105 protein-coding genes and 1 riboswitch (1 of these 106 only partly in view) are annotated in these 110,624 nt (G+C 67.1%); of the genes, 38 read left to right on the top strand and 67 right to left on the bottom strand.

Annotated elements, in window-relative coordinates:
• Both QTH97_RS21745 and QTH97_RS21740 read right to left on the bottom strand, forming a co-directional pair.
• The coding region (locus tag QTH97_RS21745) for a porin (RefSeq protein ID WP_286570535.1) at positions 1 to 238 on the bottom strand (238 nt) is incomplete at its 3' end.
• 113 nt (positions 239 to 351) lie between these two features.
• The gene (locus QTH97_RS21740; protein WP_286570534.1) at positions 352 to 1,647 is read right to left on the bottom strand and encodes an Nramp family divalent metal transporter; all 1,296 of its coding nucleotides are present in this window, start codon (positions 1,645 to 1,647) and stop codon (positions 352 to 354) included.
• Positions 1,648 to 1,837: 190 nt separating this feature from the next.
• On the opposite strand from QTH97_RS21740, the gene QTH97_RS21735 reads away from it, so the two are divergent.
• The gene (locus QTH97_RS21735; protein WP_286570533.1) at positions 1,838 to 2,839 is read left to right on the top strand and encodes an SDR family oxidoreductase; all 1,002 of its coding nucleotides are present in this window, start codon (positions 1,838 to 1,840) and stop codon (positions 2,837 to 2,839) included.
• Here QTH97_RS21735 and QTH97_RS21730 read toward each other — a convergent pair.
• Complete coding sequence (locus QTH97_RS21730; RefSeq protein ID WP_286570532.1) at positions 2,814 to 3,767, bottom strand: YihY/virulence factor BrkB family protein; 954 nt, start codon at positions 3,765 to 3,767, stop codon at positions 2,814 to 2,816. The genes QTH97_RS21735 and QTH97_RS21730 overlap by 26 nt on opposite strands.
• 261 nt (positions 3,768 to 4,028) lie before the next feature.
• Positions 4,029 to 4,916 carry a LysR family transcriptional regulator gene (locus QTH97_RS21725; protein WP_286570531.1) on the bottom strand — a complete coding sequence of 296 codons (888 nt, stop codon included), beginning with the start codon at positions 4,914 to 4,916 and terminating at the stop codon, positions 4,029 to 4,031.
• 136 nt (positions 4,917 to 5,052) lie between these two features.
• On the opposite strand from QTH97_RS21725, the gene QTH97_RS21720 reads away from it, so the two are divergent.
• Positions 5,053 to 5,811 carry an SDR family oxidoreductase gene (locus QTH97_RS21720; RefSeq protein ID WP_286570530.1) on the top strand — a complete coding sequence of 253 codons (759 nt, stop codon included), beginning with the start codon at positions 5,053 to 5,055 and terminating at the stop codon, positions 5,809 to 5,811.
• Positions 5,812 to 5,898: 87 nt separating this feature from the next.
• Positions 5,899 to 6,378: an FKBP-type peptidyl-prolyl cis-trans isomerase gene (locus tag QTH97_RS21715; protein ID WP_286570546.1), complete on the top strand. Its 480-nt coding sequence runs from the start codon at positions 5,899 to 5,901 to the stop codon at positions 6,376 to 6,378.
• 9 nt (positions 6,379 to 6,387) lie between these two features.
• On the opposite strand, the gene QTH97_RS21710 is transcribed toward QTH97_RS21715, so the two are convergent.
• Entirely contained in the window at positions 6,388 to 6,609 is a 222-nt protein-coding gene (locus QTH97_RS21710; protein ID WP_286570529.1) for a hypothetical protein, read from the bottom strand.
• Positions 6,610 to 6,882: 273 nt separating this feature from the next.
• On the opposite strand from QTH97_RS21710, the gene QTH97_RS21705 reads away from it, so the two are divergent.
• Positions 6,883 to 7,953, top strand: a complete 1,071-nt coding sequence (locus tag QTH97_RS21705) for a pirin family protein (RefSeq protein ID WP_286570528.1) — start codon at positions 6,883 to 6,885, stop codon at positions 7,951 to 7,953.
• Between the two features lie 5 nt (positions 7,954 to 7,958).
• Here the strand turns inward: QTH97_RS21705 and QTH97_RS21700 are convergent, their stop codons facing one another.
• Together QTH97_RS21700 and QTH97_RS21695 are read right to left on the bottom strand one after the other, a co-directional pair.
• The gene (locus tag QTH97_RS21700; protein ID WP_286570527.1) at positions 7,959 to 9,218 is read right to left on the bottom strand and encodes an extracellular catalytic domain type 1 short-chain-length polyhydroxyalkanoate depolymerase; all 1,260 of its coding nucleotides are present in this window, start codon (positions 9,216 to 9,218) and stop codon (positions 7,959 to 7,961) included.
• A 97-nt stretch (positions 9,219 to 9,315) separates the two neighbouring features.
• The gene (locus tag QTH97_RS21695) at positions 9,316 to 10,293 is read right to left on the bottom strand and encodes a Bug family tripartite tricarboxylate transporter substrate binding protein (RefSeq protein ID WP_286570526.1); all 978 of its coding nucleotides are present in this window, start codon (positions 10,291 to 10,293) and stop codon (positions 9,316 to 9,318) included.
• A gap of 161 nt (positions 10,294 to 10,454) precedes the next feature.
• On the opposite strand from QTH97_RS21695, the gene QTH97_RS21690 reads away from it, so the two are divergent.
• The 4 genes from QTH97_RS21690 to QTH97_RS21675 are packed head-to-tail and all read left to right on the top strand — an operon-like array spanning position 10,455 to position 14,185.
• Entirely contained in the window at positions 10,455 to 11,027 is a 573-nt protein-coding gene (locus tag QTH97_RS21690; protein ID WP_286570525.1) for a VOC family protein, read from the top strand.
• A complete protein-coding gene (mhpA, locus tag QTH97_RS21685) occupies positions 11,020 to 12,525 on the top strand; it encodes a bifunctional 3-(3-hydroxy-phenyl)propionate/3-hydroxycinnamic acid hydroxylase MhpA (protein WP_286570524.1) in 1,506 nt (501 codons plus the stop codon). The genes QTH97_RS21690 and mhpA overlap by 8 nt, the downstream gene beginning before the upstream one ends.
• A 36-nt stretch (positions 12,526 to 12,561) precedes the next feature.
• Entirely contained in the window at positions 12,562 to 13,299 is a 738-nt protein-coding gene (locus tag QTH97_RS21680; RefSeq protein ID WP_286570523.1) for an IclR family transcriptional regulator, read from the top strand.
• A gap of 37 nt (positions 13,300 to 13,336) precedes the next feature.
• Complete coding sequence (locus QTH97_RS21675) at positions 13,337 to 14,185, top strand: fumarylacetoacetate hydrolase family protein (RefSeq protein ID WP_286570522.1); 849 nt, start codon at positions 13,337 to 13,339, stop codon at positions 14,183 to 14,185.
• An 11-nt stretch (positions 14,186 to 14,196) separates the two neighbouring features.
• Here QTH97_RS21675 and QTH97_RS21670 read toward each other — a convergent pair whose 3' ends face one another.
• Positions 14,197 to 15,096, bottom strand: a complete 900-nt coding sequence (locus tag QTH97_RS21670) for a LysR family transcriptional regulator (protein ID WP_286570521.1) — start codon at positions 15,094 to 15,096, stop codon at positions 14,197 to 14,199.
• Between the two features lie 69 nt (positions 15,097 to 15,165).
• On the opposite strand from QTH97_RS21670, the gene QTH97_RS21665 reads away from it, so the two are divergent.
• The gene (locus QTH97_RS21665) at positions 15,166 to 16,155 is read left to right on the top strand and encodes a bile acid:sodium symporter family protein (protein ID WP_286570520.1); all 990 of its coding nucleotides are present in this window, start codon (positions 15,166 to 15,168) and stop codon (positions 16,153 to 16,155) included.
• Between the two features lie 255 nt (positions 16,156 to 16,410).
• Here the strand turns inward: QTH97_RS21665 and QTH97_RS21660 are convergent, their stop codons facing one another.
• Entirely contained in the window at positions 16,411 to 17,412 is a 1,002-nt protein-coding gene (locus QTH97_RS21660) for an aldo/keto reductase (RefSeq protein ID WP_286570519.1), read from the bottom strand.
• Between the two features lie 147 nt (positions 17,413 to 17,559).
• Between QTH97_RS21660 and QTH97_RS21655 the strand changes: the two genes are divergently transcribed.
• Positions 17,560 to 17,940, top strand: coding sequence for a winged helix-turn-helix transcriptional regulator (locus QTH97_RS21655; protein WP_286570518.1), 381 nt, complete (start codon positions 17,560 to 17,562; stop codon positions 17,938 to 17,940).
• Here QTH97_RS21655 and QTH97_RS21650 read toward each other — a convergent pair.
• The 4 genes from QTH97_RS21650 to QTH97_RS21635 are packed head-to-tail and all read right to left on the bottom strand — an operon-like array spanning position 17,937 to position 24,341.
• Positions 17,937 to 18,362 carry an Lrp/AsnC family transcriptional regulator gene (locus tag QTH97_RS21650; protein WP_286570517.1) on the bottom strand — a complete coding sequence of 142 codons (426 nt, stop codon included), beginning with the start codon at positions 18,360 to 18,362 and terminating at the stop codon, positions 17,937 to 17,939. The two genes, QTH97_RS21655 and QTH97_RS21650, sit on opposite strands and share 4 nt — an antisense overlap.
• Positions 18,363 to 18,399: 37 nt before the next feature.
• Positions 18,400 to 22,803, bottom strand: coding sequence for a DEAD/DEAH box helicase (locus QTH97_RS21645; RefSeq protein ID WP_286570545.1), 4,404 nt, complete (start codon positions 22,801 to 22,803; stop codon positions 18,400 to 18,402).
• Positions 22,804 to 22,860: 57 nt separating this feature from the next.
• Positions 22,861 to 23,850 (bottom strand): acrylyl-CoA reductase (NADPH), encoded by a 990-nt coding sequence (gene acuI / locus QTH97_RS21640; RefSeq protein WP_286570516.1) that lies wholly within the window; start codon positions 23,848 to 23,850, stop codon positions 22,861 to 22,863.
• Positions 23,851 to 23,876: 26 nt separating this feature from the next.
• Positions 23,877 to 24,341: a ferritin-like domain-containing protein gene (locus tag QTH97_RS21635; RefSeq protein ID WP_286570515.1), complete on the bottom strand. Its 465-nt coding sequence runs from the start codon at positions 24,339 to 24,341 to the stop codon at positions 23,877 to 23,879.
• A 174-nt stretch (positions 24,342 to 24,515) separates the two neighbouring features.
• Between QTH97_RS21635 and QTH97_RS21630 the strand changes: the two genes are divergently transcribed.
• A complete protein-coding gene (locus QTH97_RS21630) occupies positions 24,516 to 26,318 on the top strand; it encodes an NAD(P)/FAD-dependent oxidoreductase (protein ID WP_286570514.1) in 1,803 nt (600 codons plus the stop codon).
• A 1-nt stretch (position 26,319) separates the two neighbouring features.
• Here the strand turns inward: QTH97_RS21630 and QTH97_RS21625 are convergent, their stop codons facing one another.
• From QTH97_RS21625 to QTH97_RS21580, 10 genes are all read right to left on the bottom strand, one after another.
• Positions 26,320 to 26,994 carry a nucleotidyltransferase family protein gene (locus QTH97_RS21625; RefSeq protein WP_286570513.1) on the bottom strand — a complete coding sequence of 225 codons (675 nt, stop codon included), beginning with the start codon at positions 26,992 to 26,994 and terminating at the stop codon, positions 26,320 to 26,322.
• Between the two features lies 1 nt (position 26,995).
• Positions 26,996 to 27,871: an XdhC family protein gene (locus tag QTH97_RS21620; protein WP_286570512.1), complete on the bottom strand. Its 876-nt coding sequence runs from the start codon at positions 27,869 to 27,871 to the stop codon at positions 26,996 to 26,998.
• Between the two features lie 52 nt (positions 27,872 to 27,923).
• Entirely contained in the window at positions 27,924 to 29,087 is a 1,164-nt protein-coding gene (locus tag QTH97_RS21615; protein ID WP_286570511.1) for a vWA domain-containing protein, read from the bottom strand.
• Positions 29,084 to 29,989 carry an AAA family ATPase gene (locus tag QTH97_RS21610; protein WP_286570510.1) on the bottom strand — a complete coding sequence of 302 codons (906 nt, stop codon included), beginning with the start codon at positions 29,987 to 29,989 and terminating at the stop codon, positions 29,084 to 29,086. Before QTH97_RS21610 ends, QTH97_RS21615 begins: the two co-directional genes overlap by 4 nt.
• Positions 29,990 to 29,997: 8 nt before the next feature.
• A complete protein-coding gene (locus tag QTH97_RS21605) occupies positions 29,998 to 30,621 on the bottom strand; it encodes an SRPBCC family protein (protein ID WP_286570509.1) in 624 nt (207 codons plus the stop codon).
• A 22-nt stretch (positions 30,622 to 30,643) separates the two neighbouring features.
• Positions 30,644 to 33,058 (bottom strand): aerobic carbon-monoxide dehydrogenase large subunit, encoded by a 2,415-nt coding sequence (locus QTH97_RS21600; RefSeq protein WP_286570508.1) that lies wholly within the window; start codon positions 33,056 to 33,058, stop codon positions 30,644 to 30,646.
• On the bottom strand, positions 33,055 to 33,546 hold the full coding sequence (locus tag QTH97_RS21595; protein ID WP_286570507.1) for a (2Fe-2S)-binding protein: 492 nt from the start codon (positions 33,544 to 33,546) through the stop codon (positions 33,055 to 33,057). Before QTH97_RS21595 ends, QTH97_RS21600 begins: the two co-directional genes overlap by 4 nt.
• Positions 33,547 to 33,575: 29 nt before the next feature.
• The gene (locus QTH97_RS21590; protein ID WP_286570506.1) at positions 33,576 to 34,442 is read right to left on the bottom strand and encodes an FAD binding domain-containing protein; all 867 of its coding nucleotides are present in this window, start codon (positions 34,440 to 34,442) and stop codon (positions 33,576 to 33,578) included.
• A gap of 182 nt (positions 34,443 to 34,624) precedes the next feature.
• A complete protein-coding gene (locus QTH97_RS21585; RefSeq protein ID WP_286570505.1) occupies positions 34,625 to 35,371 on the bottom strand; it encodes a PAS domain-containing transcriptional regulator in 747 nt (248 codons plus the stop codon).
• Between the two features lie 96 nt (positions 35,372 to 35,467).
• Positions 35,468 to 36,115, bottom strand: a complete 648-nt coding sequence (locus tag QTH97_RS21580) for a TetR/AcrR family transcriptional regulator (RefSeq protein WP_286570504.1) — start codon at positions 36,113 to 36,115, stop codon at positions 35,468 to 35,470.
• A 103-nt stretch (positions 36,116 to 36,218) separates the two neighbouring features.
• Between QTH97_RS21580 and QTH97_RS21575 the strand changes: the two genes are divergently transcribed.
• Positions 36,219 to 36,623, top strand: coding sequence for a VOC family protein (locus QTH97_RS21575; protein WP_286570503.1), 405 nt, complete (start codon positions 36,219 to 36,221; stop codon positions 36,621 to 36,623).
• Between the two features lie 48 nt (positions 36,624 to 36,671).
• On the top strand, positions 36,672 to 37,097 hold the full coding sequence (locus tag QTH97_RS21570; RefSeq protein WP_286570502.1) for a VOC family protein: 426 nt from the start codon (positions 36,672 to 36,674) through the stop codon (positions 37,095 to 37,097).
• Here the strand turns inward: QTH97_RS21570 and QTH97_RS21565 are convergent.
• The 4 genes from QTH97_RS21565 to QTH97_RS21550 all read right to left on the bottom strand — a co-directional run bounded on the left by QTH97_RS21565 (position 37,087) and on the right by QTH97_RS21550 (position 43,602).
• Positions 37,087 to 40,407 carry a type I restriction endonuclease subunit R gene (locus QTH97_RS21565; RefSeq protein WP_286570501.1) on the bottom strand — a complete coding sequence of 1,107 codons (3,321 nt, stop codon included), beginning with the start codon at positions 40,405 to 40,407 and terminating at the stop codon, positions 37,087 to 37,089. The genes QTH97_RS21570 and QTH97_RS21565 overlap by 11 nt on opposite strands.
• Positions 40,404 to 41,369, bottom strand: a complete 966-nt coding sequence (locus QTH97_RS21560; RefSeq protein WP_286570500.1) for an Abi family protein — start codon at positions 41,367 to 41,369, stop codon at positions 40,404 to 40,406. Before QTH97_RS21560 ends, QTH97_RS21565 begins: the two co-directional genes overlap by 4 nt.
• Before the next feature lie 81 nt (positions 41,370 to 41,450).
• Positions 41,451 to 42,965: a type I restriction-modification system subunit M gene (locus QTH97_RS21555; protein WP_286570499.1), complete on the bottom strand. Its 1,515-nt coding sequence runs from the start codon at positions 42,963 to 42,965 to the stop codon at positions 41,451 to 41,453.
• A 34-nt stretch (positions 42,966 to 42,999) separates the two neighbouring features.
• On the bottom strand, positions 43,000 to 43,602 hold the full coding sequence (locus tag QTH97_RS21550; protein ID WP_286570498.1) for a restriction endonuclease subunit S: 603 nt from the start codon (positions 43,600 to 43,602) through the stop codon (positions 43,000 to 43,002).
• Positions 43,603 to 43,712: 110 nt separating this feature from the next.
• Between QTH97_RS21550 and QTH97_RS21545 the strand changes: the two genes are divergently transcribed.
• Complete coding sequence (locus tag QTH97_RS21545; protein WP_286570497.1) at positions 43,713 to 45,053, top strand: antibiotic biosynthesis monooxygenase; 1,341 nt, start codon at positions 43,713 to 43,715, stop codon at positions 45,051 to 45,053.
• A gap of 143 nt (positions 45,054 to 45,196) precedes the next feature.
• Here the strand turns inward: QTH97_RS21545 and gap are convergent, their stop codons facing one another.
• Both gap and tkt read right to left on the bottom strand, forming a co-directional pair.
• On the bottom strand, positions 45,197 to 46,198 hold the full coding sequence (gene gap / locus QTH97_RS21540; RefSeq protein ID WP_286570496.1) for a type I glyceraldehyde-3-phosphate dehydrogenase: 1,002 nt from the start codon (positions 46,196 to 46,198) through the stop codon (positions 45,197 to 45,199).
• Positions 46,199 to 46,241: 43 nt separating this feature from the next.
• The gene (gene tkt, locus QTH97_RS21535; protein ID WP_286570495.1) at positions 46,242 to 48,293 is read right to left on the bottom strand and encodes a transketolase; all 2,052 of its coding nucleotides are present in this window, start codon (positions 48,291 to 48,293) and stop codon (positions 46,242 to 46,244) included.
• A gap of 100 nt (positions 48,294 to 48,393) precedes the next feature.
• Between tkt and QTH97_RS21530 the strand changes: the two genes are divergently transcribed.
• Together QTH97_RS21530 and QTH97_RS21525 are read left to right on the top strand one after the other, a co-directional pair.
• Positions 48,394 to 48,783, top strand: a complete 390-nt coding sequence (locus tag QTH97_RS21530; RefSeq protein ID WP_286570494.1) for an S-adenosylmethionine decarboxylase family protein — start codon at positions 48,394 to 48,396, stop codon at positions 48,781 to 48,783.
• A gap of 11 nt (positions 48,784 to 48,794) precedes the next feature.
• Positions 48,795 to 49,490 (top strand): nucleotidyltransferase family protein, encoded by a 696-nt coding sequence (locus QTH97_RS21525; RefSeq protein WP_286570544.1) that lies wholly within the window; start codon positions 48,795 to 48,797, stop codon positions 49,488 to 49,490.
• 108 nt (positions 49,491 to 49,598) lie between these two features.
• Here the strand turns inward: QTH97_RS21525 and QTH97_RS21520 are convergent, their stop codons facing one another.
• Positions 49,599 to 51,605, bottom strand: a complete 2,007-nt coding sequence (locus tag QTH97_RS21520; RefSeq protein WP_286570493.1) for a hypothetical protein — start codon at positions 51,603 to 51,605, stop codon at positions 49,599 to 49,601.
• A gap of 185 nt (positions 51,606 to 51,790) precedes the next feature.
• Between QTH97_RS21520 and QTH97_RS21515 the strand changes: the two genes are divergently transcribed.
• The gene (locus QTH97_RS21515) at positions 51,791 to 53,176 is read left to right on the top strand and encodes an aminopeptidase P N-terminal domain-containing protein (RefSeq protein ID WP_286570492.1); all 1,386 of its coding nucleotides are present in this window, start codon (positions 51,791 to 51,793) and stop codon (positions 53,174 to 53,176) included.
• Between the two features lie 12 nt (positions 53,177 to 53,188).
• Here the strand turns inward: QTH97_RS21515 and QTH97_RS21510 are convergent, their stop codons facing one another.
• From QTH97_RS21510 to QTH97_RS21490, 5 genes are all read right to left on the bottom strand, one after another.
• Entirely contained in the window at positions 53,189 to 54,784 is a 1,596-nt protein-coding gene (locus tag QTH97_RS21510; RefSeq protein ID WP_286570491.1) for an NAD(P)-binding protein, read from the bottom strand.
• A gap of 2 nt (positions 54,785 to 54,786) precedes the next feature.
• Positions 54,787 to 56,343: a polyamine aminopropyltransferase gene (locus QTH97_RS21505; RefSeq protein ID WP_286570490.1), complete on the bottom strand. Its 1,557-nt coding sequence runs from the start codon at positions 56,341 to 56,343 to the stop codon at positions 54,787 to 54,789.
• An 82-nt stretch (positions 56,344 to 56,425) separates the two neighbouring features.
• Positions 56,426 to 56,644 carry a DUF350 domain-containing protein gene (locus tag QTH97_RS21500; protein ID WP_286570489.1) on the bottom strand — a complete coding sequence of 73 codons (219 nt, stop codon included), beginning with the start codon at positions 56,642 to 56,644 and terminating at the stop codon, positions 56,426 to 56,428.
• 24 nt (positions 56,645 to 56,668) lie between these two features.
• Positions 56,669 to 58,156, bottom strand: a complete 1,488-nt coding sequence (locus QTH97_RS21495) for a DUF4178 domain-containing protein (RefSeq protein WP_286570488.1) — start codon at positions 58,154 to 58,156, stop codon at positions 56,669 to 56,671.
• 9 nt (positions 58,157 to 58,165) lie between these two features.
• Positions 58,166 to 59,218, bottom strand: coding sequence for an SPFH domain-containing protein (locus QTH97_RS21490; RefSeq protein WP_286570487.1), 1,053 nt, complete (start codon positions 59,216 to 59,218; stop codon positions 58,166 to 58,168).
• 395 nt (positions 59,219 to 59,613) lie between these two features.
• Between QTH97_RS21490 and QTH97_RS21485 the strand changes: the two genes are divergently transcribed.
• The 4 genes from QTH97_RS21485 (at position 59,614) to QTH97_RS21470 (ending at position 63,226) form a co-directional block, all read left to right on the top strand.
• Positions 59,614 to 61,953, top strand: coding sequence for an NADP-dependent malic enzyme (locus tag QTH97_RS21485; RefSeq protein WP_286570486.1), 2,340 nt, complete (start codon positions 59,614 to 59,616; stop codon positions 61,951 to 61,953).
• A 180-nt stretch (positions 61,954 to 62,133) separates the two neighbouring features.
• The gene (locus QTH97_RS21480) at positions 62,134 to 62,547 is read left to right on the top strand and encodes a guanyl-specific ribonuclease (protein WP_286570485.1); all 414 of its coding nucleotides are present in this window, start codon (positions 62,134 to 62,136) and stop codon (positions 62,545 to 62,547) included.
• A gap of 47 nt (positions 62,548 to 62,594) precedes the next feature.
• The gene (locus tag QTH97_RS21475; protein WP_286570543.1) at positions 62,595 to 63,026 is read left to right on the top strand and encodes a barstar family protein; all 432 of its coding nucleotides are present in this window, start codon (positions 62,595 to 62,597) and stop codon (positions 63,024 to 63,026) included.
• Positions 63,005 to 63,226, top strand: a complete 222-nt coding sequence (locus QTH97_RS21470; protein WP_286570484.1) for a hypothetical protein — start codon at positions 63,005 to 63,007, stop codon at positions 63,224 to 63,226. Before QTH97_RS21475 ends, QTH97_RS21470 begins: the two co-directional genes overlap by 22 nt.
• A gap of 132 nt (positions 63,227 to 63,358) precedes the next feature.
• Here QTH97_RS21470 and rsmA read toward each other — a convergent pair whose 3' ends face one another.
• From rsmA to QTH97_RS21455, 3 genes are read right to left on the bottom strand one after another with little or no spacing between them, the layout of a single operon-like run.
• The gene (rsmA, locus tag QTH97_RS21465; RefSeq protein ID WP_286570483.1) at positions 63,359 to 64,132 is read right to left on the bottom strand and encodes a 16S rRNA (adenine(1518)-N(6)/adenine(1519)-N(6))-dimethyltransferase RsmA; all 774 of its coding nucleotides are present in this window, start codon (positions 64,130 to 64,132) and stop codon (positions 63,359 to 63,361) included.
• Between the two features lie 34 nt (positions 64,133 to 64,166).
• The gene (locus tag QTH97_RS21460; protein WP_286570482.1) at positions 64,167 to 65,552 is read right to left on the bottom strand and encodes a peptidylprolyl isomerase; all 1,386 of its coding nucleotides are present in this window, start codon (positions 65,550 to 65,552) and stop codon (positions 64,167 to 64,169) included.
• Between the two features lie 14 nt (positions 65,553 to 65,566).
• Positions 65,567 to 67,999, bottom strand: coding sequence for an LPS-assembly protein LptD (locus tag QTH97_RS21455; RefSeq protein WP_444813459.1), 2,433 nt, complete (start codon positions 67,997 to 67,999; stop codon positions 65,567 to 65,569).
• Between the two features lie 98 nt (positions 68,000 to 68,097).
• Here QTH97_RS21455 and QTH97_RS21450 point away from each other — a divergent pair, with 98 nt between their 5' ends.
• The 5 genes from QTH97_RS21450 to QTH97_RS21430 all read left to right on the top strand — a co-directional run bounded on the left by QTH97_RS21450 (position 68,098) and on the right by QTH97_RS21430 (position 73,125).
• Entirely contained in the window at positions 68,098 to 69,192 is a 1,095-nt protein-coding gene (locus tag QTH97_RS21450; RefSeq protein WP_286570480.1) for an aminoglycoside phosphotransferase family protein, read from the top strand.
• The gene (locus tag QTH97_RS21445; protein WP_286570479.1) at positions 69,189 to 69,917 is read left to right on the top strand and encodes a 16S rRNA (uracil(1498)-N(3))-methyltransferase; all 729 of its coding nucleotides are present in this window, start codon (positions 69,189 to 69,191) and stop codon (positions 69,915 to 69,917) included. Before QTH97_RS21450 ends, QTH97_RS21445 begins: the two co-directional genes overlap by 4 nt.
• 51 nt (positions 69,918 to 69,968) lie before the next feature.
• Positions 69,969 to 71,324 carry a M20/M25/M40 family metallo-hydrolase gene (locus QTH97_RS21440; protein WP_286570478.1) on the top strand — a complete coding sequence of 452 codons (1,356 nt, stop codon included), beginning with the start codon at positions 69,969 to 69,971 and terminating at the stop codon, positions 71,322 to 71,324.
• Positions 71,325 to 71,360: 36 nt separating this feature from the next.
• The gene (locus tag QTH97_RS21435) at positions 71,361 to 71,843 is read left to right on the top strand and encodes a YidB family protein (RefSeq protein ID WP_286570477.1); all 483 of its coding nucleotides are present in this window, start codon (positions 71,361 to 71,363) and stop codon (positions 71,841 to 71,843) included.
• A gap of 109 nt (positions 71,844 to 71,952) precedes the next feature.
• Positions 71,953 to 73,125, top strand: a complete 1,173-nt coding sequence (locus tag QTH97_RS21430) for an MFS transporter (RefSeq protein WP_286570476.1) — start codon at positions 71,953 to 71,955, stop codon at positions 73,123 to 73,125.
• Here the strand turns inward: QTH97_RS21430 and QTH97_RS21425 are convergent.
• The gene (locus QTH97_RS21425) at positions 73,122 to 73,958 is read right to left on the bottom strand and encodes an alpha/beta hydrolase (protein ID WP_286570475.1); all 837 of its coding nucleotides are present in this window, start codon (positions 73,956 to 73,958) and stop codon (positions 73,122 to 73,124) included. The genes QTH97_RS21430 and QTH97_RS21425 overlap by 4 nt on opposite strands.
• Positions 73,955 to 75,448: a M20 family metallopeptidase gene (locus QTH97_RS21420; RefSeq protein ID WP_286570474.1), complete on the bottom strand. Its 1,494-nt coding sequence runs from the start codon at positions 75,446 to 75,448 to the stop codon at positions 73,955 to 73,957. Before QTH97_RS21420 ends, QTH97_RS21425 begins: the two co-directional genes overlap by 4 nt.
• 178 nt (positions 75,449 to 75,626) lie before the next feature.
• Between QTH97_RS21420 and QTH97_RS21415 the strand changes: the two genes are divergently transcribed.
• Positions 75,627 to 76,433, top strand: coding sequence for a DUF72 domain-containing protein (locus tag QTH97_RS21415; RefSeq protein WP_286570473.1), 807 nt, complete (start codon positions 75,627 to 75,629; stop codon positions 76,431 to 76,433).
• 6 nt (positions 76,434 to 76,439) lie between these two features.
• On the opposite strand, the gene QTH97_RS21410 is transcribed toward QTH97_RS21415, so the two are convergent.
• The 5 genes from QTH97_RS21410 to QTH97_RS21390 all read right to left on the bottom strand — a co-directional run bounded on the left by QTH97_RS21410 (position 76,440) and on the right by QTH97_RS21390 (position 80,197).
• A complete protein-coding gene (locus QTH97_RS21410; protein ID WP_286570472.1) occupies positions 76,440 to 77,000 on the bottom strand; it encodes a bactofilin family protein in 561 nt (186 codons plus the stop codon).
• Positions 77,001 to 77,168: 168 nt separating this feature from the next.
• The gene (locus QTH97_RS21405) at positions 77,169 to 77,750 is read right to left on the bottom strand and encodes an IMPACT family protein (protein WP_286570471.1); all 582 of its coding nucleotides are present in this window, start codon (positions 77,748 to 77,750) and stop codon (positions 77,169 to 77,171) included.
• A gap of 28 nt (positions 77,751 to 77,778) precedes the next feature.
• Complete coding sequence (gene metW / locus QTH97_RS21400; protein ID WP_286570470.1) at positions 77,779 to 78,366, bottom strand: methionine biosynthesis protein MetW; 588 nt, start codon at positions 78,364 to 78,366, stop codon at positions 77,779 to 77,781.
• Positions 78,363 to 79,514, bottom strand: a complete 1,152-nt coding sequence (metX, locus tag QTH97_RS21395; protein WP_286570469.1) for a homoserine O-succinyltransferase MetX — start codon at positions 79,512 to 79,514, stop codon at positions 78,363 to 78,365. The genes metW and metX overlap by 4 nt, the downstream gene beginning before the upstream one ends.
• A gap of 116 nt (positions 79,515 to 79,630) precedes the next feature.
• A complete protein-coding gene (locus QTH97_RS21390) occupies positions 79,631 to 80,197 on the bottom strand; it encodes a TMEM165/GDT1 family protein (protein ID WP_286570468.1) in 567 nt (188 codons plus the stop codon).
• A 9-nt stretch (positions 80,198 to 80,206) separates the two neighbouring features.
• A riboswitch (yybP-ykoY riboswitch) is annotated at positions 80,207 to 80,389 on the bottom strand.
• A gap of 249 nt (positions 80,390 to 80,638) precedes the next feature.
• Here QTH97_RS21390 and rbp point away from each other — a divergent pair.
• Complete coding sequence (gene rbp / locus QTH97_RS21385) at positions 80,639 to 81,163, top strand: RNA-binding regulator (RefSeq protein WP_286570467.1); 525 nt, start codon at positions 80,639 to 80,641, stop codon at positions 81,161 to 81,163.
• 84 nt (positions 81,164 to 81,247) lie between these two features.
• Here the strand turns inward: rbp and QTH97_RS21380 are convergent, their stop codons facing one another.
• From QTH97_RS21380 to QTH97_RS21365, 4 genes are read right to left on the bottom strand one after another with little or no spacing between them, the layout of a single operon-like run.
• Entirely contained in the window at positions 81,248 to 82,060 is an 813-nt protein-coding gene (locus QTH97_RS21380) for an SDR family oxidoreductase (RefSeq protein ID WP_286570542.1), read from the bottom strand.
• Positions 82,057 to 82,698, bottom strand: a complete 642-nt coding sequence (lptC, locus tag QTH97_RS21375; RefSeq protein WP_286570466.1) for an LPS export ABC transporter periplasmic protein LptC — start codon at positions 82,696 to 82,698, stop codon at positions 82,057 to 82,059. Before lptC ends, QTH97_RS21380 begins: the two co-directional genes overlap by 4 nt.
• The gene (locus QTH97_RS21370; protein WP_286570465.1) at positions 82,695 to 83,243 is read right to left on the bottom strand and encodes a KdsC family phosphatase; all 549 of its coding nucleotides are present in this window, start codon (positions 83,241 to 83,243) and stop codon (positions 82,695 to 82,697) included. The genes lptC and QTH97_RS21370 overlap by 4 nt, the downstream gene beginning before the upstream one ends.
• Entirely contained in the window at positions 83,243 to 84,244 is a 1,002-nt protein-coding gene (locus tag QTH97_RS21365; RefSeq protein ID WP_286570464.1) for a KpsF/GutQ family sugar-phosphate isomerase, read from the bottom strand. The genes QTH97_RS21370 and QTH97_RS21365 overlap by 1 nt, the downstream gene beginning before the upstream one ends.
• Positions 84,245 to 84,319: 75 nt before the next feature.
• Here QTH97_RS21365 and QTH97_RS21360 point away from each other — a divergent pair, with 75 nt between their 5' ends.
• Entirely contained in the window at positions 84,320 to 86,305 is a 1,986-nt protein-coding gene (locus tag QTH97_RS21360; RefSeq protein ID WP_286570463.1) for a monovalent cation:proton antiporter family protein, read from the top strand.
• 8 nt (positions 86,306 to 86,313) lie between these two features.
• Here the strand turns inward: QTH97_RS21360 and QTH97_RS21355 are convergent, their stop codons facing one another.
• The 7 genes from QTH97_RS21355 to rpmH form a co-directional block, all read right to left on the bottom strand.
• Entirely contained in the window at positions 86,314 to 87,168 is an 855-nt protein-coding gene (locus QTH97_RS21355; protein WP_286570462.1) for a zinc ribbon domain-containing protein, read from the bottom strand.
• Between the two features lie 90 nt (positions 87,169 to 87,258).
• Entirely contained in the window at positions 87,259 to 87,726 is a 468-nt protein-coding gene (locus tag QTH97_RS21350) for a Crp/Fnr family transcriptional regulator (protein ID WP_286570461.1), read from the bottom strand.
• Positions 87,727 to 87,811: 85 nt separating this feature from the next.
• Positions 87,812 to 89,218: a tRNA uridine-5-carboxymethylaminomethyl(34) synthesis GTPase MnmE gene (gene mnmE, locus QTH97_RS21345; protein ID WP_286570460.1), complete on the bottom strand. Its 1,407-nt coding sequence runs from the start codon at positions 89,216 to 89,218 to the stop codon at positions 87,812 to 87,814.
• 65 nt (positions 89,219 to 89,283) lie between these two features.
• Positions 89,284 to 91,029, bottom strand: a complete 1,746-nt coding sequence (gene yidC / locus QTH97_RS21340; protein WP_286570459.1) for a membrane protein insertase YidC — start codon at positions 91,027 to 91,029, stop codon at positions 89,284 to 89,286.
• The gene (gene yidD / locus QTH97_RS21335; protein WP_286570458.1) at positions 91,026 to 91,316 is read right to left on the bottom strand and encodes a membrane protein insertion efficiency factor YidD; all 291 of its coding nucleotides are present in this window, start codon (positions 91,314 to 91,316) and stop codon (positions 91,026 to 91,028) included. The genes yidC and yidD overlap by 4 nt, the downstream gene beginning before the upstream one ends.
• The gene (locus QTH97_RS21330; RefSeq protein WP_286570457.1) at positions 91,313 to 91,702 is read right to left on the bottom strand and encodes a ribonuclease P protein component; all 390 of its coding nucleotides are present in this window, start codon (positions 91,700 to 91,702) and stop codon (positions 91,313 to 91,315) included. The genes yidD and QTH97_RS21330 overlap by 4 nt, the downstream gene beginning before the upstream one ends.
• A gap of 73 nt (positions 91,703 to 91,775) precedes the next feature.
• The gene (gene rpmH, locus QTH97_RS21325; protein ID WP_007834827.1) at positions 91,776 to 91,910 is read right to left on the bottom strand and encodes a 50S ribosomal protein L34; all 135 of its coding nucleotides are present in this window, start codon (positions 91,908 to 91,910) and stop codon (positions 91,776 to 91,778) included.
• 274 nt (positions 91,911 to 92,184) lie between these two features.
• Here rpmH and dnaA point away from each other — a divergent pair, with 274 nt between their 5' ends.
• From dnaA to QTH97_RS21305, 4 genes are all read left to right on the top strand, one after another.
• Complete coding sequence (gene dnaA, locus QTH97_RS21320; protein WP_286570456.1) at positions 92,185 to 93,564, top strand: chromosomal replication initiator protein DnaA; 1,380 nt, start codon at positions 92,185 to 92,187, stop codon at positions 93,562 to 93,564.
• A 269-nt stretch (positions 93,565 to 93,833) separates the two neighbouring features.
• Entirely contained in the window at positions 93,834 to 94,940 is a 1,107-nt protein-coding gene (dnaN, locus tag QTH97_RS21315; protein ID WP_286570455.1) for a DNA polymerase III subunit beta, read from the top strand.
• A 132-nt stretch (positions 94,941 to 95,072) separates the two neighbouring features.
• Positions 95,073 to 97,697 (top strand): DNA topoisomerase (ATP-hydrolyzing) subunit B, encoded by a 2,625-nt coding sequence (gene gyrB, locus QTH97_RS21310; protein WP_444813457.1) that lies wholly within the window; start codon positions 95,073 to 95,075, stop codon positions 97,695 to 97,697.
• Positions 97,698 to 97,736: 39 nt separating this feature from the next.
• On the top strand, positions 97,737 to 98,063 hold the full coding sequence (locus QTH97_RS21305; RefSeq protein ID WP_353655645.1) for a c-type cytochrome: 327 nt from the start codon (positions 97,737 to 97,739) through the stop codon (positions 98,061 to 98,063).
• Here QTH97_RS21305 and QTH97_RS21300 read toward each other — a convergent pair.
• Complete coding sequence (locus tag QTH97_RS21300) at positions 98,052 to 99,287, bottom strand: MFS transporter (protein ID WP_286570454.1); 1,236 nt, start codon at positions 99,285 to 99,287, stop codon at positions 98,052 to 98,054. The two genes, QTH97_RS21305 and QTH97_RS21300, sit on opposite strands and share 12 nt — an antisense overlap.
• 282 nt (positions 99,288 to 99,569) lie before the next feature.
• Between QTH97_RS21300 and QTH97_RS21295 the strand changes: the two genes are divergently transcribed.
• The 3 genes from QTH97_RS21295 to QTH97_RS21285 all read left to right on the top strand — a co-directional run bounded on the left by QTH97_RS21295 (position 99,570) and on the right by QTH97_RS21285 (position 101,901).
• Positions 99,570 to 100,067, top strand: coding sequence for a hypothetical protein (locus QTH97_RS21295; protein WP_286570453.1), 498 nt, complete (start codon positions 99,570 to 99,572; stop codon positions 100,065 to 100,067).
• 90 nt (positions 100,068 to 100,157) lie between these two features.
• Positions 100,158 to 100,619: a hypothetical protein gene (locus QTH97_RS21290; RefSeq protein WP_286570452.1), complete on the top strand. Its 462-nt coding sequence runs from the start codon at positions 100,158 to 100,160 to the stop codon at positions 100,617 to 100,619.
• 100 nt (positions 100,620 to 100,719) lie between these two features.
• Entirely contained in the window at positions 100,720 to 101,901 is a 1,182-nt protein-coding gene (locus tag QTH97_RS21285; protein WP_286570451.1) for a metallophosphoesterase, read from the top strand.
• Positions 101,902 to 101,904: 3 nt separating this feature from the next.
• Here QTH97_RS21285 and QTH97_RS21280 read toward each other — a convergent pair whose 3' ends face one another.
• From QTH97_RS21280 to QTH97_RS21270, 3 genes are all read right to left on the bottom strand, one after another.
• Positions 101,905 to 102,330: a PaaI family thioesterase gene (locus tag QTH97_RS21280; protein WP_286570450.1), complete on the bottom strand. Its 426-nt coding sequence runs from the start codon at positions 102,328 to 102,330 to the stop codon at positions 101,905 to 101,907.
• The gene (locus QTH97_RS21275; RefSeq protein ID WP_286570449.1) at positions 102,327 to 102,743 is read right to left on the bottom strand and encodes a MerR family transcriptional regulator; all 417 of its coding nucleotides are present in this window, start codon (positions 102,741 to 102,743) and stop codon (positions 102,327 to 102,329) included. Before QTH97_RS21275 ends, QTH97_RS21280 begins: the two co-directional genes overlap by 4 nt.
• An 80-nt stretch (positions 102,744 to 102,823) precedes the next feature.
• Complete coding sequence (locus QTH97_RS21270; protein WP_286570448.1) at positions 102,824 to 103,324, bottom strand: polyhydroxyalkanoate granule-associated phasin; 501 nt, start codon at positions 103,322 to 103,324, stop codon at positions 102,824 to 102,826.
• Between the two features lie 171 nt (positions 103,325 to 103,495).
• Between QTH97_RS21270 and QTH97_RS21265 the strand changes: the two genes are divergently transcribed.
• Positions 103,496 to 104,071, top strand: coding sequence for an acyloxyacyl hydrolase (locus tag QTH97_RS21265; protein ID WP_286570447.1), 576 nt, complete (start codon positions 103,496 to 103,498; stop codon positions 104,069 to 104,071).
• Positions 104,072 to 104,086: 15 nt separating this feature from the next.
• Here QTH97_RS21265 and QTH97_RS21260 read toward each other — a convergent pair whose 3' ends face one another.
• The 4 genes from QTH97_RS21260 to QTH97_RS21245 all read right to left on the bottom strand — a co-directional run bounded on the left by QTH97_RS21260 (position 104,087) and on the right by QTH97_RS21245 (position 107,857).
• Positions 104,087 to 104,812, bottom strand: a complete 726-nt coding sequence (locus tag QTH97_RS21260) for a TIGR03915 family putative DNA repair protein (protein WP_286570446.1) — start codon at positions 104,810 to 104,812, stop codon at positions 104,087 to 104,089.
• A gap of 80 nt (positions 104,813 to 104,892) precedes the next feature.
• Entirely contained in the window at positions 104,893 to 105,852 is a 960-nt protein-coding gene (locus tag QTH97_RS21255; protein ID WP_286570445.1) for a lysylphosphatidylglycerol synthase domain-containing protein, read from the bottom strand.
• 29 nt (positions 105,853 to 105,881) lie between these two features.
• On the bottom strand, positions 105,882 to 107,132 hold the full coding sequence (clsB, locus tag QTH97_RS21250) for a cardiolipin synthase ClsB (RefSeq protein WP_286570444.1): 1,251 nt from the start codon (positions 107,130 to 107,132) through the stop codon (positions 105,882 to 105,884).
• The gene (locus QTH97_RS21245; protein WP_286570539.1) at positions 107,129 to 107,857 is read right to left on the bottom strand and encodes an endonuclease/exonuclease/phosphatase family protein; all 729 of its coding nucleotides are present in this window, start codon (positions 107,855 to 107,857) and stop codon (positions 107,129 to 107,131) included. Before QTH97_RS21245 ends, clsB begins: the two co-directional genes overlap by 4 nt.
• A 258-nt stretch (positions 107,858 to 108,115) precedes the next feature.
• On the opposite strand from QTH97_RS21245, the gene QTH97_RS21240 reads away from it, so the two are divergent.
• A complete protein-coding gene (locus QTH97_RS21240; RefSeq protein WP_286570443.1) occupies positions 108,116 to 108,544 on the top strand; it encodes a serine/threonine protein kinase in 429 nt (142 codons plus the stop codon).
• A gap of 76 nt (positions 108,545 to 108,620) precedes the next feature.
• Here QTH97_RS21240 and QTH97_RS21235 read toward each other — a convergent pair whose 3' ends face one another.
• The 3 genes from QTH97_RS21235 to QTH97_RS21225 form a co-directional block, all read right to left on the bottom strand.
• Positions 108,621 to 109,181, bottom strand: coding sequence for a Spy/CpxP family protein refolding chaperone (locus tag QTH97_RS21235; protein ID WP_286570442.1), 561 nt, complete (start codon positions 109,179 to 109,181; stop codon positions 108,621 to 108,623).
• Positions 109,182 to 109,341: 160 nt separating this feature from the next.
• Positions 109,342 to 110,247: a pirin family protein gene (locus tag QTH97_RS21230; protein WP_444813456.1), complete on the bottom strand. Its 906-nt coding sequence runs from the start codon at positions 110,245 to 110,247 to the stop codon at positions 109,342 to 109,344.
• 74 nt (positions 110,248 to 110,321) lie between these two features.
• Positions 110,322 to 110,624, bottom strand: partial view of an aspartate/glutamate racemase family protein gene (locus QTH97_RS21225; RefSeq protein ID WP_286570440.1) — the 3' end only. 429 nt of this gene lie beyond the right edge of the window; only the last 303 of its 732 coding nucleotides appear in the window; its start codon lies off the right edge, out of view; the stop codon is at positions 110,322 to 110,324.

The raw sequence follows: 110,624 nt of genomic DNA, 5'->3' as shown, positions 1-110,624 counted from the left end.
AGCCACCGCCGAGGTCTTCCGTACCCTTGAAGCCGAGCCGGCTGGAGTTGTAGGCGGAATTGGTCATCAGGGTCTGGCTGGTCGTGAAGCTCGTGCCGAACGGGCCCTGGGCCTGGTTCCGGTAGCTGCTGACGCCGGTATCCACGATGCCGAACAGCGTGACGGTCGATTGAGCCGACGCCGTGCCGACGCCGATGCATGCGGCCAGAGGGATGGTCGCGGCCAGGAACTTGTTCATCGCCTATCTCCTTGAGGCTGCCAATGACCGAAGTCACCGTAGGTCGCGGAGATTACAGCAATGCGACGGCATCCGTGCTGCCATCCGCAAGACTTCCGGGTCCGGACCCTCCCTCAGCCTGCAGAAACCACCCCCAACGCCACCGAGGCCGCCCCCATGGCCCCCGTCGCCACCCACCCCAGCACCTTCCACTTCCGCGGCAGCACCATCTCGCCCATCACCCTTCGGCTCGACGCCGCGATCATCACGGCCGCCATCACCGGCACGGAGATGACGGCGTTGATCACGGCGGCCCAGTAGAGCGCCGAGATCGGGTTGATGCCCGACAGGCTGATCGCGACGCCGATCGCCATGGCGGCGGCGAGGATGCCGTAGAAGCTCCGGCCCTGCGCCAGCGTCAGGTCCAGGCCCTTGCGCACGCGGAAGTAGCTCGCCACCGCCTCCGCCGCCGAGCCGGCGAGCACGGGCAGCGCCAGCATGCCGGTGCCGATGATGCCGAGTGCGAAGAGCAGGAAGGCGGCATCGCCAGCAATCGGCCGCAACGCGGCGGCGGCCTGCGCGGTGGAGTCGATCTGGGTCTGGCCGTTCGCATGCAAGGTCGCGGCCGCAGCCGTGATGACGAAGAACGCGATCAGGTTCGAGAAGCCCATGCCCACTGCCGTGTCGATGCGCAGGCGGCGCAACTGGTGCCGTGCCTGCTCGGGGGCGACGCGCAGCGGATGGTCTTCGGGCACGCGCTTGATGTCCTGCACTTCCTGGGAGGCCTGCCAGAAGAAGAGGTACGGGCTGATGGTGGTCCCGAGGATGGCGACGACGGTGGTCACGTACTCCCGGCTCCACTGGAAGGAGGGCGCGAACACGCCGCGCATCGCGGCGCCCCAGTCCACATGGACCGCGAACACCACGCCCACATAGGCGAAGAGCGACAGCGTCAGCCACTTGAGCACGCGCACATAGCGCTCGTACGACATGAAGACCTGCAGCAGCAACGAGACGGTGCCGAAGCCCAGCGCGTACCAGGCCGCATGGCCGGGCAGCACCAGCGCGGCCGAGTCGCCCATGGCGCTCAGGTCGGCGCCGAGGTTGATGACGTTGGCGACCAGCAGCAGCAGCACGAGCGAGGCGACCATCCACCGCGGGCAGAAGCGTGCGAAGGTCTCGGTGAGGTTCTTGCCGGTGACACGCCCGATGCGGGCGCTGGCGAGCTGGATGCCCATCATCAGCGGATAGGTGATGAGCAGCGTCCATCCGACGCCATAGCCGAACTGCGCGCCGGCCTGCGAATAGGTGGCGATGCCGCTCGGATCGTCGTCCGCCGCGCCCGTGATGAGCCCCGGGCCGAGCTTGGACCACCAGCGCTCGCTGGTCTGCGGGTTCCCGTGGGGCGCGCTCGTCGAAGGGGTGCTCATGGACGGCTCCGCAAAGTGACTGGGTGGGAGTGCAGCCGGAGACGTTGCCGCGAGGACGCAAGGCGACAGATAGGTGCGGGCCCCGGCGCGCTGTGGGACGTCATCGAGTCTGCGCAATGGATGCGGCCTTGGACGACACGACGCGCCGCGGCGCCTGCCTACGGTGAAGCATCAACCCAGGAGCACCCCGATGACCTCACCCCAAGACCCGTCGAATGCCGATGCGGGCGACGTCGCCGTCCAGCATCGAAAGGTGCAGCGCGAGCAGGACGCCAAGGACCGCGCCGCCAAGCCCGAGGCCAGGAGCGACAAGCCGGTGCAGGCCGGCCACCGCCCCGAGCCGGAAAACCCGATGCCCGCGCAGCACCTGAAGAAGCCCGGCATCGAAGCCGAGATGGATCTGCAGCCCCGTTTCATGGCGCCGGGCTATCTCGGCAGCGGCAAGCTCAACGGCATGACGGCGCTGGTGACGGGCGGCGACTCGGGTATCGGCCGCGCCGTTGCCCTGCTCTACGCACGCGAAGGCGCGGAGGTGGCGATCGTCTACCTGAAGGAAGAGCAGGTCGATGCCGAGGAAACCAGGCGCTGCATCGAGGCCGAGGGCCAGCACTGCGTGCTGATTCCCGGCGACGTCCGCGATCCGGCGTTCTGCAAACAGGCGGTGCAGGAGACGCTGCAGGCTTTCGGCAAGCTGGATATTCTGGTCAACAACGCCGCCTTCCAGTTGCACGCGGCCTCGATCGAGGACATCACCGACGAGCGGCTCGACCTCACCCTGCGCACCAACGTGATCGGCTATTTCCAGATGGCGCGCGCGGCGGTGCCGCATCTTCCGAAGGGCGGTTCGATCATCAACACCGGCTCGGTGACGGGGCTGGAAGGCAGCGCGCAACTGCTCGACTACTCGACCACCAAGGGTGCGATCCACGCATTCACGAAGTCGCTGGCGAGCAATCTGCTGGACAAGGGCATTCGCGTGAACGCGGTGGCGCCCGGGCCTGTGTGGACGCCGCTGAACCCGGCCGATCGCTCCGGCGACGAGGTGAAGGACTTCGGCAAGCACACCGACATGAAGCGCCCGGCCCAGCCCGAGGAGCTGTCGCCGGCCTATGTGTTCCTGGCGGCGCCGTGCTGCGCAAGCTACATCACGGGCATCGTGCTGCCGATCACGGGGAGCGTGGGCGCGGTGTAGCGTGGGGCGGGGTCGGGATGCGATCCGTGCCGGCCTCTGCCTCTTTCGCCATCACCTTGGTTGCCGCGAGGGCCTTGGCGCCCGCGACCGAGCCGTGCTCGTTGGCGTACACCTTGGTGAACTCGGCCCCCAGCAGAAAGATCTGCGCGGCGTAGTAGACCCAGGCGAGCAGTACCACGAGCGAGCCTGCGGCAGCGAAGGATTCGGTGACTCCGCTCTTGCCGAGGTAGAGGCCGATCAGCAGCTTGCCTATCTCGAAGAGCACCGCCGTCACGCCAGCTCCGATCCACACATCGCGCCACTTGATCGAAGCGGTCGGCATGAGCTTGAAGATCATGGCGAAGAGCAGGGTGGTGATCGACAGCGACACCAGGATATTCAGCAACTGCAGCAGCAGTTCCCAGCCCGGGAGCATCCCGCCGGCCCAGGTGCCGAAGGCCGCGACACCGGCGCTGACGATGAGAGACACCATCAGCAGGAAAGCCAGCCCCAGGATCAGTCCGAAAGACAGCAGCCGCGCGCGCAGCACAGCCCACACGCCGGAGGGCTTGTCCTTCTCGGGAACGTGCCAGATGCGATCGAGCGCGCTCTGCAACTCGGCGAAGACCGTGGTGGCACCCACGATGAGCACGACGATGCTGACCACGCCCGCGATCAGCCCGCGCTCCGGCTCGCTCGCGCTGCGCACGAGCCCCTGCACCGCGATCGCGCCTTCGCGGCCGATGAGCCCCGTGAGCTGCGCGACGATCTCGCCCTGCACCGCCTCGCGCCCGAAGAGAGCGCCTGCGATCGCGATGACGATCACGAGCAGGGGCGCCAGGGAGAACATCGTGTAGTAGGAGATGGCCGCACCCATGCTCGGCGCCAGGTCGTCGACCCAGGCCATCACGGCCTTGCGGCAGAGGTCGAAGAGGTGCTTGGGCTTCATGGCGGCCGGGCGAAGTCGAGAACGCCAATGTCGCTCTCGCAGGCGCCGCTGCCATGCGCCAAGTTTGCAAGTTGAGGTAGGCGTTGGCCCACTCCGGCGAGCGGGTCACGCGCGCTGCGGTGCAGGCCGCGCCGCTTAGAACTTCCAGACCAGATTGGCCTTGACGCCGTAGTCGGTGAGCTCGCTGCCCATCTGGCCGACGCAGAAGAGTCCCAAAGGCAGGCCTCGCCGCAGCGCCGGTGCCAGTGTCGATGCGCCAGGTCAGCTCAGGACGCGGACCAGTTCGTCGAAAACCAGCCGCACTCGCGCGGGCACCGGCGAACGCTGCGACCGGTACACGTACATGGGCCAGGGCTCCGGCGCGTCGGCGTCGAGCACGGACACGAGTTCGCCCGACTTCAAGCCCGGTTCCGCCAGCGACGCGACCAGTTGCCCGAAGCCCAGGCCGGCCATCACGGCGGCGCATTCCGCATCGGTGTCGTCGGTGATGAAGGCCGCGGGCGGCATGGTCATGTGCCGCCCATTGCTGAAAAGCCAGGGCCACGGGCGGCCGGAGTTGCCGTCGATGAGCGCGGTGAGCGGCAGGGCGGCGAGCGCTTCCACGTCCGCCGGCACGCCCACGCGGGCGATCAGCGAAGACGCGGCCACCACCTTGAGCGGCACCTTGCCGACCGGCCGCGCGACGAAGCGGCTGTCGCGCAGAGGGCCGACCCGCACGCCGACGTCGATCTGCTGGTCGACCACGTCGGCAAGCTGCTCCGAGAGGCGCAGATCCAGCGTCAGCCCCGCGTGAGCGGCCAGCATCGGCGCCAGCGCCTGCGGAATGCGGCGTCGCCCGAGCACGCCGGGCGCGGTGACGCGCACGATGCCCGCGTGCTGCGAAAGCGCACGGCGATCAATGCGATGAAAAAGCTCGTCCACGCCGCCCACCGCCACCCGCGCGCGATCGGCGAGTTGCCGCCCGAAGTCGGTGAGCTGCACGCCGCGGGTGCTGCGGTGGAAGAGAGGTTCGCCCAGTTCCTCCTCCAGTTCGCGCACGGCTCGCGTCACGACCTGCGGCGAGACGGATAGCCGAATGGCGGCATCGCGGAAGTTGACGGCGTCGGCGGCGGTACAGAACACGCGGAGGGCTTCGAGACGGTTGGACATGCAAGGCTCGGTCGATGAAATGGGCGGTGAGTATTCCAGAATCCGGAATTCTGAACTCGCCACAGTTCCATTTACGGAAACGCCCTGATTTTCGACACTGAGGCCATCCCTTCAACCCATCCCCAAAGGAAACGTCATGACTGCAACCATCCAAGACAACATCGCCGGCAAGGTCGCCATCGTCACCGGCGCGAGCAGCGGGCTCGGCGAATCCACCGCGCGGCACCTGGCCGCACGGGGCGCCAAGGTCGTGCTCGCGACGCGCCGCACCGACCGGCTCGACCGGCTCGTCGCCGAGATCCGCGAGTCCGGCGGCGACGCCATCGCCGTGGCGACCGACGTATCGAAGCGCGCCGACCTCGAAAAGCTGGCCGCCTCTGCGATCGAGGCCTTCGGCCGCATCGACGTACTGGTCAACAACGCGGGCGTGATGCCGCTGTCGCCCATCGAAAAGCTCAAGGTCGACGAGTGGGACCGCACCATCGACGTCAACATCAAGGGCGTGCTCTACGGCATCGCGGCCGTGCTGCCGAGCATGACGGCGCAGGGCAGCGGGCACATCATCAATATCGCGTCGGTCGCCGGGCTGAAGGTGTTCACGCCCATCGGAACGGTCTACAGCGCGACCAAGTTCGCGGTGCGCGCGATCTCGGAAGGCTTGCGCGCGGAGATCGGCCACGGCATCCGCGTGACCATCGTGTCGCCGGGCGCAGTGGAGTCCGAGCTGCAACTGGGCAGCACCGATCCCGAAAGCGCCGCGGGCGTGAAGGCTTTCTACGACGCCAACCAGATCCCGGCCGACTCGGTGGCACGCGCGGTGGTCTACGCCGTGGAGCAGCCGGCGAACGTGGACATCAACGAGATCGTGCTGCGCCCGGTGACGCAGGACTTCTGAGCCGGCACCACCGCCGGCCTGCCGCGCAGGGGCTCCAGCGGCCGCCTTGCGCGGCATCGCGGAGCTTCCTTTATGCTGCGCGACGATATGAAGATCCAAAAAGACTCCGTCGTCACCCTGCGCTACAAGGTCGCCGACGCCACCACCCAGAAGCTGATCGAAGAGAGCCGCGACCCCATGGTCTATCTGCATGGCGGCTACGACAACACCTTCCCCAAGATCGAGGCAGCGCTCGACGGCAAGGAAACCGGCTTCCAGACGACGCTGAACCTGCAGCCGGAGGACGCCTTCGGCGCGCGCGACGAATCGCTCGTCCGCACCATCCCGAAGAGCGAGTTCCCGCCCGGCGTGAAGGTCGGCGGCCAACTCGAAGGCCGCAACGACCAGGGCGAGCCGCAGGTCTTCAACGTGATGAAGATCAAGGGCCCCCAGGTGATCCTCGACGGCAACCATCCGCTCGCGGGCAAGGCGCTGAAGTTCAGCGTCACCGTGACGGGCGTGCGTGCCGCGACCGAGGAAGAGATCGCCCACCGCCACGTCCACGGCGAGCACGGACACCATCACTGATCCGCTGGATCACTGAATGGCACGAAGCTCTTCCGCGAGCGCCGTCGCGTGCCCGAACTCCTTGTGCAGGGCGCGCTCGACCAGTGCAAGCCGCGCGAAGCTCTGGAGGTCGGCATCGGACGGACCTGGCCCCTGCCGTTGCAGTTGATTCCGGAACGCGAGAACGATCCGCTCGTGCGCCATCTCGCGCGCACGGCTCGCCGTCGCCGCGGCGGATTCCAGCGCGTTCACTTCCGCATCGAATGCAGCCACATCCATTGTTCGTCTCGATCCGGGTTGGACACGGCGGCGATTCTCAGGAGCGGCGCGGTGCGGGCCTTGTAGGCGATCGCCCTCCATCGAAGGCAGCCATGCCCTTCACGACCGGATCTGGCGTGCGCCAGCGTTGCGCCGGCAGGACGACAGCGTTCCACCTGCGGGCCTTTCGTGGCGGGCCGCCGGCCCCATATTGAGAAGACGCGCCCTGTCGCATCGAGCAGGGCAGCCCCAAAGGAAAGTCCCACCATGACCACCGCCAGCCCCATCGTCCAGATCAAAGCCCTCGGCTTCCCGTGGGAGACGATCGACCCGTTCCTGTTCTGCGCCTATCACGACGACGCCTACCCGCGCGCCAATGCGCAGATGGGGCCGGACGCTCCGCTGGCGGGCCGCGACCTGGGCCAGGATTTCAGCCGCCGGGACGGCTGGAGCATGTACCACGGCACCACCGTGCCGGGCTTTCCGGGGCATCCGCACCGCGGCTTCGAGACGGTGACCATCGTGCGCAAGGGCCTGATCGACCATTCCGACTCACTCGGGGCGGCGGCGCGCTTCGGCGGCGGCGACGTCCAGTGGCTCACCGCCGGCAAGGGCATCGTGCATTCGGAGATGTTCCCGCTGCTGGATGCGGGCGCGCCCAATCCGCTGGAGCTGTTCCAGATCTGGCTCAATCTGCCCGCGCGCAGCAAGATGGCGGAGCCGCATTTCACGATGTTCTGGTCGGAGGACATTCCGCGCTTCACCGCGACGGATGGCGCAGGCCGCAAGACGGAGGTCGCGAGCGTCGCGGGACGGATCGGTCCGGTGGACGGCGCGCCCGGCGAAGGCGGACCGCTGGCGCCGCCGCCGGATTCGTGGGCCTCGCAGCCTGACGCCGACCTCGCGATCTGGACGCTCCGGATGGAACCGGGCGCGCGCTGGACCTTGCCGGCAGCGACGGGCGAGGGCACGCGCCGCACCCTCTATTTCTTCAAGGGCCGCACGGTGTGCGTCGCGGGCCAGGTGGTGGACGGCCATGCGGCGATCGAACTGCGCGCCGGCGCCGCAGTGGAACTGATCAACGGCGACGAGGTGAGCGAGTTCCTCGTGCTCCAGGGCCGCCCGATCGGCGAGCCGGTGGCGCAGTACGGCCCCTTCGTGATGAACACGCAGGCCGAGATCGCGCAGACCATGGCCGACTACCGCCGCACCCAGTTCGGCGGCTGGCCCTGGCCCGACACGGCGCCGGTGCATGGGCGCGACGCGGCGCGCTTCGCGCGGCATCCGGGCGGGCGCGAGGAGAGGCCCGAGGGCGCGGCGGAACCGACAGGCGCCTGATCGGTTCAGGTGCAGCCCGCGGGCGGCTGGGCGAACCAGCGCCCGGCGGTGCCCTCGAACAGCCGAACCTGCGAGAAATAGAAATCCCACGCAAAGCCGATGTCTCGCATGTCGCCGGTCGACAGGGCTCGCAGGTTGAAATAGCCGCCAGCCACCGCGCGCCCCGCGCCGACGTGCGCGCCCGGTGCGGCGTTCACCGGGTTGCAGGCGGGGTGCGGCCAGGGCGGCGAGGTATCCATCGCGTGGCGCGAGAAGAACTCCCACACGATGTCCGGGTAGCTCGGGCCTTTCTGCAGCGCCCAGGGTCCGTCGCGACCGTCCTGCCCGCCGATCCAGTAGTGGCCGTGGTTGGTGTCGGTGGTGTTCGGCGTGTCGATGGGGCCGTCGAAGAACACCGTCTCCACCAGCGAGCGGCTGTCGGGCTGCGCGTCGCCTGTATAGAAAATCTGCTGGCATTCGTAGCTCGCGCTGAACACGGGCGTGCACGGGCGCTGCCGTGCCTGCGCCCGAGCCGGAGTGTTGTGCGCGGCGTCACCGTCAAGTTGCAGCTGCGCATCGCGAATATTGCGTCCCGCAGGCTGGATCACCGTGCAGTCCTTGTTGTTCTGCAACACCATGAGCGGGATGGGATACGTGTGGTTGCGCTCGGCACGCATCGCCGCCACCACCTGGCTCACCGCGTGAAAAGTGGCAGAGCCCGGGCAGCCCGAGAAAGACACGGACGCCGCATCCTCGCCGTAGGGCAGGCCCGAGGCGCTCGCCGCCGCGGCGAAATATTCGTTGTGGGTGACCGAGAGCACCACCGCCATCGCGCCGCCCGATGACAGCCCCGTCACGTAGCGCCGCTTCGGGTCGATGCCGAAACGCGACTCCACCTGCCTGCCGATCTGGTGCAGGTCCTCGGGCTCCCCACGGCCCTCGTGGCGGTGCTGGTCGAGCCAGAAGCCCCAGCAGTTGGTATTGCGCAGGCCGTCGTAGCTGGTGATGAAGGGCGCGACGAGGATGAAGCGGTAACGGTCGGCGGCGGCGACGAGGCCCCAGTCGCGCAGCACGTCGTCGTTTGTCTGCTGGCAGCCGTGCAGCACCATCACCATCGGCGCCGGGCCGCTGAGACCATCCGGCACGTAGACCTTGTACTGCCGGTCCCGGGAGCCCGGATAGCTCTGGGCCGACAGCGTGAACGCGCTCGTGCTGCCTGCCGACGCGGGCAGCACCGCCAGCAGGAGCAGGGCGACGGCAAGCCAGCGTGTCAGCAATCGGACCATGGCGCACCGTCCTTCGCGTTGGGAGCAAAGACCTTAGCGCGCTGCGGCGGCGGTCGCAAGACGGGTGGGCCTGCGGCCGAAGTGAGTCCTCCCCAATTCAGTCGAGCTTGACGTTGGCCTGCTTGATCACCGCTCCCCACATCGCGCGGTCGGCGTTGATGAAGGCGGTGAACTCGGCGGGCGTGTTGCAGCGCAGCTCGCCGCCGTACTGGCGCCATTTCTCGCCCAGTTCCTTCGATTCGCAGGCCTTCTTCATCGCAGCGCCGAGCTTGTCGATGATGGGTTGCGGCGTGCCCGCCGGCGCCAGCAGGCCCTGCCAGGCGATGGGCGCGTAGTCCGGCAGACCCGATTCGGCAAAGGTGGGCACGTCCGGAAAGCTCGGGTGGCGCGTCTTGCCGGTGATGGCGAGCAGTTTCAATTTGCCGGCGCGGATGTTCCCCGCCGCGGCAGGCAGGCCGTCGAACATGAGCTGCACCTGGCCTGCGATGAGGTCGGTGTAGGGGCTGTTGCTGTTGTAGGGCACGAGGTTGGTCTTCACGCCGGCGGCATTGTTGAACCACACGCCCGACAGGTGCGAATAGCTGCCGATGCCAGCGGTCGCGACCGTCACCGACTCCGGTTTGGCCTTGAGTTCGGCGACGAGCGCGCCGGCGTCCTTGGCAGGCAGCCCCGGATTCGCGATGAGCCCGGTATTGAGCACGCCCATCAGACTGATGGGCGCGAAGTCCTTCTCGGCATTGAAGGGCAGCCTGGCATAGAGGTGCGGCACGACCGACAGCGAACTGGTGGTGCCGATGTAGAGCGAGTAGCCGTCGGCCGGCGCCTTCGCGGCCGCCTCGGTGCCGATGATGTTCGACGCGCCCGGCCGGTTCTCGACGAAGAAGGACTGGCCGAACACCTTGGTGAGTTCCGCCGCGATCTCGCGCGCATCGGCGTCCGGCCCGCTGCCGGCCGGGAAGGGGGCAATGATTCGCACGGGCTTGGCCGGGTAGTCCTGCGCGTTCGCGGCGAAGGTCGCCAGGACCAGTGCGACGGACGCCAGCAGGCGCACGGAGGGAACTTGTCTCTCGCTCATCAATGTCTCCATGTATGTCTCCATGTGATAGCGCGTGCGGTTCGCACACGCCGCGATCATACGAAAACACAGCAAATTGTCAAAATACGATAATCACGATATTATTTCTCCCGCATCGACGCGGCAATCCCTTTCGCGTTATCGAGGAGAGACACTTGGCGATGACCCCTTCCACCCCGCCCGCGGCCGATGGCCTCGCGCTGCAGTTCAGTCACTTCGGCTTTTACGTTCGCGATCTGCCGCGAATGGCCGGCTTCTACAAGGAGGCGCTGCGCTTTACGCAGACCGACGCGGGCGATCTGGGCACGGTGCAGCTCGTCTTCCTGAGCCGCGACCCGGCGGAGCACCACCAGATCGTCCTGGCGACCGGCCGGCCGGCGGACATGTCCTTCAACGTGATCAACCAGATCTCGTTCCGCGTGCCCGACCTGACGACACTGCGGCGCTTCCATGAGCGGCTGGTGGCGCACGGCGCGCAGGACGTGCACCCGGTCACGCACGGCAACGCGATCTCCATCTACTGCCGCGACCCGGAGGGCAACCGGCTCGAACTCTTCGTCGACACGCCGTGGTACTGCGAGCAGCCGCTGCGCGAGCCGATCGACCTCGCCCAGCCGGACGAGGAGATCCTGGCGCGCGCCGAGGCCATCGCCAAGCGCCTGCCCCAGTTCATGACCCGCGCCGAGTGGCAGGCTGGCGTCGCGCGCCGCATGCAGGAAGACCAGCGTGGCTGAGCGCGAGGACACGCCGTCGTTCGACGTCGCGATCGTGGGCTACGGCCCGACCGGCGCGACCCTGGCGAATCTGCTCGGCAGCGCGGGACTCTCGGTGCTGGTGGTCGAGAAGGAGGCGGACGTCTACCCGATGCCGCGCGCCATCCATTTCGACGGCGAGGTGATGCGCATCTTCCAGAGCATCGGCCTGCGCGAAGAGGTGCTGGCGATTTCGCGGCCGGGCGCGCAGGGCATGCACTTCGTCAACGCCGCGGGCGAGACCATGCTGATCCGCGGCGGCACGGCGGCGCTGGGGCCGCACGGCTGCGCCAACAACTATTACTTCCACCAGCCCGAACTCGAGGCTCTGCTGCGCCGGGGCGCCGCGCGCTTCGCCAACGTGTCGGTGCGCCTGCGCCACGAGTTGACCGGCGTCGCGCAGGACGGCGATTGCGCCACCCTTTCGGTGCGCGATCTCGCGAGCGGCCGGTGCAGCGATTTCCGGGCCCGCTACGTCGTCGGCTGCGACGGCGCGCGTTCGCCAGTGCGCGCGAGCATGGGCGCGCCGATGGTGGACCTGGGCCTGCGCCAGCCCTGGCTGGTGTTCGACGTGGTGCTGGCGCACGAAGTCGACCTGCCCGACCACACCGTCCAGCACTGCGACCCGGCACGGCCCATGACCTATTGCAACGTGATCGGCGCGCGCCGCCGCTGGGAAATCATGGTGCTGCCCGACGACGACCGCGCAGCCCTGGTCGAGCCCGACAACCTGTGGCGCATGGTCTCGCGCTGGGTGAAGCCCGAGGAGGCCCGGCTGGAACGCGCGGTGATCTACACCTTCCACTCGGTCCTTGCCGAAGGCTGGCGCCAAGGCCGCCTGCTGCTGGCCGGCGATGCCTGCCACCAGACGCCGCCCTTCCTGGGCCAGGGCATGTGCGCCGGCATCCGCGACGCGGCCAACCTGGCCTGGAAGCTGGAAGCCGTGCTGCGCGGCCGCGCGCCCGACGGCTTGCTCGACACCTACGAAAGCGAACGGGCGCCGCATGTGCGCTCGCTGATCGAGCTGGCGGTGCGGCTGGGCAACCTGATCCAGACCACCGACCCGGCGCTCGCACGGGAGCGGGACGCGAAGTTTCGCGCGGGCCAGCCCGAGATCTTCGAGCTGCCCGCGCAACTGCTGGGCCACGGCGCCTTCGACGGCCAGCAGGGCGCGCCGGCGGGCCGGCCCTTTCCGCAGCCACGGCTGGCGGACGGCCGCCTGCTCGACGAGCTGCTGGGCCGGCGCATGGCGGTGATCGGGCGCAACGGCACGATCTCGGGCGTATCGGCCTCCACGGCCGATCGCTGGCGGCGCGCCGGGGCCATCGTGATCGACCGGCCCGATGCAGGCCTCGCCGAATGGCTGGACGCCCACCATGCCGATGCGGTGGTGCTGCGCCCCGACCGATATATCGTCGGGGTCGCGCGCACGGCCGGGGATCTGGAACGCATCTCGCAGCACATGCCGGTCGCGCCATGAACCAAAGAGGAAGGAATCGGCGTGTCGGAAAAATCAATGTCCAGCCTGGGACGCATGCTGGGCGTGCTCGACCTGTTCGACGACACGCGGCTCACGCGCACGGCGGAGGACATCGCGGCGGCCATGGAGGTCTCGCTGCCCACGGGCTACCGCTACGTGCGCACGCTGCTGGAGGCGGGCCTGCTGCAGCGGGTGGAGAACTCGCACTACACGTTGGGGCCGCGCATCATCCTGCTCGACCACTACATCCGCAAGGCCGATCCGGTGCTGCGCGAGGGCATTCCCGTGATGCGCGAGCTGGTGGAGAAGACGGGCTTCGACTGCGTCACCTCCGGGCTCTTCGGCACACAAGTGCTCGACACGCACCGCGAGATGGGCGGCGCGCCGGCGACCCTGGCCTACGGTCGCGGCCGCCCGAGGCCGCTGTTCCAGGGCGGGGCACCGAAGGTGCTGCTGGCGAGCTTCACGCCCGTGCAGTTGCGCAAGGTGTTCGATGCGCGGCACGACGAAATCGTGCGCTGCGGCCTGCCGGCCGAGTGGAGCGAGTTCCGAAAGTACTTCGCAGGCATCCGCAAGGCGGGCCACTACGTATCGGTGGGCGAACTGGAGCCGCAACTGGCGGCCGTCGCGGCGCCGATCCTCAAGAGCGACGGCAGCGCGTGGGCGGCGCTGTCGCTCGTGCTCGACACCTCGCGGCTCGCGATCGTCGACATCCGCAAGCTGGTCCAACTCGTCACCGAGGGCGCTGCCCGGATCGGAGGACGGCTGGCCTGACCGATTTCATTCCACCACTCCACTTCACAGGCACACCATGAAGCTCATCAGCTACCAATACAACGGCCAGGACGGCTACGGCGCCGTGCAGGGCGACCGCGTGGTCGAACTGCACAGCGTGTTCGGCGCCCGCGCGCCCGATCTCAAGGCCCTGATCGCCGCCGGCCTGCTGGCCGAAGCCGCGAGCGCCGCCCAGGCCGCGAAGGCGACCGTGCCATTGAGCGAGGTGCGCCTGCTGCCCGTGATCCCGAACCCCGGGAAGATCGTCTGCGTGGGCCTCAACTACGGCGAGCACGTGCGCGAGACGGGCCGCGAGATCACCGAGAAGCCGACGCTCTTCCTGCGCGTCGCCGAATCGCAGGTGGCGCACGGCGAGGACATCGTGCTGCCGCCGGAGTCGTCGCGGCTGGACTACGAGGGCGAGATCGCCGTCGTCATCGGCCAGGGCGGCCGCCGCATCGCGGAGGCCGATGCGTGGAAGCACATCGCGGGCTACGCCTGCTACAACGACGGCAGCATCCGCGACTGGCAGAGCGCCACGCCCCAATGGACCGCCGGCAAGAACTTCTGGCGCACCGGCGGCTTCGGCCCGTGGATGGTCACGCGCGACGAGATCCTGGACAACCAGGTGATGACACTGGTCACGCGCCTGAACGGCCAGGAGATGCAGCGCACGACGACGGACAAGCTGATCCACAGCATCCCGCGCCAGATCGCGCACATCTCCGCCTTCATGCCCCTTGCGCCCGGCGACGTGATCGTGACCGGCACGCCGGGCGGCGTCGGCGCCAAGCGCACGCCGCCGGTGTGGATGAAGGCCGGCGACGTGGTGGAAGTGGAAGTGGACGCCATCGGCGTGCTGCGCAACGGCGTGCGGGCCGAATAGCACCCCGCCGCTCAGCGCTCGCGGCGCTGCGCTGCCACTTCGCGAATCAGGTTCCACACGCGCTGCGCCAGCGGCGACGGCGCGCGGTTGCGCCGGTGCACCAGCATGATCGTCCGCTGCACCTTGGGCAGCAGCGGTCGCACGACCAGCGCCTGCAGCCCCGCCGGCGGCATCGCGAGCGCGGGCATGACGCTGATGCCGATGCCCTGCTCGACCATGCGGAACACCGTCGCCGGATGGCCGACCTGCTGCCGCACCTCGCCATGCGCGCCGTGCTGCGCGAGTGCTTCGTCGATCAGGCGCCGGCTGCCGGACGCATGGTCGAGCAGCACCAGGGGCTCGCCGTCGAGCGCCGACCAGGCCACCGTGCGCCTGCCGGCCAGCCGGTGATCGGGCGGCATCACGAGGCAGAAGGGATCGTCGAGGATGGCCTCGCCGTGCAAGTCGTCGGTGGCAGGCGGCTCGACCAGCACGCCGAAATCGACCTCGCCGGCACGAACGCTGTCGAGCGCGGTCTGCTGCATGCGGTCGAGCAGCAGGAAGTCGATGTCCGGATCGCGCCGCGCGCACTCGGCGATGCAGGCCGGGATGAGGTTGGCCGACAGCGTCGGGCTGCTGGCCACGCGGACCTTGCCGCGCCGCGCGCCGGCCATGCCGTGGATTTCAGCCAGCGTCTGGTCGAGATCGTCGAGCACCCGGTCGAGGCGCATCGCGAGCGACTGGCCCGCATCGGTGAGCACGACTTCGCGCGTCGTGCGGTCCAGCAGCTTCAGGCCCAACTGCGATTCGAGTTCGACGATAGACCGGCTCACGGCGGGCTGGGTGAGGCCGATCTGGTCGCCCGCCCGGCTGAAATTGCGGGTCTCGGCGACGGCCTGGAAGACGCGAAGCTGGCGCAGGGTGACGTTCATGCGCCGGAATCATAAAACTATCAAATAAATCCATTTCTCTTTTGAATGACGGCGCGCTCCAATCGGGCCATGTCTCGCTCACGCTATCTCCCCGACAACTTCACCCTGTCACTTGTCGCCGTGGTGGCCTTGGCCAGCCTGTGGCCGGCCAGCGGCGGCACCGCGCATTTCTTCGAGCAGCTCACCATGGTCGCCATCGGCCTGCTGTTCTTCCTGCACGGCGCCAAGCTCTCGCGCGAGGCGATCCTCGGCGGCATCACGCACTGGCGGCTGCACCTGCTGGTGTTCGCCAGCACCTTCGTCCTGTTCCCCTTGCTCGGCCTGCTGCTCAAGCCTGTGCTGACGCCGCTGGTCACGCCCGAGCTGTACACCGGCGTGCTCTTCCTGTGCGTGCTGCCCGCGACGGTCCAATCGGCCATCGCCTTCACCTCGATCGCCCGCGGCAACATCCCCGCGGCGGTATGCAGCGCGTCGGCCTCCACGCTGCTCGGCGTCTTCGTGACGCCGCTGCTGGTCAGCCTGCTCGTGGTGAAGCACGGCGATGCGGGTGCGTCGCTCGGCGCGATCGGCCGGATCCTGCTGCAACTGATGGCGCCCTTCGTCGCCGGCCACCTGCTGCGGCCGTGGATCGGCGGATGGGTCAAGCGCCGCGCCTCGGTGCTGACGCTGGTCGATCGCGGGTCCATCCTGCTGGTGGTCTACACCGCCTTCAGCGCAGCGGTGATCGAGGGCCTGTGGAAGGAGATCCCGCCCTCCGCGCTGGCGGGCCTGCTGGCCGTGTGCGCGATCCTGCTCGCCCTGATGCTGGTCGTCACCACCTGGGCCGGCCGCAGCCTCGGCTTCGACAAGGCCGACGGCATCACGATCGTGTTCTGCGGCTCCAAGAAAAGCCTGGCGAGCGGCATTCCCATGGCAAAGGTTCTCTTCGCCTCGCACGCAGTCGGCGCGATCGTGATGCCCTTGATGCTGTTCCACCAGATGCAACTGATGGTCTGCGCCGTGCTGGCGCAACGCTACGCCCTCCGCCAAGCAAAGACCGAATCCTCAATCCCCGCCTGATCGGCCACCACCGCGAACCTCTTTGCCGACCGCCGATGTTGCCCCCGCCATGGAGTGGCGGCGAGTCCAGAAACACCGCGGCCGGCTTAGCCGGGCCGCCGGTGTTGCCCCCGGCAGGGGGCGGGCGGCCACACGAAGTGGGCAAGCCTGGGGGCGAGTCCAGAAACACCGCGGAACCGGCTTAGCCGGGCCGCCGGTGTTGCCCCCGGCAGGGGGTTGGCGGCTACACGAAGTGAGCAAGCCTGGGGGCGAGCTTCATCTAGCCGCATCCCCCTTGCGGTATTCGGCGGTGAGTTCGTCGAGTTTGAGCTTCAGGCCCGCGTCCAGCTTGTATTCAGCGCCAGCCAGCGTCGCATCCAATTGCTCCGGCCGGCTGGCGCCGAGCAGCGGCGCGGTGATCAGCGGATTCGCCATCACCCAGGCGACCGCCAGCGTCGCGAGCGGCACGCCGGCCTCATCCGCCAGCTTGTGCAACTGCGTCACCGTGGCGAAGCTGCGCTCGTTCCAGTAGCGGTCCTGGTACATCGTGCCCGCCGTGCCCAGCGTGAAGCGCGTATTGCTTTCCGGCTTGGCGTCTGACTTGTACTTGCCGGTCAGCAGGCCGCCCGCCAGCGGGTTGTACGGAATCACGCCCAGGCCCTCTTCACCCGCCAGCGGCAGCAGCTCGCGCTCGATCTCCCGGAACAGCAGGCTGTAGCGCGGCTGCACCGACACCAGCCGCGTGAGCTTGTGCAGCTCGGCCTTTCCGATGGCACGCGCCAGCCGGTAGGCGAGAAAGTTCGACACGCCGATGTAGCGCGCCCGACCGGAGCGGACGATCACGTCCAGCGCCTCGAGACTCTCGTCCAGAGGCGTCTCGCGATCGTCGTGGTGCAACTGGTAGAGGTCGACATGGTCGGTCTGCAGCCGCTTGAGCGACGCGTCGATGGCGTCCAGCAGGTGCTTGCGCGACGCGCCCTGGTCCCAGGTGTTCGGGCCGACCTTGCCCACTGCCTTGGTCGCGACGATGTATCGGCTGCGGCCCTTGGCGCGCAGCCAGCGGCCGATGATCTCCTCGGTGCGGCCGGTGGTCTCGACGGTGCCGCCGAGCGGGTACACGTCCGCCGTGTCGAGAAAGTTGATGCCGCCGTCAGTCGCCTTGTCGAGGATGCGGTGCGACACCGACTCGTCGGTCTGCAGGCCGAAGGTCATGGTGCCGAGCGCGAGTCGCGACACGGTGAGGCCGGTGCGGCCGAGGCGGGTGGTGGGAATGCTCATGGAAAGACTCCGATCGCTGCTGCTGCTACTGGGCGGAGGGGCATCATAGTCAGCGCCGCGAATTCCGGCATGGCGAGTGGGGTTCGATTGATCTCGCAGCAAGGAAGCGCGACCATTGTGCGCACCTGCTGGCAACGATTGACCCCGATGAAGACGGCCGACGCCCCACCGGTCGACGTGTTCGACGCCACGTCTGCGTCGCGCGCGGCGCTGGAGCTCGTCGCCAACAAGTGGGCGCTGCTCATCGTGCCGGCCCTGCGCGACGGGCCCCTGCGCAACAACGAACTCCTGCGGCGCATTGGCGGCATCTCGCAGAAGATGCTCACGCAGACCTTGCGCGACCTCGAACGCAACGGGCTGGTGCTGCGCACGGACCGCCGCAGCGTCCCGCCGCATGTGGAATACGCGCTGAGCGACGTCGGGCGGCCCTTGAGCGAGGCGTTCGTCGCGGTGGGGTGCTGGGCCGAGGCGCATCACCGGGATCTGGCGGATGCGCGAAAGGCATTCGATGCGCGGAATCGCGGCTAACGGTACGTCGCCAGATGAATGCTCGTCTCCGTATTGCGAATGCCCTTCAGCAGCCGTATGCGCTCCAGCACGTGCGACAGCTCCGTCATCGAACGGGCGCGCAGTTCGGCCAGCAGGTCCCAGCGGCCGTTGGTGTCGAACAGCGCGGCCACGCCCGGTTCGCCCAGGAGGCTGGCAATGACCAGCCGGGTCTGATTGCCTTCGACCTGGATCGCCATCCAGGCGCGGATTTCATCCGAGCGCTCTGCCGGCCGAAGCTGCACCGAGTAACCGACGATCACGCCGCCGTCCTCCAGTTTTCGCAGCCGGTTCGTCACCGTGCCGCGCGACACGCCGAGCTTCTGGGCCAGCGTCGCCGCGGGAAGGCGGGCATCCTGCCGAAGCAATGCGATCAGTTGATGGTCGAGTTCGTCGAGGTCCATGCCGACACTGTCGGTCAGTCCCGGCGTTTTGCCAAACTCAGCCGCTGGCGGTGGCCAGTTCCAGGAAACGCAGCGACGGTTCCGAGGACAGCGCGCGGGTGACGGCCTTCGACTCCTCGGCGCTGAGGGGCACCAGCATCTCCACCTGCCCGGCGACGCTGGTCGCCAATGGGATGCCGTCCCGATAGGCCACGCGCGAACCCGCGACACGGGCGACCTTGGGACCCGGCACGACGGTGCCGAGCAGGTTGGCCGGATCGGTGGCCGCGAGGCAGACCAGGCTCTCGTCCGGCGCCTGTCGCCGCACCTGCCGCATGAGCCCGATGGCTTCGGGCAGCGCGAACTGCTCGCCCGCCACGCCGGCGATGAATCTGCCGCCGCGGATTTCCCCGCGTGCTTCGAGCCGCCGATAGGCGCGCACGAGATCGCGCCACGGCGGCAGCCACGCCGGTTCGCGCTCGAGGATGCGCCAGCACACCACGCCGTAGCGCCGCAGCAGGATGCGCGCGACCTGCTCGATGGCGTCCGGGGAAACGGCGGGCGCTGCGCCCGGCGAAGCCGCCGCGCGCTGTCGGACCAGCGACCAGCGGCCGGCGTCCTCGATGCCGAAGAGTGCGGTGCGGCGCCGCCGCCGCGCGTGCGCCGACGAACGCTTCGAAGGCGGAATCAGCAAGGCGCGCAGCCCCGCGTAGCTGTCGCAATGCGCGCGGCCGCGCACCACGAGTTCGCTCAGCGCGTCTTCGAGTTCGGTGCCCAGCAGATGGGTGCCTTGCACGATCTCGTCGAAGAATGAAGCGCCATGCGCTGCGAGGAAGGTGGCGACACGCTGCGCCCGCGAGCCCAGGCCGGCGTCGTCCACGGGCGGGGGCACGAGGCCTGTCCACAGCGCCGCAGTGCGTCGCGGCAGGAGCAGCACCGGCGTCGCCCGAAGCGACGTGCCGCCACCGCCCGCACGGGCATCGCTGGCGGCAGGGCGCAGGCGCGTCCACAAGGTGCGGCCGGCGGTGCACAGGTCGTCGAGCCATGCCGGCGTGTAGTCCTTGACCCGGGCCGGAAGCAACTCCGCCTCCCAGGTGCCGGCCGGCGCCTCGTAGCCTTCGAGTTGCATCAGGATGCCCGCCAGCGCGTCCGGGCCGCTGACCCGGCTCGCGCTGCCGACGTGCTGCCACTCGAACAGGAAGCGCACGAAGTCGCGCGGCTCGACGGGTTCGATCTCGCGGCGCAGCCGCATGAGGGTGTAGCGATGGATGCGGGCGAGCAGGTGGCGCTCGCACCACTCGGCAGTTGCGGCGCCGGGCGTGAAGCGGCCCTGCAACACGTAGCCTTCGGCTTGCAATGCCGAAAGGGCGGCATCGATGTCGATGCGGGGCAGGCGCAACTGCGCCGCGAGGGTGTCTGCCGACATCGGGCCGAGCCCCGTGAGGCGCGAACGCAGCAGTTCGCGCAGCATGTCCTCGGCGCTGCCCTGCGCTCGCGCGTATTCCGCAGGCGGCTCGATGGCCGGCCGCATCGCCGCTTGGGGATGGAGTGCGGCGATCTGCGCCAGGCCTTCGGCTGCCACCCACAGGCCGGCGCCCGGCGCATCGCCCGTTTCAGGCACCAGCCGCGTCGCGCGCCCGGCCTGCGCGAGCGCGTTGAGCCATGACAGCCACTCCGCGTTGGCCGTTGCCTCCGCATCGGTCACGACGCCAAGCCCGGTCAAGGCTTCATGCATCTCGTCGGGACTGCGCACATGCGGCCACGCCTCCTGCCTCACGCTCTCGATCGCATCGGCGTCGAGTTGGCCGAGATCGTCCGCGCTCTCCGGATCGACGTAGCGCCGGTTCTGCACGGCCTGGGTGCGGCGCTCTTCCAGCGGCGCATCGTCGAGGAAGGCGTAGGGCCGGGCATTGAGCGCTTCCGCCGCGAGCGGCGACGGGGCCGGAAGGTCGCGCGCCACCACTTCGACTTCACCGGATTCCATGCCGCGCAGCAGCCGCAGCCAGCCTTCCGCGTCCATCGCGTCGTAGAGGCAGTCGCGCAGCGTCTGCGTCACCAGCGGATGCTCCGGAATCTCGCGCTCGCCGGTCAGGTTCTCCGCGCAGGCGACCTGATCCGGAAAGACGCTGGCCAGCAAGTCCTCGGATCTCATCCGCTGCAATTGCGGCGCCACCTTGCGGCCGCCGACGAAGCGCGGCAATGCAAGCGCGGTGGTCGCGTTCCAGCGCCAGCGCGCGCCGAAGAGCGGCGCGTCGAGCAGCGCCTGCACCAGCACATCGAGCGCGGTCGCCGAATGCAGGTAGCGTGCGACCTCGTCCAGCGGAAAGCTGTGGCTCGTCGAGAGTGACAGCACGATCGCGTCCTCGGTTGCCGCCGCCTGCAGCTCGAAGTTGAATTGCCGGCAGAAACGCTTGCGCAGCGCCAGCCCCCACGCACGATTGAGTCGACTGCCGTAGGGCGAATGGATCACCAGCTGCATGCCGCCCGACTCGTCGAAGAAGCGCTCCATCACGATGCGCCGCTGGGTCGGCAGCGCGCCGAGGACGCGCATGGCGCGGGCGAGATGCTCGGCCATCTGGCGGGCGGCGTCGGTGTCCATGCCGATGTCGCGGGCAAGCCCGTCCACCGTCGCCTGGAGACCTCGAGCGGCCAGGCTGCCCGCAATTTCGTCGCGAAGGCGCGAGACGCCGAAGGAGAGTTCATCCGTCCGCCCCGGCGCCTCGCCCAGCCAGAACGGGATGTTGGGCGCCGCACCATGCGCGTCTTCCACCCGCACGCGGCCGGGCTCGATACGCAGGATGCGGTAGCTGGTGTTGCCGAGCTGGAAGACATCGCCCGCCAGGCTCTCGACCGCGAAATCCTCGTTGACCGTGCCGATCTTATGCGCCTGCGGTTCGAGCATCACCGTGTAGTCGCCCGTCTCGGGGATGGTGCCGCCCGAGGTCAGGGCGGTCAGGCGCGCGCCCTTGCGCTCGCGCAGGAGGTGATGCACGGCATCGCGGTGAACATAGCTCGCGCGCTGGCCGAGCCGCGTGGTGAAGCCTTCGGCCAACATGCGGATGACCGACGCGAAAGTCTCGCGCGCGAGTGGGGCATAGGGCCACGCACGCCGCACGAGCGCGAAGAGCGCGTCCTCGTCCCATTCGCGCGAAGCGGTCTCGGCGACGATCTGCTGGGCCAGCACATCGAGAGGCGCAGGCAGTACGCGCAGCGCATCGAGTTCGCCGCGGCGCACGCAGTCGAGCAGGGCGGCGCACTCGACCAGTTCGTCGCACGACTGCGGAAACAGGCGCGCCTTCGGCACACCGCCCACGGCATGGCCCGAGCGCCCCGCGCGCTGCAGGAAGGTGGCAATCGATCGCGGCGAACCCAGTTGGCACACGAGGTCCACATCGCCGATGTCCAGCCCAAGCTCCAGCGAGGCCGTCGCGACCAGCACCTTGAGGTCGCCGCGCTTCAGGCGCTGCTCGGCATCGAGGCGCGTTTCCTTCGCGAGGCTGCCATGATGGGCCGCGACAACCTCCTTGCCCAGGATCTCGCCAAGGTGCCGCGCGGCGCGCTCTGCCATGCGGCGCGTGTTGACGAAGACCAGCGTCGTGCGATGCGCATGAACCAGTCCCGCGACGCGCGCATAGACCTGCTCCCACTGCTCGTTCGACATCACGGCGGCGAGCGGCGTCGGCGGGAGCTCCAGCGCGAGGTCGCGTTGCTTGGCGTATCCGATATCGACGATCTCGCAGTCGGCGACGCCATCGACGACCGCGCCGGCGCCGACGAGGAAACGCGCGATCTCGTCGATCGGCTTCTGCGTGGCCGACACGCCGATGCGGATGAGCGGCTTCGCGCAGAGCGACTGCAGCCGTTCGAGCGACAGCGCCAGATGGCTGCCGCGCTTGGTGGCGACCACCGCGTGGATCTCGTCGACGATGACCGTGCGAACGGTCGAAAGCATCCGGCGGCCCGACTCGGAGCCCAGCAGCACATAGAGCGACTCGGGCGTGCTGACCAGGATGTGAGGCGGCTGGCGCAGGCTCTGCTGGCGTTCCCTGGCCGGCGTGTCGCCGGTGCGCACGGCCGTGCGGATATCGACGTCCGGAAGCTCCAGCCTGGCAAGTTCGCGGCGGATGCCGGCGAGCGGCGCCTTGAGGTTGATGCCGATGTCGTTGGAGAGCGCCTTCAGCGGCGAGATGTAGAGCACCGATGTCTCGTCGGGCAGGCCACCCGGTTCGAGGCCGTGCCGCACCAGGCCATCCAGCGCCGCCAGAAAGGCCGTCAGCGTCTTGCCCGACCCGGTGGGCGCCGCGACCAGCGTGTGCCGCCCCGCGGCGATGACCGGCCACGCGGCGGCCTGGGCCTCCGTGGGCCCCGGGAAGGTGGCGTTGAACCAGTTGGAGACGGCGGGATGGAAGTCTTGAAGCACGGGGTGGCGGGGTCTTGCCGCGCAGCGTCGGCGCAGGGAAATGAGATCAGGCCGGCCCTGAGGATGTCAAGGCGCGCCAGCTTCCGGCGATGTATCCGTTCATGACGCGGCCAGGTCCACGAGAACCCGCCCGCGCACCTCCCCGGCCAGCAGGCGCGGTGCGATGTCGATGACCGCGCCGAGCCCGATGGTCTCGGTGTTGGCGTCGAGCAGATCGCGCGGCAGCTCGTTGGCAAGGAGTTGCCAGGCCGCGAGCCGGCGCGTCTGCGGCGCATGGACGCTGTCGATGCCCGCGAGCGTGACGCTGCGCAGGATGAACGGTGCGACGCTCGCAGGAAAATCCAGGCCCTGCGCCAGCCCGCAGGCGGCGACGGTGCCGCCGTATTTGAGGCTCGCGCAGACGTTGGCGAGCGTGTGGCTGCCTACGCTGTCCACCGCCGCGGCCCACCGCTCCTTCTGCAAGGGCTTGCCGGGTTCGCCCAGCGTGGCGCGGTCGATGATCTCCCTGGCCCCCAGGCGCTGGAGGTGCGCGGCCTCCTGCGGCCGGCCGGTCGATGCGTGCACCTCGAAGCCCAGCTTCGCGAGCAGCGCGATGGCGATGCTGCCCACGCCGCCGTTCGCACCGGTCACCAGCACCGGGCCCGCGGCGGGCGTCACGCCGTGATGCTGCAGCGCCATCACGCACAGCATCGCGGTGTAGCCGGCGGTGCCGATCGCCATGGCCTGCCGCGCATCGAGGCTCGCGGGAATGGGCAGCAGCCAGTCGGCCTTGACCCGGGCCTTGCGCGCGAGGCCGCCCCAGTGCGTTTCTCCAACACCCCAGCCGTTGAGCAGCACCGCGTCGCCGGGCCTGAAGTTCGCATCGCTGCTCTCGGCCACGGTGCCGGCGAGGTCGATGCCGGGCACCATCGGGAACTTGCGCACCACGGACGACTTGCCGGTGATCGCGAGCGCGTCCTTGTAGTTGACGGTGGAATAGGCGACGTCGACGAGCACCTCGCCTTCGGGCAGCCGGGCCTCGTCGAGGGAGGTGACGGCGGCTTGGGTAGTGCCGTCGTCGGCCTTGGTGAGCAGCAGGGCTTCGAACATTGCGGTGCTCCCTGGTGATTTAGCCTTCACTCACTGCGCGCGGCGAAGGCGCGCACTTCGCCGGGCTTGCGCAGCATCTTGTCGACGTCGGCCGCGTGCAGTTCCTCGAGCTGGATCATCTGCCGGGCGAATTCCTCCAGCGCCACGGAGTGGCCTTCGACCAGGCGGAGGAGTTCGCGGTACAGGTCCAGCGCCTTGCCCTCCGTCGCCAACGACTCCTGCAGGATCGCCGACATGTCGTGCTTGTGCGAATCGAGCAGCGGGCCGATGCCCAGCGACGGGTAGGCGCCGAGCGTCGTGATCCATTCGCCCACCTGCTGCGCGTGCAGCAGCGATTCGTTGGCCTGCTCGCGCAGCCACGAGACGATCGGGATGCGCGAAAAACCGAAGACGAGGAAGGAGTAGTGCGTGTAGCGCACGACGCCGGCCAGCTCCGCTTCCAGCAGGCGGTTGAGGACATCGACGACCTGGGCCTTGTCGAGTTGGGACATGGGAAGGCACCTCCGCAAGCGAAGCCGGCGCCACCAGCAGCGCCTCGCAAAGACTCGCACGATCCCCGCGCCGGCGCAAGCAGCCAAGGCCGTTTGACGGGGCCGGACGATGGGCGTACGGTTGCCGCCCGGCTCGCCCGCGTGCACGAGACCGGGAACCAAGGAGACACATAGATGACGGATCTGTCCACTCATCCGACGCAGATGGCCAGCGCCTGGCTGGCCGATTTCACGTCCGCCCTGGAACGGCAGGACATCGATGCGGCGGTCGCGCTGTTCGAGCCTGACTGCTATTGGCGCGACCTGGTCGCTTTCACCTGGAACATCCGGACACAGGAAGGCCCCGAGGCCATCCGCAAGATGCTGGAGGCACGGCTGGCCGAAACGAAGCCGAGCGCCTTCGCGGTCGAAGGCGAGGCGACGGAGGCCGATGGCGTGGTGGACGCGTGGTTCACCTTCGAGACCGCCGTCGCGCGCGGACGTGGCCACCTGCGGCTGCGCAAGGGCAAGGCCTGGACGCTGCTGACGACGATGACCGAACTGAAGGGCTTCGAGGAGCGCAAGGGCGATCGGCGCATCAAGGGCGCCGAGCACGGCGCGAACCCCCAGCGCAAGACCTGGCTCGAAAAGCGCGACGAGGAAGCGAAGACGCTGGGCTTCACCGAGCAGCCCTATGTCGTGATCGTCGGCGGCGGGCAGGGCGGCATCGCGCTCGGCGCGCGGCTGCGCAAGCTGGGCGTGCCGACCCTCATCGTCGAGAAGAACGCGCGGCCGGGCGACTCCTGGCGCAAGCGCTACAAGAGCCTGTGCCTGCACGACCCGGTCTGGTACGACCACCTGCCCTACCTGCCTTTTCCCGAGGACTGGCCTGTGTTCTCGCCCAAGGACAAGATCGGCGACTGGCTGGAGATGTACACCAAGGTGATGGAGCTCAACTACTGGGGCTCGACCACCGCGAAGAAGGCGCGCTTCGACGAGGCGAAGAAGGAATGGGAAGTCACCGTCGAGCGCGACGGCAAGGAGATCACGCTGCGGCCGAAGCAGCTCGTCTTCGCGCTCGGCGTCTCGGGCTACCCGAACGTACCGAAGATCCCTGGCGCCGAGACCTTCGAGGGCGAGCAGCACCACTCCAGCGCGCATCCCGGGCCTGAGGCCTGGCGCGGCAAGAAGTGCGTGGTGCTCGGCTCCAACAACTCGGCCCACGACATCTGCGCGGCGCTGTGGGAGAACGGCGCCGACGTGACCATGATCCAGCGCAGCTCGACGCACATCGCGCCCTCGGATTCGCTGATGGAGCTGGCGCTGGGCGGGCTGTACTCCGAGTCTGCGGTCAAGGCCGGCGTGACGACCGACAAGGCAGACCTGATCTTCGCCTCGGTGCCCTACAAGATCATGGCGCCGATGCAGGTGCCGGTGTACGACGAGATGAAGAAGCGCGACGCGGACCTCTACGCGCGGCTTGAGAAGGCCGGCTTCCTGCTGGACTTCGGCGTCGACGGCTCGGGCCTCTTCATGAAGTACCTGCGGCGCGGCTCGGGCTACTACATCGATGTGGGCGCCTCGGAGCTGGTGGCCAACGGCAGCATCAAGCTGCGCAGCGGCGTGACCATCGAGCACATCAACCCACGCTCGGTGACGCTCAGCGACGGCAGCGAACTGCCGGCCGACCTGATCGTCTACGCGACCGGCTACGGCTCGATGAACGGCTGGCTGGCCGACCTGATCTCGCCGGAGCTGGCGGACAAGGTCGGCAAGGTCTGGGGACTGGGCTCCGACACGCCCAAGGACCCGGGGCCGTGGGAAGGCGAGCTGCGCAACATGTGGAAGCCGACACAGGTGCCGCAGCTGTGGTTCCATGGCGGCAACCTGCACCAGTCGCGGCACTATTCGCAGTTCCTCTCGCTGCAGTTGAAGGCGCGCATGGAGGGCCTGTCGACGCCGGTGTACGAACTGGCGCCAAGCCACCACCGGCGCTGAATCAGACGGCAGCGAGCACGGCGGGCCAGCGCAGCTCGTGGCCCGTGCGCTCGGTGAAAGCCCGGAGATCCTCCGGCGTGTCGATGTCGACCCGGTAGCGGCTGTTATCGGTGTCGAACCAGCGCACGCGCTCCGGATGGGCATCGCGCCAGCGGCGACAGGCCGCGTTCGCATCGCCGGCCAGCCACTCGTCGCGCAAGGCGGATTCGAAGATCACCGGATTGCCCGGCTCGCCCGCCACGCGCGGCACGGCCATCGAGGCGTCGCCGCGCTTCTTGAAGGCGCCGATCAGCGCCGTGATGTCCTGCGCGTTGATCATCGGCTGGTCGGCCAGCGCGACGATCACCGCGTCCAGCTTCGGCGACAGCGCCTGCAGGCCGATGCGCACGGACGAGGCCTGGCCGTCGTCCGGCGATGGATTGCGCGCCAGGGTGACGGGGAAGTCGCGCACGGCCGCCTCGATCGCGTCCGCGTGATGGCCGAGCACGACGACCACCTCGTCCACGCCCGCGCCCGAAAGCGCGATCAACTGCCGGCGGATGAGCGGCACGCCGCCGAGTTCGAGCAGCGATTTCGGCCGGCCGCCGAGCCGGCTCCCGGAGCCGGCCGCGAGCAGCACCGCGCCGATCGCCATGCGCGCGTAGAGGCCGCCGCCGCCTTTGAGGATGCAGCCCATGTCAGTGCCCGCAGCAGGAGGGTTTCGCTGCAGCCGGGACCGATGGCGAATCCGCCGCCGCGTGGGCAGCAGGCAATGCGCGCTCGGCGCCGCGCCGGTGCGAGACGACCGCGGCCAGCACCGACAAGGCGATTTCCTCCGGCGTGGTCGCAGGCATCGGATAGCCCGCGGGCGCGACGATCGCGCCCACCGCCTCTGCGTCGGCGCCCGCTGCCATCAGCGATTCCTTCAGCACCTGTGCCTTGCGCGCGCTGGCGACGAAAGACACCTGCCGTGCATCGAGCGCGAGCGCCAGCCGCAGCGCCTGCACATCGCGGCGGCCCTGCGTCGCGACGACCACCCATGCGCCCGGCGCGACCTGCGACGTGACTGCCGCCGCGTCGTCGCTCGCGATGACGCGCTGCGCATCCGGATAGTCCGCCGCCTGCGCCTCGTGCGCCACCAGCGTGACCGCGAAGCCCACGCGCGGCGCGAGCTGGCTCAGGCTGGCGGCGACCGGCGAAGCGCCGATCACCACCAGTTGCGCCTGCGGCAGCACCGGGTCCACGAACAGCTCCAGCGTGCCGCCGGAGTGGCAGGCCATCCCGAATTCCAGCACGTCGCCGAGGTCCTTCTCCTGCCCATCGGCGGTCGGTGCGATTCGGATCAGACGTGCATGCCCATCGGCCAGTACCTGCCGCACCGTGCGGACGACGGCGGGCTGCGCGCAACCGCCGCCGATCCAGCCATGGAAGTCGCCATCGGCCGTGACGACGGCCTTGTCGCCGGGGTGGGCCGATGCCGGCGCCAGCGCCTTGATCACGCTGACCAGCGCATAGGGCTTGCCGGCCCTTTGCAGCCGCTGGGCGGCATCGAAGACCGTGTCGACGTTGTTCATTGCGACTCCTTGGCGAGCGGGAAAAGGTTGGATCACGTTGCGGTGCCGGCGTTCAGCGCAGGTGCTGCGCGAGCCCGGCCAGGTCGCGCAGGCTGTCGAGGCGCGCAAATCCCTCGACCAGGCCGCCGTGTTCGACGACGCCCTGCATCGCCTGCGAGGCCGGCAGCCGTTCCGACGGGTGGAACCACTGGACGCGCGCACCGCGCCGGCGCACGCGCGCCAGTTCTTCGGCGAGGCGCGGCGGCGCGTCGGCATCGAAACCGTCCGACAGCACCCACACGCGCGCATTGCGCGTGAGCTGAGCGCGCGCATGCACCGCATGGAAGTCGGCGAGGCTCGTGGCGATGCGGGTACCGCCGCCGAAGCCGGCGGTGACGGCGTTGATCTTCTCCTGCACTGCGGCGGAGTCGCTGCGCAGCAGCGGCGTGACTTCGGCGAGCCGGGTGTGGAAGACGAATACGCGTGCATTCATCGCCGCCACGAAGGCGCGGGCGATGCGCAGGAAGAGTTGCGCGTGGGTCTCCATCGACCGGCTCACGTCGACGAGGATGAAGAGGCGCGGCCAGTCGCGCCGCGGCGCGCGCCACACGGGATGCACGGGCAGGCCACCGGTGCGCAGGCTGGCGCGCAAGGTTCGGCGCACGTCGAGGCGGCGGCCTTGCGCGCTGTCGTGCCAGCGGCGGGTCAGGCGCTTGCGCAGGCGCTGCGCGATCTGCTCGGCCAGGCGTTCGAGCTGCGCCAGGTCCTGCGGCAGCCATTCCGAGAACGCACGGTCGTGCAACGCGTCGGCACGGCTCGCGCCGCCCTGGGCGCGTGGCAGGCCGGCATCGTCTGCCTGCACCGTCGGTGCCTGCAGGGAAGTGTCCTGCGTCGGACGTGTCGACGGCGGTGCGCCGTCCATGCTGTCGTGCAGGCTCTTCACCATTTGCCGCAGGTTGCGGCTCGGGCGCGTCTCGCCGCTCGTCCGCGTCTTGCCTTTCGTGCGCGTGGGGTGCCAGTAGCGCTCGAAGAGTTCGGGCCAACGCTTCCAGTCGCGTGCGTCGTGGCAGGCGATGGAGCGCCAGGCCGCATCGAGCCGGGACGCGCGCTCGATCGGCACGCGCAGGGCGGCGCTCACCATCGCCTGCTGCTCCGCCACGCCGACCTTCAGGCCGTGGTCACGCAGCAGGGCCGCGAATCCGGCGATGCCGTCGAGCGGGCGTGCGGTGGTGTTCATGTGGGCTGCGGCGCCTTCTCGGCCACGCCGACGGTGCGCCGCCCCTCGATGAGCTGGCGGACGCGGTCCTCGCCGAACTGGAAGCGGTCCTCGCGTGTCTTGAGCAGGCAGGCCAGCGTGCCGGCGAGCGCGTGCGGGTCGTCGGGCATGGCCTTGAAATCGAGCCGGTGCAGCGCGCGCACCCAGTCGAGCGTCTCGGCCACGCCGGGTGTCTTGGCGAGGTCCTCGCGACGCAGGCGCTGCACGAAGGCCACCGCCTGTTCGACCAGCGCGCTCTCGGCGTGCGGCATGGTGGCGCGCACGATCGCGATCTCGCGCGCGAGCGTCGGGTATTCGAGGTAGTGGTAGAGGCAGCGGCGGCGCAGCGCGTCGGACAGCTCGCGCGTGCCGTTGCTGGTCAGCACGACCTGCGGCACGTGCGTGGCGTGCACGGTGCCGAGTTCGGGCACGGTGATCTGGTAGTCGGCCAGCACTTCGAGCAGGAAGGCCTCGAAGGCTTCGTCGGCGCGATCGATCTCGTCGATCAGCAGCACGCAGGGCGCGTCGCTGGAGATGGCCTGCAGCAAGGGGCGTTCGAGCAGGTAGTCGCGCGAGAAGAGATCCGCCTCCTTCATGCCCTGCGGTTGCGTCTCGTGCAGGCGGATCGCGAGCAGCTGGCGACCGTAGTTCCACTCGTAGGCCGCCTGGGAGAGGTCCAGCCCCTCGTGGCATTGCAGCCGCACGAGCGCCTGGCCGCGTGCCTGCGCCAGCGCGGCGGCCAGCGAGGTCTTGCCGACACCGGCATCGCCTTCCACCAGCAGCGGCCGCTGCAATTCACCAGCCAGCCACAGCGTGGTGGCAAGGCCTTCGTCGGCGATGTAGCCGGCGCGGTGCAGCGATTCGCGCAGCTCGGCTTCGGTCATGGCGCGTTTCAGGTGCCCTTGCCGAGCAGGCCCGCGAACCAGCCCTTGACGAGGCTCCACAGCATGGCGAGCGCGTTGATCTCGCGCGCTGGTGCGGGTGCCGCGGCGGGGGGCGGGGAGGACGACGGTGCCGCCGCCGGGTCTGCAGTCGCCGCACCCGATGCGTCCGGCGCCGGCAGCGCCGCGGCCGCTGCGCGGAAGTTGTCGACGAACTGCGCCAGCAGCATCTCGGACACCGGCACCATCAGCCGGCTGCCGAACTGCGCGAACTTGCCGCTGACGGCGACCACGGCCTGCCCCGCCAGCACCGAGGTGGCTGCAGATTCGCCGGGCTCGATGGTGGCGCTGAGGTCCATCGAGGCCGACGAGCCGCCGCGGTCCGCGCCCTTGCCGAGCATCTGCAACTTCATCGCCGACTCGTCGAGCGCAAGCACCTCGATGTCGCCCGCAAAGGCCGCGTTCGCCGGGCCGACCTTGACCTTGACGTTGCCCTTGTAGTGCGTGTCGTCGACCTGCTCGGTGATGGCCGCGCCCGGCATGAGGCCGGCGACCGCCTTGACGTCGCGCAGCACCTGCCACGCACGGGCCGCATCCACATCGAGCGGGTAGCGCTTGTCGATCTTGACTTCCATCGTGGCCTTTTCTCGGGATGATTCAGAGCGCGACGCCGCTCTCCTTCAGTTGCTGCCACACGCGGTAAGCGCTGTGCGGCATCACCATGTGCTTCACGCCCAGGTGCGCGAAGGCATCGACCACGGCCGAGGTGAAAGTAGGGATCGAGCCGACGTGCGGGGACTCGGCCACGCCCTTGGCGCCGATCGGATGGTGCGGCGACGGCGTCACGGTATGGTCGGTTTCCCATTTGGGCGTCTCCACCGCCGTGGGCAGGAAGTAGTCCATCAGCGTGTTGCCGAGCAGGTTGCCCTGCGCATCGAAAGGCATCTGCTGGCCCATCGCCACCGCATAGCCTTCGGTCAGCCCGCCGTGGATCTGGCCTTCGATGATCATCGGGTTGATGCGCGTGCCGCAATCGTCGAGCGCATAGAAGCGGCGCACCTTGGTCTCGCCGGTGCCGCGGTCGATGTCGACCACGCACAGGTAGATGCCGAAGGGGAAGGTGAAGTTGGGCGGGTCGTAGTAGTGCACTGCCTCCAGGCCGGGTTCGAGCCCCGGTGGCGCCTGGTGGTAGGCGGCCCAGCAGATGTCCTTCATCGACTTGAACCGGCTGTCGTCGCCCTTGACCTTGAAGCGGTCGATTTCCCAGTCGAGGTCGTTCTCGCCGACTTCGAGCAGGTGCGCGGCGATCTTGCGCGCCTTGGCGTGGATCTTCCGCGCGGCGAGAGCGATGGCGGCGCCGGCCACGGGCGTCGAGCGCGATCCGTAGGTGCCCAGGCCGTAGGGCGCGGTGGAGGTATCGCCTTCCTCGACCTGGATGACTTCGGAAGGGATGCCGAGTTCGGTCGCGATGATCTGCGCATAGGTGGTCTGGTGCCCCTGGCCCTGCGTGATGGTGCCCATGCGCGCGATGGCGCTGCCGGTCGGGTGCACGCGAATCTCGCAGCTGTCGAACATGCCGACGCCGAGGATGTCGCACATCTTGCTCGGCCCGGCGCCGACGACTTCGGTGAAGGCGACCAGGCCGATGCCCATGAGCGTCGGGCAGTCCGGATCGGCGCGCCTGGCGGCCTGCTCGGCGCGCAGTCCCTTGTAGTCGCAGGCGTCGAGCACCTTCTGCAGTGCGGTGTGATAGTCGCCCGAGTCGTATTCGAAGCCGAAGGCCGACGTGTACGGAAACTGCTCCTTGCGGATGAAGTTCTTCGCGCGGATCTCCGCCTTGTCCATGCCCAGCTTCTGCGCCAGGACGTCCACCATGCGCTCGATGAGGTACACCGCCTCGGTGACGCGGAACGAGCAGCGGTAGGCCACGCCGCCCGGCGCCTTGTTGGTGTAGACGCCCTTCACGCTGCACCACGCGGCGGGTATGTCATACGAGCCCGAGCAGATGTGGAACAGGCCGGCCGGATACTTGGTCGGGTCGGCGCAGGCATCGAAGGCGCCGTGGTCGGCGATGACGTCGACTCGCAGGCCGAGTATCTTGCCGTCGGCGGTGGCCGCGAGTTCGCCATCCATGTGGTAGTCGCGGGCGAAGGCCGTGCTGGAGATGTTCTCGATGCGGTCCTCGATCCACTTGACCGGCTTGCCCAGCACGATGCTCGCAACGATCGCGCACACATAGCCGGGGTACACGCCGACCTTGTTGCCGAAGCCGCCGCCGATGTCGGGCGAGACGATGCGGATCTTCGACTCCGGCAGGCCCGACAGCAGCGAGACCACCGTGCGCACGACGTGCGGCGCCTGCGAGGTCATGTAGGTGGTCAGCTCGCCGCGCACCGGATCGAAGCTCGCGACGCAGCCGCAGGTCTCCAGCGGGCAGGGGTGCACGCGCGGATAGAAGATGCGCTCGGCCACCGTCACCGGCGCGTTCGCGAAAGCCGCGTCCGCGGCGGCCTTGTCGCCGGCCTCCCAGGTGAAGATGTGGTTGGGATGGTCGCGCTTGCCGTGCGCGCCGTCGGTCTTGCCGGCGAGGTCCTCGCGCAGCACGGGCGCGTTCGGCTCCAGCGCTGCGAAGGGGTCGATCACCACGGGCAGTTCCTCGTACTCGACGAGCACCGCCTCCACGCCGTCGGCGGCCGCGTACCGGTCCTCGGCGATGACGACCGCGACCTCCTGCATCTGGAAGTGCACCTTCTCGTCGGCCAGCACGGCCTGCACGTCGCCCGCGAGCGTCGGCATCCAGTGCAGCTTGAGCGGTTTGAGGTCGTCGGCGGTGAGCACTGCGATCACGCCGGGCACCTTCAGCGCCTCGGTCTTGTCGATCTTCTTCACGCGCGCATGGGCGACCGGCGAACGCACGATGTCCATGTGCAGCATGCCGGGCATCCTGATGTCGTCGACGTAGTTGCCCTTGCCCTGGATGAAGCGCGCGTCTTCCTTGCGCAGGCGGCTGTCGCCGAGGCCTTGCAACGCGGAGCTGCGTTCCAGCAGCGCGGGGTCGATGGGGGCGTTCATGCGGCCACCTTTTCAGTCTGCTGCAGCTTGGCGGCGGCATGCAGCACCGCCTTGACGATGTTCTGGTAGCCCGTACAGCGGCACAGGTTGCCGCTCATCCCGGCGCGGACTTCATCCTCGGTCGGATTCGGGTTCTCCTGCAGGAAGCGGTAGGCGCGCATCAGCATGCCCGGCGTGCAGAAGCCGCATTGCAGGCCGTGCTCCTTGTAGAAACCTTCCTGCACCGCGTGCAGCACCGCGCCTTGCGCGAGGCCTTCGACCGTCAGCACGTCCGCTCCGTCGCATTGCACCGCAAGATGGGTGCAGCCCTTGACCGACTGCCCGTCGATGTCGACGGTGCAGGCGCCGCAGTGGCTGGTCTCGCAGCCGATGTGCGCGCCGGTGAGGTGGCATTCCTCGCGCAGGAAGTGCACGAGCAGCATGCGCGGCTCCACCGCCTTCTCGATGCGCCTGCCGTTGACGTTGACGCTGATGAGTTGCTTGGCCATGGGGTGTGTCTCCGTGCGCTCGTTGGTCTTCACTGGCAGCGTGCGGCGGCCTTGGCAAGGGCGCGCTTCACCATCTGGCCCGCCATCGCCGTCTTGTAGTCGCGATCGCCGCGCAGGTCTTCGGCCGGATCGCAGATCGCCATCGCCTTCGCGGCGGCATCCGCGATGCTCGCGTCGGTCAGTGGCTTGCCGAGTACGGCGGCTTCGGCATCGACGGCGCGCAAGGCGGTCGGCGCGAGGTTGGTCAGCGCGATGCGGACGTGGCTCACGTTGCCGCCGCCATCGATGCGCAGGACCACGGCGGCCGCGGCGGTGGCCCAGTCGCCGGTCTTGCGCTTGAGCTTCTCGTAGGCGTAGCCGGTCTTGGGTGCGAAGGCGGGCACGCGAATCTCGACGAGGATTTCGTCTTCGGCCATGTCCGTCATGTAGGTGCCCTTGAAGAAGCCGTCCGCCGGCACCCGGCGGCTGCCGTTCGGGCCTTCGAGCACCAGCACGGCATCGAGCGCGATGGCGAGTGCCGGGTGGTCGTTGCCCGGATCGCCGTGCGCGATGTCGCCGCCGATCGTGCCGCGATTGCGCACCTGCGGATCGCCGATCTGGCGCGCGGCTTCGGGCAGCAGGGGCACCTTCTCGCGCAGCAGGGGGGAACGGATGAGTTCATTCTCGACGGTCATCGCGCCGATCACGACGGTGGCGCCGTCCTCGCGGATGCCACGCAGCGCGTCGATGCGGTTCAGGTCGATGAGATGCATGGGCTGGGCAAAGCGCAGCTTCATCATCGGCAGCAGGCTGTGGCCACCGGCGAGGAGCTTGGCATCGCTGCCGAGCGTGCCGAGGAGCTGGATCGCGTCGCCGACGGAGCGGGGCGCGTGATAGTCGAATCCGGCGGGGATCATCGTGCTTGTCTCCTGTCGTGCAGCAGGCCACCGGGCTCTTCGGCCCGCGTACAGGCAGTGAACTTAAGACCACAGGATCGGCCGCAGAATTCCCGCGCACGAAGCACGGGGACGCGCGCACGAAATGCGCGGACAGCTGCATGAACTGCGCGCCGCCGGACCGTGTTCCGGGTTATCCCGGATCAGCTGCGCAGCGCGTCGATTTCGGCGATGCCGAGCTGCTCCAGAAGGCGCGGCACGCTGGTGCGCGCGACCGGCAGGGGCGTGGTTTCGCCGCGCAGCTTGAGGCTGACCTTGCCGTTGTCGCGCAGGATCTGCTCGGCGAAATCGAGGTTCGCGAGGTAGCTGCGATGAATGCGCAGGAAGGAAGCGCCGTCGAGCCGTTCCGCCAGATCGCTGATGTTGAGATTGCAGAAGCTCGATCCTTGCGCGGTGCTGACCCACGTGTAGTGGCCCTCGGATCGTATGTAAGTCACCGCTTCCACATCGACGAGCACGATGCGGTTCTGCGACACCGTCGGGATCTTCTGCAACTGGCGCTTGGCCTGCGGCTTCTGCACCGCGGGCTCCTCGCCGCTCACGAGCTCGGTGATGTCGTAGAAGATCAGCGTGTAGCTCGCGGTGTCGCCACGCAGGTCCGAGAGCTTGGCCACCTTGATCAGCAGCACGCGCTCGGGGATGTTGATGATCATCGTCATCGGGGGCGGATTGCTGACCGGGCACTCCGCCTGGTCGAGCAGGAACTTCACCTTGGGCTGCGAGTGCTCGGGATGGAAGGACAGCACCATCTTCTCGAAGGGCTGCTTGTCCTCCACCGGCAGCACGCGGCGCGCGAAGCTGTTCATCGCGACGACCCTCAGCTCGCGGTCGAGCTGGACCACGCCGACATCCGAGCGCTCGAGCAGATACAGGGGGCTGCGGCTTTGCATTCGTGTCTCCATGGCCGGCCGTGGGAGCAGGAAGGCAATTGAAGCACTGTTTGCGCGTCGTTGCGCAGGGGGGCGGGCCCTAGCCCGATCGGCGGCCTACAGCCCCTTCTCCACCATGTCGAGCAGCCGCTGCCCCAGCGCATCGGTCTGCTCTCGCGGCATGCCGCGCAAGGGCCCGTCGATGATGAGCAGCGCCAGTCCGTGCACGGCTGACCAGGCGAGGAACTCGGCGCCAGGACGGCGCTCGGGCGGCATCACGCCCGCATCGACAAGTCGATCCAACGCAGCGCCCAGCAACTCGAACGGATTCATGCCGCTCTGGCCGCTCTTGGTCTCGGCGGGCACATCCTCCACATCCACCGTCGTCGCGAAAGCCGTGCGGAACAGGCCGGTCTCGGCCTGCGCAAATCGCAGGTAGCCCGTACCCACTGCGCGCACGCTCGCACGTGCGAAGTCCGCCGGCTTGCGTGTGGGCTGCAAGGCCGAGAGTTCGGCCTCCATGGCGACGGCGACGGCGGCAAGGGCTGCCGCACGCACCGCCTGCAACAGTGCCTGCCGGCTCGCGAAGTGCCGGTACGCCGCATTGGGAACCACGCCTGCACGGCGCGTGGCCTCGCGCAGCACCACCGCATCGGGGCCGCCGCTGCGCGCGAGTTCGACACCCGACTCCAGCAACGCGCGCCGCAGGTCGCCATGCCGGTAAGTGCTACGCGGAGGAGGGCTGGGAGCGATCGGGATGGGCATCGAGTCTTTCATGTGGACAGCGTCCATTATCTTTGCTATCGTCTTGTGGACGTTGTACACAACGTGACACATCTTCCCTCATTCGAGGCTTCGAAGGAACCCCATGGCGACCCAGATCTTCGTGAATCTCCCCGTCAAGAACCTCGACCGGTCGGTCGCGTTCTTCACCCGACTCGGCTACAAGTTCAACCCGCAGTTCACGGACGAGAACGCCACCTGCATGATCGTGTCCGACGACATCTACGTGATGCTGCTGGTCGAGAGCTACTTCAAGACCTTCACGCCGAAGCCGATCGCCGATGCGACGAAGACCACCGAGGTGCTGCTGTGCCTCTCCTGCGAGAGCCGCGCCCAGGTCGACGAGATGGTCGCCAAGGCGCTGGCCGCCGGCGGCACCACGCCGAACAAGCCGCAGGACCACGGCTTCATGTACCAGCATGGCTATCAGGATCTCGACGGCCACATGTGGGAGCTGGTGCACATGAGCGCCATGCCGCCGCAGAGCTGATCCACCACGATCCCCCTCACCCCTCTCACCATCTGCAAGGAGAACATCATGGAAGTCCAGTCCTATCTTTTCTTCGACGGCCGCTGCGAAGAGGCGCTCGAGTTCTATCGCAAGGCCGTGGGCGCCGAGGTCACGATGCTGATGCGCTTCAAGGAGAACCCGGAGCCCCAGGCCGGCGAAGGATGCGCCACCGATGGCACGCCGATCCCCGGAGACAAGGTGATGCACGCGAGCTTCACCGTGGGCGGCACGACGCTCATGGCCTCCGATGGCCGCAACACGGGCAAGCCCGTGTTCCAGGGTTTCTCGCTCTCCCTGCTCGCGGAAGACGAAGCCGAAGCCAACCGACTGTTCGCTGCGCTGGGCGAGGGCGGGCAGGTGCAGATGCCGTTGGCCAAGACCTTCTTCTCGCCGGCCTTCGGCATGGTGGCGGATCGCTTCGGAGTGTCGTGGATGGTGCTCGTCAAGAGCTGAGCGGGGCCTGTCGGCTCAACCCGTTCTGGGTGATCCGCCATACATGGCCGATCACTTCGCGGGCCTTGTCCAGCCCCAGGGGGCCATAGAGCCGGGGTAGCAGGCCCCTCCGGATGGCTGCTTCGATGCTCTGCGGATTCAGCGAGTGCTCGGCCTTCGCGAGTTGAACCACCTCGCTGATGGCCAGCGCATCTTCGACCAGGCCCTTGCGCCGCGTCGCATCGAGCGATTCCACGGCCTCGTCGCCCAGCACCATCAGGATCGCGCCGAAGTACGCCCGTGCTTCCGGATGGGCAGCGAGTTCGTCCGGCATGCCCGGCGCGGCGCGGGCTTCCACGCGATGCTCGAATTCGCGCAGAAGAGCGTACTGCTTGCGCGGGAGGTCGAACATCGCCTCGGCCTCCGCGACGGCTTTCTTCAACAGATCGGAAAACGCGTTCTGCGCGTAGGGATCACCTGCCAGGTCCAACTCGATGGTCTTGCGCAAGCGGGTCCTGAGCAAGGCGGCCTCGTTGCGCGTCCTGTCGTCCGACCAGGCTTCGGCGCTTTCCGTCTCGGCCAGCCGATGGACCACGTAGCTGCCGTCCGGCTCCCGCACCTCGGTGCCCATCACCTGCCGGTCGACCAGCTTGCGAAGCTGCGCGTCGTACGCGCCGGGCTCCGTTTCCATGGCGTCGCGCCGCGCGGTCTGGCGCACCTCGCGCAGCAGACGCAGATCCTGCTTGTAGCGCGCGATCTGCGCTTCGGAGACTGCGCCGTCGTCGAAGAAGCCGCGCGATGACAGCGCGGTCTGCAGGCACCTGCCGAAGGCCGTGAGCGCGGCGGAGAAGTCGTCGCGCAGCTTCTGCCGATCGTCGTATTCGATGCGGCCATCGCTCGCGAAGCGCGGGCTCAGGGCCTGGCGAAGCTGCTCGGGATCTTCGCGGTCGGGCACGCCCCGGAAGATGTCCCACACCGCCTGATGCAGCGCCGGCAGTCGCCGGGTCTCGGTGCCGATCGGGACATAGAGGCCGTCGAGGTCCTCCACGTCGAATCCGCCTTGCGTGCGCGTCGCCAGGTCCTGGTAGGCGCGAACCGCCGTGTCCAGTTCCTTGAGGATGCCGCGGTAGTCGACCAGCAGTCCATGATGCTTGGCGCCGTGCAGGCGGTTCACGCGGGCCACGGCCTGGATCAGCGTGTGGCCTTCGAGCGGCTTGTCGATGTAGAGCACGGCGTTGCGTGGTTCGTCGAAGCCCGTGAGCAGGCGGTCGACCACGATGAGCAGGTCGGGATCGCCCTCGGAGGCGAAGGCGTGCAGCACCTGCCTCTCGTACTGCGCCGCGTCGCGGCCGGGTATCTGCATGTGCTGCCGCCACCACGCCTGGACCTCGGACATTGCCTCTTCGTCTGCCGGGCCGGCTCCGGTGTGTCCCTCCGACGCATCCGGCGGCGAGATCACGACCGCGCTGGTGACCAGCCCCGTGGCGTCGAGCGCCTTCTTGTAGCGGATCGCATCGCGCTTGCTGGCCGTGGCGAGTTGGCCCTTGAGCCCCGGCGCGACCTTCCGGATGGTTTCGCTGAAATGCGTGGCGATGTCCCAGGCGATCAACTCGATGCGCCGGGCGGCGCCGTGCACGGCCACGCGACTGGCATACCTCTTCTTCAGGTCGGCGCGCTGCACATCGGGGAGGCCGGCGGTGATCTTGCCGAACCAGCGGTCCACCGCCTGCGCGTCGATCGCGAGTTCGGGCATGCGCTCCTCGTAGAGCAGCGGCACGACCATCCCGTCTTCCGCCGCGCGCTGCATCGTGTAGGCGTGCACGATGGGGCCGAACCTGCCCGCCGTCTTCTCCTTCCTCAGCAGCGGTGTGCCGGTAAAGGCCACGTAGGCGGCACGCGGCAATGCCCTTTTCATGCGCTCGTGCATCTCGCCGCCGTGGCTGCGATGCCCTTCGTCCACCAGCACGATGACGTCGGGCGAACCGTTGCGGCACTCCGGCAGGCGCGACGCGGTCAGGAACTTCTGAACGAGTGCGAAGGTGATCCGCTCGGTGCCCCGGCCGATGCGGCTCGCCAGGTCGCGGCCCGACACGGCCTTGCTGCGCTCGCCTTCCTTCTGCGCGGCGATCGACGAGCCGAAAGCGCCGCTGGCCATGAAGTTGCGGGCGAGCTGGCGCTCCAGGTCCAGCCGGTCGGTCACGACCACCACGCGGCTCTCCTTGAGGGCGTCGTCCAGCAGCAGGGCCTTGGCGAGAAACACCATCGTCAGGCTCTTGCCCGAGCCGGCGGTGTGCCAGACGACGCCGCCCTCGCGCGAGCCGTCGGCCCGCAGCAGGGCGAGGCGCTTCAGCAATGCACGCACGCCGAAGAACTGCGCGTGGCGCGCGATGATCTTCCCGGCCTTGCGGTCGAACAGCACGAAGCCGCGAAGCAGCGCCAGCAGGCGGGTCGGCGTGAGCAGGCCCACGAGCAGGCGATCCAGCGCGTTGGGCGATGCGGGCAGCGCCCACAGCAGCTCGAAACGCTCGCGCAGGTCGGCGGGCTTGCCTTCGAAGAGGGCCGCATGGGTCTCGGCGGACAGCGGCTTGTTCTTCAGCGCCTGGATGTGCGCGTCCTCGAATTCCTCCTCCTTGCTCCAGCGCGCCCAGAACTCGGCCGGCGTGCGCGTGGTGGCGTAGCGGCCATCGCTCGGGCTGATGGCGAGCAGCAGCTGCGCATGGACGAAGAGATCCGGCACCTCGTCGTCGAGCTGGTTGCGCAGGTGCTGGCGGATGCCTTCGCGCACCGTCGCGTCGCTGTCGCCGCGCGGGCCGTTCGGCGGCGTGGCCTCGATCACCACGAGCGGAATGCCGTTGACGTAGCCTACGATGTCCGGCGCTCGGTGGTGGGTGCCCTGGCTGGAGAGCACGCGCAGTTCCTCGGTCACTTCGAAGCGGTTCGCAGCGGGGTCGGTCCAGTCGATGAGGGAAATGGTCGGCTGGTGCTTCTTGCCGTCGGGCATGAACTCGGCGACGGTGATGCCGTAGGCGAGCTTGGCGTAGAGCCGCTCGTTGGCGGCCAGCAGGCCATCGCTCAGGCCGATGGTGGTGAGTTCGCGCAGGATCTGCTCGATCGCGCCCGCGGACAGCGGATGCGAGCTGCCCTTGTAGTCGAAGCGGCGCGTCTGCAGATACTCGACGAGCCGGGGCCTGAGGACAAGCTCACGGGTTCTTCCGCCTCGGAGTTCGAGGCATGCAGCGGCGCTCAGGTAGCGCCAGCCCAGGTTGCAGAGCAGGCGCAGCGCCGGGATATGACACCCGCAATGCTCGCCCGCAATCGAAAAGTCAATCATTTGCGCTCCGACACCCATTGAGGATGGCTCGTCCAAGCCTCCGGAAATCCCATCGCGATCCTCCATCGCGAATTCGAAGTCATCGAAAGCAGCAGCGCTTCACAGGACTTCGCCCAATCATCTCCATTGCCGCAACACCGCAGCAGATGACGCAACATGAGCAGGACATAGAAGACACGGTCGTTGCGCGGAGTCACCGGTGGAAGCCAATCGGCGCCGCCCTTGAGGTCGGGCCGGATGGCCAACTCGCGATTCCATAGACGGCTGTGATGCGCACACACATTGCGAACATACGTCAGCACATGCAGCCAGTTCTCGAGGCGCTTTGGATGGAGGTGAAAGCGTGTGGCAACGGCTCTCTTGTCCTCTGCCTTGAGGCTCCGGACGAGGCGTGACAGGCTGCCCAAGCTCATGACTTCGGTCAGCATCCAGACTGGCAGCGCCGGGAAATTCGTGTAGCGGCGGCGGTAGTGGGTCACAAACGCGTCCTGTGAGCGACGTGCCTCTCCGTGAAGTTTGTCGATCCAGGCAGCGTGATCGAAGCTGGGGTGGAAGGTCGCCGCGTCTTCATGTCCCAACGCGCCGTAATGATGGCCAAGTTGATAGGCGACCGCCGTGCGCAGCGCGACCTCCGCACGCTCCAATGCGTCGAGCACCAGCAACCGAAGCCGCCGGTCGAATTCGTAGAGACGCAGAACGCTCTCAAGATAGGCCCCGCGCTCGAAGTCCTCGGAAACTGCTCCGTCTGCAGCGCGCAAGCGAAACGGGTACCAATAGCCGCTCAGGCGGTAGTAGCTGATTGAAGAGAACGCTGCAAATGCCGCGTCCCGGTTGTTGGCGATCAAGCCGCGCGCTTGAACAACGGCGAGCTGTCCCTCGAACGTCAGGGCAGGTTTCGCGTACGGCGCTGGAGAAGGCGCGGTCGCCATCAGAATCGCCCGCACAAAAGAAAAGACCGCCAAGGTTGCGCATGCATGAGCAGAGGCGTGGCGGTCGTGTTGCCGCAATTGTAGCGAAGTCGCTGCTGAGCGTGGAACCCGGCATCACTCATATCCGAGCTCCTTCAGGTAGCCGGCCATCTGTTCCTCGATGCCGGCCCACTCCTCCCGGATCGCCATGCGCTCCCGCCAGACCTCCGCCATGTCGATGTCCTGCGCGACGCGCGTGGGGTCGACATAGCGACCGATGTTCAGGTTGTAGCCCTGGTTCGCGATCTCGGCGAGCGTGACGAGGCTGGCGTACCGCTCCACGGACCGCCGCGCTGCACAGGTTTCGAGGATCCGTTCGATGTCGGCCCTGCGCAGCAAGTTCTGGTTCTTGCCTGCCTGGAATTCACGGCTGGCATCGATGAAGAGAACCTTGTCGTCCTTCTTGTTCTTGCGGAACACCAGGACAACCGCCGGAATGCCCGTGCCGAAGAAGAGTTTTTCGGGCACGCCGATCACTGCGTCGAGCAGGTTCTCGTCGATGAGCTTCCGGCGGATTGCGGCTTCCGCGCCACCCCGGAACAGGATGCCGTGCGGCATCACGACCGCCATGCGGCCGGTGTCCGGCTTCAGTGTCTCGACCATGTGCAGGATGAAGGCGAAGTCGCCCTTGGTGCGCGGCGGCACGCCCCGCCTGAAGCGGCCGAACCGGTCGCTCTCGGCGCTTTCATGGCCCCACTTCTCCAGGCTGAAGGGCGGGTTCGCGACGACGACGTCGAAACGGCGCAGGCGGCCGTCGACGTCCAGCAGCTTGGGGTTGCGCAGGGTGTCGCCCCATTCGATGCGGTGGTTGTCCTCGCCGTGCAGGAACATGTTCATCTTCGCAAGCGCCCAGGTGCTGCCGATGGCTTCCTGCCCGAAGAGCGCGTAGCGGCGCGCGCCGGTGCGGCCGCGGATCAGGCGGCCGCACTGGAGCAGCAAGGAGCCGGAGCCGCAGGCCGGGTCGCAGATCTCCTCGCCCTCCTGCGGGTCCATCAGGCGGGCCATGAGGCGGGATATCTCGGGCGGCGTGTAGAACTCGCCGGCCTTCTTGCCGCTGCTGGCGGCGAAGCTCTTGATGAGGTGCTCGTAGGCGTCGCCGATGACCTCCGGGTCGCGCACGCGGCTCGGCCTCAGGTCCAGTTCGGGCTGCGCGAAGGCTTCCAGCAGGTGGCGCAGGATGTCGTTCTTCTGCTGTTCGCCGCCCAGCTTGCTGGCGTTGAAGCCGATGTCCTGGAAGACGTCGCGCAGCTTCCCCATGTTGGCGTCTTCGACGGCCTGCAGGGCACGGTCGATGCGCTCGCCGTTGCCGGGCTCGAAGCGCGCCGCGTGCAAGGCGCCGAAGCCTGCACCGGGCGGAAGCACGAATCGCTCGGTCTTCAGCAGTTCCTCGATGAGGCCGGGCTCGGCATGGGCGTATTGCTTCTTGTAGCTGTCGCAGTGGTCCTGCCACGTGTCCGACACGTACTTGAGGAAGAGCATGGCGAGGACATGGTCCTTGTAGATGCTCGGGTCGACTGTGCCCCGGAAGATGTCGCAGGCGTTCCACACCGCGGTATTGATGCTCTCCTGGCTGACTGTTGCTTGGATCATGGTTCTCCCTGTGGTTGTTGTTGCGTTGTTCCCGTCACCCGCTGCCGTCGGCGGCTGCCAGCGACTCCGCGATCGATTCGAAGAGCCGCTCGCGGTTGCGCAGCATCTGGAGGTGCAACTGGCGCTCGCGTCGCGCAAGACGGGCCAGTTCGACGATGCGCCGCTGGTCGTCCCATGACGGGACGCCGATGGGCAAGGCCTCCAGCACCGGCCGGCGCACGCTCAACTGGCTGGAGCCTTCGGCCGAACGCTGCAGCTCTCGCTGGAAGGGCGGCTGGTTGATCTGCCACGCCAGGAAGGCCGGCACCAGACGGCCGCCGGGCTTCACGCGCAGGTGGAAGAGATGCGGGCCGCAGACAGCGGGGCCGGGCGGCGGATCGATGCAGGCGGCGTAGAAGCGCGTCCCGCGCGAGACGAACAGCAGGTCGTCGGCAACGAGCCAGTCGGCCTGGCCGCGGCCGGCGAGCCGGGTGTGGATGACCGTGTTCCAGTCGACGCCTTCGACCGGGTCCAAGTCCTTCATCTGGACGGCACGCACGGACCCGCCGGGCAGGTTTTCGATCGAGCCGCGGAAGGGATAGCCGGCCTTGATTCCGACGAGCTCGCCCAATGCGATCTGAATTGCATGAATTGACATGATGCAAATACTGGCTTGCGGTTTGGGAAATTGGCTCGGTAAACTGAACTGCAAATCTAATGCATCAATTCAAGTGATGCAATCAAATCGAGTTCAGGGAGTTTCTGTCAATGGGATATGAAGTCGATCTCCTGCCCGTCAGCACGGGTGGAGCAGCCATCTGTGCCCGCTGGGGCACGCCGGGCCAATACAAGGTCATGGTGTATGACGGCGGCACCGCCATCTCGGGCGAGCGCCTGGTCGCACACATCGAGCGGCAGTACATGACCACGCGCGTGGACTACATGGTGAGCTCGCACCCGGCTGAGGACCACGTCGCCGGCCTCGCAGTGGTCCTGCGAAAGCTGCAGGTCGGCGAACTCTGGATGCAGCGGCCCTGGGCCTACGCGGCCCGCCTGCGCACGGAGCTGCCCGCGGCGCGCGCCCTGAAGCAACTGGCCGACTCCAAGCGGGTCCCCGTGCGCGAGCCCTTCGCTGGCGCCGGGATCGGGCCCTTCATGGTGCTCGCGCCGCAACGCGACTGGTATGTGGACCAGCTGATCCCGGAGTTCGGCCAGTCGGCCGCGGCGCCGCGCGCCAACATCGCAGCCCTGCTAGGCAGATTGACGCGCTCGAACCTGCGCGCCGACGCACCCACCTCGGCCGAGAACGAATCGAGCTCCGTGCTCTACGGCGAGTTCGAGGGGCGAGGCGTGATGCTGACGGGCCGCGCCGGCATCCGCACGCTCGAGGCGGCCGCGAGTTTCGCGGAGCAACTGGGCCTCGACCTGCCTGGCAAGTTGCGGCTCCTGCAGTTGCCCAACAGCGGCAGCGCGGACCATCTGTCGCCGGAGGTCCTTGACCGCATCGTCGGTCCGTGCAGGCCGGGCGGGGGCGTTCATCTCGGTGAGCGTCGAAGCCGGGCAACCCCCCAGCCGCGCCGTGACCCGGGCGCTGGCGCAGCGCGGCGTCGTCAGTTTCGTGACGCTCGGCACGAACCTCCACCACTGGCACCAGATGCCCGACCGAGGGTTGTACCGGGCCCGGCCGGCGTACATGCGAGCCTGAGGGTCTCGGCGCGTGCGTGGCGCGGCCTCCGACGCGACAGCGCAAGAGGCTCCTTCCCCGTAAATTCGACGGTCCAACCACAGGAGCAATTGCACATGATTCACGTCGTCGCCGTCATCACCGCCAAGCCGGGTCAACGCGACCTGATCCTCGAGGCCTACCGCGCCAACCGGCCGGCAGTGCTCGCCGAGAAAGGCTGCATCGAATACACGGCGACCATCGATGCCGCCGGCATGCCCGCCTCGCGCGGCTCCTTCGGCCCGGACACTTTCGTGGTCGTCGAGAAATGGGAAACCCTGGCCGACCTGCAGGCGCACGCTGCCGCACCACACATGGCGGCCTATGGCACGAAGGTGAAGGATTGGACGGAGAGCCGGCTGATTCACGTGCTTGAGCCGGCCTGAGTGCCGGGCGTCGCGCGAATCCTCCCTGATCACATTCTTTTGTGGAACAACGCAGGGGAGGCTTCCAGAAGGCCAAACGGGGCTGAGCGCACCATGAAAAAACGCGCCCGAAGGCGCGTCTTTCGTGAGTGCGGCGAACCAGCTTACTTCGCAATCACCCGGACCATCTCCAGGCACTTGTTCGAGTAGCCCCACTCGTTGTCATACCAGCTCACGAGCTTGATGAAGGTGCCGTCCAGTGCGATGCCGGCTTCGGCGTCGAAGATGGAGGTGCGCGGGTCGCCGCGGAAGTCGGTGGCGACCACCTTGTCTTCGGTGTAGCCCAGCACGCCCTTGAGCGCGCCTTCGCTCTGTGCCTTCATTTCGGCGCAGATCTCGGCGTAGGTGGCTTCCTTGACCAGTTCCACCGTCAGGTCGACCACCGACACGTCGGAGGTCGGCACGCGGAAGCTCATGCCGGTGAGCTTCTTGTTCAGCTCGGGAATGACCACGCCCACGGCCTTGGCGGCACCGGTGCTCGACGGGATGATGTTTTCCAGGATGCCGCGGCCGCCGCGCCAGTCCTTGTTGCTCGGGCCATCGACGGTCTTCTGCGTGGCGGTGGCAGCGTGCACGGTGGTCATCAGGCCGCGCTTGATGCCCCACTTGTCGTTCAGCACCTTGGCCAGCGGCGCGAGGCAGTTGGTGGTGCAGCTCGCGTTGCTGATGATGGCTTCGCCGGCGTACTTCTTGTCGTTCACGCCGTAGACGAACATGGGGGTGTCGTCCTTGCTGGGGGCCGAAAGGATGACCTTCTTCGCGCCGGCGTCGATGTGCTTCTGCGCCGTTTCCTTGGTCAGGAAGAGGCCGGTGGATTCGAGAACGATGTCGGCGCCGACGTCGCTCCACTTCAGTTGCGCGGGGTCGCGCTCCTGCGTGAGGCGGATCTTCTTGCCGTTGACGACGAGGGTGTTGCCTTCGACGTTGACTTCGCCCTGGAAGCGGCCGTGCACCGAGTCGTACTGGAGCATGTAGGCCAGATATTCGGGCTCGAGCAGGTCGTTGATGGCGACGATCTCGATGTCGTTCTTGAAGTTCTGCACCGCCGCGCGAAGCACGTTGCGACCGATGCGACCGAAGCCGTTGATGCCGAGTTTGATAGCCATGTCATTTGCTCCTGGATGGTTGAAAAACTGGGTGAGATCGACTTCAGCGCTTGAGCGCCGCTTCGACCGTGGCAGCGACGTTCTCTGCCGTGAATCCGAAATGCTTGAACAGCACGCCCGCCGGCGCCGACTCGCCATAAGTGTCGATGCCGACGACAGCGGCGACACCATACTTCCACCAGCCGTCGGTGGCGCCCATTTCGACGGCAATGCGCGGCGTTCCCTGGGGCAGCACGCTCTTCTTGTAGGCCACGTCCTGGCGGTCGAAGGTGGTGGTGGAAGGCATGGAGACCACGCGCACCGCGATCTTCTTCGCCGCGAGCAGTTCCTGCGCCTTGAGCGCCAGCTGCACTTCGGAACCGGTCGCGATGATGACGGCCTTGGCCTTGCCGTTCTTGAAGCCGACTGCTTGGGGCTCGGACAGCACGTAGGCGCCCTTGCTGATGTCGCTCAGGTCCTTCTTGGGCGAGTAGGGCAGGTTCTGGCGCGACAGCAGCAGCGCGGTCGGGCGGCTGGCGTTCTGCAGCGCGACGGCCCAGGCGACGGCGGTTTCGGCCGTGTCGCCGGGACGCCAGACGTCGAGGTTCGGAATCAGGCGCAGCGACGCGGCGTGCTCGATCGACTGGTGCGTCGGGCCGTCTTCGCCGAGGCCGATGGAGTCGTGCGTGAAGACGTGGATCACGCGCTGCTTCATCAGCGCCGCCATGCGGATGGCGTTGCGGCTGTAGTCGCTGAAGGTCAGGAAGGTCCCGCCGTAGGGGATGTAGCCGCCATGCAGCGCCACGCCGTTCATGATGGCCGCCATGCCGAACTCGCGCACGCCGTAGTTGATGTGGCGGCCCGGCAGGCCGTCGGGGAACTGCTCGTTGCCTTCGCTGCGAACCACGTTGCCGTGGTTGTCGAAGCGCAGGCTGGGCGTGCTCTTGGTGTTGGTGAGGTTGGAGCCGGTCAGGTCGGCGCTGCCGCCGAGCAGTTCGGGCAGTGCGGCGGTGAAGGCCTCCAATGCCAGCTGCGAAGCCTTGCGCGAGGCCACGGTCTCGCCCTTGGTGTGGGCGGCGACCACGGTGTCGAAGGCGGTCTGGTGGAAGTTCTTCGGCAGTTCGCCCTTCATGCGGCGCGTGAACTCCGCGGCCAGGTCCGGGAAGGCCTGCTCGTACGCGGCGAACTTCTCGTTCCAGGCGGCTTCGGCCTTGGCGCCGGCGGCCTTGGCGTCCCATTCCTCGTACACGGCCGCTGGCAGCTCGAAGGGCGCGTGGCTCCATTGCAGCGCGCTGCGCGTGAGGCCGATCTCGTCGGCGCCCAGCGGCTCGCCGTGCGCCTTGGCGGTGTTGGCGCGGTTCGGGCTGCCCTTGCCGATCTGCGTCTTGCAGATGATGAGCGTGGGCTGGTCGCCGTGCTTCTTCGCCTTTTCGATGGCCTTGGACACGTCCTTGGCGTCATGGCCGTCGATCGGGCCGATCACGTGCCAGCCGTAGGCCTTGAAGCGCTCTTCGGTGTTGTCGATGAACCAGGGCTTGACCGCGCCGTCGATGGAGATGCCGTTGTCGTCGTACAGAGCGATCAGCTTGCCGAGCTTCCACGCGCCGGCGAGGGCGGCGGCTTCGTGGCTGATGCCTTCCATCAGGCAGCCGTCGCCGAGGAAGGCATAGGTGTGATGGTCGACGATGTCGTGGCCCTTGCGGTTGAATTCGGACGCGAGCAGCTTTTCAGCGAGGGCGAAGCCGACCGCGTTGGTGATGCCCTGCCCGAGCGGGCCGGTGGTGGTTTCCACGCCGGGTGTGATGCCGGTCTCGGGGTGGCCTGCCGTCTTGCTGTGCAGTTGGCGGAAGCGCTTGAGTTCCTCGATGGGCAATGCGTAGCCCGTGAGATGCAGCACCGAGTAGATGAGCATCGAGGCGTGGCCGTTCGACAGCACGAAGCGGTCGCGGTCGAACCATTGCGGATTGGCGGGGTTGTGCTTGAGATGCTCGCCCCACAACGCAACAGCCATGTCGGCCATGCCCATCGGTGCGCCCGGATGCCCCGAGTTTGCGAGTTGAACGGCATCCATTGCCAACGCGCGAATCGCGTTGGCCATCAAGGCTTGGTTGGCCATCTGTGGCTTCCTGGGAGCAAGTTAGGGGGAACCCGGCATTTTAGCGGGCGTGGTGGATGGCCCCGGAAATGGACGCAGAGGGGCTGCTAGAGTGCCGGCCATGCATGGCCTTCACCTCACCGCCGATCTCCACGATTGCCGCTGCGCGACGCAATGGCTGGTGGACGCGCAAGCCCTCGGCGCCGCCTGCGCGAAAGCGGCGGAAGGGGCGGGCCTGCAGGTGGTCGGCCAGCTCGCCCATGCCTTTCCCGCCTCTGCGACAGGCCCGGGCGGCGTGACCGCGACAGTGCTTCTGGCGGAGTCGCATCTGTGCGTCCACACCTGGCCGGAGCAGCGCGGGGTGACGCTCGACGTCTACGTCTGCAACTTCGGCGGCGACCACTCGGCCAAGGCCAGAGCGGTGATGGATGCGCTGGAGGCGCTCTTCGTGCCCCGCCACGCGGAGCGGCACACGCTGCAGCGCGGCGCGATCAGGGCCAAGGCAGCGTGAGCATCAAGGCCATGATCCTGGCCGCGGGACGCGGCGAACGCATGCGGCCGTTGACGGACGTGACGCCCAAGCCCCTGCTGGACGTGCAGGGGAAAGCGCTGATGCAGTGGCCGATGGAGGCGCTGGCCTCGGGCGGCTTCACCGAACTGGTGGTCAACACGGCGTGGCTGGGCGAGCAGATTCCGGAGCGCTTCGGCGAGCGGTATCAGGATTCGACCCTCGCCTATTCGCACGAGGGCCGCGACTTCGGCGGCGCGCTCGAAACGGCAGGCGGCATCGTTCGCGCGCTGCCGCTTCTGGGCGACATGTTCTGGGTGGTGGCGGGCGATGTGTTCGCGCCGGACTTCGTGTTCACGCAAGGGTCGGTCGACCGCTTCGCGGCGAGCGGCCGGTTGGCGCACCTGTGGCTGGTTCCCAATCCCGCGCACAACCCGAAGGGCGATTTCGGCATCAGGTCCGACGGCACTGCGCTGAGCGATGCGGCGCAGAAGTACACCTTCTCGACCATCGCCCTGTACCGCGCCGAGTTGTTCGCGCCGCCGTATTGCGCGATTCCGCCCGGCAACGTCCAGGGTGTGAAGGCCGCGCTGGCGCCGCTGCTGCGCACCGCCATGGATGCGGGCCGCGTCAGCGCCGGGATGTACAGAGGGCAGTGGGCCGATGTCGGAACGCCGGATCGCCTGCGCGAGCTGAACCGATCACGGTAAGGACCGCTCGGAGGCCGGCCCCGTCGCATGAAAGGCGTCATCGGAAGCTGAACAAGAAAACGGCCCGCTCGAGGCGGGCCGTTTCGATACGCGATGGCAGTGCGCGCGTCAGGGGACGTTGGTCGTCGTCATCTGGAACGGCGACCCGGGCACATCCAGCGCCCCGCCGTACTCGATGTTGTGCGTGACACCGCCGGCCGTGGTCGGCGTGAGCGCGCAGCCATTGGGCCGCGGACATGCGCCGCCGTCCGAGAAGATCACCGGTCCGTAGCGGTAGTTGCGCACCGCCTTGCCGGCATAGTCGACCACGCTGGTCAGGTAGCCAGGGTTAGCGAAGTTGTCCGCATCTTCCACCGCGATCGGGTCGACCAGGCGCGTGTCCTGCAGGGTCCGCACGATCGTGCCGCTGTTGCCGTTGCTGGCGAAGCGAACCCACGAGACCTTGCGGTCGCCGCGCGAGGCCACCAGGATCTGCTGGTTCAGCGGCTCGATGCTCGCACTGGGCTCACCCTTGGAGGTACCCAGCGAGGTCGGATTGCGGCCGAGGCCCGTCACGGTACCCACCTCGGCAATGGCGCTCGCCGACGGCGAAGCCGCCGTGCCGCCCGGCGCGTAGCCGTCGAGGCTGTAGATGTGCAGCGTGCCATCCTGCGTCGCGATCCAGGCGCGTTGCGGGCTGCCGAAAATGGTGGTCTTCACCGCCGTCGGCTTGGCCCCCAGCGACACCGTCTTCACCACCGTCGGAACCTGCGACGGCGTGTTGGCGAAGGTGTACGGCCATTGGCTGTCGCCCTGTCCCAGGTTGCTCGTCTGCGTCACGTTGGCGCTGAAGTAGACGCCGTTGACGTGGTTGAAGAGCGGCTTGAGGTCGATGAACGCGGCCTTCTGCTCCGACTTGGAGATCACCACCGCCACGCCACCCTTGGCGTATCGGCTGGCATTCACGCCCGAGCCGGTGAACTTGCTCCAGTTGCTCGACAGCGGCGTGTTGTCGTAGCCGATGAAGTCCGCGCCATTGAAGGTCTGGAACTGGTCAAGACCCGTGGTGGCCGCGATTTCGGTCGGCGCAGTCATGTCGGGAAGATCGATGTAGCCGAGGATCTTCATGAACGCGATGCTGCCCATGTTCGGCAGGCCGGGGTAGGGCGCCATCCACTCGTTCCACCACTTGTAGTAGGCCTCGTACTTGACGTTCCCGACGGTGTGTGCGGACGAGTTGAACGGGTCGCAGCCATCGCACAGGCCAGCCAGCGCAATGACGGCAACCTGGCCCTTCATCGCGGTCGTGTCCCAGACGGTGACCAGCGCGAATTCGCTCTGGTTCGTCATCGCGATCGCGGTCGGCACCTTGTTGGCCGGCAGTTTCACCGAGGCCTGGTTGGTGGAAGTGTTGCTGCCTGCGGTGGCGATCACGCCGTTCTGGTAGGCCACCAGGCTCTCGTTGCAGAAACCGGAGCGGCCCGTGCAACGTCCCACGGCGATCGGATCGCTCGTCGCCAGGCCCGAGGCCTTGTAGCTGAGCGCGTTGATGCTGTCGATGCCGCCACCGGCGACGGCGGCGCGCGTCCAGCCCAGCTGCGGCAGTTGCGCAAAGGTGTTGTACATGTAGCCCGACACCTGGAAGTCGGCCACCCCGATGCGTTGCGTCGGGTTGTCGGCCACGAAGACCATGTTGGCCTGGTTGGTCGAGTAGGCGCCCGGGTTCGCGGACGGCGGGCCACCGACCTGCCAGTAGAACGGATGGGTGGGCGCCGGCGACGCGAGCCGCGTTGCGGCATCCCGCGCATACAGCGTCGGCAGGCCGCCGTTGCCCACGCCATAGGCGGCGGCGCTGGGGCCATAGCGGTACTCGATGCCGTCCGGCTTGCTCAGCTTCGCGGCCATGGCACGGTAGGCGTCAGCCCCGACGGTCTGGGTGTTGTTGTCGACGATGTCCGGAGTCGCAGGGGTGGTGGTCGGGCTATTCGAGCCCGGGCCGGTCACGCTGGGGCTGGTGCCGCCAGTAGAACCGGTGGCCGCGGCGGCCGCGATCGCTGCCGCAACGGTCGGATCGGCTGCGGCCGATGCCCCCAGTGAGCCGCCGCCTCCGCCCCCACCACCACACGCTGAGAGCACACTTGCGCCTACCGCCAGCAAAATCGCGCTCTTATGTAGAACTTTCAACAAAAAACACCTCCAAAATAACAAGTTGTGGGTTTTTACGTGGGAAGGGTCCTACAGCGCAAACGTTCTTGCAAATGTTTTCGTCATGTTTTTGTTATCCCTAGGAATCAATTACAACAGTAGCGAATAGTGACGTTATGACCACAAATCATCAAGCACCCCGTCGATTAGAGCTTTCTACTTATTTAGGAACGGACGGCATCGCCATCATCCCGACCGCGCCGGAGCGCCAGCGCAACCGGGACAGCGACTTTCTGTACCGCCACGACAGCTACTTCTATTACCTGACCGGCTTCACCGAGCCGAATGCCTGGCTGGTGCTGTCGGGGGACGGCAGGTCCACCCTGTTCTGCGCACCCAAGGACCTGGAGCGCGAGATCTGGGACGGCTACCGGCTCGGCCCGGAGGCAGCGCCGGCGGCCCTGGGGGTCGACGAGGCCTACTCGTTCGACGAGCTCGACACCCGGCTTCCGCGGCTGCTCGAGAACAAATCCGTGGTCTGGTACCCCTTCGCGACGCACAAGGGGCTGGAGACGCGGGTGGACGGCTGGCTCTCGGCCGTGCGTGCGCGGGTGCGCTACGGCGCGTTGTGCCCCGAGGAGCAGCGCGACCTCTGCGGCCCGCTCGACGAGATGCGCCTGGTGAAGGACGCCCACGAACAGGACGTGATGCGTCGCGCCGCGCAGATCAGCGCCCGGGCCCACATCCGCGCGATGCAGTTGTCGGCGCGCATGCTGCGCGAGGGGAAGGACGTGCGGGAGTTCCATCTCGACGCCGAGCTACTGCACGAATTCCGCCTGAGCGGTTCGCAGTATCCGGCCTACGGCTCAATCGTCGCGGCGGGCGCCAATGCCTGCGTGCTGCACTACCGGGCAGACACTGCGCCGGTGCGCGACGGCGAGCTGGTGCTGATCGATGCCGGCTGCGAGCTCGACGGCTACGCCAGCGACATCACGCGGACCTTTCCGGCCAATGGCAAGTTCACCGGACCGCAGCGCGCGCTCTATGACCTGGTCCTGGCGAGCCAGGAAGCAGCGGTCGCCGCCACCCGGGCAGGGAGCCGCTTCAACGATCCGCACGAAGCGACGGTCAGGGTGCTGTCGCAGGGCATGCTGGACCTGGGGCTGCTCGACGCCGACAAGGTGGGCGGCGTGGAGGACGTGATCGAGAAGCGCGCCTACTTCCCTTTCTATATGCATCGCACCGGCCACTGGCTCGGGATGGACGTGCACGACTGCGGCAGCTACGTCGAGCCCACACAGGTGGGCGAGGTGAGCGAGCGCAGGGACCCGCTCTCCAACGAGCTGATCAAGAACCGGCCCAGCCGCATCCTGCATCCGGGCATGGTGCTGACGATCGAACCGGGAATCTATGTGCGGCCGGCCGAAGGCGTGCCCGAGCAGTTCCACAACATCGGCATCCGCATCGAGGACGACGCCATCGTGACCGAGAGCGGGTGCGAGCTGATTTCGCGCGGGGTGCCGGTCGACGCCGATGAAATCGAAGCCCTGATGAAGGGCTGAACACGCCGAGGTTCAGCGCGCGGCGCCGGCGAGGTGGCCGCGTGTGAAGGCTTCCTCGAAGATGGAATAGCCTGACCAGTCGCTGTGCGCGAAGGTCAGGCGATCCGTGCCGATCAAGCCCGGCCCGCGCGTCGATGGCTGGCCGAGCTGGCGCAGAACGCCGGGCTGGGGAATCGCCATGGCGTGGCCGTACCGGGTGATGTCAATGCGTGTTGCCACGTCCCGAAGGTCGGGGTGCGGCGCCGAGAGTTCCGCCAGCAGGTCATCGCGCCAGGCCGTCCATGGCCTGTCGAGCAACTGGCGGCGACCGTCCGACCCGTCGAAGGCGCTGGGGCCGAGCGGCCGGTACCAGCTGAGCACCGTGGCCCGGGGAGTCGGGTCGAGCGACTGGTGACGGGCGTCTACATACCCGAGTCCGCGCGTGCCGTACACCACGTTGTCCCAGCTCGGCGCGGCTCCGGGCCGGTCGGCAAGCGGCGAACGCACATGCACGTTGGCGACGAGCCAGGGCGAGTAGCGCAGGTGCGCCGCCGCGTGGCGAAGCGGCTCGGGCGGGTTCTCGACGATGCGCGCGGCAATGAAGACCGGCATCGCGACGATGCAGCGTTCGGCCTGCCAGCGCACGCGCGACCGGGTGGCGACGTCGATGGCATCGACCTCCACCCCACCGCGGGTTTCGGCAATGCGCGTGACGGCATGGCCCGGCTTCAATCGCTCGCCCAGCGGATCGGCCAGCCGGCGCGTGAGCCAGCCGTTGCCCTCGGGCCAGGTCAGCACCGCATCGCGCTCGGCGTTGTCATCGCCCGGCGCGTGAAAGCCGTGCCGGCTGGCGAAGTAGTGGATACCGGCCCATGCCGACACGTGGGCCGTCCCTGCGCCGTAGTCGTCGCGGCAGCAGTAATCCAGGTACCAGCGCAGATGCGGATCGGTGAAGCCTTCGCGGTCGAGCCATGCCTGGAAGGGCAATCCATCCAGCGCCATCAGCAGCGGCGCCGGTTCAGTCCTCAGCGTCGGAATCGAAAAGCGCGCCTCGCCACGCAACGCTTCGACTCTCTGCGAAAACCGCCGGTACTGGGCAAGGGTCGCTTCGTCCACACCCTGTACGGGCAGCAAGCCCTCCTGCCAGGCATCGCGAAAGAAGAGCCGCTCCTGCGGGCTGTGGCAAAGGTGGCGCTCGTCGTATTCCCAACGGCCCGACACGCGGCGCCGCAGCCCGAGTTCTTCGAGCAGATCCTGCACTTCATGCGCATCGTCGCCCGGCACCGGCAGGTAGTGCGCGCCAAGGGGGCAGGCGATGCCCTCGACCACGCCGCCGCGGCTGTTGCCACCGGTCGTGTCTTCGAGTTCGAACAGCACGAAGTCGTCGATGCCCGAAAGTCGCAACGCGCGGGCAGCCGCAAGGCCGGCAACGCCACCCCCCGCGATCACGACGCGCGTGCGCCGTGTCACTTCGGGCGCGGCACCGGCGCGCAGCGCTCCGTCGCGCAATGCGTGGCCGCGTGCCACGTCGATGCCGGTGAAGCCGCCCGCGATATCGGGCCGGGCCTCGCAGCCGGTCAGCGCGGCCGTGCCCGCGATCGCGGCACCCAGGAACTCGCGGCGCTTCATGCCTAGTGCCCCGAGACCTTGCCCCATTCCTGCTCGTAGGTGGTCACCAGTGTCTGGTTCGACAGCCGGTTCACCTCGGCGGGCACCCGCGCCATGTCGCGCGGAAAGTCGAAGAGCAAGGGCAGGGTCTGCGCCGACAGGAAGCGCAGGCCTTCGGGCAACGCTTCAGGCTGCCGGTACGGTCTCCGGCTCGCAACGATGAACCCCCATTCGCCGAAGCTGGGCACATGCGCGTGGTACGGCGTGGCCCGCAGGCCGACGGATTCGACGGTCGCGGCCACGGTCCAGAAGCTCTTTCGCGCGACCAGCGGCGAGGTGGTCTGGATTACCGCATACCCGCTGGCCGACAGCCGCTTGTCGAGCAGGGCATGGAAGGAGTTCGTGTAGAGCTTGCCGATCGCGAAGTTGGTCGGATCGGGAAAGTCGACCACGATGACGTCGAACATCTCGCCCGGTTGCTGGAGCCACTGGAAGGCGTCGGTATTGACGATGCGCACCTTCGGCGATTTCAGCGACCCGCCGTTGAGCGCCGCGAGCGTTTCGTGCTCGGTGAAGAGCCGCGTCATGTTCGGATCAAGCTCGACCAGCGTGATGCTCTCGACCGACGGGTATTTGAGGATCTCGCGTACCGCCATGCCGTCTCCGCCTCCGAGCACGGCCACCTTCTTCGGCGCGCCGTGCGCGGCCATCACCGGATGCACCAGCGCCTCGTGATAGCGGTATTCGTCGCGCTCGGCGAACTGCAGGTTTCCGTTGAGGAAGAGCCGGTGCCCAGCGCTGCCGCGCGTCACCACGATGCGCTGGTAGGGCGAGGTCTCGCTGAAGACGATACGGTCCTGGTAGAACTTGTCTTCCGCCAGCGTCGTGATGTGCTCGGCGAACACGAAGGCGCCGAGCAGCGCGAACAGCGCCAACCCGCACGCGAGCGCATGCGCCCCGACCCTCCGCAGTTCGTGGCGGAACAGCCAGAGCGCCCACACCGCGACGGCTGCATTCATGAGCCCGAACAACAGGCCGGTGCGGATCATGCCGAGTTGCGGCACGAGCAGCAGCGGGAACGCGATCGATACCGCGAGCGCGCCCAGATAGTCGAAGGTCAGCACCTGCGACACCAGGTCCTTCAGCGCGATGTTGCGCCGGAGGATGCGCATGACGAGCGGGATCTCGAGCCCCACCAGCGCGCCCACCACCAGCACCAGACCGTACAGCAGCAGCCGGAAGGCACCGGGGACGTAGGCGTTGGCGATGAAGAGCACGGCCGGCAGCAGTCCGCCGACCAGGGCGACCATCAGCTCGATGCGCAGGAAGTGCGCAGGCAACTGCCGCTCGAAGTAGCGCGAGAGCCAGGAGCCCACGCCCATCGCGAAGAGGTAAGTGCCGATGATGGTGCTGAACTGCAGCACCGAATCACCAAGAAGGTAGGAACTGAGCGCGGCCGCGCTGAGTTCGTAGACCAGGCCGCAGGCCGCGACGACGAACACGCTGGCAAGGAGCGCGATCTCGACGGGCTGCGGGCCGCTGCGTGCGGACGTGGTCACGGACAAGGGCTCCTCTCTCATCGGGCGCCGCCGGGCCGCCCGAAGGCGTCCGAGCCTCCCCCTCGGGGGGTGGCGAAGCACGCGAAGTGGCAAGCCGGAGGGCTCAATGGATGGCTGCGGCAACGATGACGCTGATACCCAGGCACATCGCTGCGACGACAAGGCCCAGCGCCATGTTCTGCTTTTCGACGATCTCCTGCCACAGGTCATAGGGCGTGAGCTTGTCGATGATGAGGAAGCACACCCAGAAGACCAGCACGCCGATCAGCGCGTAGACGAGGGAGCCGAGGATGACCGCCGGCTTCAACCATTCAATGCCCATGATGAGGACCTCCGGAAAAAAACATTACTTGTGGCCGCCGCCACTGGAATAGCCGCCATACGAGCCGCCCGAGCTGCGCGATCCGCCCGAGCCACCCGAACTGCTGCTGCAGGTGCTCAGGATGATCAGCAGGATGAGGATGATCACGATGATCAGGATGATGGTGCCGCAACCCAGGCTCGACGCCGTGCTCACGGGAAGCGCGTCGTTGCGCTTGAACATGTCCTTCTTGTCGCCCAGCTTGAACGCAGCCGCCACCGACGCACTGTCGATCTTGCTGCCGGACGACCAGGTCAGCTCGTTGGCCGAGCGCTCCATCGACAGCAGCGCGGCGCCGTTGGCGAAGTCGCGGTTGAAGGTCTTCTGCCCGCGCTGGACCTGCCAGTAGAACTCGCCCGCGACATAGCTGGTCTCGGCGTTGTAGGCGTACTGCTGCTGGTAGACCTTGCCCAGATACGTGGCCCTGGCGCCGCTCTCGGCCATGGTCGGCGCGCCCGTGGTGGGCTTCACCATGCTCCAGCCGTCTTCAGCGTCGACCAGGAAGCTGAAGCCGCGCTTCTTGTTGTAGAGCAGGTATTCGCTCCAGCCGAAGTGCTCGTCGTCGCCGGGCGCCACGCCCATCCTGTGCTGGAAGCCGACCACCTGCCAGTCCGCGCCTTGCAGCTGGCCGACGGAGCCGATGGCGATCAACGGCTGGACCGGCTCGTCCTGTATCGCGTGACGCAGCTCGCCGCCGATGCCCTGCGACAGATCGATGATGCTGTTGCATGCCGGGCAGGTGACGCTCTTGCTGTCGACAAGGTTGACGGTGACCGGCGAGCCGCAGTTCGGGCAGTTGAAGCTGCGGCCTTTTTCTTCCCTGGCGGACTCGTCGCGCAGGCCGGTGAGCTGCAGGTCTTCGAGCCGCACTGCGCGTCCGAGGTAGACCCCCGGGGGATTCGTGTCGTAGTCGAGGCTGAGTACCTGCCCCTTGTCGCTGCGCAACTCGACCGTCGCAAAGCGGCGGCCGAGTTCGGGCAGCCGCGGCAATTCGCCCTGCGCCGAGATCAGGGCCACTTGCTCGTTCGACGCGACCGTGTAGTTCTGGCCATTGAAGGCGGTGGTCGCACCGACGCGCAGGTCCTCGGGCTGCGGCGCGGCGCGCTGCAATTCGAAGGGCAAGGCAAAGACGAAGGCGCCGTTGTCTTCGCTCAGGATGCCCGTGCGATCGCTGTCCAGCGCGGCGATCCATTCGGTCCAGCGCCCGCCGTCGTAGCTGTACTGCAGCCGGCCGACCAGCGTGAAGGGCTTGTCGTCGATGCGCCCGGAAGTGAAGAGTTGCAGCGGGCTGAAGTCATCGAACAGCTCGGCCATCTTGCCGGTGCGCGCAAGCGTCTCGCCCTGCCGCACGACGGTGCTATGGCAATAGGGGCAGACGGCGTGCGTCGATTGGGCCGAGCGGAATTCGACCGGCGCGCCGCAGCCGGGGCAGGGCGCCCGGTAGTAGCGCTGCTGGGGGGAGTCGGAGGCCAACGGGGCGGATCAGACGAGCTTTTTCAGCAGCTCCGCCTTCTTGGCGTCGAATTCTTCCTGTGTGAGGATGCCCTTGGCCTTGAGTTCACCGAGCTTTTCGAGCGTGGTCATCACGTCGGCCGGATTCACGACCGCGACCACCGGTTGTTGCGCCGGCGCGCCCGCAGCGGCCGGATTGTTCTGGCTGAGCCCTTGCGACAGGTTCTGCGCCAGCACTTGGCCCAGCGCGACGCCCGCGCCCAGCCCCATCGCATCGCCCGCGATGCCGCCACCTCCGCTGGCCGCACCTTCGGCGAACTTCGGGATCGCCTGCGCCGTCTGGTACTGCATGAACTTGCCCATGTCGTTGCCGACCATTCCCATGCCGATCTTCTGGTCGAGGATCTTTTGCAGTTCTTCCGGCAGCGAGACGTTCTGGACGGTGATGTTCTCCAGCTTGATGCCGATCTTGGCGAACGCCGGCACGAGTTGCGTCGCGAGCGCTTCCGCAAACTGGATCTGGTTCGCGGCGAGGTCGAGAAAGGGCACGCCGCTCGACGCGATCGCGTTGCTGATGTTCTGCAGCACCAGGCCGCGCAGCTGGCCGTCGAGATCGGCCACCGTATAGACGTCGCGCGTGCCCGAGATCTCGGTATGGAACAGCTTGGCATCGCCGACGCGGAAGCTGTAGTTGCCGAAGGCGCGCAGGCGCACCGCGCCGAAGTCCTTGTCGCGGATGGTGATCGGCTGGGGCGTGCCCCATTTTTGATCCACCTGCTGACGGGTACTGAAGAAGTACACGTCGCTCTTGAAAGGCGATTCGAAGAGCTTGTCCCAGTTCTTCAGATAGGTGAGGACGGGCAGCGTCTGCGTCGTCAGCTTGTACATGCCCGGGCCGAACACGTCGGCCACCTGGCCTTCGTTCACAAACACCGCGACCTGCGACTCGCGCACCGTGAGCGAGGCGCCGTTCTGGATTTCCATCTCCGCCATCGGGAAGCGCCAGGCCAGCGTGCCGTCGCCGGTCTCCGTCCACTGAATGATGTCGATGAACTGCTTCTTGATGAAATCCATCAGCGCCATGGTCGCTCCTCGTTGCTGGGTTTTGCCGTGGCGGGCATATTGCCACAGCGTCCAAAGGACAACCCTGGGGATAGTTCCGGCACAACGCGGCACTTGTCCACAGGCGCGGCGCGATGTTCGAAGTTGTTCGCTTTGCCGCGACAGCAGCGAAGCGATGCTGCGCACAGCACTCCGGCTACGGCAACCCGTTGTCGCCAAACAGGAAAATGACCCTGTCCACAGCGGGGCGCGGCCCTTACTACTACTACTAATCTAAATAAGAAGAATAAGTAGGAGAGATAGTAAGAGCCGTGTTTTGCGAAGCGTCCCTCGTTGGCGTGGCGCGCCGGCGCGTCCCGGAATCGGGGTCTACAATCGGCGCCCTTTACAAGAAGCGTCCTAGGAGGCACGGCCCAATGTCCGATTCGACTTCTCAGATCTCCACGCCCGAAGACAAGCGCGCCGAGTTGCGCCGCGCGGCGCTCGAGTACCACGAGCTTCCGGTGCCGGGCAAGATCTCGATCGCTGCGACCAAGCAGATGGTCAACCAGCGCGACCTGGCGCTGGCCTACTCCCCGGGCGTCGCGGCGCCGTGCGAGGAGATCGTCAAGGACCCCGTCAACGCCTTCAAGTACACCGCCCGCGGCAATCTCGTGGCGGTCATCACCAACGGAACGGCAGTGCTTGGCCTCGGCGACATCGGCCCGCTGGCTTCGAAGCCGGTGATGGAAGGCAAGGGCGTGCTGTTCAAGAAGTTCGCCGGCGTCGATGTGTTCGACATCGAGATCGACGAAAAGGACCCGGCGAGGCTGGTCGAAGTGATCGCCGCGCTGGAGCCGACCTTCGGTGCCATCAACCTCGAGGACATCAAGGCACCGGACTGCTTCTACGTCGAGCGCGAGCTGCGCAAGCGCATGAAGATCCCGGTCTTCCACGACGACCAGCACGGTACCGCCATCACGGTGGCGGCCGCCATGCTCAACGGCCTGAAGGTCGTGGGCAAGGACATTTCACAGGTGAAACTCGTCACGTCCGGCGCTGGCGCCGCGGCGCTGGCCTGCCTGAACCTGCTGCTCAAGGTCGGGCTGAAGCGCGAGAACGTCTACGTGACCGACCTGGCCGGCGTGGTCTACGAAGGCCGCACCGAGCTGATGGACGACGACAAGCGCCAATACATGCAGAAGACCGAGGCGCGCACGCTGGGCGAGGTGATCGAGGGCGCCGACGTGTTCCTCGGCTTGTCGGCCGGCGGCGTGCTCAAGCCCGCGATGGTCGCGAAGATGGCGCCCAAGCCGGTGATCTTCGCGCTGGCCAACCCCAACCCCGAGATTTCGCCGGAAGACGCGCACGCCGTGCGTGACGACGTGGTCATGGCGACGGGCCGCACGGACTATCCGAACCAGGTCAACAACGTCCTGTGCTTTCCGTACATCTTCCGTGGCGCGCTGGATTGCGGCGCGACCACCATCACCGACGAGATGGAAGTCGCGGCGGTGTATGCGATCGCCGAGCTGGCGCAGGCCGAGCAGAGCGAACGCGTGGCGGCAGCCTACGTGGGCGAGAAGCTGAGCTTCGGCCCCGAGTACCTGATCCCGAAGCCTTTCGATCCCAGGCTGATGATGAAGATCGCGCCCGCGGTCGCCAAGGCGGCCGCCGAAAGCGGCGTGGCGCTGCGTCCGATTGCCGACCTCGACGCTTATCGCGACAAGCTGCAGACCTTCGTCTACACCTCTGGCACGACGATGAAGCCGATCTTCGACGCGGCGAAGCGCGCGACGAAGAAGCGGGTTGCCTACTGCGAGGGGGAAGAAGAGCGCGTGCTGCGCGCGGCGCAGATCGTGGTCGATGAAGGCATCGCGCGTCCCACGCTGATCGGGCGCCCGGCCATCATTGCGCAGCGCATCGAGAAGTTCGGTCTCCGGCTCAAGGAGGATCTGGACTACGACATCGTCAACGTCGAGCAGGACCGCCGCTACCGCGATTTCTGGCAGACCTATCACCGCATGACCGAGCGCAAGGGCACGACGGTGCAGACGGCCAAGATCGAGATGCGCCGCCGCCTCACGCTGATCGGCGCGATGCTGCTGCACAAGGGCGACGTCGACGGGATGATCTGCGGCACCTGGGGCACCACCGCGATCCACCTGCACTACATCGACCAGGTGATCGGCAAGCGCCCCGGCGGTTGCGCAAGCACACCGCAGGACGTGCCGATCTATGCCTGCATGAACGGCCTGTTGCTGCCCAATCGGCAGGTCTTCCTGGTCGACACGCACGTCAACTACGACCCGACGCCCGAGGAACTCGCCGAAATCACGACCATGGCGGCCGAGGAAATGATGCGCTTCGGGCTCAAGCCCAAGGCGGCCCTGCTGTCGCACTCCAACTTCGGCAGCAGCAACCAGCCCAGCGCCGTCAAGATGCGCCAGACACTGGATCTGCTTCGCGTGCAAGCGCCATGGCTCGAAGTCGACGGCGAAATGCACGGCGACGTCGCTTTGGACGGCAAGCAGCGTGCGCTGGTCATGCCGCACAGTGCGCTGGCGGGTGACGCGAACCTGCTGGTGTTCCCGAACATCGACGCCGCCAATATCTCCTACAACCTGCTGAAGATGGCGGCGGGCGGAAACATCGCCATCGGCCCGGTCCTGCTGGGGGCAGCCAAACCAGTGCACATCCTGACGGCCAGTGCCACGGTGCGTCGGATCGTGAATATGACGGCTCTCACCGTCGCGGACGCCAACGCCGAGCGCTAGGCGCAAGAGCGACAGCGGTCGCTAACTTCGCTATCGCGCGGATAGCCCTGCACCTGCTCAAAGATTGGGCAGGCGCTTGCTATTTGCGCGCCTCTGGTGCACACTTGCGGGCTTGAATTTGCGGGTTAACCCCAAGGTTAGACCCCGATTCGGCCCCCCGCTCTTTTCCTCTGGTGCCCCATGGCGGCTTACGCCTCGATCACGTCCCCGGTTTCCAAGTTTGCGCTCACTAGCTTGTTGCTGGTCGGCCTTGCGACTGGAGTCCAGGCTCGCGAATGGTTCGGCATCCGCGCCGATCAGCCGGCAAAGGAGACGATCGCGTTGGCCGAATTGCCGGTGCAGGGCCAGCGTACTTATGGGGCCATATGGAATGGTGGCCCTTTCCGATACGAAAAAGACGGCATGGTGTTCGGCAATCGCGAACGCCTGCTGCCGCAGGAGCGGCGAGGCCACTACCGAGAGTACACGGTCGAAACGCCCGGCTCGCGTGACCGTGGCGCACGGCGCATCGTCTGCGGAGGCGAGCGCACGGCGCCATCGGACTGCTGGTACACGGCAGATCACTATGCGAGCTTCAGGCGGATCGTGCCATGAGCGATGAATTGAATTGGAGCGGCGCGCCAAAGCGCCCCGAAGTAATGATGACGACAACCATGGAAAGACCAGCGGAGATGACCTTATCCCTTCGTGCCGTGCGACCTAACATCGTGCAGTCGATTCGCGCATTCCGCGTGAACGATCTGCAGGAAGCGGCGCACGCGGCGGGTCAGCACTTCCTTTATGCCAACCTGGGCAATGCCCAGACCAAGCAGGACGTGCTGGACCTGATTGCCCAGCAATTCACCTTTCCGCAGCACTTCGGCAAGAACTTCGACGCTTTGTACGACTGCATGACGGATCCCTTGCACAAATCGGGCCCGCAACCGGGCTTCGTGATCGTGCTCGAGCAGATCCCGGCCAATGCCAAGTTCGACAAGGAAGCGCGCGAGCAGCTGCTCGACATCTTCCGCGACGCCTCGGATTACTGGGGAGACCGGAAGATACCGTTCAGGTGCTTCTATTCTTTTCTGTAGCCCGTTCTGCACACACCAGCCAAGCAGAACGGGCGAACGAGGCTCAGCAAAACGGCGCCGAACCGGCACCGGCCCTCGAAGTCCAGAATACCGACCCGACGGCAGAGAAGATGCCGACCGACAAGTTGGTCGACGTATCCCCGCTGGCGCTGCGCATGAGCAGCCCCTTCAACGCAGGGTACTGGCTCGCCGCGGCGTAACTGTTGCTCGCCCCCAGGCTGCGCGCACTTCGTGTCGCTTCGCCTACCCCCTGCCGGGGGCAACACCAGCGGACCGGCTGAGCCGGGTCCGCGGTGTTTCACGAACCTGAGCCCGTCAACGACGGGCTTTTTTCATGGGGCTGATTGTTGAGCCAGGGCTACGTATTCCGCGACGGGCACTTCTTCTGCGCGGCGCTGCGTGTCGAAGGTGCCGGCAAATTGGTGCTGGTCCAGCCATTTGCCCAAGGTGTGGCGCAGCAGCTTGCGGCGCTGGCTGAAGGCCACCTGGACGATCTCGCCGAGGCGTGCGGCATCGACCTTCGGCGGCTCCGCGAAGGGCACCATGCGGACCACGGCGCTGTCGACGCGCGGGGGCGGGTCGAAGCTCTCGGGTGGCACGAAAAGCACGTTGTCCATGGCGTAGCGCCATTGCAGCATCACGCTCAGGCGGCTGTAGTCGGAAGTGGCCGGCTTGGCCACCATGCGGTCGATCACCTCTTTCTGCAGCATGAAGTGCTGGTCGGTGATCAGGTGCGCGAAGCCCAGCAGATGGAACAGGATGGGCGTGGAGATGTTGTAGGGCAGGTTGCCCACGACGCGCAGGGCCTTGCCCGGCGATGCGACCAGGTTCGCGGCGAGGGCGGCGAAGTCGACTTTCAGCACGTCCGACTCGATCACGTTGAGTTGGCCGTGGCCGCGCAGACGTTGCGCGAGGTCGCGGTCGAGCTCGATCACCGTGAGGCGGCCCAGCCGTTCGACCAGGGGCTGCGTCAACGCCGCGAGGCCCGGGCCGATCTCGACCATGGCATCCCCGGGCTGGGGCGCGATCTCGCGCACGATCGCATCGATGATCCCGCCATCGGACAGGAAATGCTGCCCGAAGCGCTTGCGAGGGATGTGCTGCATCAGCCGCAGGCTCGGCCGGTCATCACGGCGACGATCACGATTGCGGCGGCTCGCGCATTTCGACGTAGGCCCGTGCGCGCACTTCCTGCGCCCAGGTTTCGGTGGCTTCCGCGATGCGCTTCTGGCGCAGCAGCGCGCGGGCAGCTTCGCGCTGTTCGGACTGGCTCAGCTTGGCGTCGCGACGCCCGACCACCTGGATCAGGTGCACGCCGAAGCGCGAGACCAGCGGGTCGCTGATCTGGCCCGGGGCCAGGCGGTTCATGGCTTCTTCGAACTCGGGCACGAACTGCCCGGGGCGTGCCCAGCCCAGATCGCCGCCGTCCTTGGCGCTGCCGTCCTGCGAGTTGTCGCGCGCAAGCACGGCGAAATCGGCGGTGCCGTTCTGCAGTTGCTGCTTGAACTGGTTCAGCTTCGCGATCGACTCGGCGGTCGGGCGCTTGGCATCGTTCAGCAGGAGGATGTGGCGGACCTGCGTCTGCGTCACCACGGCGTCGCTCGCGCCGGGCTGCGACTTGGCGAGCAGCTTGAGCACGTGGAAGCCGGCCCCCGAACGGACCGGGCCTGCGATGCCATTGACCGGCGTGGACTGCGTCGCCTCGACGAGCAGCGGCGGATAGCGATCGGCGCTGCGCATCCCGATGGCCCCGCCGGATGCCCGATCGGGCGAGTCGGAGAACTCCTGCACGAGCTTGGTGAAGTCCTCGCCTGCGCGCGCGCGCTGGGCGAGGCCCTGGGCGCGCTGCGCCAGCTTCGCCACGTCGGCGTCGCTGGCAGATTCGGGCACTGCGACCAGCAATTGCGCAATGTTGATGTTGGGCGGAATTGCCGCGTTGCCGCTTCGCTGGTCGCGGATGAACTGATCGACCTCGACGTCGGTGATCTTGACCTTGTTTTCGATTTCACGGTCCCGCAGGCGGATCAGCGTGAGCTGCTCACGCAATTCACGGCGGAACTGGTCTTGCGACAGGCCTTCCTCCGCCACCCGGCGACGCAGCTCGGCCACGCTGACCTGGTTGTTCCGCGCCACGGTCTGCTCGGCCTGGTCGACCGCGATGTCATCGACCTTGATGCCCTGTTCCTTCGCCACCTGCATCTGGGCACGCTCGTTGATGAGGCGTTCGAGGACCAGCCGCATCAGTTCCTGGCGCGAGTAGCGGCCCGCTTCCGGGTTGTCGCGAAGAATGCGGACCGCGCGCGCCTGTACCTCGGTGTTGGTGATCGGCTCGGAATTGACCAGCGCGACGATGTATTCCGCCGAGCGCTGGACATTGGGAACGGGTGCCCGCGGCGCTCCGGCCGGTGCGGGTGCGAGACGCGGGCCGGCGCGCATGATGTCGGTGATGCCGGTTCCTTGCGCGCCGGAAGCCGTTGCCAGGGTGGCAAGGCAGGCCAGGGTCAGGATGGAGCGGAGGTGATTCATGGCGGTGCTCGGTCTCAGTCGTAATTGGTGAAGCGGCTCGGCCCTGCGATCGGCTGGCGCAGGGGGGTATACCGCTGAATGTTCTGCGTCAAAGTACGCCTCGGGCTCGAACCGACGCTGGCAAAGCCGACAAACTCAAGCTGGAACATGATCCGCGTGCTGGCGGTGACTTGCCCGGTCGTGACGCGTTCCAGCACGACGCGCCCGATCCAGCAGCAACCGTCATATTCGAAGCCGAGGACGCCATCGGTCAGCTTGCTGTCCTGCAGGCTGTAGTTCAGGCGACCCACCGCGTACCACCGCCCGCCCCCCTGGCCACGGCCGGGACCCAGGTCCTTGCCTTTGTCGCCCCAGAGATCGTTCAGCGGCCACTGCCAGCTGACATCGATGGACTTGTTGCCGTCCTCGGATGTCGGCGTGCTGTTGGCCTGGTAGCGGTAGGCCGCGCTGATCGAGCGGTAGGGCCCGGGGTTGTAACGCGCGCTGATGGCGGTGCGCGTCGACGTTTGCTGATCCGGATTGTATTGGACCGTGCCGTCCACGCTCCATTTCGGGGTCCAGTTGATCTGGGCGCCCAGGAGAATGTCGCTCAACCGGTCGGTCACCGGCAATTGGCCGGGCAGGGTGACGAGCTGGTCTTCGAAGCGCAGGCGCTGGGCGATGCCGAAGCGGGCCGCTTCGACACCGGTCTCCGGATCGATGAGGCGCGTGCTCACGCCCAGGGTGAGCAGGTTGCTGTCGGAGATGCGGTCGTTGCCGGAAAACGCGTTCTCGGTGTAGATCGTCGCGAAGTTGAAGTCGTTGGACGCCGAGTCGTAGTTGGGCAGGTAGTTCTGGTTGCGGAACGGCGTGTACACGTAGTACGCCCGCGGCTCCAGCGTCTGCTGGAAGGCGCGGCCGAAGAAGCTGGTGTCACGCTCGAAGATCAGGCCGCTGTCGAGGCTGAACGTCGGCACGGTACGGGTGGCGCTGGTGGCGCCGTTGGTCAGCAGCGGCGCGTCGAACTGGTAGGCCGTGCTGTTCAGGATCATCTTGGGCACGACGAAGGTGCCCGGCGTGAGAAAAGGCCGGCTCAGCGTCGCGACGCCGAACACGCGCTCGCCATTGGGCTGGCATTCCACGGGCGAATTCGCCGGCAGCGCCCCGAGGCACTGCGTGAGCGGCTTCGCCTCGAAACGCGAGTAGTCCGTGTTGATCGAGAAATCGAAGCCGTTCCAGTCGTACTTGTTGTAGTTCGCCGTGATCTGCGGCATCCGGTCGTACGGCGGAATGATCGGCGCGGGCGCGTACTGCAGCGTCTGGTAGCTCAGCGCGCGCGCCATCCCGCTCCAGTCGCCCTTGGCCCAGTTCAGCGTGCCATCGTTCGACAGCAGGCGCTGCGTCAGCGACGGTGTGCGGGTGAAGTCGCGCCAGTAGTCGTTGTCGCTCACACGGTTGATGTTGAGCGTGCCGACCAGCGAGTCGAGCCCGAAGTACGGGGCGTCGAATCGTTGCGTATGGTTGGTCCAGATGCCCCAGCGGTCGCGGTCGCGCAGCCGGTCGTCGGGCATGTAGTCGGCGCGGATCTCGCCGTGGTACTTTTCTTCGAGGTAGCGGAACTCGGTGCCCAGGTTGATGCCGCGCTTCGACATCAGCGTGGGGTACAGCGTCGCATCGCGGTTGGGCGCGATGTTCCAGTAGTAAGGCACGGTGATATCGACGCCGTTGACGCTGTCGATGCCGATGACCGGCGGCAGCACCCCGCTCTTGCGATCGTTGCTGAGCGGGAAGCTCAGCGAGGGGAACGGCGGCGTGCTGATACCCATGAAGGTCATCCGCGCGTTGGTCGCGACGCCGACGTTTTCTTCCGTGTCGGCCGTGAGGGTCGCGGAGCTCAGCAGCCATGCGGGCATCCAGCCCGGATAGTCCTCGGCCCTGCAGGTGGTGTAGGTCGCCAGGCGCGCGACCGACACGTTGCTGTCGACGAAGTCGATGCGTTCCGCCGTGCCGTGGCCACCGTTGGCCAGGAAGCGGTAGCGCACGTTGTTGAAGAAGCCCTCGAAAGTCTCGATTCGAAGCTGCAGCTCGGGGCCTTCGTAGACGTTGCCGGCCTGGTTGACGTGGACATTGCCGGTCGCCTTGGCGAGATCTTCGGGCTGGTAGTACTCCAGCCGGTCGGCGCGGATCATGGTGTCGCCGCGGCGCAGCATCGCATTGCCTTCGACGATCGTCTCTAGATCCGGGCGGCCGGAAATACGGTCGCCGGTCACGAAGCTCGGAAGCTGGCCGCGCTGCTCCGGCGTGAGGGTTTCGGTGAGCTGCGGCGTCCGCTTGAGGACGAGCGGCGCATCGAGAGCCGCCGCATCCTGCGCCCACGCACCGTGCGCATGCAACAGGGCAAGCGACAGCACCGCCAGCGGCAAGGGCGGGCGGGACCGGCGCCAGGCGGCTCGGTTCAAGTCAGGCATCGGGTACGGGACAAATATCGTCTGGAGGAGGATGACGGCGCCAGGGGCCGGCAGGTTGCGAGGCTCCGCAGCAGGCGGATTTGTAGAATTGATTATCCATGACAGCCTCCCAGCCACCGGCCAGCCGCGCCGCGACACCTTTTCCTTCCCCGGCCTGGAGCGATCCGGCTCGCGCCGAGGCGTTCAGCCAATGGATGGAGCGCATTGCGCCTGCGCACCAACTGCTGCCCGATACCGTTCGCCTGGCTTCGGCGGATGCGAGCTTCCGGCGCTATTTCCGCGTCGACACCAGCGACGCAGCGCGCACGCGCATCGTGATGGATGCCCCACCCGCCCAGGAAAACAGCACCCCGTTCGTGCAGGTCGCGAAGCTGATGGCCGACGCCGGCGTGACGGCGCCGCGCGTCCTCGAATGGGATGAAGCCAACGGCTTCCTGCTGCTGGACGACCTGGGCCTGCAGACCATGCTGGACGTGGTCGATCCGGCCCGGCCCGACGACGCCCGCCCGCTCTACGCCCAGGCGATCGATGCGCTGATCCTCTGGCAGAAGGCCTCGCGGCCCGAGGTGCTGCCGCCCTACGACCAGGCGCTGCTGGAGCGCGAGCTTGCGCTGTTTCCCCAGTGGTACATAGGGCAGCACCGCGGCTTGCCCGTCGAGGGCAAGCTCAAGGAACGCCTCGAACGCAGCTTCAGGCTGATCGTCGAGAACAACCTCGCCGCGCCGCGTGTCTACGTGCACCGCGACTTCATGCCGCGCAACCTCATGGTCACCGGTGGGCCCGCGCTGGGTGTGCTGGACTTCCAGGATGCCGTCCACGGGCCGATCACCTACGACATCGCGAGCCTGATGCGCGATGCCTTCCTGAGCTGGGACGAGGAGTTCGTGCTCGACATGACGGTGCGCTACTGGCAGCAGGCCCGCAAGGCCGGCCTGCCGGTGGACGAGGACTTCGGCGCCTTCTACCGCGCGGTCGAATGGATGGGCCTGCAGCGCCATCTGAAAGTCGCCGGCATCTTCGCGCGGCTCACGCTGCGTGACGGCAAGCCGAAGTACCTCGCCGACACCCCGCGCTTCATCGCCTACATCCGGGCGACCGCCAGCCGTTACACCGAACTCACGCCGCTGCTGCGCGTCATCGACGAGGTCGAAGGCACCCAGGCCGTGACCGGGTTCGCCTACGGACGGGTGTGACGGCGCGATTTCATTGCGCTGCAGCGCTGACCGCGAACAGCGCGCTGACGCTGCCGCCCGGCGCCGCGCGACACGTGCAGGTGCTGCGGATGCAGCCGGGCGATGCGCTCACGCTGTTCGACGGCAGCGGCGGCGAATATGCCGCGACAGTCGAGCGCATGGGGCGCAGCGAAGTCGCCGTGCAGGTCGGCGCGCACACCGCGGTCGAACGCGAAGCGCCGCGCGCCGTGCACCTCGCCGTGGGCATGCCGGCCAACGAGCGCATGGACTGGCTGGTCGAGAAAGCGACCGAGCTGGGCGTGGCGAGCATCCAGCCGCTCATGACCGCGCATGGCGTGCTCCGACTCATGGGCGAGCGTGCGGACAAGAAGCGCGCGCATTGGGAAGCCGTCGCCATCGCTGCCTGCGAGCAATGCGGGCGCAACCGCGTGCCGGTGATTCATCCGGTGCAGGCGTTGACCGGCTGGCTGGCGAAACCCATCGCCGATGCGGAACGCTTCATCCTGAGCCTGGCCGATGGAACGCGGCCGGTATCCGACATCGCCAACGGTGCATCGAGCGCGCCGCGCGATGCATGGGTGTTGAGCGGGCCGGAAGGCGGCCTCAGCGCCGCGGAGGAGCAGGACGCGATCGCGCGCGGCTTCGCGCCGCTCACGCTTGGCCCGCGTGTCCTGCGCGCCGAAACCGCGTCCCTGGCGGCGCTCGCGCTGCTGGCCGCGCAGTAGCCGACGGCTCTTCCTTCCCTTCACCTCTTCCATCTGTTGGTGCACATCCTCATGTCGTCCCGCTCCATCCCATTGCGCATCGCGCCCATCCTGTTCGCTGCGCTGTGCGCCGCGGGTGCCGTTCACGCACAGGGGTCCGCCGTCGCGCCGACGCCCACGCAGCTGAAGCCGGCCGTCGACCAGGCCTACACGCAGCTTCTGGCGGCGCCCAACATCAAGCAACTGCTCGATGCGGTGCAGGCCGACCACGACCGGTCGATCGACGACCTGAAGCTGCTGACCGAGATCGAGGCACCGCCCTTCAAGGAACAGAAGCGCGCCGAGGCCTTCCTCGCTCGCCTGAAGGCGCTGGGGCTGACCGACGCCCGGATCGACAGCGAAGGCAACGTGATCGGCCTGCGCAAGGGCAGCGGCAACGGGCCGAAGCTGATGATTTCGGCGCATCTGGACACCGTGTTCCCGGCCGGCACCGACGTCAAGGTGAAGGAGCGTGACGGCAAGCTCTACGCGCCGGGCATTTCGGATGACACGCGCGGTCTCGCGGTGCTGTTGTCATGGCTCAAGGTACTCAACGACAACAAGATCCAGACCGTCGGCGATCTGCTCTTCGTCGGCAATGTCGGCGAGGAGGAGCTGGGCAACCTGCGCGGCATGAAGGCGATCTTTCGCGACCATCTGGACATCGACGGCATGGTGGGAGTCGAGCCTGCGCCCGAGGGCAACGTGCTGGTGCTCGGCACGGCGAGCCATCGCTACGAGGTGACCTTCAAGGGTCCGGGTGGCCACAGCTACGCGGCCTTCGGCCAGGTGCCCAGCGCCATCCACGGCATGGGCCGTGCAATTGCCAGGATCGCCGACATCAAGACGCCCAGCTTTCCGAAAACCACCTTCACCGTCGGGACGGTGGGCGGCGGCACCTCGGTCAACACCATCGCGCCGGATGCTCGCATGGCGGTCGACATCCGCTCGGACGACATGGGCGCGCTGCTCGACACCGAAAAGAAGGTGCTGGCCGCGATCGACGAAGCGGTGGCGGAAGAGAACAAGCGCTGGAACGTCACGACGCTCAGCGCCTCCACCAGGCTGATCGGCGACCGGCCGGGCGGACGCACCCCGGCGGACTCGGTGATCGTCGAAGCCGCCGTTCGATCGAACGCCGCCTTCGGCCACAAGACGCTGCTGTCCGGCGCGAGCACCGATGCAAACGTGCCGATGTCGCTGGGCATCCCCGCGATCATCGTCGGCGGCGGCGGCAAGACGGGCGGCTTTCACGCACTCTCGGAATGGATCGACGTGACAGAGGGGTGGCGGGGCGCGCAGAATGGCCTCGTGACCGTTCTCGGGCTGGTCGGCGTGCAAGGCGTGAGCGAGCCCTTGCTTGCGAAGCGCCCCCCGCGCGTGAAGTAGAGTCGCACCCCAAATTGCACGTTCAGGAGGCCCATCATGGGATTGCTAGATTCAGTTCTCGGACAAGTGCTCGGCGGCGCGCAGGCACAACCACAGGCAGGCGAAGTCGGCAGCCTCGGCGGACTCGGCGCCCTGCTTGGCAGCAATGGTGGTGACGTCGGTGGCCTGGCTGGCGCGCTCGGCGGCCTGCTTGCCAATAACGGCGAACTCGGCGGGCTCGGGGGCCTGGTCTCCAAGTTCAACCAGGCCGGGATGGGCGATGTCATCGGCTCCTGGGTTGGCACGGGCGAGAACGCTCCCATTTCGGGCGGGCAACTGCAGCAGGCGCTCGGCGGCGATGTCGTCTCCAGCATCGCGCAGAAACTCGGCATCAACGCCGCGACGCTCCTGCCCTTGCTGGCCACCATGCTGCCCACGCTGATCGACCAGCTGACGCCAAAGGGCCAGGTGCCGGCCGAGGGGCTGGGCAATCAGGACGACCTGCTGTCGTCGCTCAGCGGGCTTCTGCAGAAGGGTTGACGCGGCCCCGCTCACGAACCATGGCGCCTTCGGGCGCCATTTTTGTTGGCGGCGGCGCCGGCATGCCGTGTTAGAACCGGCGTCCATTTCCTGCCTGTCGCCCCGACCGATGAATCGCAATCTCTGGCTGCTCACCATCTGCCAAGGCCTGTTCCTGACGAACAACGTGACTTTCATCGCGATCAACGGCCTGGTCGGCCTGGCGCTGGCGCCGCGCGGGTGGATGGCGACATTGCCGGTGATGGGCTACGTGGTGGGCGGTGCGCTGGCCACCGGCCTGGTGGCGCGCACGCAGCAGCGCTTCGGGCGGCGGCGCTCGTTCCAGGTGGGGCTTGCCGTCGCGTTGGGCTCGGCGCTGCTCTGCGCGCAGGCCGCGATCTGGAAGGACTTCTGGCTGCTCTGCTTCGCGACGGTGGTCGCGGGCTACTACAACGCCAACGCCAGCCTGTACCGCTTTGCAGCGGCCGAACTCGCCGAGCCCGACTGGCGCGAGAAGGCCGTGTCGCTGGTGATGGCGGGCGGGCTGATCGGCGCGGTGGCGGGTCCGAATCTCGCGGCCGTCACGCGCAACTGGTTCGCGGTGCCGTTCGCGGGCGCCTACCTGGCATTGGCCGTGGTCGCGTTGCTGTCGCTGGCGATGATGCAGTTCATCGACTTTCCCGTGCCGCCGCCCAGGAGCAGTTCGACCGGTGGCCGATCGCTGGCAGAGATCGCGCGCCAGCCGGTGTTCATCGTCGCGGCCGTGTCGGGCGCGCTCGGCTTCGGGGTGATGAATCTGCTGATGGCGGCGACGCCGATCGCCATGCAGGTCTGCAGCCTGCCTTTCGAGGACATCGCGCTCGTGCTCGAGTGGCACGTGATCGGCATGTTCGCTCCGGGCTTCTTCACCGGCCACCTGATCCGCCGCGTCGGCGTGCTGCCGGTGATGGGCGCGGGTCTGGCGCTCAACTTCGGCTGCATCGCCGTGGCGCTCTCTGGCGTGGACCTGCATCAGTTCGTGATCGCGCTGTTCATGCTGGGCGTAGGCTGGAACTTCCTGTTCACGGGCAGCACGACGCTCTCGCTCACGGCCTATACGCCCGAGGAAAGGGACCGGGCCCAGGGCGCACTCAACTTCTGCGTCTTCGCGACGCTGGCGGTGAGCTCGCTCGCATCGGGCGTGCTGGTCACGACACAGGGCTGGCGGCTGCTGAACCTTGGCTCGTTGGTGCCGGTGGTGCTGACGGGCCTTGCGCTGCTGTGGCTGGCCTACCGCCGGCGCACGGCGTCGGCGGCCGCCTAGGTAGTGGGGAACCGCTCGTCCAGCCAGCGCTGGAGCGTGTCGAAGACCGTGGCGGCTTCGTTCTCGTTGAAGATCTCGTGATAGTGCGCCGGAAAGCAAGTGGTGCTGAGCACCGACGCCGGGGCCGCGGCCGCGAAGGTGCGGCTTCCGGCCGGGTTGACGAGTCGATCGTCGCCGGCATAGATCAGTAGCGTCGGCACGTGCCACGCGGGCGCCGCGGCCTGCACGACGACGCCTTCGTCAGCGAGAAAGCGTGCAAGCCGTGCGCCGATGCGGTCATGGCACAGAGGATCGCTGCGATAGGCGGGCGCGACGGCGGGGTCGTGCGACAGGTACTTCACGTCGAGCCCGTTGCCCACGCGCAAGTCGGGCGCCAGCATCGACAACGTCGCGATCAGGAAGCGCTGGAATCCGCTGATCCCGGCATCGAGGGCGGGCGATGACAGCACCAGCGCATCGACCGGCCGGACAGCGCGCGCAACGAAGCTCGCCGCGACGAGACCGCCGAGGCTGTGCCCCAGCAGCACGAGCGGCGATCCCGGATAGGCCGCCCGCGCGTCGTCGACGACGAGGGCGAGGTCGTCGACCAGCCGATTCACGGTGGGCAGGCCGCCTCGCGCGCCACTCGACGCGCCGTGCCCATGGTGATCGGCGGCGCGCACGGCGAAGCCCCATGCGTTGAGACGCTCGGCCACATGCGGATAGCGCCCCGCGTGTTCGCCCAGCCCATGCACCAGGACCACGACCGCCCTGGCGCGGGCGGCTTCGAGCGGCCAGTCCTGCAGCGCCAGCGTCTCGCCGCCCGGCGCCGGCAAGGTGCGGTGCAGCTTCAAGCCGCGATGGCGCGGGCCACCGGCAATGCGGCGATGACTTCGGCCACAGCGGCGGTCAGCTTCTTTGCATAGGGCACATGCAGGAACTCGTTGGGGCCGTGGGCATTGCTCTTCGGCCCGAGCACGCCGCACACCATCATCTGGGCCTTCGGGAAGCCGACGCTCAGCATGTTCATGAGCGGGATCGTGCCGCCTTGCCCGATGTAGCCGCAGTCCGCGCCGAAGTGCGCGCGCGAGGCGGCATTGAGCGCGCTTTCGAACCACGGCGCGGTGTCGGGCGCGTTCCAGCCGGTGGCACCGCCGCCGCCTTCGAAGGTGACCTTGGCCTGGTAGGGCGCGTTGTCTTCGAGCAGTGTCTTGAGCTGCTGCACCGCCTGGTCGGCATCGACCAGCGGCGGCAGGCGCAGGGAGAGCTTGAAGGCGGTGTAGGGGCGCAGCACATTGCCCGCGTCTTTCAGGGCCGGGAAGCCTTCGGCGCCGGTAACCGAGAGGGTCGGCTTCCAGGTGCGGTTGATCAGGGCCTCCACCGGATCGGTGGTGGTCGGCAGCGCGAAAGTGGTCGAACCGCCGCAATCGAAGTGCGCCCACGGAAAGCGCTTGTAGACCTCTTCGCCCAGGATCGCGGCCGTGGCCTTGGCCTGCGCCAGGCGCTCGGCGGGTACCGCGCAATGGAAGCTGTCTGGCAGCAGGCGGCCGGTCTTGCTGTCTTCCAGGCGATCGAGCACCTGCCGCATGATGCGGAAGCTCGACGGCACGAGCCCTGAAGCGTCGCCCGAATGCACGCCTTCAGTCAGGATCTCGACCTTGAGCGTGCCGCTGGCCATGCCCCGCAGCGAGGTGGTGAGCCACAACTGGTCGTAGTTGCCAGCGCCCGAATCCAGGCAGATGACGAGCGACACGTCGCCCAGGCGCGGGCGCAAGGCATCGACGTAGGGCAGCAGGTCGTAGGAGCCGGATTCCTCGCAGGTCTCGATCAGGCCCACGATCCGGGGATGCGCCGCGCCCTGCGCCTTGAGTGCCTTCAGCGCAGCAACGCTGGCGTACACCGCATAGCCGTCGTCCGCGCCGCCGCGTCCGTAGAGCAGGCCGTTCTCGTACTTGGGCGTCCACGGGCCCAGGTCATTGCGCCAGCCGGTGAATTCGGGCTGCTTGTCCAGGTGGCCGTACATCAGCACGGTTTCCTTCATGTCAGTGCCGGTGGCGGCGACTTCGAAGAAGAGCACGGGGGTGCGGCCTTCGAGGCGCACGATCTCCAGCTTCAGTCCCTCGACCTTCTGCGCTTCGACCCAGGTTGCCGCATTGCGCAGCACCGTCTCGAGGTAGCCGTTCTGCGCCCAGTCCTTGTCGAAGCCCGGCGACTTCGCCGGAATCGCGATGTAGTCGGTGAGTTGCTTGACGATGTCGTTGTCCCACTGGGTCGACACATCGGACAGCGCGCGCCCGGCGTCGAGCAGACCGGCAGGCATTTCGCGGTGGAGGGGGGCGTTCATGGAGTTCTCCGCGGGGTTGGAGGAACGATGTTAGTACGGGCCGGGGGATCACGCCCAGATGGCACCCGGGCAATGGATGCGATAAAAGGCGTGCTTCGCCAACGCTGCCGAGGGACGCCATGAATGCGCACACCGAAGTTTCGAGCCGCCCCAGCTTGCTCATGCGGGGAGGGCGGCCATGAGCGGCGCCGGCGAACGCATCCGGGTCGGCGTCGGCGGCTGGACCTACGAGCCGTGGCGCAACAACTTCTATCCGGCCGGCCTGCCTCATGCGCAGGAGCTGAACTACGCGAGCCGGCAGCTCACTGCCATCGAAGTCAATGGCACGTACTACAGCACCTTCAAGCCGACGACCTTCCAGAAGTGGCGGGACGAGACGCCGGACGGCTTCATGTTCTCGCTCAAGTCATCGCGTTTCGCGACCAACCGGAAGCTGCTCGCCACGGCGGGCGATTCGATCAAGCGCTTCCTCGACAGCGGAATCGGCGAGCTGGGCGACAAGCTGGGCCCGATCGTGTGGCAGTTCATGCCGACGAAGGTCTTCGATCCCGAGGATCTCGCGGCCTTTCTCGAATTGCTTCCGAGAAAGGAAGGCAGCCGCGAATTGCGCCACGTGCTGGATGTTCGGCACGACAGTTTCCGCACGCCGGAATATCTCGCGCTCGCGCGCAAGCATGGCGTCGCGACCGTCTTCACCGATTCGGAAAAGTTTCCGTCGTTCGCGGACCTGACGGGTGACTTCGTCTACGCGCGGCTGATGAACAGCGACGCGAAGTTCGAGAACGGGTATGCGCCCAAGGCGCTCGATGCGTGGGCCGACGCCGCGAAGACATGGGCCGAGGGCGGCACGCCCGCCGCGTTGCCGCGCATCGAGGACGGCAAGGCGAAGGCATCGCGTGCGCGCGACGTCTTCGTCTACTTCATCAATGGCGCAAAAGAAAAGGCACCGGCGGCTGCCGGTGCCTTGATCAAACGCCTGGAGTGAACCGCGTCAGGCGGCTGCTTGCAGGGCCGACGGTGTTGCGCTGCTGGTGGACGATGCGGTCGCAGGCTTGCTGCCTGGGGCGGCGGCGCCGAAGCTGATCTCGCCGGAGAGCTGGCCGCCTTCCTCGACGACGATCTTGCCGTAGCGGATCTTGCCGGTGACCTTGCCGGTCGAATGGATCACGAGCTTTTCGCGCACCGTGAGGCTGCCATCGAACAGGCCGCGGATTTCCGCGATGTCGATCTCGGCAGAGCCCTTGAAGGCACCTTGCTCGGCGATCTGCATCACGCGCGAATCCATGGTCGCTTCCACGAGGCCTTCGACGACGAGCGTGTCGCAATCGGTGATCTCGACGCCCTTGAGCTTGATGTTCGGGCCGACGGTGAGCTTGCTGCCGCCTTCCTTGGCAACGCTCGCGGCTGCGTTGGCGGCCTGCGTCGTGAGAGTGGAAGGGCTGACCGGAGTGCCCGAAAGATTGGTACCGGAACCCATCAATGGCGCGGGGCGGGAGGTGAGATTGTCGGCTTCGCGATCACGTTTGCCGAAGAAGGGGGACTGTGTGGCCAATGGGGAACTCCTCAAAACGCGTATCGTAAGAAGGCCCTTACGGGTCGCGGCACTTCATTGCGCAAGAGGCGTAACTGAATAAATCGTGCGTAAATGCAAAGTTAAACTTTTGTGCTCCATATTCGAGCTATTTGGTCTGGCGCAGCGAAAAATTGCGGCGGCGACGCATCAAAGCCATGCAACGCGCCCTTGCGCCGCATCGTCCAGACGTGCAATGAAATCGGCGGCCGAGGGCTCGGGCAGCGTGAACGAAAAGTGCACCATGCTGTCATGCCGCACTTCATCGATGGTGGCGCCGACGGCGGCAAGCTCGCGACGGAGAAGACCCTCGAACGCATAGGGCACCGCGCAATGCAGCCCGCGCTGCCGCACCAGCGGCACGAGCGCAGCACCCGCAAGCGCCTGCGCCACGCTGTCGGTGTAGGCGCGCACAAGTCCACCCGCGCCGAGCTTGATGCCGCCGAAGTAGCGCACGACCGTGGCCAGAACGCTTTCGAGATCGTGATGGCGAAGGACCTCGAGCATCGGACGCCCCGCGGTGCCGCCGGGCTCGCCATCGTCGTTGGCGGCCGACTGTCCACCCGCCATCAGCGCCCAGCAGACGTGTGCAGCACCGGGATGTTCGCGGCGCAGCGCATCGACGATGGCCTGCGCGCCGGCGCGATCCATTACGGGCTGCACGCATCCGATGAACCGGCTCTTCCTGATGCTCAGCTCGCTGTGGAGCGGCGCGGCGAGAGTGAACGGCATGACGTCAGGGCTTGCCCGCCAGCGACGGCTATCGCTCGCGCTCGAACTTGAACACCGCGGTACCGGCGCGCGCATTCGGCAGCCAGCGGACCTCGCGTCCTTCCTGCAGGCCGAACGCATCGAGCACGCGCAGGCGGTGCTTGCGCGCGAGCACCTCGAAGTCCTTGAAGGTGCCGACGCGGATGTTGGGCGTGTCGTACCACTGGTAGGGCAGGCGCCGCGTCACCGGCATGCGGCCGCGCGCGATGCTGATGCGGTTCGGCCAATGCGCGAAGTTGGGAAAGGCGACGATGCCGATTCGGCCCACACGCGCGGTTTCGCGCAGCATGACCTCGGCATTGCGCAGGTGCTGCAGCGTGTCGATCTGCAGCACGACGTCGAAGGACGCGTCGTCGAACATCGCGAGGCCTTCGTCGAGGTTGAGCTGGATCACGTCGACGCCACGTCGGACGCACTCCAGCACGTTGCCGTCGGCGATCTCGATGCCGTAGCCGGTGCAGCCGCGCTCGCGCTGCAGCAGGTCGAGCATTGCGCCGTCGCCGCAACCGAGGTCGAGCACTCTTGCGCCTTCGGGCACGAGCCGGGCAATGAGTTGTTGGGTGTCCAGGTCGCTCATGCCGATGCGACTCCTGCGATGCGCTCGAAGTAGGAGCGCACGACGCTCATGTAACGCACGTCGTCGAGCAGGAAGGCGTCGTGCCCGTGCGGCGCGTCGATCTCCGCGTAGCTCACGTTGCGGCTGTTGTCGAGCAGGCCCTTGACGATCTCGCGGCTGCGCGCCGGCGAGAAGCGCCAGTCGGTGCTGAAGCTCACGATCAGGAACTTGGCCTTCGCCTGCGCCAGCGCTGCGCGAAGGTCGCCGCCGTGCCCGCGCGCGGGATCGAAATAGTCGAGGGCGCGCGTGATGAGCAGGTAGGTGTTGGCGTCGAAGTACTCGCTGAACTTGTCGCCGTTGTAGCGCAGGTAGCTTTCGATCTGGAACTCGACTTCCTGTGTCGAATAGAGGAAGTCGGTGTGGTCGACGGTGCCCTCGACGGCGCTGCGCAACGCACGGCCGAACTTCTCGTTCATCACGTCGTCGCTCTGGTAAGTGATGTGCCCGATCATGCGGGCGATGCGCAGCCCGCGCTTGGGGATCACGCCGTGCTCGTAGAAGTGGCCGCCGTTGAAATCGGGGTCGGTCACGATTGCGCGGCGTGCCACTTCATTGAATGCGATGTTCTGGGCCGTGAGGCTGGGTGCACTGGCGACGACCACCGCGTTCTGCACGCGGTCGGGATATTGCATGGTCCAGGAGAGCGCCTGCATGCCGCCGAGGCTGCCGCCCATCACGGCCGCGAGGGTGCGGATGCCGAGGGCGTCGAGCAAGGCGGCTTGCGCGTTGACCCAGTCCTCGACCGTGACCACGGGGAAGTCCGCGCCGTAGGCGTTGCCGGTCGCCGGGTTGATGTGCATCGGCCCGGTCGAGCCGAAGCACGAGCCCAGGTTGTTGATTCCGATGACGAAGAAGCGATCGGTGTCGACCGGCTTGCCGGGGCCGATCATGTTGTCCCACCAGCCCTCGGACTTCTCCTGGCCTGCATACACGCCGGCGACGTGGTGCGACGCATTCAGCGCATGGCAGACCAGCACGGCGTTGCTGCGGTCGGCATTGAGCTCGCCATAGGTCTCGAAGGCGAGCGTGTAGTCGCTGATCGACGCGCCGCTGGTGAGGGCCAGCGGTCCGGCGAAATGCATCGATTGCGGAGTGACGACGAACGACATGAATGAAAAAACCCGGCCTCGCCAAAAACGAGCCGGGTCGGGCATCCGTCTTTAGCTGCATTTGTTAAGCGCCCGCAAGCTGGAGCAAATCGGCGCGTCCTGGAAGTATATGCCGGTCAACCCCAGCCGATCAACGCAGCCACGCCGAGCACCAGGAAGATCACGGCGGAGATGCTGTGGACGAGGCGGATCGGCACGCGCTTCACGATGCGCTCGCCCAGCCACACGACGGGCGCGTTGGCCAGCATCATGCCGAGCGTGGTGCCGAGGACCACCCACACATACGCGTCGACATAGCGGGCCGCGAGCATCACGGTGGCGATCTGCGTCTTGTCGCCCATTTCCGCGAGGAAGAAGGCGACGAGGGTGGTGCCGAACACGCCGAAATGCGAGGACTTGGGCAGGTCGTCGTCATCGAGCTTGTCGGGAATCAGCATCCAGAGCGCCATGGCGATGAAGGACCCGCCGAGGATCCATCGCAGCACGTCAGGCCCGAGGAAGTGCGTGACCCAGTTGCCGACCGCGCCCGCGAGCGCGTGGTTCAGGACCGTGGCCGCGAAGATGCCGAGGACGATCGGCCAGGGCTTGCGGAACCGTGCGGCGAGCACGAGGGAGAGGAGCTGGGTCTTGTCGCCCATTTCGGCGAGCGCGACCACGCCGGTTGCAATGAAGAAAGCTTCCATGAAAAAAGGGATTCCGACGGCCGAAGGACGCAATTGACCGCACGACACCTTCGGCCGAATCCCGAAGTCGCGCGGTCAAAGGTCTCGCCAGGCTGGACACTGTCTGCGCCATGTCTTGCACGAGGACAAGACAAGTCTGTTGACGCAAACCCTTCTCGCGATGGAAGGCGGCTACTCCCCAATGACTCCCGGATTGTAGCGTACCGGCGAGTGGTGAAGTAAGTGTGCGCCAACATCAAGAATATTTGGAGGGTGGCGAGCGTGGGGGCAAATTCCTACTTGCGCTTCCCGTATTTCACCCATAATGCGCGAGCCTCCCTTCAAATTCTGGTGGGGGCGATTCGGTGATCGGTCAGTTTCGCGCAGCTCGGCGGATTCTTCCGTGGAGCAGTGCTCTCGGGACTCCATCGCTTTTCTTGATGTGTTTATAGGAGTCCCTTGATGGGCAACAAACTGTACGTCGGTAACCTGCCTTACTCGGTACGTGACGGTGATCTCGAGCAAGCCTTCGGGCAATTCGGTGCCGTGACGAGCGCCAAGGTCATGATGGAGCGCGACACAGGCCGCTCCAAGGGCTTTGGTTTCGTCGAAATGGGCAGCGATGCGGAAGCACAAGCAGCCATCAATGGCATGAACGGCCAGCCTCTGGGCGGCCGCAGCGTGGTCGTGAATGAAGCACGCCCGATGGAAGCACGTCCCCCGCGCAGCGGTGGCGGCGGCTACGGCGGCGGCGGTGGTGGTTACGGCGGTGGTGGCGGCGGCTACGGCGGCGGCGGCGGTGGTCGCAGCGGCGGTGGCGGTGGTTACGGCGGCGGCGGTGGCGGCTACGGTGGTGGCGGCGGCGGTCGCAGCGGTGGCGGTGGTGGCGACGGCGGTTTCCGCAGCCCCTACGGCGCTGGCCCGCGTGGCGGCGGCGGTGGTCGCGGCGGTTACGGTGGCGGCAATGGCGGCAACAGCGGCTATTGAACCGAACCCGCGCAAGAACGGAACTCACGACAAAAAGGCTCCCTTGGGAGCCTTTTTTCATGGTCGATCACCGCTGACAGTCGCTCAGGCCACTTCTCCGGCCCGCCGCTTTCGTCCCCGGCCTTTCACTGCCTGATCGAACAGGGCATTCGGCAGGAGGCGCATGATCTTCGCGACGACGCCCATCTGCCAGGGAATCACCCGGTAGCTTGCGCCAGAGTCGATCGCACGGAATGCCCGGTCGGCGAAATCGGCGGGTTGCATCAGGAAGGGCATTCCGTAGCGGTTGCCCTGCGTCAGCGGCGTGTCGACGTAGCCCGGGCAGATCGTCACGACCTTGACGCCGCTCGAGCGCAGTTCGCCGCGAAGGCTTTCGCAGTAAGCGACCACTCCGGCCTTGCTCGCGCAATACGCGCCGTGTCCGGGCAGCCCACGGATGGACGCGACGCTGCCAATACCGACCAGTCGGCCGCTTCCCCGGGCCGTCATGCCGGCGATGAAGGGGTGGAAGGTCGCGGCCAGCCCGATGTTGTTGATGGCCAATGTCCGTGCGAGCACATCGAGATCATCGCGTTCGGCAGTGTCCATGCCGACGCTGATGCCGGCATTGGCGATCACCACGTCGGGCACGCCCTGCTGTGCGATGCAGGCAGCGCCGGCCGCCACGATGCTGTCGATCACGGCGACATCGGCGCTGTAGATCAGGTATCGGTCCGCATCGACCCGCCGGGACCTCGCCCACGCCTCGATCTCCGCCGTGCGCCGCGCTACCAGCGCCAGGTCGTAGCCGGCATCGTGAAAGCGCGCCGCCAGCGCCTGGCCGATGCCGCTCGATGCGCCGGTGATGAAAGCCAGGGGTCTCGCGCGCGGCTTTTCCTGAAGGGTGTCGTTCGTCAGCGCTTTTCTCCTGGTGCCGCCGCGCGCGGCATCAGCACGCCATGCACGCGCCCCTGCAGATTCGCGATGCCCGTGATGCTGTCGTAGTCCATGGAATTCGCGGTGAACTGGTCAGTTCCGCGTATGAGCGTGACCGGCTTGTGCGATTTCACGCGCTCGGTGTCCAGGAAGGCGTGCAGGAACTCGCCGCGGAACTCCAGGCGCGGCACCGGCTTGCCATCGGGGGTCTTCGCCGCGTCGCGAATGATGACGGCGTCGCCGAAGAGCTGGATTTCGCTGCCGTCGCCGTTGGAAAGGCCGCGCTTCGCGGACCCGTGCGTGATCAGCCCTTCCTCGGAAATGGCGCGCCACCGCACATCGTCGACTTCGAGCGTGTCGGTGTCTGGATAGTGGCGGCCCTCCTTGCCGAACAGTTCGCTGCTCAGCTCACCGTTCGGCAGGAAGTTCTTGACCACGAAATTGCGCATGAAGAAGTCGGGCTCGTGCGTCGGCGCCTCCTTGGCTGCAGGCTCGAGCAGCTTGGGTGCGCTGCGCACCAGCCAGTAGGTGCCCAAAGCCAGCGCCGCCATCAGGATGAGCGGCAGGTACATCGTTGCGCGATCGAATCCGACGCGCACCAGGCTCCAGGCCGACTTCATGCGGGCAGGCCCCGCGCGGCATCCAGCAACCGACGGTAGTGGCCGCCGGCGGTCAGCAACAGATCGCAGAACTCGCGTGCGGCACCTTCACCGCCGCGTGCCGCCGTCACATGGTGTGCGATGGCGCGCACTTCGGCGTGCGCGTTGGCGGGCGCGGCGGCAAAGCCCGCGCGGGCCAGCACGGGCAGGTCAGGCCAATCGTCGCCGATGGCTGCGGCCTGCGTCCAGCTCAGGCCCAGCAGCGCAAGCATGGCTTCCGCGGCCGGCAGCTTGTCCTCCGTGCCATAGCGCACATGCTCGATGCCGAGCGCCTGGAGGCGCACGCGCAGCGGCTTCGAGTCTCGCCCGGTGATGACCGCCGGCGTAATGCCCGCGAGGCGGAGCAGCTTGAGGCCGTAGCCGTCCAGGATGCTGAAGCGCTTGAGCGTTTCGCCGTGCTCGCTGAAGTACACGCCGCCATCGGTCAGCACGCCGTCGACGTCGAAGAACGCGACTCGCACGTCCTGCGCGGCGAGCAAGGTCTCCGCCTTGAATTCGATGGGCATCAGATGACCTTCGCCCGCATCAGGTCGTTGATGGTGAGCGCCCCGATCAGGATGCCTGCCGTGTCGACCACGAGCACGCTGGTGATGCGGTGCTTCTCCATCAGCTCTGCCGCTTCGACCGCGAGCGCTTCGGCCCGCAGCGTGCGCGGGCCGGCATGCATCACGTCGCCCGCCGTCAGGGCGCGCAGGTCGGCGCCCGTCTCGATCTGCCGGCGCAGGTCGCCGTCGGTGAAGATGCCGATCGCCCGGCCTTCGGGATCGACCACCGCGGTCGCGCCCAGACCCTTGGAACTCATCTCGCGCATCAGCTCGCTGAGGCTGGCGCCGGGTCCGACACGCGGCACGGCGTCGCCGGAGCGCATGACATCGCTCACGTGCGTGAGGAGCTTGCGACCCAGCGCGCCGCCGGGATGCGAGCGGGCGAAGTCCTCGGTGCCGAAGCCGCGCGCGTCGAGCAATGCGACGGCGAGCGCATCGCCGAGGGCCATCTGCGCCGTCGTGCTCGCAGTAGGCGCGAGGTTGAGTGGGCAGGCCTCCTTCTCGACGCCGCTGTCCAGCACGATGTCCGCATGGCGTGCCAGCGTGGAGTCGGCGCCGCCGGTCATGGCGATCAGGGGCACGCCCTGGCGCTTGACGACGGGAAGGATGACGGTGAGTTCCTCGACCTCGCCGCTGTTGGAGATCGCCAGCACGAGGTCGACCGCCTTGATCATGCCGAGATCGCCGTGGCTCGCTTCGGCGGGATGCACGAACATGGCCGGCGTGCCGGTCGACGCAAGGGTGGCGGCGATCTTGCGTCCCACGTGCCCGCTCTTGCCCATGCCCATGACGACCACGCGCCCGCGCACGTCGAGGATCTTGCGGACGGCCTCGACGAAGCTCGGCCCGACACGCTGCTTGAGGCCGAGTACGGCCGCAGCCTCGATGTCGAAGGTGATACGCGCCCGCGCGAGCATCGCGTCGGGTTCGGCCGTGGAGGCCAGGTCAGGGCGGGAGCTCATCGACGGATTTTATCGGGCAGGGCTGGGGCGCACACTTTGGGCGCAAAGCGCGGAGAACATTCAGTAGCATCGCGCATGTCCTCGCTCGATCTCACGCTGATGTATTTGCTGGCTGCGGTGATCGGCGTGGTCGTGTGCCGCTACTTCAAGCTGCCGCCGATGCTGGGCTACCTGTCGGCCGGCGTGCTGATCGGACCGCACGCATTCGCCCTCGCCCAGAACTCCGAGGGCATCCAGCACCTGGGCGAGTTCGGCGTCGTTTTCCTGATGTTCGTGATCGGGCTGGAATTCAGCCTGCCCAAGCTGCGGACCATGCGCAAGCACGTGTTCGGCCTGGGCCTGCTTCAGGTGATGCTGACCATCGGGATCGCGATGGCCGGCGCATTGCTGATCGCCCACTGGTTGCCACCGAGCTGGCGCCTGGGCTGGAAGACCGCGTTCGTGCTGTCCGGCGCGCTCACGATGAGCAGCACCGCGATCGTCGTCAAGCTGATGGCGGAACGCCTCGAACTCGACAGCGAGCACGGCAAGCGCGTGATGGGCGTGCTGCTGTTCCAGGATCTCGCAGTGGTGCCCTTGCTGGTGCTGATTCCCGCACTCGGCGCGCCACCGGAAACGCTTCTGAAAGCACTGGGCTTCGCGCTGCTGAAGGCCACCTTCCTGATCGCGGTCCTGCTGTACGGCGGGCCTCGCGTGATGCGCTGGTGGTTGACGCTCGTCGCGCGGCGGCGCAGCGAGGAGCTGTTCATGCTCAACCTGCTGCTGGTCACGCTGGGGCTGGCATGGCTCACCGAGCTGGCGGGGCTGAGCCTGGCGCTGGGCGCGTTCGTCGCCGGCATGCTGGTGTCGGAGACGGAGTTCAAGCACCAGGTGGAAACGGACATCCGGCCCTTTCACGACGTGCTGCTGGGGCTCTTCTTCATCACGATCGGGATGTCGCTCGATTGGCACGTCGTCGTGGACCGCTGGTTGCTGGTCGCCGTGCTGCTCTTGCTGCCCCTGAGCTTCAAGCTCGTGCTGGTGACGGTACTGGCCCGCTGGCTGGGTGCAACCACCGGCGTCTCGCTGCGCACCGGCCTCTACCTGGCACAGGCGGGCGAGTTCGGCTTCGTGCTGCTGGCGCTGGCCCAGGGGAAGAATCTGCTGCCGCAGTGGCTGGTCAACCCGGTCCTGGCCTCGATGGTGCTGTCGATGCTGTCGACGCCCTTCATCATCATGTACAGCAACCGGATCGTGCGGAAGCTGGTGGCGAGCGACTGGCTGCAGCAGTCGTTGCAGATGACGACGATCGCGCGCAAGACGATCAATACCGCACAGCACGTCATCATCTGCGGGTACGGGCGCTGCGGACAGAACCTCGCCCGCGTGCTGGAGCGCGAGGGCATCCCCTACCTGGCGCTGGACCTGGACCCGGATCGCGTCCGCCAGGCCACCGCGGCAGGCGATTCGGTGGTGTTCGGGGACGCGGCGCGCCTGCAGGCGCTGATGGCGGCCGGCCTGGCGCGCGCCAGCGCGGTGGTCGTGACCTATCAGGACGTGCCGGGCGCCCTCAAGGTGCTGGCCAACACGCGTGCCCATGCGCCGCAGGTGCCGGTGATCGTGCGCACGCAGGACGACCGCGATCTGGAGAAACTGCAGGCCGCCGGCGCGACGGAAGTGGTGCCCGAGGCGATCGAGGGTTCGCTGATGCTGGCGAGCCACGCCCTCGCACTGGTCGGCGTGCCGATGCGGCGCGTGATCCGGGTGGTGCAGGACCAGCGGGATGCGCGCTACAACCTGCTGCGCGGATACTTCCACGGCGCCGATGACGACAACGCCGACGAAGTCGACCACGAGCGGCTCAACACCTTCACGCTGTCGGACGGTGCCCGCGCGATCGGCCAGCCGCTGGCGCGGCTCGCCTTGCATGCCCTGGGGGTGCGCGTCGCGAGCCTGCGACGCCGCGACGGCAAGGCGGCCGACGCCAACGACGACACGGTGCTGGCGGACGGCGATACGCTGGTGCTGTCAGGCAAGCCCGGCGCGTTGGCCATGGCGATCGACAAGCTGCAGAAGGGTTGATCCGCGGATCAGTTGAGCAGCGTCGGGTTGCGCTTCTCTTCGTCGATCTGCTGCTGGCGTCGGACGGCCTCGCACTGCGCGTGCGACTTGTAGTCTGCCTTGGCGCACTGCGCCGCCATGCATCGGGCGCGCGCGAAGAAGTTCAGGCCTGCGCATAGCGACTGCGGATTCGCAAGCGCCACAGGCTCCGGTGCGGGCTGCGGCGCAGGTTCCGGCGCGGCTGCCACGGCCGGCGCCGGCGCGGGCGCCACGGCGGATGTCGGCTTGCGAGGCTTCGGCGCCGCCGCGGCGACGGGCTTCGCGGGCTCGGCAGGCGATGGCTCGGCCACGGGTGCAGGCGCGGGCGCAGGTGCGATCTGGACCGGTTCGGCCACTTGCACGGCAGCCGGCGGCGCTGCTGCCGGTTCGACGGGAGCTGGCGCGGGAAGCTCCTTCGCCACGGCCGGCACGGCCGAGTTGCGGGAGTTGTAGACGTAGCCCCAGCCCACCGCGACGAGGACGACCACGGCGATCAGCACGCTCCAGGTGCCGAGTCGGCGCGCCAGCGATGGGGGCTTGTCGACGGTTTTCAGCGAACGCGACGAGCGCCTGGATGAAGACCGGCGGACGCCTCGGGGCGGCAGCGCGGAGGGAGGGAGCGGAGGCGACGTTGCCTTCCGGGGGCGGGCGATCGTCGTGTCGCCGGCCGAGCCAGCCGCTGCCGGCGGAGGGAGGAAAGGATCGAAGAGGCGCTCCGAAGCAACGTCGGCGTGATACGCCATGCGCTGCGTCGCAGGCCACTCGTCATCGATGTTCGGCAGGGTGCCGGCAGTTACCGCGACACGTCGGGGCGCCGGCACGGAAACGGGGACCGCGACGTTCAACCGCCGTCCACAACCCTTGCAGAACTTGCCATCTTCGCGATTCGCAATACTGCAGTCGGCGCACACCAGGGCCATCTTGGGGGCCTGCGCTCAGGTCACTGCGACCCGCTTGGGCTTGTTCACCATGCGCCTCGCGATCACGGCGCCGAGAGCCATGGCGAGTTCGAGGGCCAGAGTCGGCTGGCGGTTCGACATTTCGGCGAAGCGAATGGCGGTGAGCCGCCAGACGCGGGCAGAGCCCGTCGCCACCACATTGGCAGAACGCGGGAGGCGCGAGAAGAACGCGCCTTCGCCGACCACCGATCCGGGGTTGAGGATCGCCAGTTGCATCTGGCCCCTGTCGCCGATCAGATGGACGCTGAGCGCGCCGCTTTCGATGAAGAAGAGGGTACGGTCGTTCGCGCCCTGGTCGATCAGCACCTGTCCCGCCGACAGGTCGAAGGGCTGCAGGTAGCCGGCCAGTGTTTCCCATTGCTGCGCGTTGAACGCCGGCGCAAAGGCGTCATAGCTGGTGTTTTGCGCGACGGCGCGGCAAAGATCCTGAATGCTGGATGACATTGTTGTAAGCCCTGCTGTGGTGCGAGTATCCGCGAAACCGCAAATGAGTGGTGACACATATCACACAAACTCACATTGTTGGCGCTTATTTGCCAATACAGAAGCGGGAAAAGATGACCCCGAGCAGGTCGTCTGCGCCGAATTCGCCGGTGATCTCATTGAGTGCGTTCTGCGCGAGCCGCAGCTCCTCGGCCAGCAGATCCAGGGATTGGGCACGCGCAGCCAGATGCTCAGCGGCCACGGTAATGTGGTGATCGACGCGCGACAGCGCCTGCACATGGCGCGCCCTGGCGAGATAGACGCCTTCCGGCACGGATTGCCATCCCGCCACTTCCAGCAGCCGGCGCCGCAGCGCCTCGATGCCGAAGCCGGTCTTGGCGGACAGGCTGATGCCGGATCCCGGGTTGGCGTGGGGCGCCGCGTCGAACTTGCTCCAGATGTCGATCACCGGCACGCTGTCGGGCAACCTGGTCGCCAGCAGGCGCGCGATTTCCTCGTCGGCCTCCGCGTAGTCGCCCAGAGCCGAACGCGTCAGGTCGTGGAGAAACAGCACGGCATCCGCGCCCTCGATCTGCCCCCATGCGCGGGCGATGCCGATCTGCTCGACCTCGTCGACGCTGTCGCGCAGGCCCGCCGTGTCGACCACGTGAAGGGGCACGCCCTGGATCTGGATCGTCTGCGAGACCACGTCGCGCGTGGTGCCGGCGACTGAACTCACGATGGCCAGCTCGGCGCCTGCCAGCGCATTGAGCAGGGAGCTCTTGCCCGCGTTGGGCTGCCCTGCGATCACGACCTTGATGCCTTCGCGCAACAGCGCGCCCTGGCGCGCGCGCTGCTGCACCGCGTCCAACTGCACCTTCAGCGTCGCCAGTTGGCCGATGGCATCGGCTTCCTGGAGGAAGTCGATCTCCTCGTCGGGGAAGTCGAGGGTGGCTTCGACCAACATCCGCAGCCGCACGAGCGCATCGAGCAAGGTGTGGATTTCCTGCGAGAACGCACCCGAGAGCGAACGGCCGGCGCTGCGGGCGGCGGCCTCGGTGCTGGCGTCGATCAAGTCTGCAATTGCTTCGGCCTGGGCCAGGTCGATCTTTCCGTTGAGGAAGGCGCGCTGGCTGAACTCGCCGGGCTCGGCCACGCGCAAGCCTGCGAGGCGGGGCTGACCGGTGGCGAGATCGACTTCCTCGGCCGCCTCCAGGCAGCGCGCGAGCAGCAATTGCAGCACCACCGTGCCGCCGTGCGCCTGCAACTCGAACACGTCTTCACCGGTGAAGGAGTGCGGCGCCGGGAAGTGGATGGCGAGTCCGTGGTCGATAGGTGCGCCCAGCGCATCGCGAAAGGGCAGGTAGGTGGCCTCTCGCGGCTTCAACGGGCGACCGCAGATCGCGGCGATGAGCGGCGCCATCTGCACGCCGGACACCCGAACGATCCCGACGGCGCCGCGGCCGGAAGCCGTGGCAATGGCAACGATCGGATCGGTGGTGCGCGCGAGCATGAAGGGATTCTTTCAGCAAAAAGGGCCGCTTTCGCGGCCCTTGATCAAGACGTCGGGGAAGACGCCTACTTCTTGCCAAGCACGCCCAGGCGCTTGTTGATGAACCACTGCTGAGCGATCGACAGCACGTTGTTGGTGATCCAGTACAGCACCAGGCCGGCCGGGAAGAAGATGAACATCACGCTGAAGGCCAGCGGCATGATCCACATCAGCTTGGCCTGCATCGGGTCCGGCGGCGTCGGGTTGAGCCAGGTCTGGAACAGCGAGGTCGCGGTCATCACCACGGGCAGGATGAACCACGGGTCCGGTGCCGAGAGATCCTGGATCCAGAGAATCCAGGGCGCGTGGCGCATCTCGACGGACGAGAGCAGCACCCAGTACAGCGCGATGAACACGGGGATCTGAATCACGATCGGGAAGCAGCCACCCATCGGGTTGACCTTCTCCTCGCGATAGATCCGCATCATTTCCTGCTGCATTTCCTGCGGCTTGTCCTTGAGCCGCTCGCGCATTTCCATGATCTTCGGATTGATGGCCTTCATCTTGGCCATGCTGGCGTAGGCCTTGGCGTTGAGCCAGTAGAAGGCTGCCTTCAGCAGGACCACCAGGGCCACGATCGCCCAGCCCCAGTTGCCCAGGATGCCGTGCAGCTGGTTCAGCAGCCAGTACAGCGGCTTGGAGATGATCGCGAAGATGCCGTAGTCCTTGACGAGATCGAGGCCGGGGGCGATGGCTTCCAGCTTCTTTTCTTCCTCGGGGCCGGCGAACAGGTTGCTTTCGATCGTGTGCGCCGCACCGGGCGCCAGCTTCGGCACCTGGAGCACCATCGCGACCGAGAACAGGTTGTTGCCGAGATCTGCCACGCGGAATTCGCGCTTGATGGCCTCGCTGCCCGGCACGTTGAGCAACCAGGCCGACACGAAGTAGTGCTGCACCATCGCCACCCAGCCGTCGTTGGCGGGGGCCGGCAACTCGACCTTGCCCTTGGCGATGGCCGAGAACTCGATCTTCTGGAACTTCTTCTGTTCGGTGTAGATGGCCGGGCCGGTGAAGGTGTTGGTGCCGAACATCGTGCCGGCGGCCACCGTGCCGTGGCGCACGAACTGCAGGTAGAGCTGCGCGTCGCGCGGCTGGTCGCTCACGTTGACGATCTGGTGCTTGACGTGGATCGAGTAGTCGCCGCGCTGGAACACGTAGGTCTTGACGTACTTCATGCCGCCCACGGGCTGCGACTCGAAGGCCACTTCCAGGGTGTTCTGGCCGTCGGCCAGCTGGCGCGGCCCGGGCCGCGCGGTCATCAGCGTCAGGTGGTTGGGGAAGCGATCACCGGTGTCGATGGTGTTCAGCAGGCCGGTCTGGGCGACATAGCGGGTCGCGGGCGAGCCGTTTTCCATCAGCGTGACGGGGCGGACCTCGTTTTCAGCGACGGGAAGGCCGACCAGGCGCCGGAACCATTCGACCAGCCCATGGTTGTTGGTCTGGTCGAGGAATTTCAGCAACTGCAGTTCCGACAGGGTGCCGCCTTCGCCGTCGATCACCGCCTTGAAGACGTCAGTGGAGACAGTCACCTTCTCGCCGATGGCCGGGGCCACGCCTTGCGCAGGCACGGCACCGCTTGCGGGCGCGGCAGCAGCGGGAACGCCATTGGCGGAGGTTGCAGCCGGCGCGACCGGCTGGTTCGCGGGTGCGGCCGTATGGGTCGAAGGAAGGAAAGTCGGCTTGTGGCCGTTGTAGACCTGCCATTGGTCCCACAGCAGCACCAGCGAGAAACCAAAAATCACCCACAGGATGGTGCGGCGGATATCGTTCATGAAGAAGACTTCTTGTCGTCGGAAGTAAGAAAGGCGAACAGCGAACCCGATCGTGCAGTCGGGCGCTGTGCCTTCGGGGGGACCGGATCATGGCCGCCATCGCACCAGGGCTGGCATCGGGCGATCCGGCGCAGCGTGAGATAGCTGCCGGTGGCCGCGCCGTGCTGCTCGAGCGCGGCGATGGCATAGACGGAACAGGTGGGCTCGAAACGGCAGGACTGGCCGAGCCAGGGGCTCAGCAACAGTCGGTAGGCCTTCACGAGGCCGATGAGCAGGCGCCGCATCATGCGCGCGCCGCGGCGGCCCGCTGCAGCAGTTGCTGCAGTTCGGCCCTGACGGCGGCCTTCAGTTTGTCGGACGTCGCGCTCACGAATTCCTTGCGATCGAAACCCGCGCGCAGGCGCACGACGTGCGCGGCCTGCGGCAACGAAGCTTCGGACGCGGCTGCGCTCACGGTATAGATCTGGCGTTTGATCGCGTTGCGGGTGACCGCACGGCGGGCCCAGCGTTTGGGAACCATGGCTCCGAGCCACACGTCCTGCTTTTCGAACAGGGGTGCGGCGCCGGACGGGGCGTCCAGCGCACAACGGTGCAGTGCGAAGTGGGCTGTGCGCGCCACGGTGGCACCTGCGAGTACGGCCTGGAATTGCGCGCGGGTCTTGAGCCGCTGCATGGAAGCCAACCGCAAGTCGCCGTCAGCGCGTGAAGGCGGTTGCGATATGACTGGCAACGGCGCCGGCGTGCCGTCAGACGGCGAGGCGCTTGCGGCCCTTGGCGCGGCGTGCGTTGATGACGGCACGGCCGCCGCGGGTCTTCATGCGGACGAGAAAGCCGTGGGTACGGGCGCGGCGGACTTTGGATGCTTGGTAAGTGCGTTTCATGATGGTTTTCCTGATTCACCGGCTGGCCGGCAGTTTTCCCCGGCGAGATCCGAGATACCCCGAAACACACAAAGAGGCTTTCAGGGAAACCCGCGATTATCGCAAACATTCGGGCCGACGACAATCCCGGGCAGTTTCCACACCCTCTCGGCCTCCGTTGACATGGTGTGGATAAGTTTTTGACAAGTTAGAATCCTGGGCGCATCGCGGGTGCGACTATCCACAACACGAACACGACAAATGGCTGAGGGACAAACCACTTTTCAGAGCACCCATGCCGGGTGACGGCGTCGGTGACAGCCTTTGGCAGGCCTGCGTCGAGCAACTCGCGCAGGAGTTGTCCGAACAGCAATTCAACACCTGGATCAAGCCGCTGACCGCCAAGGTCGCGGACGATCTTTCGCGGGTCACGGTCTTCGTGGCCAACCGCTTCAAGCTCGACTGGATCCGGGCCCAGTACGCCGGCAAGATTGCCGCCATGGCGGAGAAGCTCTACGGCCAGCCGGTACTCATTGAGTTAGCGCTCGCTCCTCGGGAAATCGTCAACAGGCCTGTGTCCATGGCCGTCGTTGCCGAGACCGATGTGCCGCGCGAAATGGTCAGCTCCGGTGAGGATGCGAGCGCCGCGGCCTTCAAGAACCGCCTGAATTCGGGGCTCACTTTCGACACGCTCGTGGAGGGCACCGCGAACCGCATGGCGCGTGCGGCGGCCATGCACGTGGCGGGCATGCCGGGGCATCTCTACAACCCCTTGTTCATCTACGGCGGCGTCGGCCTGGGCAAGACCCACCTGATGCACGCGGTGGGCAACCGGCTGCTTGCCGACCGGCCCGATTCCAAAGTTCTCTACATCCACGCGGAGCAATTTGTATCCGATGTGGTCAAAGCCTATCAGCGCAAGACTTTCGACGAGTTCAAGGAGCGTTATCACTCGCTCGACCTGCTGCTGATCGACGACGTCCAGTTCTTCGCCAACAAGGACCGGACGCAGGAAGAGTTCTTCAACGCCTTCGAGGCCCTTCTCGCGAAGAAGTCGCACATCGTCATGACGAGCGACACCTATCCGAAGGGCCTGGCCGACATCCACGAGCGCCTGGTGTCGCGATTCGATTCGGGCCTGACGGTCGCGATCGAGCCGCCCGAGCTCGAGATGCGCGTCGCCATCCTGATCAACAAGGCGCGCGCCGAAAGCGCCGAGATGCCCGAGGAAGTCGCCTTCTTCGTCGCGAAGAACGTGCGCTCCAACGTGCGCGAGCTCGAAGGCGCGCTGCGCAAGATCCTGGCGTACTCGCGCTTCAACCAGAAGGAGATCTCGATCGCACTGGCGCGCGAGGCGCTGCGCGACCTGCTGTCGATCCAGAACCGGCAGATCTCGGTCGAGAACATTCAAAAGACCGTCGCCGACTATTACAAGATCAAGGTCGCCGACATGTACTCGAAGAAGCGCCCGGCCTCGATCGCCCGGCCGCGCCAGATCGCGATGTACCTCGCCAAGGAACTGACCCAGAAGAGCCTGCCGGAAATCGGCGAGCTCTTCGGCGGCCGTGACCACACCACCGTCTTGCATGCGGTGCGGAAGATTTCGGGCGAGCGCCAGCAGCTCACCGAACTCAACCAGCAACTGCACGTGCTGGAGCAGACGCTCAAGGGCTGATGGATGAAGGCGCTACGCAGATTCGCCAACCGCTGTCAAAGGACAACTCTGTGAGCAGTTCTGGCACAAGGCGGGCCTTGTCCACAGGCCCGGCGCGCGGCGCGAAGTTGTTCGCCCCGGCGCGACAGCACCGGAGCGCGGCTGCGCACAGCCTGCCGGACGCGGCAAGTGCCTGTCACGAAAGCGGAAAATCGCCCTGTCCACAGGTCAGCGCGTCCCTTATCTACTACTACTAATTTGAATTAAAGAAATAAAGGAAGAGGTAAGACATGATCGTTTTGAAGGCAACACAAGACAAAGTCCTCGGCGCGCTGCAGTCGGTGGCGGGTATCGTGGAGCGGCGCCACACGCTGCCCATCCTGGCCAACGTGCTCATCCGCAAGACCGGCGGACAACTGCAGCTCACCACCAGCGACCTCGAGATCCAGATCCGCACGCACGCCGAGCTGGGTGGCGACGACGGCAACTTCACGACGACCATCGGCGCGCGCAAGCTGATCGACATCCTGCGCACCATGCCCTCCGACCAGACGGTGAGCCTCGAATCGAGCGCGAGCAAGCTGGTGCTCAAGGGCGGCAAGAGCCGCTTCACGCTGCAATCGCTTCCGGCCGAGGACTTCCCGCTGGTGCAGGAATCCGCCAACTTCGGCCCCGTGTTCAGCGTGCCGCAGAAGACGCTCAAGGACCTGCTGGGACAGGTGTCCTTCGCGATGGCGGTGCACGACATCCGCTACTACCTCAACGGCATCCTGTTCGTGGCCGAAGGCAAGCAACTGAGCCTGGTGGCGACCGACGGCCACCGCCTGGCCTTTGCCTCCGCCACGCTCGACGTCGAAGTGCCGCGCCAGGAAGTCATCCTGCCGCGCAAGACGGTGCTGGAAATGCAGCGCCTGCTGTCCGACGCCGAGGGCGCGATCGAGATGCAGTTCGCGAACAACCAGGCCAAGTTCAGCTTCGGCGGCATGGAGTTCGTCACCAAGCTGGTCGAGGGCAAGTTCCCCGACTACAACCGCGTGATCCCCAAGAACCACAAGAACACCGTGACGCTGGGTCGCGCGCCGCTGCTGGCCAGCCTGCAGCGCACCGCGATCCTGACCAGCGAGAAGTTCAAGGGCGTACGGCTCAACATCGAGCCCGGCACCCTGCGCATCGCGTCGAACAACGCCGAGCAGGAAGAAGCGCAAGATGAGCTCGACATCGACTACGGCGGCGACGCCATCGAGATCGGCTTCAACGTGACCTACCTGATCGATGCGCTCGCCAACATGAGCCAGGACATGGTGAAGATGGACTTCGCCGATTCCAACAGCTCGGTGTTGATGACGATTCCGGAGAACGCGTCGTTCAAGTACGTGGTCATGCCGATGCGCATCTAACCCCCAGGCTTGCCCACTTCGTGTGGCCGCCCACCCCCTTGCAGGGGGCAATACCAGCCGACCGGCAGAGCCGGATTGGCGGTATTTCCCGAAAATTGCGGTAGCTGCAGGCTGCCGATGAGAAAGATTCTGATGAGCGAAGACAACAAGCCGGACGTGCCGCACACCGAGCCGGTCTACACACCCGAAATCGATAGCGCGATTCCGATCGAGGTGACGCCGCCGGCTGCCGACACGTCCTATGGCGAAGGCTCCATCACGATCCTCGAAGGGCTGGAGGCCGTGCGCAAGCGGCCTGGCATGTATATCGGCGATACGTCCGACGGCACGGGCCTGCACCACCTGGTGTTCGAAGTGGTCGACAACTCGATCGACGAAGCGCTGGCGGGGTACTGCGACGACATCGTCGTGACGATCCACACCGACAACTCGATCTCCGTCACCGACAACGGCCGCGGCATCCCGACCGGCGTCAAGATGGACGACAAGCACGAGCCCAAGCGCTCGGCGGCGGAGATCGCGCTCACCGAACTGCACGCGGGCGGCAAGTTCAACCAGAACAGCTACAAGGTCTCCGGCGGCCTTCACGGCGTGGGCGTGAGCTGCGTGAACGCGCTCAGCAAGATGCTGCGCCTCACCGTGCGCCGCGAAGGCAAGGTGCACACGCTGGAGTTCAGCAAGGGCTTCGTGCAGAACCGCATCGTCGAGACGGTCGATGGCGTCGAGGTGTCGCCAATGAAGGTAACCGGTGAGACCGAGAAGCGCGGCACCGAGGTGCACTTCCTGCCCGACACGGAAATCTTCAAGGAAAACGCCGATTTCCACTATGAGATCCTGAGCAAGCGCCTGCGCGAACTGAGCTTCCTGAACAACGGCGTGCGCATCCGGCTGCTCGACGAGCGCACCGGCAAGGAAGACGACTTCTCGGGCGCCGGCGGCGTCAAGGGCTTCGTCGAGTTCATCAACAAGGGCAAGACGGTCCTTCACCCCAACGTCTTCTATGCGACGGGCGAGAAGCCGGCCGACACCTACGGCGGGATTCCCGGCACGCACATCGGCGTCGAAGTCGCGATGCAGTGGAACAGCGGCTACAACGAGCAGGTGCTGTGCTTCACCAACAACATCCCGCAGCGCGACGGCGGCACCCACCTGACCGGCCTGCGCGCCGCAATGACCCGGGTCATCAATAAGTACATCGAAGAGAACGAGCTGGCCAAGAAGGCCAAGGTCGAAGTCACCGGCGACGACATGCGCGAAGGCCTGTGCTGCGTGCTGAGCGTGAAAGTGCCCGAGCCCAAGTTCTCCAGCCAGACCAAGGACAAGCTGGTGTCGAGCGAGGTGCGCGCACCGGTGGAAGACATCGTCGGCCGCCTGCTGACCGATTACCTGCAGGAACGGCCCAACGACGCGAAGATCATCTGCGGCAAGATCGTCGAAGCGGCCCGCGCGCGCGAAGCCGCCCGCAAGGCGCGCGAAATGACGCGCCGCAAGGGCGTGCTCGATGGCATGGGCCTGCCCGGCAAGCTCGCCGATTGCCAGGAAAAGGACCCGGCGCTGTGCGAGGTCTACCTGGTGGAGGGTGATTCCGCCGGCGGCTCCGCCAAGCAGGGCCGCGACCGGAAGTTCCAGGCCATCCTGCCGCTGCGAGGCAAGATCCTGAACGTCGAGAAGGCGCGCTACGAAAAGCTGCTGACCAGCAACGAAATCCTGACCATGATCACCGCGCTCGGCACCGGCATCGGCCGCGCGGGCGCGACGACCTCGGGCGGCGGCGCGGACGACTTCAACGTCGCCAAGCTGCGCTACCACCGGATCATCATCATGACCGACGCCGACGTGGACGGCGCCCACATCCGCACGCTGCTGCTGACCTTCTTCTATCGGCAGATGCCGGAACTGGTCGAGCGCGGCCACATCTACATCGCGCAACCGCCGCTCTACAAGGTCAAGGTCGGCAAGGAAGAGCAGTACCTCAAGGACGGCCCGGCGCTCGACGCCTTCCTGCTGAAGGTCGCGCTGAAGGATGCGAGCGTCATGACCGGCGGCGCCAACCCGACCACGCTCACCGGCGACACGCTGGCCGAGCTGGCGCGCAAGCACCAGTTGGCCGAAGCCGTCATTGCGCGCCTGGGCGTGTTCCTCGACGCAGCGGCCCTGCGCGCGATCGCCGATGGCGTGTCGCTCGACCTCGACACCACGCCCGGCGCCGAGGCTTCGGCCGTCGCGCTGCAGAACAAGCTGCGTGAACTCAACACCACCGGCGCCCCGGCCGATGTGTCGAGCGAGTTCGATGCGCGCACCGACAAGCCGCTGCTGCGCATCAGCCGCCGCCACCACGGCAACATCAAGAGCAGCGTGCTGACGCAGGACTTCGTGCACGGCGCAGACTATGCCGCGCTGGCCGAAGCCGCCAAGACCTTCCGCGACCTGCTGGGCGAGGGCGCCGTGGTCAAGCGCGGCGAGGGCGAGCGAGCCAAGGAAGAAAAGGTCAGCGATTTCCGCGAGGCCATGCGCTGGCTCATCGGCCAGGCCGAGAACGCGACTGCCCGCCAGCGCTACAAGGGGCTGGGCGAGATGAATCCCGAGCAGCTGTGGGAAACCACCATGGACCCGAACGTGCGGCGCCTGCTGCGCGTGCAGATCGATGACGCGATCGAGGCGGATCGCGTGTTCACGATGCTGATGGGGGACGAGGTGGAGCCGCGGCGGGAGTTCATCGAGCAGAACGCGTTGCGGGCGGCCAATATCGACGTCTAGTCTCCCGTTCGGCAAGGTATGCGGCCGGAACTGCGGGCAATGGGCCTGCGCCTTGTTCATGCTGCGGCCGCGGCCTCTCTGATGTGTCCCGCCGCTGCAGCCGACGCGCCAGCGCAGGCACTGAGCCAGGACTACGGCTGCATGGCCTGCCACGGCCTGGTCCGCAAGCAGGTCGGCCCGGGCTTCGCGCAGATCGCGGCGCGCTACCGCAACGACCCGGGGGCGCCCACCCAACTCGCCACCAAGATCCGCAACGGCAGCGTCGGAAACTGGGGCCGCGTCATCATGCCGCGGCAATCCAGGGTCACCGATTCGGATGCGAAGGCGCTGGCCGAGTGGGTTCTGTCCCAGCCCTCACCGCCCTGACGCAGCCAGCGACACGCCGCCCGGTGCCCGGCCCAGGGCAGCGACGATTGCCGCAGCGACCAGCACGAGCGCACCGCTCAGCATCATGGTGTTCGAGATGCCATAGGCATCGACGGTGACGCCGCCCAGCAGCGCACCCGAAGCGATCGCCACCTGGAACCCGCTCACGAGCAGTGCCTGCCCGGCCTCGGGCGCATCGGGCACGGCCTCCAGCATCCATCCGGTCAGCGCGACCGGGATCAGGCCGAAGGCCACGCCCCAGATCACGACCACCGCGCCCGCCGCCACCAGCCCGCTGCCAGCCACCGTCGACAGCAGCAGCGCCGCCGCGAGCAGCCCGGCTGCCAGCAAGGTCGCGGTGCGCACGCTGCGCGCCACCAGGCTTCCGCCGATGAAGGTGCCGACGAAGCCGGCCGCTCCATAGGTCAGCAGCAGCGCCGTCACGGCCCCCGGTCCAAGGCCGAAGACTTGCTGCAGCAGCGGCTTGAGGTACGTGTACGCGCCGAAGTGCCCCGCGATCAGGAAGAGCACGGTCAAGAGCCCGACCTGCGCCATGCGGCGTGTCAGCGGCGTGAGCAGGTCACGCGGCCGGATGGCGCGGGCGGGCGGCATGGCGGGCAGCAGCCACATCTGCACCAGCAGCACGCCGGCCGCCAGCAGCCCAGTGATACCGAAGGCTGCGCGCCAACCGGCGAGGTTGCCGACCAGCGCGCCGGCCGGGACGCCGAACACGGTGGCCACCGAGATGCCCGCGAGGACGAGCGACATGGCCCGCGCCTGCGAGACGGCTGGCACCAATTGGGTGGCCGCGCTCGGCGCAAAGGTCCAGAAGCCGCCCACGCACAGGCCGAGCAGCAGTCGGGCGACGAGCATGGTGGCGAAGTTGGGCGCGAAGGCGGCCAGCACGTTCGATGCGACCAGCAGCGCAGTCAGCCACACCATCACGGTGCGCCGGTCCAGCCGGCCCGATGCGACGATCAACGCGGGCCCCGCGAAGGCCGCAAGCACGCCCGGCATCGTGACCATCAGTCCGGCCGTGCCGTCGGAGACCTGGAGGCCGGCGCCGATGTCGGTCAGCAGGCCGATCGGCAGGAATTCGGTCGTCACCATCGCGAAGGTGCCGACGGCGATGGAGCCGACCGCGAGCCAGGCGGATCGCGGCGTCCCGGCGCTATCGGTTTCAGAGGCCAGCGCATCGGCGCAGGTCGTGCAGGGTGCGTTCATCGAGAAGTCCTGGAAAAAAGGCCGCTGGCGGCACAGGCGCCGGCGGCTTCGTTGGGGAGCACGGAGTTTGGACGCGGTTCGCCGCCTCCGAAGGCCGCTGCGGGAACATCTCAATTTCCGCTTTGCCAACAATTGGAAAGCGACGTTGCTTATGCGTTTTTCGACACCCGCCGGGTGCGGGGGCGCTCGAGAATCCGCGTAAACGCTATTCCTAGCCCGACTCTTGCTAAGCAAAATCAGCGGCGGCCAGACGCCAATTTCGAGCAAGAGGACAGCACAGCGATGAACCCGATCCGGTTTTGGCGGCCCGTGGCGGCCTTGGCAATCTTTGGCGCGTTCGCCCCAGCCCATGCGCTGACGAACCCGCCCATCCGGATGGCCCAGGGCATCGAGTACATGTGCGGCGGAAAGAGCAGCGACGAGGCTGCCTTCATGCAGACGGTCTCGCCACGCTGGGCGGCCACCTTCGAGTTCGGCGTCAGCCGTGCGAAGCCGGGCATTGCATTTCCCTCCGACGTGAAAGTCTCGGTGCGCGAGCGCTATACGGGCAGGCCGGTCATGGAAGCCTCGACCGGCGCGCCCTTCATGCTCGCCCGGCTCGATCCCGGCGCCTACGAGGTCGAGGCATCGATGGGCGGCGTCACGCTCAGGCAACCGCTGGTGGTGTTCAACGGCACGGCATCCAGGGCGGTGTTCATGTGGCCGTCGAATGTCGATTTCGCCGCGGCGATGGGCCGGCCGCGGCCGGAGCACCAGGCTTCGGTGAATACCGGCGACTAAGTCGTCCGTCCGATCAGGTTCTCCTAAGAATTGCTGCGGATAGTTGGCCGCGTGAGTTTCTTCATGCCCATTCGAGCAAAGGACACAGCGATGAGAACCCAGCGGATCTGGAAGCCCGTGGCCACCCTCGCCATCGGCGGCGCGTCACTGTTCGGTGTATTGGCGGCGCACGCCGTCTTCAACCCGCCCATTCACATGGCGAACGGCATCGAATACATGAGCGGCGGCGTGAGCAGCGACGAGGCGGAATTGATGGAGACCGTCGCGCCACGGTGGCCCGCCACCTTCGAGTTCTCGATCCGCGACCGCAAGCCGTCGGATTTCGCCGGCGAGGTGCTGGTGACGGTGCGAAACGCCTCGGGCGAGCCGGTGCTGAGCCGCGTCGTGGCCGATGGCCCGTTCATGGTGGTGCGTCTCGACCCGGGCCGCTACGAAGTCGAAGCCACGCTCTCTGGCCAGACGATGAAGCAGCAGGTGGAGATCATCGCGGGCAGCGGCACACGCACGCTTTTCGTGTGGCCGGCGGGGACCAGTGTCAGCGCGCATTCCTGACGACCGAAAATAGCCGCCTTCGAGGTGGCATGCACCTTGAATGTCGAGCGAATCGCTCGCACATGGTGTGTCCGGGCACGTGCCCGTCTTCAAGGCCCTGATGCCGCTTCGTCCCCTGATTGTTCTCACCACCCTGCTGCACGTGTACATGGGCCTGCGCCTGCTGCCTTCGCTCTCGGGCTCGGCGAGCGGATGGTGGCTGCTGCTGCTTGCGCTGGTGGTGTCGGCCGCGACCATGCCGCTGCCCTTTGCCGGCATGCGTTCCGGGCGCCGGCAGTTCGCCGACGGATGGAAATGGATCGGCCTGCTGAGCATGGGCTGGTTCTCGTCGATGTTCGTCCTCACCCTGGCGCGCGACGCCGGATTGCTCCTGGCCTGGCTGGCGTCGCTACCGCTCGGTACGACGATCGACTGGCCGCGTTGGCGGGTCGCCAGCGCCGCCGCGGTGCCGCTGCTGGCCACGGCGATCACGCTGATCGGCTTCCTCAACGCACGGCGCACGGCCGGCGTGGTGCGCGTCGACGTGCCGATCCGCAACCTGCCATCGGCGCTGGACGGCTTCACGATCGCGCAACTCAGCGACATCCACGTGGGGCCGACCATCAAGCGCGGCTACATCCAGCGCATTGTCGATGCGGTCAACGGCCTCGGGGCCGACATGGTCGCGATCACGGGCGACCTGGTCGATGGCACCGTCCAGGAACTCCGCGAGCACATCGCACCGCTGCGGGGACTGCGGGCGAAGCACGGCACCTTCGTGGTGACGGGCAACCATGAGTACTACGCGGGCGCGCACGCATGGATCGCCGAGCTGCGCCGGCTCGGCTTGCGCGTGCTGCTCAACGAGCACGTGGTGCTCCAGACGCGCAATGTGAGCGGCGCGCAGACCGACGAGGAGGTGCTCGAAAGTGCCCTCGTGGTCGCCGGCGTGACCGACTACACGGCGGTGCATTTCGACGCGGCGCATGCGAGCGATCCGCACGGGGCAGTGCACGACGCGCCGCCGCTGGTGCACACGCGCGTGCTGCTGGCGCACCAGCCCCGCAGCGCAACCGCCGCGGCCGACGCGGGCTATCACCTGCAGTTGTCGGGCCACACGCACGGCGGCCAGTTCTTTCCGTGGAACCTCTTCGTGCCGCTGCAGCAGCCTTTCACGGCGGGGCTGCACAAGCTGCGCGACATGTGGGTCTATACGAGCCGGGGCACCGGCTACTGGGGGCCGCCGAAGCGCTTCGGCGCACCGTCGGAGATCACCTTGCTCCGGCTGGTGCCCGCGCGTTGAGCGTCAGGCCGGCTTGATGTTGCGCGCCGTGCCGAGGAGCGTGGCGCACAGCGTTTCCTCACCGTCGGAATCGACCGCGAACACATCCGCCGCGCACACGGTCAACAGCTTGCCCGCGCTCACGACACGGCCACGCGCCCGCACGGCAGTGCCGACGGCGGGCGCCACCAGCTTCAGCGAAGTGTCGATGGTGGCGTTGCTCCAACCCTCGGGCAGCACGCTGCCTGCCGCGGCGACGGCCGCGAAATCGGCGACCGCGAAGACCGGCGTGGCCTGAAGCTGGCCGGGCCTGAAGGTGAAGGCCTCGGCGATCGGCATCTCGATCTCGATCCGGCCCGGCGCCATCTGAGTGAAGCGCAGGCCCAGCGTGCGCGCCATCGGCATGGCGAGCACGGCAGTCTCGATGCGGTGAAGCTGTGCGGTGGTCATTGCTTTTCCTTTCGGGAAGTGGGCTTGGGCCAGGGTTTGGCGGTCTTGGGCCGGTCGCGCTGCCTGGCCTCCTGCTCGCGCAGCCACGACACATGGTCGATCACCTGCGCACGCAGGGCCTGGAGTTCGGCGATCTCCCGATCCAGCGCAGCCGCGCGCTCGTGCAGAGCCTCCGTCATGGTCTGGAAGCTGAGGCGGCCGGCGCGGTAGGCCGGCAGAAGCTCACCGATCGCCTGCAGCGAGAAGCCGATGCGCCGCGACATGGCGATGAACACCACCTCGCGCCGCATCGATTCCGGATAGTCGCGATAGCCTGACGCCGTGCGCGCCGGCCGCAGCAGGCCGAGCCGTTCGTAGTGGCGCAGCGCATGCACGGTCACGCCGGCACGATGGGCGAGTTCGGAGATCCGCATGCGCCAAGGCTAGCAAGCCTCGCGCTACACGAAGCTTGTGCGTCGACGTTTTTTTGGGACTGCGGGGCCGCGATGCGGCGTCAGGCTTGCAGCAACAGGGCCAGCCGGCGCGCGTTCGAGGTCGCCTTGGCATGGATGGGCTTCAGGCCCCGCTGCACGATGCGTGCGCCGGCGCTGCTCAACTCGCTCGCCGCGGCGGCCGAGCGCATGGTGGCCGTGCCGAACGCCTCGACATGCGCTGCGGCCTGTGCTGGCGTCGTGCTCGTGGCGAGGGAGAAGAGCGCCACCCCGCTGCCCAGCCAGTGCTTGACCATGCGCTGGATCACCGCGAACTGGGTGGTGTGCATCTGGCTGGCCATGGCCGCGCCGGCCTCGCTCACGGCCGCGAGTTTTTCGTGACCCATGAGCTGAAATTCGGCAAGATCGGCATCACTGGGAGAGAGGCCCGCCTTCGCGATGCGCTCGGTGCGCATCTGGATGACGGAGCCGGACGACAGGAGCATCTCGTTGGTCTTGACTGCGACGTCGACCCACAGCATGAGCGGGTTGAAAAAGCGCGGGGAAGAGAGGCTGGGAGTCATTGGAGGGTTCTGCACGTGGTGTTCACCGACTATAGGCTTCTGGCGCGCACTTTGCTGCACTGCAACATCGATTGGGGACGCAGTCCTACTTTTCGGCACGGCGAACGCCAACTCTGACCGGGGACCAATCTTGAGATGCTTGTTACACGTAACTATCCGCAGGCCAGTCGAATGTCCAACTCATCGTCCTGCTTCAAGGCGGTCCTGTGCACGGGATGCCTGTTGCTTTCCGGCGTTGCTGCCGCTCACCGCGCGGATCAGGCGGTCGGAATCTATCTTGAAGGGGGCCAGGCGCCCCACACCGAAGGTGACACGAATGCGTTCACCATCGGTGTCGTCGTGCCCTGGAGCCATCGAGAGCCACCGGCGCCGCCCGGGGCGCTGTCGTTCTATTGGGACATCTTCCTGAGCAATTGGAGCGCGCCCGTCCCCAGCGGGCGCGAGCGCGGGAGCTATACGCAGGCCGGCGTCATTGCCAACTGGCGTTGGCGCTTCAGCCAGGGTGAGTCCCCGTGGTTCGTCGAGGCGGGCGTCGGCGGCACGGTCATGGACAGCATCTATCGCACGGCCAGCCGTGAGTTCAGCACTGCCTTCCAGTTCACCGAGCAGATCGGATTCGGACGCAACTTCGGCGCCCAGGGTGAGCACGAGTTGTCCTTCCGGTTCCAGCACTTCTCGAATGCCGGCATCAAGGAGCCGAACCCAGGCGAGAACTTCTGGCGGGTGCGCTACCTGTACCGCTTCTGAGTTCGTTGCATCCGCTCACGGACTGCGTGCATCGGAAGACTGGGCTTCGGGCCTTTCTGCGTGCGCAGGCCGCACGGCATTGAAGACCTGGCGATAGCGCGCGAGCAGCGCGTCCCCTCCCATCGCGTCGGGCGGCATGTTGTCGAGCTGCACGCCCAGGCCGAACTCGAGGGTCTCGCCATTCCAGCGCACGCTGCGTTCCGGCGTCAGGATCGCCCACCGCCGGTGCGCGAGGCGACGGGCAAAGAAGGGTGCAATCGCCTCCGCGATGTGGTGGTCCGGGTCGAACCATGCGATGTGCAATGGCTCTGCGCCGGCGCCTTCATCGACTGCGGTGAAGCGGATCAGCGACTTCATCTTCTGCATGTCGCGGCGCACCGCCTGGGCCATGTGCAGCGCACGCATGCGATCGGTATCGAGTGGATTGCGCCGCAGGTCCGGCTCGTGCACCAGGCGCCAGAGGAGCCGGTAGAGCAGCACGAAGCGTGACGGGTCGTTGTGCAGGATGACCGTGTCGCACAGCGACAGGAAGGAGCGGGGCAGGAAGGGATTCGCGGTGGCTTGCGTGTCGCGCGAGCCTGCGAGGGCCGTTCTCCCGCTCCTGGTCATCCAGTCGGCGCCGGCGACGGTGTGCCAATGCGTGTCCTCGGGCGGCACGAGTCCCGCCAGGAGCGCCCGGGCTTCGCGCCGGAAGCCTGGCAAGTCGATCTCGCCCGAGAGGGTGACGGTGTGCTGCGACATGAGCACTAACTTAGGTCGCTGCCCTTGTGCGGCCTGTAGGCGCTCAGGTGATAAAGGAGGAGGCCTTCGCTGGCGCGACCCTATCCCGCAAGTCTCTTGCGCAACCGCTTGGCGCGCAGTTCAGTCACCACGTAGAAGAGGCTCGCGACGATGAGCGGCAGCAGGTAGTAGATGGCGCGATACGCCAGCAGCGCGCCGAGCAGCTTCTCCTGGGGCACGCGGTGCGAGAGCAGCGCGATGAACACAGCCTCCAGCACGCCGAGCCCGCCTGGAACGTGCGTGATGACGCCCGCCACGGCAGCGACCAGGAGCACCGCGAGAACCGTGGGGTAGGGCAATTGCTGCTGCACCAGGAACCAGATCACCCCGCCCATCAGGCACCAGTTGCCGCAGGACATGACAAGCTGGAGCAGTGCGATGCGCAGCGGCGGCGTGTCCAGCTCCTGATTGCGGATGCGCCAGGTGTGCTCGCGCGCGATCGCGCACAGGGCGAGGTACGCGACCCCTGCCAGCAACAGGGCCGCACCGAGGAGGCGCAGTCCGCCGCTGTCGATCTTCCAGTCGGGCGGCAAGCCCATGGGCCAGAAGCAGAAGGCCGCACCGGCCACCACGAAGTAGCCGAACCAGTTGGTCAGCATGCTGAAGCCCAGCACCCGGGTGATGGTGTTGTTGTCCAGCCCGAGCCGCGAATACAGGCGGTACCGGAACGCGACGCCCCCGACCAGCGCGCCGAGGTTGAGATTGAAGGCGTAGCTGATGAAAGTGACGCCCATCACGGTGCCGGTGCCGAGCTTGTGCCCCGTCATGCGCCGGCCGAGCAGGTCGTAGGTGCTGTAGAGCGCGTGGCTGCCGATGGCGAGGAGGAGGGCCGCCAGCAGCATCGGCAAGGGAATGGCCCGCACCGAATCGAGCACGTCGCTCCAGTCGATGGTGCGGGCCTGCTGCACGATGAGGTAGATGACGACCGCGAAGAAGAGCCATGCGGCGATGCGCTTCGCCCAGGGCCACCACCCGTGGGCACGGTGGGCTTGCGGCTCCATGGCGCCCATTGCGGACCCCGTGCCGGCCATCAGGCGGCGTCCGTCTGGGTCGCGCCGCCGGCGGGCGCGTCGGGCGCATCCAGCGGCTTCAGGCGCGGTGCGTGGCGCGGCAGCCAGCCTGCCCATGACGGATACCAGCGCAGCAGGTGGAAGATGAAGAAGCTGCGCACCAGCCGCCAGCCGCTCCATTCGGTCAGGTCGGAGGCCTCGATCTGCTTGCAGCTGTGGCGCATCAGGTGGTCGAGGCGCTCCGACAGCACCTTGTTGAAGGCCTTGTCGCGCACGATCACGTTCGCCTCGAGGTTCAGCGACAGGCTCAGCGGGTCGAGGTTGCTCGATCCGACGGTGCTCCACTGGTTGTCCACCAGCGCGACCTTGCCGTGCAGCGGCCTTTCGCAGTATTCGTAGATGCGCACGCCCGCATGCAGCAGGTGGTGGTACAGCATGCTGGCCGCGACCTTGACGATCGGCATGTCCGGCTCGCCCTGGAGGATCAGCCGGACGTCCACACCGCGCCTCGCTGCGCGCCGCATCTCCTTGATCAGCCGGTAGCCGGGGAAGAAGTACGCGTTGGCGATGACGATGCGATGCCTTGCGCTGCGGATGGCGGCGCGGTAGTGGCGCTCGATGTCGTTGGTGTGCCGGCGGTTGTCGCGCGTCACGAACTGCACCTCGGCTTCGCCCGCGGGGTCGTTGCGCTCGTGCGTGGCCTTGAGGCGGCGCCGGAACCAGCCCGAGCCCTTGCCACCGACCGCGATCGCATGCAGCACGAAGCGATGGATTTCAGAGACGATGGGCCCGGCAAGCTCCACCGCGTAGTCCTGCTTGGCCTTGGGTCCGAAGTCCAGCAGATGGTCGGCCGAGTAGTTGATGCCGCCCACGAAGGCGGTCGTGCCGTCGATCACCACGATCTTGCGGTGCATGCGGCGGAAGGCGTTGAGCCGCTGCCCGAAGACCCGCTTGCCCGGATCGAACACGCGCACCTTCACACCCGCCGAAGTCAGGCCGGCGATGAATTCCCGCGACAGGTCGGGCGAACCGAAGCCGTCGATCATCAGGTCGACCTTCACGCCTCGCTGGGCCGCCGCACGCATGGCCTCGTGGAGCTGGGTGCCGACCTTGTCCTCGAAGAGGATGAAGGTCTCGATGACCACCTCGCGCCGGGCCTCCCGGATGGCCTCGAAGACGCGCGGGAAGAACTCCTCGCCGTTTTCCAGCAGCGCGATGCGGTTGCCGCCGATCCAGCGCTGGTTGCCGTTGGAGATTTCAGAAACGCTCATAGCTCGATCTCCGCCACCAGGGGCGCGTGGTCCGACAGGTGCGACCAGGGCCGGCGCGGCAGCACCACCGGCGCATGGACGCCCGCGTTGCGCACGTAGATGCGGTCCAGCGGCAAGAGCGGAAAGCGCGCCGGAAAGGTCCGGGCCGCGCGGCCGTTGGCATGCACGAAGACTTCCCGCAGCGCCGCGCCCTGTTCGAGGATGTCATGCGCGCGGCCGCGCCAGTCGTTGAAGTCGCCCGCCACGACCAGAGGGGCGTCGCCGGGCACTTCGTCGCGCACGATGTGGCAGAGGAGTTCGAGCTGTTGCAGGCGGTGCACTTCCGACAGGCCGAGATGCGCACAGATCACATGCACATCGACCGGCCGTGCGGGCAGGCGCAGCACGCAGTGCAGAAGACCCCGCTTTTCCGGGCCGGTGATGGACACGTCATGGTTCTTGTAATGAACGATCGGAAACTTCGACAGCACCGCATTCCCGTGGTGCCCCTTGGGATACACCGCGTTGCGGCCGTACGCGAACTGCGGCCACATCGTGTCGGCGAGGAATTCGTAGTGCGGCGCCTCGGGCCAGTTGTCGACGCGGCGCGAGTGGCGCGAATGGGTCCCCAGCACTTCCTGCAGGAAAACGACGTCCGCGCCTACCGTGCGCACCGCCTCCCGCAGCTCGGGAAGGATGAACTTGCGATTCAGCGCCGTGAAGCCCTTGTGGGTGTTCACGGTCATCACCTTGAGTGACGTCGGCGGGGTCGTCACGGCGGCTGAATGGGAGGAGGGCTTCACAGATACGGTTGTAAGGCGTGGGCTACGCCACAGGTGTAGGAACGCGCCACCTTCTTCATTGACCTGCGCGGCCCGGCGACCGGCTCCTACAGGGATGGCTCCGCCATCCCCACATGGCGCGCCCGCATGCCCTCCTACGGTGCATTCAGAGCTTGAAGGAAGGGCTCGTATTCCGCTTGAAACTGACAAGGAGCCATCATCATGAAGCAAGGAATTCTCGCAACCACCGTTCTCGCCGGCCTGATGGGCGTCGCGGGCATTGCGTCGGCCCAGACCACCTCGATGCCCGCGCAACCGGACCCGGCCGTGGCAGGACAGGCCAGCACCAAGACACCGGCCGGCGTCGGCAATCCGACCCAGCGGCCTGACGGCACCAATCCCGCCTCGCGCGATGCAGTGAAGTCGGAGGCCCGCGCCCACAACCGCAACAACGCCAACAACCCGATCCCCAAGGGCGAGGCCACGACGACGGTGAATCACCAGCCCAATGCCATTCCGCAGCCCACCGGCGAGATGTCGCGCACCGAAGTGAGCCAGACGGGCCGCAAGGTCAAGCCACGTTTCGGCGAGAAGGGCGAGCGGCCGGAAGTGCCGACCAATCCGAAGGACAAGACCGGCACGCCGCAGTAATCACTCATTTCCGATCGTCATGAAGAAAGGCCCGCAACGCCTGGGCGTTGCGGGCCTTCTCAATGGGCCGTCGCGATCAGCTCTTGGCCGGCGGAGCCGGGTGGCGGTGCTGGCCGCCATGCTCGCCGCGACCGAAGCGCGCCATCGACTCGGCGTCAAAGGTCTTCTGCTGCTCCGGCGTCAGCCCGGCATAGAAGCTGCGCGTGGCATCGGCTCGTTTGGCGAACATCGCGCTGCGCTCGGCCTGGCGGGCCTGCATGCGATCCAGGCGTTGCGGCGTCGTCAGCTTGGCGAACTCGGCGCGCTCGGCGCGGGCCTGCTCGGGGGAGCGTGCCGGCGGCTGCTGGGCCGTCGCAAAGCTGTTCCATGCGCCTTCCTGCGCCGGCGTGAGCTTGAGCTTTTCCTTGAGCGCCGAGAGGCGTTCCGCACGATGCTGCTTCATGCGTTCGAAGCGCTGCGCGCGGTCTTCCCGGGTGTGCTGGTGCTTCGCCTGGGGTTGTGCGCCCGGCTGTGCCTGGGTCGTCGCAGGCGCTGCGGGTGCGACCTGCGGAGCCTGCTGCGCGAACGCGCCGGCCGAGGCGAAGGTGGCGGAGGCCAGGAGGCTGGCCCAGAGAAGGCTTTTGCGGGACGTGATCATGAGAGTGCTTCCTTTCGAAGAAGCCCGCCGCCGAGGGGCAGCAGGTGAAGGGAAGTGTGGCGGCGCGATGTATCGCGTCCGTGAGGCCGGAGTTAGCGCGCGTAAAGAAAAATGTACGGTGGCCGTGACTTCGTCATTGTTGACGGGAGTGCTGAGGCCGTCAGACGAGCTTGCCTTTCTGGAAGTCCTGCACCGCCTGCATCACCTCTTCGCGGGTGTTCATGACGAAGGGGCCGTACTGCGCAATGGGCTCGCGCAGCGGCTTGCCCGCGATCAGCAATGCCCGCGCCGGGCTGTGGTTGGATGCGGGTGCATGCAGCACCACGCCGTCGCTGCCGGGTTCGTTCGAGAGGATCGCCATGCGCTTGGTCGGGATCTCGCTGCTGCCGATGTAGAGCGATTCGCGAAAGACGTAGAGCAACGCGTTGTGCGTGTCCGGCAGCGGTTGCGAAAAAGCGCTGCCGGGCGGCATGGTGATGTCGAGGTAGAGCGGCTCGGTGTGCTCGCGCTGCACGGCGCCCTTGACGCCGTGGCTTTCGCCCGCGATCACGCGCACGTGCACGCCGGACGGCGTGGCGAGTTCGGGGATCTCCTCGCTCTGGATGTCTCGATACCAGGGGTCGCGCAGCTTGTCCCTCGCCGGCAGGTTGAGCCAGAGCTGGAAGCCTTCCATCAACCCTTCCTCCTGCTCGGGCAACTCGCTGTGGACCAGTCCACGGCCGGCGGTCATCCATTGCACGCCGCCGTTGGAAAGCAGCCCCTCGTGGCCCGCGCTGTCGCGATGGCGCATGCGCCCCGAGATCATGTAGGTGACCGTTTCGAAGCCGCGGTGCGGATGGCTCGGAAAGCCGCCGATGTAGTCGCCCGGGTTGTCGCTGCCGAAGGCGTCGAGCATCAGGTACGGGTCGAGTCGCCGTTGCAGGGGCTGGTGCAGCACGCGCGTGAGCTTGACGCCGTCGCCGTCGCTCGTGGAGACGCCGGCGACGATCTGGTCGATGCCGCGTGGCCGGGCGAGCGCAACCGGCTCGACGCCGTGCGAGTGGTGGGCGTGGCGTGGGGTGGTCATGCGGCGCATGGTGGCACGAGCGCGACGACCGCGCTGTCGGTGGGGATGCCGCTTTTGTGGCTGCCAGGCGCGAACTAGCCCAGCGATTCGAGTTCCCAGGAGACGTTCTGCCACGCCACGCCGAAGGCGCGGGTGGACGGATGCGGCGTCGCGGAACGGATCGCATCGAGGGCCCATGCGGCCCCTGCGCTCACGCTGTCGACGAGCGGCACCGGCACGCTGTCGGCGATGTCGGCCGCCATGCCGGCCAGCCCGGCGCCGCCGAGGATGACGGCCTGCGCATCGAAGCGCAGGGCCGCTTCGCGGCACGCCTGCGCCAGCAGCTTGCGAGCGCCCTGCGGATCGGCGGCAAGCTGCGCGCCCGTCGGCGCGACGGT

It is taken from the genome of Variovorax gracilis (assembly GCF_030317115.1).
Taxonomy (GTDB): domain Bacteria; phylum Pseudomonadota; class Gammaproteobacteria; order Burkholderiales; family Burkholderiaceae_C; genus Variovorax; species Variovorax gracilis.
The sequence above is the reverse complement of the archived record's forward strand: the minus strand, read 5'-3'. Positions and strand labels throughout refer to the sequence as shown.

What these genes read in the sequence shown, in the direction of transcription:
- QTH97_RS21740 (WP_286570534.1), bottom strand. Translation starts at nt 1,647, where the DNA reads ATGAGCACCCCTTCGACGAGCGCGCCCCACGGGAACCCGCAGACCAGC.
- QTH97_RS21735 (WP_286570533.1), top strand. Translation starts at nt 1,838, where the DNA reads ATGACCTCACCCCAAGACCCGTCGAATGCCGATGCGGGCGACGTCGCC.
- QTH97_RS21730 (WP_286570532.1), bottom strand. Translation starts at nt 3,767, where the DNA reads ATGAAGCCCAAGCACCTCTTCGACCTCTGCCGCAAGGCCGTGATGGCC.
- QTH97_RS21725 (WP_286570531.1), bottom strand. Translation starts at nt 4,916, where the DNA reads ATGTCCAACCGTCTCGAAGCCCTCCGCGTGTTCTGTACCGCCGCCGAC.
- QTH97_RS21720 (WP_286570530.1), top strand. Translation starts at nt 5,053, where the DNA reads ATGACTGCAACCATCCAAGACAACATCGCCGGCAAGGTCGCCATCGTC.
- QTH97_RS21715 (WP_286570546.1), top strand. Translation starts at nt 5,899, where the DNA reads ATGAAGATCCAAAAAGACTCCGTCGTCACCCTGCGCTACAAGGTCGCC.
- QTH97_RS21705 (WP_286570528.1), top strand. Translation starts at nt 6,883, where the DNA reads ATGACCACCGCCAGCCCCATCGTCCAGATCAAAGCCCTCGGCTTCCCG.
- QTH97_RS21700 (WP_286570527.1), bottom strand. Translation starts at nt 9,218, where the DNA reads ATGGTCCGATTGCTGACACGCTGGCTTGCCGTCGCCCTGCTCCTGCTG.
- QTH97_RS21695 (WP_286570526.1), bottom strand. Translation starts at nt 10,293, where the DNA reads ATGAGCGAGAGACAAGTTCCCTCCGTGCGCCTGCTGGCGTCCGTCGCA.
- QTH97_RS21690 (WP_286570525.1), top strand. Translation starts at nt 10,455, where the DNA reads ATGACCCCTTCCACCCCGCCCGCGGCCGATGGCCTCGCGCTGCAGTTC.
- QTH97_RS21680 (WP_286570523.1), top strand. Translation starts at nt 12,562, where the DNA reads ATGTCCAGCCTGGGACGCATGCTGGGCGTGCTCGACCTGTTCGACGAC.
- QTH97_RS21675 (WP_286570522.1), top strand. Translation starts at nt 13,337, where the DNA reads ATGAAGCTCATCAGCTACCAATACAACGGCCAGGACGGCTACGGCGCC.
- QTH97_RS21670 (WP_286570521.1), bottom strand. Translation starts at nt 15,096, where the DNA reads ATGAACGTCACCCTGCGCCAGCTTCGCGTCTTCCAGGCCGTCGCCGAG.
- QTH97_RS21665 (WP_286570520.1), top strand. Translation starts at nt 15,166, where the DNA reads ATGTCTCGCTCACGCTATCTCCCCGACAACTTCACCCTGTCACTTGTC.
- QTH97_RS21660 (WP_286570519.1), bottom strand. Translation starts at nt 17,412, where the DNA reads ATGAGCATTCCCACCACCCGCCTCGGCCGCACCGGCCTCACCGTGTCG.
- QTH97_RS21655 (WP_286570518.1), top strand. Translation starts at nt 17,560, where the DNA reads ATGAAGACGGCCGACGCCCCACCGGTCGACGTGTTCGACGCCACGTCT.
- QTH97_RS21650 (WP_286570517.1), bottom strand. Translation starts at nt 18,362, where the DNA reads ATGGACCTCGACGAACTCGACCATCAACTGATCGCATTGCTTCGGCAG.
- acuI (WP_286570516.1), bottom strand. Translation starts at nt 23,850, where the DNA reads ATGTTCGAAGCCCTGCTGCTCACCAAGGCCGACGACGGCACTACCCAA.
- QTH97_RS21635 (WP_286570515.1), bottom strand. Translation starts at nt 24,341, where the DNA reads ATGTCCCAACTCGACAAGGCCCAGGTCGTCGATGTCCTCAACCGCCTG.
- QTH97_RS21630 (WP_286570514.1), top strand. Translation starts at nt 24,516, where the DNA reads ATGACGGATCTGTCCACTCATCCGACGCAGATGGCCAGCGCCTGGCTG.
- QTH97_RS21625 (WP_286570513.1), bottom strand. Translation starts at nt 26,994, where the DNA reads ATGGGCTGCATCCTCAAAGGCGGCGGCGGCCTCTACGCGCGCATGGCG.
- QTH97_RS21620 (WP_286570512.1), bottom strand. Translation starts at nt 27,871, where the DNA reads ATGAACAACGTCGACACGGTCTTCGATGCCGCCCAGCGGCTGCAAAGG.
- QTH97_RS21615 (WP_286570511.1), bottom strand. Translation starts at nt 29,087, where the DNA reads ATGAACACCACCGCACGCCCGCTCGACGGCATCGCCGGATTCGCGGCC.
- QTH97_RS21610 (WP_286570510.1), bottom strand. Translation starts at nt 29,989, where the DNA reads ATGACCGAAGCCGAGCTGCGCGAATCGCTGCACCGCGCCGGCTACATC.
- QTH97_RS21605 (WP_286570509.1), bottom strand. Translation starts at nt 30,621, where the DNA reads ATGGAAGTCAAGATCGACAAGCGCTACCCGCTCGATGTGGATGCGGCC.
- QTH97_RS21600 (WP_286570508.1), bottom strand. Translation starts at nt 33,058, where the DNA reads ATGAACGCCCCCATCGACCCCGCGCTGCTGGAACGCAGCTCCGCGTTG.
- QTH97_RS21595 (WP_286570507.1), bottom strand. Translation starts at nt 33,546, where the DNA reads ATGGCCAAGCAACTCATCAGCGTCAACGTCAACGGCAGGCGCATCGAG.
- QTH97_RS21590 (WP_286570506.1), bottom strand. Translation starts at nt 34,442, where the DNA reads ATGATCCCCGCCGGATTCGACTATCACGCGCCCCGCTCCGTCGGCGAC.
- QTH97_RS21585 (WP_286570505.1), bottom strand. Translation starts at nt 35,371, where the DNA reads ATGCAAAGCCGCAGCCCCCTGTATCTGCTCGAGCGCTCGGATGTCGGC.
- QTH97_RS21580 (WP_286570504.1), bottom strand. Translation starts at nt 36,115, where the DNA reads ATGCCCATCCCGATCGCTCCCAGCCCTCCTCCGCGTAGCACTTACCGG.
- QTH97_RS21575 (WP_286570503.1), top strand. Translation starts at nt 36,219, where the DNA reads ATGGCGACCCAGATCTTCGTGAATCTCCCCGTCAAGAACCTCGACCGG.
- QTH97_RS21570 (WP_286570502.1), top strand. Translation starts at nt 36,672, where the DNA reads ATGGAAGTCCAGTCCTATCTTTTCTTCGACGGCCGCTGCGAAGAGGCG.
- QTH97_RS21565 (WP_286570501.1), bottom strand. Translation starts at nt 40,407, where the DNA reads ATGATTGACTTTTCGATTGCGGGCGAGCATTGCGGGTGTCATATCCCG.
- QTH97_RS21555 (WP_286570499.1), bottom strand. Translation starts at nt 42,965, where the DNA reads ATGATCCAAGCAACAGTCAGCCAGGAGAGCATCAATACCGCGGTGTGG.
- QTH97_RS21550 (WP_286570498.1), bottom strand. Translation starts at nt 43,602, where the DNA reads ATGTCAATTCATGCAATTCAGATCGCATTGGGCGAGCTCGTCGGAATC.
- QTH97_RS21545 (WP_286570497.1), top strand. Translation starts at nt 43,713, where the DNA reads ATGGGATATGAAGTCGATCTCCTGCCCGTCAGCACGGGTGGAGCAGCC.
- gap (WP_286570496.1), bottom strand. Translation starts at nt 46,198, where the DNA reads ATGGCTATCAAACTCGGCATCAACGGCTTCGGTCGCATCGGTCGCAAC.
- tkt (WP_286570495.1), bottom strand. Translation starts at nt 48,293, where the DNA reads ATGGCCAACCAAGCCTTGATGGCCAACGCGATTCGCGCGTTGGCAATG.
- QTH97_RS21530 (WP_286570494.1), top strand. Translation starts at nt 48,394, where the DNA reads ATGCATGGCCTTCACCTCACCGCCGATCTCCACGATTGCCGCTGCGCG.
- QTH97_RS21525 (WP_286570544.1), top strand. Translation starts at nt 48,795, where the DNA reads ATGATCCTGGCCGCGGGACGCGGCGAACGCATGCGGCCGTTGACGGAC.
- QTH97_RS21515 (WP_286570492.1), top strand. Translation starts at nt 51,791, where the DNA reads ATGACCACAAATCATCAAGCACCCCGTCGATTAGAGCTTTCTACTTAT.
- QTH97_RS21510 (WP_286570491.1), bottom strand. Translation starts at nt 54,784, where the DNA reads ATGAAGCGCCGCGAGTTCCTGGGTGCCGCGATCGCGGGCACGGCCGCG.
- QTH97_RS21505 (WP_286570490.1), bottom strand. Translation starts at nt 56,343, where the DNA reads ATGAGAGAGGAGCCCTTGTCCGTGACCACGTCCGCACGCAGCGGCCCG.
- QTH97_RS21500 (WP_286570489.1), bottom strand. Translation starts at nt 56,644, where the DNA reads ATGGGCATTGAATGGTTGAAGCCGGCGGTCATCCTCGGCTCCCTCGTC.
- QTH97_RS21490 (WP_286570487.1), bottom strand. Translation starts at nt 59,218, where the DNA reads ATGGCGCTGATGGATTTCATCAAGAAGCAGTTCATCGACATCATTCAG.
- QTH97_RS21485 (WP_286570486.1), top strand. Translation starts at nt 59,614, where the DNA reads ATGTCCGATTCGACTTCTCAGATCTCCACGCCCGAAGACAAGCGCGCC.
- QTH97_RS21480 (WP_286570485.1), top strand. Translation starts at nt 62,134, where the DNA reads ATGGCGGCTTACGCCTCGATCACGTCCCCGGTTTCCAAGTTTGCGCTC.
- QTH97_RS21475 (WP_286570543.1), top strand. Translation starts at nt 62,595, where the DNA reads ATGACGACAACCATGGAAAGACCAGCGGAGATGACCTTATCCCTTCGT.
- rsmA (WP_286570483.1), bottom strand. Translation starts at nt 64,132, where the DNA reads ATGCAGCACATCCCTCGCAAGCGCTTCGGGCAGCATTTCCTGTCCGAT.
- QTH97_RS21460 (WP_286570482.1), bottom strand. Translation starts at nt 65,552, where the DNA reads ATGAATCACCTCCGCTCCATCCTGACCCTGGCCTGCCTTGCCACCCTG.
- QTH97_RS21455 (WP_444813459.1), bottom strand. Translation starts at nt 67,999, where the DNA reads ATGCCTGACTTGAACCGAGCCGCCTGGCGCCGGTCCCGCCCGCCCTTG.
- QTH97_RS21450 (WP_286570480.1), top strand. Translation starts at nt 68,098, where the DNA reads ATGACAGCCTCCCAGCCACCGGCCAGCCGCGCCGCGACACCTTTTCCT.
- QTH97_RS21440 (WP_286570478.1), top strand. Translation starts at nt 69,969, where the DNA reads ATGTCGTCCCGCTCCATCCCATTGCGCATCGCGCCCATCCTGTTCGCT.
- QTH97_RS21435 (WP_286570477.1), top strand. Translation starts at nt 71,361, where the DNA reads ATGGGATTGCTAGATTCAGTTCTCGGACAAGTGCTCGGCGGCGCGCAG.
- QTH97_RS21430 (WP_286570476.1), top strand. Translation starts at nt 71,953, where the DNA reads ATGAATCGCAATCTCTGGCTGCTCACCATCTGCCAAGGCCTGTTCCTG.
- QTH97_RS21420 (WP_286570474.1), bottom strand. Translation starts at nt 75,448, where the DNA reads ATGAACGCCCCCCTCCACCGCGAAATGCCTGCCGGTCTGCTCGACGCC.
- QTH97_RS21415 (WP_286570473.1), top strand. Translation starts at nt 75,627, where the DNA reads ATGAGCGGCGCCGGCGAACGCATCCGGGTCGGCGTCGGCGGCTGGACC.
- QTH97_RS21405 (WP_286570471.1), bottom strand. Translation starts at nt 77,750, where the DNA reads ATGCCGTTCACTCTCGCCGCGCCGCTCCACAGCGAGCTGAGCATCAGG.
- metW (WP_286570470.1), bottom strand. Translation starts at nt 78,366, where the DNA reads ATGAGCGACCTGGACACCCAACAACTCATTGCCCGGCTCGTGCCCGAA.
- metX (WP_286570469.1), bottom strand. Translation starts at nt 79,514, where the DNA reads ATGTCGTTCGTCGTCACTCCGCAATCGATGCATTTCGCCGGACCGCTG.
- QTH97_RS21390 (WP_286570468.1), bottom strand. Translation starts at nt 80,197, where the DNA reads ATGGAAGCTTTCTTCATTGCAACCGGCGTGGTCGCGCTCGCCGAAATG.
- rbp (WP_286570467.1), top strand. Translation starts at nt 80,639, where the DNA reads ATGGGCAACAAACTGTACGTCGGTAACCTGCCTTACTCGGTACGTGAC.
- lptC (WP_286570466.1), bottom strand. Translation starts at nt 82,698, where the DNA reads ATGAAGTCGGCCTGGAGCCTGGTGCGCGTCGGATTCGATCGCGCAACG.
- QTH97_RS21370 (WP_286570465.1), bottom strand. Translation starts at nt 83,243, where the DNA reads ATGCCCATCGAATTCAAGGCGGAGACCTTGCTCGCCGCGCAGGACGTG.
- QTH97_RS21365 (WP_286570464.1), bottom strand. Translation starts at nt 84,244, where the DNA reads ATGAGCTCCCGCCCTGACCTGGCCTCCACGGCCGAACCCGACGCGATG.
- QTH97_RS21360 (WP_286570463.1), top strand. Translation starts at nt 84,320, where the DNA reads ATGTCCTCGCTCGATCTCACGCTGATGTATTTGCTGGCTGCGGTGATC.
- QTH97_RS21350 (WP_286570461.1), bottom strand. Translation starts at nt 87,726, where the DNA reads ATGTCATCCAGCATTCAGGATCTTTGCCGCGCCGTCGCGCAAAACACC.
- mnmE (WP_286570460.1), bottom strand. Translation starts at nt 89,218, where the DNA reads ATGCTCGCGCGCACCACCGATCCGATCGTTGCCATTGCCACGGCTTCC.
- yidC (WP_286570459.1), bottom strand. Translation starts at nt 91,029, where the DNA reads ATGAACGATATCCGCCGCACCATCCTGTGGGTGATTTTTGGTTTCTCG.
- yidD (WP_286570458.1), bottom strand. Translation starts at nt 91,316, where the DNA reads ATGATGCGGCGCCTGCTCATCGGCCTCGTGAAGGCCTACCGACTGTTG.
- QTH97_RS21330 (WP_286570457.1), bottom strand. Translation starts at nt 91,702, where the DNA reads ATGCAGCGGCTCAAGACCCGCGCGCAATTCCAGGCCGTACTCGCAGGT.
- rpmH (WP_007834827.1), bottom strand. Translation starts at nt 91,910, where the DNA reads ATGAAACGCACTTACCAAGCATCCAAAGTCCGCCGCGCCCGTACCCAC.
- dnaA (WP_286570456.1), top strand. Translation starts at nt 92,185, where the DNA reads ATGCCGGGTGACGGCGTCGGTGACAGCCTTTGGCAGGCCTGCGTCGAG.
- dnaN (WP_286570455.1), top strand. Translation starts at nt 93,834, where the DNA reads ATGATCGTTTTGAAGGCAACACAAGACAAAGTCCTCGGCGCGCTGCAG.
- gyrB (WP_444813457.1), top strand. Translation starts at nt 95,073, where the DNA reads ATGAGCGAAGACAACAAGCCGGACGTGCCGCACACCGAGCCGGTCTAC.
- QTH97_RS21305 (WP_353655645.1), top strand. Translation starts at nt 97,737, where the DNA reads ATGGGCCTGCGCCTTGTTCATGCTGCGGCCGCGGCCTCTCTGATGTGT.
- QTH97_RS21300 (WP_286570454.1), bottom strand. Translation starts at nt 99,287, where the DNA reads ATGAACGCACCCTGCACGACCTGCGCCGATGCGCTGGCCTCTGAAACC.
- QTH97_RS21295 (WP_286570453.1), top strand. Translation starts at nt 99,570, where the DNA reads ATGAACCCGATCCGGTTTTGGCGGCCCGTGGCGGCCTTGGCAATCTTT.
- QTH97_RS21290 (WP_286570452.1), top strand. Translation starts at nt 100,158, where the DNA reads ATGAGAACCCAGCGGATCTGGAAGCCCGTGGCCACCCTCGCCATCGGC.
- QTH97_RS21285 (WP_286570451.1), top strand. Translation starts at nt 100,720, where the DNA reads ATGCCGCTTCGTCCCCTGATTGTTCTCACCACCCTGCTGCACGTGTAC.
- QTH97_RS21280 (WP_286570450.1), bottom strand. Translation starts at nt 102,330, where the DNA reads ATGACCACCGCACAGCTTCACCGCATCGAGACTGCCGTGCTCGCCATG.
- QTH97_RS21275 (WP_286570449.1), bottom strand. Translation starts at nt 102,743, where the DNA reads ATGCGGATCTCCGAACTCGCCCATCGTGCCGGCGTGACCGTGCATGCG.
- QTH97_RS21270 (WP_286570448.1), bottom strand. Translation starts at nt 103,324, where the DNA reads ATGACTCCCAGCCTCTCTTCCCCGCGCTTTTTCAACCCGCTCATGCTG.
- QTH97_RS21265 (WP_286570447.1), top strand. Translation starts at nt 103,496, where the DNA reads ATGTCCAACTCATCGTCCTGCTTCAAGGCGGTCCTGTGCACGGGATGC.
- QTH97_RS21260 (WP_286570446.1), bottom strand. Translation starts at nt 104,812, where the DNA reads ATGTCGCAGCACACCGTCACCCTCTCGGGCGAGATCGACTTGCCAGGC.
- QTH97_RS21255 (WP_286570445.1), bottom strand. Translation starts at nt 105,852, where the DNA reads ATGGAGCCGCAAGCCCACCGTGCCCACGGGTGGTGGCCCTGGGCGAAG.
- clsB (WP_286570444.1), bottom strand. Translation starts at nt 107,132, where the DNA reads ATGAGCGTTTCTGAAATCTCCAACGGCAACCAGCGCTGGATCGGCGGC.
- QTH97_RS21245 (WP_286570539.1), bottom strand. Translation starts at nt 107,857, where the DNA reads ATGACCGTGAACACCCACAAGGGCTTCACGGCGCTGAATCGCAAGTTC.
- QTH97_RS21240 (WP_286570443.1), top strand. Translation starts at nt 108,116, where the DNA reads ATGAAGCAAGGAATTCTCGCAACCACCGTTCTCGCCGGCCTGATGGGC.
- QTH97_RS21235 (WP_286570442.1), bottom strand. Translation starts at nt 109,181, where the DNA reads ATGATCACGTCCCGCAAAAGCCTTCTCTGGGCCAGCCTCCTGGCCTCC.
- QTH97_RS21230 (WP_444813456.1), bottom strand. Translation starts at nt 110,247, where the DNA reads ATGACCACCCCACGCCACGCCCACCACTCGCACGGCGTCGAGCCGGTT.